The organism is Leifsonia sp. 466MF (assembly GCF_900100265.1).
Taxonomy (GTDB): domain Bacteria; phylum Actinomycetota; class Actinomycetes; order Actinomycetales; family Microbacteriaceae; genus Leifsonia.
The window spans coordinates 3,960,709-4,072,375 of the sequence record NZ_LT629696.1 but is presented as its reverse complement, the minus strand read 5'-3'; the positions used below and the strand labels follow the sequence as shown (position 1 = coordinate 4,072,375).

General features: G+C 69.6%; 115 protein-coding genes, 2 tRNA genes and 1 pseudogene (2 of these 118 running past the window's edge). 55 read left to right on the top strand and 63 right to left on the bottom strand.

The features are described 5' to 3' along the window. The 6 genes from lsrF to BLR91_RS19585 all read left to right on the top strand — a co-directional run. Nucleotides 1-429, top strand: partial view of a 3-hydroxy-5-phosphonooxypentane-2,4-dione thiolase gene (lsrF, locus tag BLR91_RS19610; protein WP_089878684.1) — the 3' end only. 444 nt of this gene lie to the left of the window's left edge; only the last 429 of its 873 coding nucleotides appear in the window; the start codon falls outside the window, past its left edge; the stop codon is at nt 427-429. Between the two features lies 1 nt (nt 430). Continuing rightward, a complete protein-coding gene (locus BLR91_RS19605; protein WP_089878687.1) occupies nt 431-2,095 on the top strand; it encodes a glycerol-3-phosphate dehydrogenase/oxidase in 1,665 nt (554 codons plus the stop codon). Beyond that, nucleotides 2,092-3,585, top strand: a complete 1,494-nt coding sequence (locus BLR91_RS19600) for an FGGY-family carbohydrate kinase (protein ID WP_089878690.1) — start codon at nt 2,092-2,094, stop codon at nt 3,583-3,585. The genes BLR91_RS19605 and BLR91_RS19600 overlap by 4 nt, the downstream gene beginning before the upstream one ends. Continuing rightward, on the top strand, nt 3,582-5,537 hold the full coding sequence (locus BLR91_RS19595; protein WP_089878693.1) for an SDR family NAD(P)-dependent oxidoreductase: 1,956 nt from the start codon (nt 3,582-3,584) through the stop codon (nt 5,535-5,537). Before BLR91_RS19600 ends, BLR91_RS19595 begins: the two co-directional genes overlap by 4 nt. A 31-nt stretch (nt 5,538-5,568) precedes the next feature. Beyond that, on the top strand, nt 5,569-6,972 hold the full coding sequence (locus BLR91_RS19590) for an MFS transporter (protein WP_089878696.1): 1,404 nt from the start codon (nt 5,569-5,571) through the stop codon (nt 6,970-6,972). Between the two features lie 125 nt (nt 6,973-7,097). Further along, nucleotides 7,098-8,108, top strand: a complete 1,011-nt coding sequence (locus BLR91_RS19585; protein ID WP_089878698.1) for an aldo/keto reductase family protein — start codon at nt 7,098-7,100, stop codon at nt 8,106-8,108. 39 nt (nt 8,109-8,147) lie between these two features. Here the strand turns inward: BLR91_RS19585 and BLR91_RS19580 are convergent, their stop codons facing one another. After that, on the bottom strand, nt 8,148-8,411 hold the full coding sequence (locus tag BLR91_RS19580) for a hypothetical protein (RefSeq protein ID WP_197674302.1): 264 nt from the start codon (nt 8,409-8,411) through the stop codon (nt 8,148-8,150). A 111-nt stretch (nt 8,412-8,522) separates the two neighbouring features. On the opposite strand from BLR91_RS19580, the gene BLR91_RS20085 reads away from it, so the two are divergent. Then, nucleotides 8,523-8,903, top strand: a complete 381-nt coding sequence (locus BLR91_RS20085) for a zinc-ribbon domain-containing protein (RefSeq protein ID WP_157694705.1) — start codon at nt 8,523-8,525, stop codon at nt 8,901-8,903. Here BLR91_RS20085 and BLR91_RS19570 read toward each other — a convergent pair. Then, the gene (locus BLR91_RS19570; protein ID WP_089878705.1) at nt 8,884-9,678 is read right to left on the bottom strand and encodes a hypothetical protein; all 795 of its coding nucleotides are present in this window, start codon (nt 9,676-9,678) and stop codon (nt 8,884-8,886) included. The genes BLR91_RS20085 and BLR91_RS19570 overlap by 20 nt on opposite strands. A 212-nt stretch (nt 9,679-9,890) precedes the next feature. Between BLR91_RS19570 and BLR91_RS19565 the strand changes: the two genes are divergently transcribed. From BLR91_RS19565 to BLR91_RS19555, 3 genes are all read left to right on the top strand, one after another. Then, a complete protein-coding gene (locus tag BLR91_RS19565) occupies nt 9,891-10,226 on the top strand; it encodes a DUF4190 domain-containing protein (protein ID WP_089878708.1) in 336 nt (111 codons plus the stop codon). A 136-nt stretch (nt 10,227-10,362) separates the two neighbouring features. Continuing rightward, nucleotides 10,363-11,814 (top strand): basic amino acid/polyamine antiporter, encoded by a 1,452-nt coding sequence (locus BLR91_RS19560; RefSeq protein ID WP_269457343.1) that lies wholly within the window; start codon nt 10,363-10,365, stop codon nt 11,812-11,814. 21 nt (nt 11,815-11,835) lie between these two features. Further along, the gene (locus BLR91_RS19555; protein ID WP_089878711.1) at nt 11,836-13,092 is read left to right on the top strand and encodes an arginine deiminase; all 1,257 of its coding nucleotides are present in this window, start codon (nt 11,836-11,838) and stop codon (nt 13,090-13,092) included. A 7-nt stretch (nt 13,093-13,099) separates the two neighbouring features. Here BLR91_RS19555 and BLR91_RS19550 read toward each other — a convergent pair whose 3' ends face one another. From BLR91_RS19550 to BLR91_RS19535, 4 genes are all read right to left on the bottom strand, one after another. Beyond that, nucleotides 13,100-13,675, bottom strand: a complete 576-nt coding sequence (locus tag BLR91_RS19550; protein ID WP_089878713.1) for a dihydrofolate reductase family protein — start codon at nt 13,673-13,675, stop codon at nt 13,100-13,102. 70 nt (nt 13,676-13,745) lie between these two features. Next, nucleotides 13,746-14,822, bottom strand: coding sequence for an NAD-dependent epimerase/dehydratase family protein (locus BLR91_RS19545; protein WP_089878714.1), 1,077 nt, complete (start codon nt 14,820-14,822; stop codon nt 13,746-13,748). After that, nucleotides 14,819-15,661 carry an MTAP family purine nucleoside phosphorylase gene (locus tag BLR91_RS19540; RefSeq protein ID WP_089878717.1) on the bottom strand — a complete coding sequence of 281 codons (843 nt, stop codon included), beginning with the start codon at nt 15,659-15,661 and terminating at the stop codon, nt 14,819-14,821. The genes BLR91_RS19545 and BLR91_RS19540 overlap by 4 nt, the downstream gene beginning before the upstream one ends. Continuing rightward, complete coding sequence (locus BLR91_RS19535) at nt 15,658-17,160, bottom strand: glycosyltransferase 87 family protein (protein WP_089878720.1); 1,503 nt, start codon at nt 17,158-17,160, stop codon at nt 15,658-15,660. Before BLR91_RS19535 ends, BLR91_RS19540 begins: the two co-directional genes overlap by 4 nt. Before the next feature lie 112 nt (nt 17,161-17,272). Between BLR91_RS19535 and BLR91_RS20380 the strand changes: the two genes are divergently transcribed. From BLR91_RS20380 to BLR91_RS19525, 3 genes are read left to right on the top strand one after another with little or no spacing between them, the layout of a single operon-like run. Then, the gene (locus BLR91_RS20380; RefSeq protein ID WP_231918754.1) at nt 17,273-17,848 is read left to right on the top strand and encodes a hypothetical protein; all 576 of its coding nucleotides are present in this window, start codon (nt 17,273-17,275) and stop codon (nt 17,846-17,848) included. Continuing rightward, nucleotides 17,841-18,455: a molybdopterin-dependent oxidoreductase gene (locus tag BLR91_RS20375; protein WP_231918753.1), complete on the top strand. Its 615-nt coding sequence runs from the start codon at nt 17,841-17,843 to the stop codon at nt 18,453-18,455. The genes BLR91_RS20380 and BLR91_RS20375 overlap by 8 nt, the downstream gene beginning before the upstream one ends. Further along, nucleotides 18,452-18,886, top strand: a complete 435-nt coding sequence (locus BLR91_RS19525) for a hypothetical protein (RefSeq protein ID WP_089878722.1) — start codon at nt 18,452-18,454, stop codon at nt 18,884-18,886. The genes BLR91_RS20375 and BLR91_RS19525 overlap by 4 nt, the downstream gene beginning before the upstream one ends. Here BLR91_RS19525 and BLR91_RS19520 read toward each other — a convergent pair. From BLR91_RS19520 to BLR91_RS19510, 3 genes are read right to left on the bottom strand one after another with little or no spacing between them, the layout of a single operon-like run. Then, entirely contained in the window at nt 18,846-19,544 is a 699-nt protein-coding gene (locus tag BLR91_RS19520) for a class I SAM-dependent methyltransferase (RefSeq protein ID WP_089878725.1), read from the bottom strand. The two genes, BLR91_RS19525 and BLR91_RS19520, sit on opposite strands and share 41 nt — an antisense overlap. Then, a complete protein-coding gene (locus BLR91_RS19515) occupies nt 19,541-20,164 on the bottom strand; it encodes a TIGR04282 family arsenosugar biosynthesis glycosyltransferase (RefSeq protein ID WP_089878728.1) in 624 nt (207 codons plus the stop codon). Before BLR91_RS19515 ends, BLR91_RS19520 begins: the two co-directional genes overlap by 4 nt. Beyond that, nucleotides 20,161-20,826, bottom strand: coding sequence for a glycosyltransferase family 2 protein (locus BLR91_RS19510; RefSeq protein ID WP_089878731.1), 666 nt, complete (start codon nt 20,824-20,826; stop codon nt 20,161-20,163). Before BLR91_RS19510 ends, BLR91_RS19515 begins: the two co-directional genes overlap by 4 nt. A gap of 121 nt (nt 20,827-20,947) precedes the next feature. Here BLR91_RS19510 and BLR91_RS19505 point away from each other — a divergent pair, with 121 nt between their 5' ends. The 5 genes from BLR91_RS19505 (at nt 20,948) to BLR91_RS19485 (ending at nt 24,998) form a co-directional block, all read left to right on the top strand. Beyond that, complete coding sequence (locus BLR91_RS19505) at nt 20,948-21,664, top strand: response regulator transcription factor (RefSeq protein ID WP_089878734.1); 717 nt, start codon at nt 20,948-20,950, stop codon at nt 21,662-21,664. A gap of 10 nt (nt 21,665-21,674) precedes the next feature. Continuing rightward, nucleotides 21,675-22,826, top strand: coding sequence for a sensor histidine kinase (locus BLR91_RS19500; RefSeq protein WP_089878742.1), 1,152 nt, complete (start codon nt 21,675-21,677; stop codon nt 22,824-22,826). Between the two features lie 233 nt (nt 22,827-23,059). Further along, complete coding sequence (locus tag BLR91_RS19495; RefSeq protein WP_089878744.1) at nt 23,060-23,515, top strand: hypothetical protein; 456 nt, start codon at nt 23,060-23,062, stop codon at nt 23,513-23,515. A gap of 56 nt (nt 23,516-23,571) precedes the next feature. Beyond that, nucleotides 23,572-24,012, top strand: coding sequence for a MerR family transcriptional regulator (locus BLR91_RS19490; protein WP_020076411.1), 441 nt, complete (start codon nt 23,572-23,574; stop codon nt 24,010-24,012). Beyond that, nucleotides 24,009-24,998, top strand: a complete 990-nt coding sequence (locus BLR91_RS19485) for an NAD-dependent epimerase/dehydratase family protein (protein ID WP_089878747.1) — start codon at nt 24,009-24,011, stop codon at nt 24,996-24,998. Before BLR91_RS19490 ends, BLR91_RS19485 begins: the two co-directional genes overlap by 4 nt. 4 nt (nt 24,999-25,002) lie before the next feature. Here the strand turns inward: BLR91_RS19485 and BLR91_RS19480 are convergent, their stop codons facing one another. Beyond that, complete coding sequence (locus BLR91_RS19480) at nt 25,003-25,527, bottom strand: hypothetical protein (RefSeq protein WP_089878749.1); 525 nt, start codon at nt 25,525-25,527, stop codon at nt 25,003-25,005. Between the two features lie 125 nt (nt 25,528-25,652). On the opposite strand from BLR91_RS19480, the gene BLR91_RS19475 reads away from it, so the two are divergent. Genes BLR91_RS19475 through BLR91_RS19465 form a run of 3 tightly spaced genes read left to right on the top strand, consistent with a single transcriptional unit; the run spans nt 25,653 to nt 28,855 of the window. Beyond that, nucleotides 25,653-25,994, top strand: a complete 342-nt coding sequence (locus BLR91_RS19475) for a heavy-metal-associated domain-containing protein (protein WP_089878751.1) — start codon at nt 25,653-25,655, stop codon at nt 25,992-25,994. After that, entirely contained in the window at nt 25,991-28,222 is a 2,232-nt protein-coding gene (locus BLR91_RS19470) for a heavy metal translocating P-type ATPase (protein ID WP_089878753.1), read from the top strand. The genes BLR91_RS19475 and BLR91_RS19470 overlap by 4 nt, the downstream gene beginning before the upstream one ends. A 9-nt stretch (nt 28,223-28,231) precedes the next feature. Continuing rightward, nucleotides 28,232-28,855 carry an NAD(P)H-dependent oxidoreductase gene (locus BLR91_RS19465; RefSeq protein WP_089878756.1) on the top strand — a complete coding sequence of 208 codons (624 nt, stop codon included), beginning with the start codon at nt 28,232-28,234 and terminating at the stop codon, nt 28,853-28,855. Nucleotides 28,856-28,889: 34 nt separating this feature from the next. Here the strand turns inward: BLR91_RS19465 and BLR91_RS19460 are convergent, their stop codons facing one another. Then, the gene (locus BLR91_RS19460) at nt 28,890-29,549 is read right to left on the bottom strand and encodes an FMN-dependent NADH-azoreductase (protein ID WP_089878758.1); all 660 of its coding nucleotides are present in this window, start codon (nt 29,547-29,549) and stop codon (nt 28,890-28,892) included. 77 nt (nt 29,550-29,626) lie between these two features. Here BLR91_RS19460 and BLR91_RS19455 point away from each other — a divergent pair, with 77 nt between their 5' ends. From BLR91_RS19455 to BLR91_RS19445, 3 genes are read left to right on the top strand one after another with little or no spacing between them, the layout of a single operon-like run. Continuing rightward, a complete protein-coding gene (locus BLR91_RS19455) occupies nt 29,627-29,962 on the top strand; it encodes a winged helix-turn-helix transcriptional regulator (protein ID WP_018192582.1) in 336 nt (111 codons plus the stop codon). Nucleotides 29,963-30,017: 55 nt separating this feature from the next. Continuing rightward, nucleotides 30,018-30,611: an RNA polymerase sigma factor gene (locus BLR91_RS19450; protein ID WP_089878761.1), complete on the top strand. Its 594-nt coding sequence runs from the start codon at nt 30,018-30,020 to the stop codon at nt 30,609-30,611. Further along, nucleotides 30,608-32,221, top strand: coding sequence for an outer membrane protein assembly factor BamB family protein (locus tag BLR91_RS19445; protein WP_089878764.1), 1,614 nt, complete (start codon nt 30,608-30,610; stop codon nt 32,219-32,221). Before BLR91_RS19450 ends, BLR91_RS19445 begins: the two co-directional genes overlap by 4 nt. A gap of 41 nt (nt 32,222-32,262) precedes the next feature. On the opposite strand, the gene BLR91_RS19440 is transcribed toward BLR91_RS19445, so the two are convergent. Next, nucleotides 32,263-32,640 (bottom strand): VOC family protein, encoded by a 378-nt coding sequence (locus BLR91_RS19440; protein WP_089878767.1) that lies wholly within the window; start codon nt 32,638-32,640, stop codon nt 32,263-32,265. A 106-nt stretch (nt 32,641-32,746) separates the two neighbouring features. On the opposite strand from BLR91_RS19440, the gene BLR91_RS20370 reads away from it, so the two are divergent. Together BLR91_RS20370 and BLR91_RS20365 are read left to right on the top strand one after the other, a co-directional pair. After that, on the top strand, nt 32,747-33,478 hold the full coding sequence (locus tag BLR91_RS20370) for an ankyrin repeat domain-containing protein (RefSeq protein ID WP_089878769.1): 732 nt from the start codon (nt 32,747-32,749) through the stop codon (nt 33,476-33,478). Then, nucleotides 33,475-33,825: an ankyrin repeat domain-containing protein gene (locus BLR91_RS20365; protein WP_231919010.1), complete on the top strand. Its 351-nt coding sequence runs from the start codon at nt 33,475-33,477 to the stop codon at nt 33,823-33,825. The genes BLR91_RS20370 and BLR91_RS20365 overlap by 4 nt, the downstream gene beginning before the upstream one ends. Nucleotides 33,826-33,876: 51 nt before the next feature. On the opposite strand, the gene BLR91_RS19425 is transcribed toward BLR91_RS20365, so the two are convergent. Beyond that, nucleotides 33,877-34,236: a hypothetical protein gene (locus tag BLR91_RS19425; protein WP_089878774.1), complete on the bottom strand. Its 360-nt coding sequence runs from the start codon at nt 34,234-34,236 to the stop codon at nt 33,877-33,879. Between the two features lie 207 nt (nt 34,237-34,443). Here BLR91_RS19425 and BLR91_RS19420 point away from each other — a divergent pair, with 207 nt between their 5' ends. Both BLR91_RS19420 and BLR91_RS19415 read left to right on the top strand, forming a co-directional pair. Further along, nucleotides 34,444-35,034 carry an RNA polymerase sigma factor gene (locus tag BLR91_RS19420; protein WP_089878776.1) on the top strand — a complete coding sequence of 197 codons (591 nt, stop codon included), beginning with the start codon at nt 34,444-34,446 and terminating at the stop codon, nt 35,032-35,034. Continuing rightward, nucleotides 35,031-35,642, top strand: coding sequence for a hypothetical protein (locus BLR91_RS19415; RefSeq protein WP_089878779.1), 612 nt, complete (start codon nt 35,031-35,033; stop codon nt 35,640-35,642). The genes BLR91_RS19420 and BLR91_RS19415 overlap by 4 nt, the downstream gene beginning before the upstream one ends. 397 nt (nt 35,643-36,039) lie before the next feature. On the opposite strand, the gene BLR91_RS20080 is transcribed toward BLR91_RS19415, so the two are convergent. From BLR91_RS20080 to BLR91_RS19370, 10 genes are all read right to left on the bottom strand, one after another. Next, the gene (locus tag BLR91_RS20080) at nt 36,040-36,408 is read right to left on the bottom strand and encodes a hypothetical protein (protein WP_089878781.1); all 369 of its coding nucleotides are present in this window, start codon (nt 36,406-36,408) and stop codon (nt 36,040-36,042) included. Between the two features lie 539 nt (nt 36,409-36,947). After that, complete coding sequence (locus tag BLR91_RS20075; protein ID WP_157694706.1) at nt 36,948-37,391, bottom strand: hypothetical protein; 444 nt, start codon at nt 37,389-37,391, stop codon at nt 36,948-36,950. A gap of 181 nt (nt 37,392-37,572) precedes the next feature. Next, nucleotides 37,573-37,661: transfer RNA gene (locus BLR91_RS19405), tRNA-Ser, on the bottom strand. Between the two features lie 70 nt (nt 37,662-37,731). Beyond that, nucleotides 37,732-38,394 (bottom strand): DUF2510 domain-containing protein, encoded by a 663-nt coding sequence (locus BLR91_RS19400; protein ID WP_089878786.1) that lies wholly within the window; start codon nt 38,392-38,394, stop codon nt 37,732-37,734. Between the two features lie 7 nt (nt 38,395-38,401). Further along, nucleotides 38,402-38,725 (bottom strand): hypothetical protein, encoded by a 324-nt coding sequence (locus BLR91_RS19395; protein ID WP_089878789.1) that lies wholly within the window; start codon nt 38,723-38,725, stop codon nt 38,402-38,404. Nucleotides 38,726-38,789: 64 nt separating this feature from the next. Then, nucleotides 38,790-39,665: a serine hydrolase domain-containing protein gene (locus tag BLR91_RS19390; RefSeq protein ID WP_089878792.1), complete on the bottom strand. Its 876-nt coding sequence runs from the start codon at nt 39,663-39,665 to the stop codon at nt 38,790-38,792. Between the two features lie 4 nt (nt 39,666-39,669). Continuing rightward, the gene (gene kdpC, locus BLR91_RS19385; protein ID WP_089878794.1) at nt 39,670-40,287 is read right to left on the bottom strand and encodes a K(+)-transporting ATPase subunit C; all 618 of its coding nucleotides are present in this window, start codon (nt 40,285-40,287) and stop codon (nt 39,670-39,672) included. A gap of 20 nt (nt 40,288-40,307) precedes the next feature. After that, nucleotides 40,308-42,464 (bottom strand): potassium-transporting ATPase subunit KdpB, encoded by a 2,157-nt coding sequence (kdpB, locus tag BLR91_RS19380; protein WP_089878797.1) that lies wholly within the window; start codon nt 42,462-42,464, stop codon nt 40,308-40,310. Nucleotides 42,465-42,466: 2 nt separating this feature from the next. After that, on the bottom strand, nt 42,467-44,143 hold the full coding sequence (gene kdpA / locus BLR91_RS19375) for a potassium-transporting ATPase subunit KdpA (protein WP_442911302.1): 1,677 nt from the start codon (nt 44,141-44,143) through the stop codon (nt 42,467-42,469). A gap of 14 nt (nt 44,144-44,157) precedes the next feature. Then, a complete protein-coding gene (locus BLR91_RS19370) occupies nt 44,158-44,247 on the bottom strand; it encodes a potassium-transporting ATPase subunit F (RefSeq protein WP_018192608.1) in 90 nt (29 codons plus the stop codon). Nucleotides 44,248-44,559: 312 nt separating this feature from the next. On the opposite strand from BLR91_RS19370, the gene BLR91_RS19365 reads away from it, so the two are divergent. Then, complete coding sequence (locus BLR91_RS19365) at nt 44,560-45,204, top strand: GNAT family N-acetyltransferase (RefSeq protein WP_089878803.1); 645 nt, start codon at nt 44,560-44,562, stop codon at nt 45,202-45,204. Between the two features lie 9 nt (nt 45,205-45,213). On the opposite strand, the gene BLR91_RS19360 is transcribed toward BLR91_RS19365, so the two are convergent. Next, nucleotides 45,214-45,657, bottom strand: a complete 444-nt coding sequence (locus tag BLR91_RS19360; RefSeq protein ID WP_089878806.1) for a DUF6069 family protein — start codon at nt 45,655-45,657, stop codon at nt 45,214-45,216. Nucleotides 45,658-45,748: 91 nt separating this feature from the next. On the opposite strand from BLR91_RS19360, the gene BLR91_RS19355 reads away from it, so the two are divergent. Next, nucleotides 45,749-46,336: a TetR/AcrR family transcriptional regulator gene (locus tag BLR91_RS19355; RefSeq protein WP_020076381.1), complete on the top strand. Its 588-nt coding sequence runs from the start codon at nt 45,749-45,751 to the stop codon at nt 46,334-46,336. A 27-nt stretch (nt 46,337-46,363) separates the two neighbouring features. Here the strand turns inward: BLR91_RS19355 and BLR91_RS19350 are convergent, their stop codons facing one another. The 4 genes from BLR91_RS19350 to BLR91_RS19335 are packed head-to-tail and all read right to left on the bottom strand — an operon-like array spanning nt 46,364 to nt 50,085. Continuing rightward, nucleotides 46,364-47,098 carry a Type 1 glutamine amidotransferase-like domain-containing protein gene (locus BLR91_RS19350; RefSeq protein WP_089878809.1) on the bottom strand — a complete coding sequence of 245 codons (735 nt, stop codon included), beginning with the start codon at nt 47,096-47,098 and terminating at the stop codon, nt 46,364-46,366. A gap of 46 nt (nt 47,099-47,144) precedes the next feature. Next, nucleotides 47,145-48,374: an ABC transporter permease gene (locus BLR91_RS19345; protein WP_089878811.1), complete on the bottom strand. Its 1,230-nt coding sequence runs from the start codon at nt 48,372-48,374 to the stop codon at nt 47,145-47,147. After that, entirely contained in the window at nt 48,371-49,069 is a 699-nt protein-coding gene (locus BLR91_RS19340) for an ABC transporter ATP-binding protein (RefSeq protein WP_089878814.1), read from the bottom strand. The genes BLR91_RS19345 and BLR91_RS19340 overlap by 4 nt, the downstream gene beginning before the upstream one ends. Continuing rightward, the gene (locus tag BLR91_RS19335) at nt 49,069-50,085 is read right to left on the bottom strand and encodes a biotin/lipoyl-binding protein (RefSeq protein WP_089878817.1); all 1,017 of its coding nucleotides are present in this window, start codon (nt 50,083-50,085) and stop codon (nt 49,069-49,071) included. The genes BLR91_RS19340 and BLR91_RS19335 overlap by 1 nt, the downstream gene beginning before the upstream one ends. A gap of 120 nt (nt 50,086-50,205) precedes the next feature. On the opposite strand from BLR91_RS19335, the gene BLR91_RS19330 reads away from it, so the two are divergent. Beyond that, nucleotides 50,206-50,733 (top strand): winged helix-turn-helix domain-containing protein, encoded by a 528-nt coding sequence (locus tag BLR91_RS19330; protein WP_018192615.1) that lies wholly within the window; start codon nt 50,206-50,208, stop codon nt 50,731-50,733. Next, nucleotides 50,730-51,989: an MFS transporter gene (locus BLR91_RS19325; protein ID WP_089878819.1), complete on the top strand. Its 1,260-nt coding sequence runs from the start codon at nt 50,730-50,732 to the stop codon at nt 51,987-51,989. Before BLR91_RS19330 ends, BLR91_RS19325 begins: the two co-directional genes overlap by 4 nt. Nucleotides 51,990-52,001: 12 nt before the next feature. Here BLR91_RS19325 and erm read toward each other — a convergent pair whose 3' ends face one another. Further along, on the bottom strand, nt 52,002-52,763 hold the full coding sequence (erm, locus tag BLR91_RS19320; protein ID WP_089878822.1) for a 23S ribosomal RNA methyltransferase Erm: 762 nt from the start codon (nt 52,761-52,763) through the stop codon (nt 52,002-52,004). 166 nt (nt 52,764-52,929) lie between these two features. Then, nucleotides 52,930-53,925, bottom strand: coding sequence for a GlxA family transcriptional regulator (locus BLR91_RS19315; RefSeq protein ID WP_089878825.1), 996 nt, complete (start codon nt 53,923-53,925; stop codon nt 52,930-52,932). 224 nt (nt 53,926-54,149) lie between these two features. Here BLR91_RS19315 and BLR91_RS19310 point away from each other — a divergent pair, with 224 nt between their 5' ends. The 4 genes and pseudogenes from BLR91_RS19310 to BLR91_RS19295 all read left to right on the top strand — a co-directional run. Continuing rightward, complete coding sequence (locus BLR91_RS19310; protein WP_089878828.1) at nt 54,150-54,632, top strand: DUF2269 family protein; 483 nt, start codon at nt 54,150-54,152, stop codon at nt 54,630-54,632. After that, a complete protein-coding gene (locus tag BLR91_RS19305) occupies nt 54,629-54,904 on the top strand; it encodes a hypothetical protein (protein ID WP_089878831.1) in 276 nt (91 codons plus the stop codon). Before BLR91_RS19310 ends, BLR91_RS19305 begins: the two co-directional genes overlap by 4 nt. Nucleotides 54,905-55,037: 133 nt before the next feature. Then, nucleotides 55,038-55,370: a hypothetical protein gene (locus BLR91_RS19300; RefSeq protein WP_231918752.1), complete on the top strand. Its 333-nt coding sequence runs from the start codon at nt 55,038-55,040 to the stop codon at nt 55,368-55,370. A gap of 16 nt (nt 55,371-55,386) precedes the next feature. Then, nucleotides 55,387-55,608, top strand: a pseudogene (locus BLR91_RS19295) (alpha/beta hydrolase); the annotation flags it as partial. Between the two features lie 39 nt (nt 55,609-55,647). On the opposite strand, the gene BLR91_RS19290 reads toward BLR91_RS19295, so the two are convergent. Further along, nucleotides 55,648-56,043: a hypothetical protein gene (locus BLR91_RS19290; RefSeq protein WP_089878840.1), complete on the bottom strand. Its 396-nt coding sequence runs from the start codon at nt 56,041-56,043 to the stop codon at nt 55,648-55,650. A gap of 120 nt (nt 56,044-56,163) precedes the next feature. After that, a complete protein-coding gene (locus BLR91_RS19285) occupies nt 56,164-60,750 on the bottom strand; it encodes a DUF7927 domain-containing protein (RefSeq protein WP_089878843.1) in 4,587 nt (1,528 codons plus the stop codon). Nucleotides 60,751-60,996: 246 nt separating this feature from the next. Between BLR91_RS19285 and BLR91_RS20360 the strand changes: the two genes are divergently transcribed. Further along, the gene (locus BLR91_RS20360; RefSeq protein ID WP_089878846.1) at nt 60,997-62,526 is read left to right on the top strand and encodes a helix-turn-helix transcriptional regulator; all 1,530 of its coding nucleotides are present in this window, start codon (nt 60,997-60,999) and stop codon (nt 62,524-62,526) included. Nucleotides 62,527-62,595: 69 nt separating this feature from the next. On the opposite strand, the gene BLR91_RS19275 is transcribed toward BLR91_RS20360, so the two are convergent. From BLR91_RS19275 to serS, 4 genes are all read right to left on the bottom strand, one after another. Then, nucleotides 62,596-62,680 (bottom strand) — tRNA-Ser (locus BLR91_RS19275). Between the two features lie 54 nt (nt 62,681-62,734). Beyond that, the gene (locus BLR91_RS19270; protein ID WP_018192623.1) at nt 62,735-64,027 is read right to left on the bottom strand and encodes an LCP family protein; all 1,293 of its coding nucleotides are present in this window, start codon (nt 64,025-64,027) and stop codon (nt 62,735-62,737) included. Nucleotides 64,028-64,181: 154 nt separating this feature from the next. Further along, nucleotides 64,182-64,985, bottom strand: a complete 804-nt coding sequence (locus BLR91_RS19265) for an HAD family hydrolase (RefSeq protein ID WP_089878849.1) — start codon at nt 64,983-64,985, stop codon at nt 64,182-64,184. Beyond that, on the bottom strand, nt 64,982-66,247 hold the full coding sequence (serS, locus tag BLR91_RS19260; protein ID WP_089878852.1) for a serine--tRNA ligase: 1,266 nt from the start codon (nt 66,245-66,247) through the stop codon (nt 64,982-64,984). The genes BLR91_RS19265 and serS overlap by 4 nt, the downstream gene beginning before the upstream one ends. A gap of 38 nt (nt 66,248-66,285) precedes the next feature. On the opposite strand from serS, the gene BLR91_RS19255 reads away from it, so the two are divergent. Continuing rightward, complete coding sequence (locus BLR91_RS19255) at nt 66,286-67,284, top strand: diacylglycerol/lipid kinase family protein (protein WP_089878855.1); 999 nt, start codon at nt 66,286-66,288, stop codon at nt 67,282-67,284. Between the two features lie 46 nt (nt 67,285-67,330). Here the strand turns inward: BLR91_RS19255 and BLR91_RS19250 are convergent, their stop codons facing one another. The 4 genes from BLR91_RS19250 to pheA form a co-directional block, all read right to left on the bottom strand. Beyond that, nucleotides 67,331-68,581 carry an SGNH/GDSL hydrolase family protein gene (locus tag BLR91_RS19250; RefSeq protein WP_231918751.1) on the bottom strand — a complete coding sequence of 417 codons (1,251 nt, stop codon included), beginning with the start codon at nt 68,579-68,581 and terminating at the stop codon, nt 67,331-67,333. Between the two features lie 135 nt (nt 68,582-68,716). Beyond that, a complete protein-coding gene (locus BLR91_RS19245; protein WP_089878862.1) occupies nt 68,717-69,178 on the bottom strand; it encodes a hypothetical protein in 462 nt (153 codons plus the stop codon). 113 nt (nt 69,179-69,291) lie between these two features. Further along, nucleotides 69,292-69,915 (bottom strand): hypothetical protein, encoded by a 624-nt coding sequence (locus BLR91_RS19240; protein WP_089878865.1) that lies wholly within the window; start codon nt 69,913-69,915, stop codon nt 69,292-69,294. Nucleotides 69,916-69,945: 30 nt separating this feature from the next. Beyond that, nucleotides 69,946-70,947: a prephenate dehydratase gene (gene pheA / locus BLR91_RS19235; RefSeq protein WP_089878868.1), complete on the bottom strand. Its 1,002-nt coding sequence runs from the start codon at nt 70,945-70,947 to the stop codon at nt 69,946-69,948. Between the two features lie 57 nt (nt 70,948-71,004). Here pheA and pgm point away from each other — a divergent pair, with 57 nt between their 5' ends. Beyond that, the gene (gene pgm / locus BLR91_RS19230; protein ID WP_089878872.1) at nt 71,005-72,624 is read left to right on the top strand and encodes a phosphoglucomutase (alpha-D-glucose-1,6-bisphosphate-dependent); all 1,620 of its coding nucleotides are present in this window, start codon (nt 71,005-71,007) and stop codon (nt 72,622-72,624) included. A gap of 18 nt (nt 72,625-72,642) precedes the next feature. Here the strand turns inward: pgm and BLR91_RS19225 are convergent, their stop codons facing one another. Next, the gene (locus BLR91_RS19225) at nt 72,643-73,434 is read right to left on the bottom strand and encodes a M15 family metallopeptidase (protein ID WP_089878877.1); all 792 of its coding nucleotides are present in this window, start codon (nt 73,432-73,434) and stop codon (nt 72,643-72,645) included. Nucleotides 73,435-73,530: 96 nt separating this feature from the next. Continuing rightward, on the bottom strand, nt 73,531-74,430 hold the full coding sequence (locus tag BLR91_RS19220; protein ID WP_089878881.1) for a DUF1287 domain-containing protein: 900 nt from the start codon (nt 74,428-74,430) through the stop codon (nt 73,531-73,533). Nucleotides 74,431-74,749: 319 nt separating this feature from the next. On the opposite strand from BLR91_RS19220, the gene BLR91_RS19215 reads away from it, so the two are divergent. From BLR91_RS19215 to BLR91_RS19190, 6 genes are all read left to right on the top strand, one after another. Beyond that, nucleotides 74,750-76,816: an MDR family MFS transporter gene (locus BLR91_RS19215; RefSeq protein ID WP_018192634.1), complete on the top strand. Its 2,067-nt coding sequence runs from the start codon at nt 74,750-74,752 to the stop codon at nt 76,814-76,816. Between the two features lie 219 nt (nt 76,817-77,035). Next, entirely contained in the window at nt 77,036-78,358 is a 1,323-nt protein-coding gene (locus tag BLR91_RS19210) for an ABC transporter substrate-binding protein (RefSeq protein ID WP_018192635.1), read from the top strand. 68 nt (nt 78,359-78,426) lie between these two features. Then, nucleotides 78,427-79,509, top strand: a complete 1,083-nt coding sequence (locus tag BLR91_RS19205; protein WP_089878885.1) for a carbohydrate ABC transporter permease — start codon at nt 78,427-78,429, stop codon at nt 79,507-79,509. Continuing rightward, nucleotides 79,506-80,408, top strand: a complete 903-nt coding sequence (locus BLR91_RS19200; protein WP_089878889.1) for a carbohydrate ABC transporter permease — start codon at nt 79,506-79,508, stop codon at nt 80,406-80,408. Before BLR91_RS19205 ends, BLR91_RS19200 begins: the two co-directional genes overlap by 4 nt. Nucleotides 80,409-80,410: 2 nt before the next feature. After that, the gene (locus tag BLR91_RS19195) at nt 80,411-81,862 is read left to right on the top strand and encodes a GH1 family beta-glucosidase (RefSeq protein WP_089878892.1); all 1,452 of its coding nucleotides are present in this window, start codon (nt 80,411-80,413) and stop codon (nt 81,860-81,862) included. Between the two features lie 27 nt (nt 81,863-81,889). Then, complete coding sequence (locus tag BLR91_RS19190) at nt 81,890-82,912, top strand: LacI family DNA-binding transcriptional regulator (RefSeq protein WP_089878894.1); 1,023 nt, start codon at nt 81,890-81,892, stop codon at nt 82,910-82,912. Here BLR91_RS19190 and BLR91_RS19185 read toward each other — a convergent pair. Further along, entirely contained in the window at nt 82,900-83,460 is a 561-nt protein-coding gene (locus BLR91_RS19185) for a CGNR zinc finger domain-containing protein (RefSeq protein WP_089878897.1), read from the bottom strand. The genes BLR91_RS19190 and BLR91_RS19185 overlap by 13 nt on opposite strands. Before the next feature lie 45 nt (nt 83,461-83,505). On the opposite strand from BLR91_RS19185, the gene BLR91_RS19180 reads away from it, so the two are divergent. The 3 genes from BLR91_RS19180 (at nt 83,506) to BLR91_RS19170 (ending at nt 86,161) form a co-directional block, all read left to right on the top strand. Beyond that, a complete protein-coding gene (locus tag BLR91_RS19180; protein ID WP_089878900.1) occupies nt 83,506-84,753 on the top strand; it encodes a hypothetical protein in 1,248 nt (415 codons plus the stop codon). A 120-nt stretch (nt 84,754-84,873) separates the two neighbouring features. After that, nucleotides 84,874-85,266, top strand: coding sequence for an SRPBCC family protein (locus BLR91_RS19175; protein WP_089878904.1), 393 nt, complete (start codon nt 84,874-84,876; stop codon nt 85,264-85,266). A gap of 10 nt (nt 85,267-85,276) precedes the next feature. After that, entirely contained in the window at nt 85,277-86,161 is an 885-nt protein-coding gene (locus BLR91_RS19170) for an alpha/beta fold hydrolase (RefSeq protein WP_089878907.1), read from the top strand. 4 nt (nt 86,162-86,165) lie between these two features. Here BLR91_RS19170 and BLR91_RS19165 read toward each other — a convergent pair whose 3' ends face one another. From BLR91_RS19165 to BLR91_RS19155, 3 genes are all read right to left on the bottom strand, one after another. Beyond that, on the bottom strand, nt 86,166-86,906 hold the full coding sequence (locus BLR91_RS19165) for a DUF4190 domain-containing protein (protein ID WP_089878909.1): 741 nt from the start codon (nt 86,904-86,906) through the stop codon (nt 86,166-86,168). Nucleotides 86,907-87,033: 127 nt separating this feature from the next. Then, on the bottom strand, nt 87,034-87,858 hold the full coding sequence (locus BLR91_RS19160; protein WP_089878912.1) for a phosphatase PAP2 family protein: 825 nt from the start codon (nt 87,856-87,858) through the stop codon (nt 87,034-87,036). Nucleotides 87,859-87,926: 68 nt separating this feature from the next. Beyond that, nucleotides 87,927-88,814, bottom strand: a complete 888-nt coding sequence (locus tag BLR91_RS19155; protein WP_020076354.1) for a DNA-methyltransferase — start codon at nt 88,812-88,814, stop codon at nt 87,927-87,929. A 31-nt stretch (nt 88,815-88,845) separates the two neighbouring features. Here BLR91_RS19155 and BLR91_RS19150 point away from each other — a divergent pair, with 31 nt between their 5' ends. After that, nucleotides 88,846-89,724 (top strand): hypothetical protein, encoded by an 879-nt coding sequence (locus tag BLR91_RS19150; RefSeq protein WP_089878915.1) that lies wholly within the window; start codon nt 88,846-88,848, stop codon nt 89,722-89,724. A gap of 154 nt (nt 89,725-89,878) precedes the next feature. On the opposite strand, the gene BLR91_RS19145 is transcribed toward BLR91_RS19150, so the two are convergent. Further along, the gene (locus BLR91_RS19145; protein WP_018192647.1) at nt 89,879-90,355 is read right to left on the bottom strand and encodes an ATP-dependent zinc protease family protein; all 477 of its coding nucleotides are present in this window, start codon (nt 90,353-90,355) and stop codon (nt 89,879-89,881) included. Nucleotides 90,356-90,381: 26 nt separating this feature from the next. On the opposite strand from BLR91_RS19145, the gene rimK reads away from it, so the two are divergent. Further along, nucleotides 90,382-91,608, top strand: a complete 1,227-nt coding sequence (gene rimK, locus BLR91_RS19140) for a 30S ribosomal protein S6--L-glutamate ligase (RefSeq protein ID WP_018192648.1) — start codon at nt 90,382-90,384, stop codon at nt 91,606-91,608. 18 nt (nt 91,609-91,626) lie between these two features. Here rimK and BLR91_RS19135 read toward each other — a convergent pair whose 3' ends face one another. Continuing rightward, nucleotides 91,627-92,202: a helix-turn-helix domain-containing protein gene (locus tag BLR91_RS19135; RefSeq protein WP_089878919.1), complete on the bottom strand. Its 576-nt coding sequence runs from the start codon at nt 92,200-92,202 to the stop codon at nt 91,627-91,629. 66 nt (nt 92,203-92,268) lie between these two features. Here BLR91_RS19135 and BLR91_RS19130 point away from each other — a divergent pair, with 66 nt between their 5' ends. Further along, entirely contained in the window at nt 92,269-93,243 is a 975-nt protein-coding gene (locus tag BLR91_RS19130) for an NAD(P)/FAD-dependent oxidoreductase (RefSeq protein WP_089878923.1), read from the top strand. Here BLR91_RS19130 and BLR91_RS19125 read toward each other — a convergent pair. Together BLR91_RS19125 and BLR91_RS19120 are read right to left on the bottom strand one after the other, a co-directional pair. Further along, nucleotides 93,215-94,174: a PrsW family intramembrane metalloprotease gene (locus tag BLR91_RS19125; RefSeq protein WP_089878926.1), complete on the bottom strand. Its 960-nt coding sequence runs from the start codon at nt 94,172-94,174 to the stop codon at nt 93,215-93,217. The two genes, BLR91_RS19130 and BLR91_RS19125, sit on opposite strands and share 29 nt — an antisense overlap. Nucleotides 94,175-94,272: 98 nt before the next feature. Then, the gene (locus BLR91_RS19120; RefSeq protein WP_089878930.1) at nt 94,273-94,836 is read right to left on the bottom strand and encodes a TetR/AcrR family transcriptional regulator; all 564 of its coding nucleotides are present in this window, start codon (nt 94,834-94,836) and stop codon (nt 94,273-94,275) included. Between the two features lie 106 nt (nt 94,837-94,942). On the opposite strand from BLR91_RS19120, the gene BLR91_RS19115 reads away from it, so the two are divergent. After that, nucleotides 94,943-95,848: an SDR family oxidoreductase gene (locus BLR91_RS19115; protein ID WP_089878933.1), complete on the top strand. Its 906-nt coding sequence runs from the start codon at nt 94,943-94,945 to the stop codon at nt 95,846-95,848. Nucleotides 95,849-95,852: 4 nt separating this feature from the next. On the opposite strand, the gene BLR91_RS19110 is transcribed toward BLR91_RS19115, so the two are convergent. The 6 genes from BLR91_RS19110 to BLR91_RS19085 form a co-directional block, all read right to left on the bottom strand. Further along, nucleotides 95,853-97,466, bottom strand: coding sequence for an amino acid permease (locus tag BLR91_RS19110; protein ID WP_089878937.1), 1,614 nt, complete (start codon nt 97,464-97,466; stop codon nt 95,853-95,855). Nucleotides 97,467-97,524: 58 nt separating this feature from the next. Beyond that, nucleotides 97,525-98,958 carry a glutamate decarboxylase gene (locus BLR91_RS19105; RefSeq protein ID WP_020076345.1) on the bottom strand — a complete coding sequence of 478 codons (1,434 nt, stop codon included), beginning with the start codon at nt 98,956-98,958 and terminating at the stop codon, nt 97,525-97,527. A 179-nt stretch (nt 98,959-99,137) separates the two neighbouring features. Further along, complete coding sequence (locus tag BLR91_RS19100; protein ID WP_089878940.1) at nt 99,138-99,494, bottom strand: META domain-containing protein; 357 nt, start codon at nt 99,492-99,494, stop codon at nt 99,138-99,140. 109 nt (nt 99,495-99,603) lie between these two features. Beyond that, entirely contained in the window at nt 99,604-100,314 is a 711-nt protein-coding gene (locus tag BLR91_RS19095) for an esterase/lipase family protein (RefSeq protein ID WP_172823239.1), read from the bottom strand. Then, nucleotides 100,311-101,084 (bottom strand): alpha/beta fold hydrolase, encoded by a 774-nt coding sequence (locus BLR91_RS19090; RefSeq protein WP_089878943.1) that lies wholly within the window; start codon nt 101,082-101,084, stop codon nt 100,311-100,313. Before BLR91_RS19090 ends, BLR91_RS19095 begins: the two co-directional genes overlap by 4 nt. A 49-nt stretch (nt 101,085-101,133) precedes the next feature. Then, entirely contained in the window at nt 101,134-102,348 is a 1,215-nt protein-coding gene (locus BLR91_RS19085; RefSeq protein ID WP_089878947.1) for a zinc-dependent alcohol dehydrogenase, read from the bottom strand. A 146-nt stretch (nt 102,349-102,494) separates the two neighbouring features. Between BLR91_RS19085 and BLR91_RS19080 the strand changes: the two genes are divergently transcribed. From BLR91_RS19080 to BLR91_RS19075, 3 genes are all read left to right on the top strand, one after another. Further along, a complete protein-coding gene (locus BLR91_RS19080) occupies nt 102,495-102,896 on the top strand; it encodes a ChaB family protein (RefSeq protein WP_018192659.1) in 402 nt (133 codons plus the stop codon). 2 nt (nt 102,897-102,898) lie between these two features. Then, nucleotides 102,899-103,072 carry a hypothetical protein gene (locus BLR91_RS20235; RefSeq protein ID WP_020076342.1) on the top strand — a complete coding sequence of 58 codons (174 nt, stop codon included), beginning with the start codon at nt 102,899-102,901 and terminating at the stop codon, nt 103,070-103,072. A gap of 65 nt (nt 103,073-103,137) precedes the next feature. Beyond that, nucleotides 103,138-104,076 (top strand): helix-turn-helix domain-containing protein, encoded by a 939-nt coding sequence (locus tag BLR91_RS19075; RefSeq protein WP_089878950.1) that lies wholly within the window; start codon nt 103,138-103,140, stop codon nt 104,074-104,076. Here the strand turns inward: BLR91_RS19075 and BLR91_RS19070 are convergent. The 7 genes from BLR91_RS19070 to BLR91_RS19040 all read right to left on the bottom strand — a co-directional run. Next, a complete protein-coding gene (locus BLR91_RS19070; protein WP_089878953.1) occupies nt 104,073-105,251 on the bottom strand; it encodes an MFS transporter in 1,179 nt (392 codons plus the stop codon). The two genes, BLR91_RS19075 and BLR91_RS19070, sit on opposite strands and share 4 nt — an antisense overlap. A 4-nt stretch (nt 105,252-105,255) precedes the next feature. Continuing rightward, a complete protein-coding gene (locus BLR91_RS19065; RefSeq protein ID WP_089878957.1) occupies nt 105,256-106,092 on the bottom strand; it encodes a carbohydrate ABC transporter permease in 837 nt (278 codons plus the stop codon). Next, complete coding sequence (locus BLR91_RS19060; protein WP_231918994.1) at nt 106,086-107,084, bottom strand: carbohydrate ABC transporter permease; 999 nt, start codon at nt 107,082-107,084, stop codon at nt 106,086-106,088. The genes BLR91_RS19065 and BLR91_RS19060 overlap by 7 nt, the downstream gene beginning before the upstream one ends. Next, a complete protein-coding gene (locus BLR91_RS19055) occupies nt 107,081-108,403 on the bottom strand; it encodes an ABC transporter substrate-binding protein (RefSeq protein ID WP_089878961.1) in 1,323 nt (440 codons plus the stop codon). Before BLR91_RS19055 ends, BLR91_RS19060 begins: the two co-directional genes overlap by 4 nt. A gap of 242 nt (nt 108,404-108,645) precedes the next feature. Continuing rightward, a complete protein-coding gene (locus tag BLR91_RS19050) occupies nt 108,646-109,740 on the bottom strand; it encodes a LacI family DNA-binding transcriptional regulator (protein WP_089878964.1) in 1,095 nt (364 codons plus the stop codon). Between the two features lie 35 nt (nt 109,741-109,775). Beyond that, nucleotides 109,776-110,699: a PfkB family carbohydrate kinase gene (locus tag BLR91_RS19045; RefSeq protein ID WP_089878969.1), complete on the bottom strand. Its 924-nt coding sequence runs from the start codon at nt 110,697-110,699 to the stop codon at nt 109,776-109,778. Nucleotides 110,700-110,709: 10 nt separating this feature from the next. Then, a protein-coding gene (locus tag BLR91_RS19040; protein ID WP_089878972.1) for an SIS domain-containing protein crosses the window boundary here: on the bottom strand, nt 110,710-111,667 show its 3' portion. It continues 44 nt past the right edge of the window; the window shows 958 of its 1,002 coding nt (coding positions 45-1,002); its start codon lies beyond the right edge, outside the window; its stop codon occupies nt 110,710-110,712.

Here is a 111,667-nt window from a genome sequence, read left to right as displayed (position 1 = left end):
AGCCGGTCCGTCAAGAACCTGACCACGCTCGTCGATCAGGGACAGGCCGCCGGCATCCCGGTGCTCGCCGTCACCGCCGTCGGGCGCGACATGGTGCGCGACGCCCGCTATTTCCGCCTCGCGACGCGCATCTCGGCCGAGCTCGGCGCCGCCTTCGTGAAGACGTACTACGTCGAGGAGGGGTTCGAGACCGTCACCAGCGCCTGCCCGGTGCCGATCGTCATCGCCGGCGGCAAGAAGGTCGAGGAGAAGGAGGCGCTCCGCATCGCGTACCGCGCGATCCAGGAGGGCGCGGCCGGCGTCGACATGGGCCGCAACGTCTTCCAGTCCGAGCACCCTGCGGCGATGCTCGCGGCCGTCCGCGGCGTCGTCCACGACGGTCTCACCTCCGACGACGCCTTCGCCCTCTACGAGCAGCTCACCCACTGACATGGCCGCGCTCACCACGTACACCCCCGAGATCCCGGCCGTCGACGTCGCCGTGATCGGTGCTGGCATCAACGGGCTGGCGGTCGCGCGAGAGGCCGCCGCGCGGGGCCTGACCGTCGCACTCTTCGACCAGGACGACCTCGCCGCCCGGACCTCCGCGATCTCCACCCGCCTCATCCACGGCGGCCTGAAGTACCTGGAGCGGTTCGAGCTCAACCTCGTCTACGAATCCATCCGCGAGCGCAACATCCTGCTCGCGAAGGCCCCGCACCTGGTGCACCCGTACCCGATGCTCATCCCGTTCTCGAAGCAGCAGAGCCGGCCCGGCTGGCTGCTCGCCTGCGGCCTGATGCTGCACGACGTGCTGTCGCTGGGCAAGCCGCTCCCCCTCAACCGCGTCGTGTTCCGCAAGCGGCTGCAGCGCGACTGGCCGGCCCTCGCGGCCGCGGGCCTGCGGTGGGGCGGCCTGTTCCACGACGCGAACGTGCCGGTCACCGAGCGCCTCGCCGTCGAGCTGGCGGTGGATGCGCAGCGTCACGGCGCGATCGTGTCCACCCACTCCCGCGTGGAGTCGCTGGTGCGGACCGGCGGCCGGATCACCGGCCTCCGGTACCGCGACCGCGAGACCGGCGAGACCCGGACGGTGCCCGCCCGGGTCACCATCAACGCCGCGGGTCCCTGGGTCGACCGGGTGCTCGACCTCGCCGGGGCCCACGACCGGCGGATCGGCCCGACCAAGGGCAGCCACCTGATCGTGGATACCTTCCCCGGCGCGCCCGAGACCTGCATCTTCTTCGAGTCGCCTGACGACGCCCGGCCGATGTTCGTGCTGCCGTGGGAGGACAAGTACATGATCGGCACGACGGACCTCCCGTACGACGGTTCGATCGACGACATCGCCATGGACGACGACGAGACCGCGTACCTCCTCGGCGCCGTCAACGACCTCATCCCGCGGGCCGGGCTCACCCCGGAGGACGTGCTGTGGTCGTACTCCGGCGTCCGGCCGCTCCCGTACGTCGGCGAGCTGGACGACCCGTCGAAGGTGAGCCGCGACCACGAGATCGTCGTGCACACCGGCGCCGACGTGGGCCTCGTGACCATCATCGGAGGCAAGCTCACCACGCACCGCGCGCTCGGCGAGCTCGTGGTCCGGAGGCTGGAGCGGGAGCTCGGACGGCGGCCGGGGCCCTCCCCGACACGGGATGCACGGCTCCCTGGCGCCCCGGACGGCGACTGGCAGGAGTTCCGGGCGGACTACCTCCGGCGGAGCACCCTGCCCGCGCGGACCGCCCAGCGCCTGGTGGAGACCTACGGCACCGTCGCGGCCGACATCGAGCGCCTGGCGGTCGAGACGCCGGCACTGGCCGAGATCGTCGACCCGGACACCGGCGCCATCGCCGCCGAGGCCGTGCATGCGGTGCACGAGGAGGGCGCCCTCACCCTCGAGGACGTCGTCGTCCGGCGCATGGCCGTCGCCCTCAACCGGGATGTCGGCCTGGCCGCCGCTCCCGCCATCGCCGCCGTGCTCGTCGCCCACGCCGGCTGGAGCGAAGAGCGGGCCGAGAGCGAACTTGACCACTACCGCGCGGCGATGCGACGCTTCAAACCGCGCGCCCTGACCGCTGAGCGCGAGGCCGGAACCATGCGAGGAAGCACGGAATGAAGCACTGCCTGATCGGGATCGACGTCGGCCTCACCGCCGCCAAGGCCGCCGCCTTCGACGAGAGCGGGCGCGAACTGCGCACGGTCTCGGCGGCGAACCCGCGCGTCGCGGTCGCCGCCGACCGGCAGGAGATCGACATGACGGCCCTGTGGGAGGTCGTCGCCGGTGTGCTCACGGAGCTGACCGCCTGGCTGACCGCCGAGGGCTGGACCGTCCGCGGCATCGGCGCGACCGGGCACGGCAACGGGCTGTACCTCGTGGACGACGCGTTGCGTCCCGTCCGCCCGGCCTTCGCCTCCACCGACAGCCGCAGTGAGCGCATCGTCGCGTCGCTGGACCCGGCGGAAGTCGAGCGGGTGCGCGGCGTCACCGGTTCCGTCCCATGGGCCGGGCAGCCCGCCGTGCTGCTGCGCTGGCTGCAGGAGAACGAGCCGGAGACGCTCGACCGCGCCCGCTGGGCGCTCAGCTGCAAGGACTGGATCGTCGCCTGCCTCACTGCGACGGCGAGCGCCGACTTCTCGGACGCCTCCGCCTGCGGTCTGGTCGACCTCGCCGAGCGGACGTACGAGCCGGGGGTGTTCGGCCTGCTCGGCCTCCCGAGCGAGCTGATGTCCCTGCTACCTCCGCTGTCCCGTTCCGACGAGGTCGTCGGGCGCGTCACCGGCCCGGCCGCATCCCTCACCGGACTGCCCGAGGGCACCCCTGTCGTCGCCGGGTGCATGGACTGCATCGCCAGCCCGATCGGCGCCGGATCGACCGCGCCCGGCGACGTCACGGTGATCGTGGGCACCTGGGCGATCAACTCGGTCGTCGTTCCCGCCGACTCCGAGCCGCCGCGCGTGACCCTCAACGCCCTCCTCCCCGACCCGCGCTACATGCTCGCGCAGGAGGTGGCCCCCACCTCGGCCGCGAGCGTCGAGTGGTTCTCGTCGCTCATGTCCTCCGTCGCCGTGGATGCGGTGAGCCCGCGCGATCTGCTGCACGCCGCCTCGACGGTTCCGGCCGGAGCGGAGGGACTGCTCTTCCTGCCGTTCGTGCACGGCGCTCCCGAGCATCTCGGCGCCTCCGGCACGCTGCTCGGCGTGAAGGACAAGCACGGTTACCGTGAGATCGCCCGCGCCGTCGCGGAAGGCATCACCCAGTACCATCGCGTCCAGCTCGACAAGGTGCGGGTCAGCGGCGCGACCGTCTCGTCCGAACCGTGGACACTCGCCGGCGGCGGCGCGAAGAACCCGTTCTGGGCGCAGATGTTCGCCGACATCATCGATCACCCGGTGCGCCGCCAGCTCGGCACAGAGCTGGGCGCGCGCGGCGTCGCCTCCCTCGCCGCGGCGGGGGTCGGCGTCGACACCGCGTGCTGGCGCGTCGACCCGGACCCGGCGCTCGTGGTCTCACCCGGCGAGGACCGCGACCTCTACCGCGTGCAGGCCGAGCGCTTCGACCGCACGCTCGCCGTGATGGGCGACGTCTGGACGGAGGTGGCCCGATGACGCTTCCTCTGCATGGATCCGCCGGTCTGGGCACCGATGTGGATGCCGCTCTCGCCGATATCACGCGCGTCTCCCGAGCGCTCGGCGCCGACCCGACCCTCGTGCTTCACGGTGGCGGGAACACCTCGATCAAGGCCGTCGGCCGCGACATCACGGGTGACGACGTGGAGCTCGTGCTCGTGAAGGGCAGCGGCTGGGACCTCGGCAGCATCCAACCGGCGGGATTCGCGCCGCTGCGGCGGGAGCGGCTGCTGCGCCTGCTCGCCCTCGACGAGCTGAGCGACAGCCGGATGGTCAACGAGGTCCGGCAGGCATCCCTCGACGCGTCGGCTCCGACCGCATCCATCGAGGCCCTGCTTCACGCCCACCTCCCGGCCCGCGTCGTGCTGCACTCGCACGCCGACGCGATCGTCGCGCTCACCGACCAGCCCGACGGCGTCCGCCACGCGGCGGAGGTGCTGGGCGACGGCGTCCACGTGATCCCCTATGTGATGCCCGGGTTCCCGCTGGCGCGCGCGGTCGCCGAGGCTCCCCTGGACGGAGTGGATGCTCTCGTCCTCGCCAACCACGGGCTGTTCACCTTCGCCGATGATCCCGACGAGGCGCTCCGGCGGCACCGCGAGCTGGTGGACCGCGCGTCCACCTCGTTCGGCGACCCCGCATGGGGAGACGAAGGGCCCGCTGCGGAACGCACGGGATCGGCTCGTGAGCTGGCGGAGCTGCGCCGCGACGTGTCGCGCACGGCCGGCCGCGCTCTGGTCGTGCGCCAGTCCGCGTCCTCGCGGGCGCGCCGCTACGCGCAGCGTCCGGACGTCGCGGAGGTGACCGGCCGCGGCACGGCGACGCCCGAGCACGTGATCCGCACCAAGCGCGTGCCGCTCATCGGCCGGGATGTCGACCGCTACGCCTCCGCGTACCGCGCGTACGTCGACGCGCACCGGGACCGCGTGCCCGGCGGTCTGGAGCCGATCGATCCGGCTCCCCGCGTCATCCTTGACCACGAACTCGGCCTGCTGACCGCCGGCACGTCGCGGGCCGCGGCCGACGCCGTCCACGACATCGCCCTGCACACCATGGACATCGTCGAGGCGGCCGACCGCCAGGGCGGCTACCGCTCTCTCGACGAGGCGCACACCTTCGACATCGAGTACTGGGAGCTGGAGCAGGCACGCCTGCGTTCCGGCGCCTCCGGCCGACCGCTGGACGGCGAGGTCGCCCTGGTGACCGGCGCGGCTTCCGGGATCGGCAAGGCCACCGCTGCCGCGCTGCTCGCCCAGGGCGCCTCCGTAGTCGGTGTGGACCTCAGCCCGGGCGTCGTCGACGCCTTCGCGGGACCCGCGTGGCGGGGCGTCGTCGGCGACGTTTCGGACGCCACGGTGATCGACCGCGCCATCGAGTCGGCCGCGCGCGAGTTCGGAGGACTGGACATCGTAGTCGTCGCTGCCGGCATCTTCCCGTCGGCCGAACCCCTCTCGGAGTTCGGCGACGACGTCTGGGAGCGCTCGCTGCGGGTCAACACGACGGCCGTCGCCCGCGCTCTGCGCGCCGCGCATCCCCTCCTCGCCCTCGCCCCCCGCGGCGGCCGCGTCGTGCTGGTCTCCACGAAGAACGTCGCAGCACCCGGACCCGGTGCCGCCGCCTATTCGGCGAGCAAGGCGGCCGCCGCGCAGCTTGCGCGCGTCGCCGCGCTCGAGTGGGCTGCCGACGGCATCCGCGTCAACCAGGTCGAGCCCGACGGCGTCTTCGACACCGCGATCTGGACACCGGAGCTGCTCGCCGACCGCGCGGCCCGCTACGGCCTGACCGTCGACGAGTACCGCACCCGCAACCTCCTCGGCGTCGAGGTCACGAGCGCGACCGTCGCGGAGGCGGTGCTCGCGTTCGTCGCCGGACTCACGGCGACGACCGGAGCCCACCTCTCGGTCGACGGCGGAAACGACCGCGTCGTGTAGCGGGCGCCCGGTGCTGCGAGGATGAGTGCCGATGACCAGACCGTCGGCCTCCTTCCATCGCGGACTCGCACTCCTCGTCGCCGCCACGTTCTTCATGGAGAACCTGGACGGCACGATCATCCAGACGGCCGCGCCCACGATGGCGCGCGAGTTCGGGGTCGCCCCCGCCGAGCTGAGCATCGCGATGGTCGCCTACCTGCTCGCGGTCGCCGCGGGCATCCCGGCCACCGGATGGCTCTCCCTGCGTATCGGGATCCGGCCGGTGCTGCTCACCGCGATCGTCGTCTTCACGGTCGCGTCGGTGCTCTGCGCCTTCGCGCCGACCCTGACCTTGCTGACGCTCGCCCGCGTCCTGCAGGGGATCGGCGGCGCGCTCATGGTCCCGGTCGGGCGGCTGGCCGTCCTGAGCGGGACGGAACCGCGCGACCTCCTGGATGCGATCGCCTACCTCACCTGGCCCGCGCTGATCGCGCCCGTGATCGCACCCGCGCTGGGCGGCATCCTCACCGACACCGTCGGCTGGCGCTGGATCTTCCTCATCAACGTGCCCCTCGGGATCGCGGCCGTCGTCGCCGGGCTGCGCCTCATCCCACACTCCGAGCCGCAGCGGGGAACACCGTTCGATGTGCGCGGGTACCTGGCGATCGCGTTCGCCCTCATCCTGCTGACCGCCGGGGCGGAAGCGCTCAGCGCCGACGATCCCGCCCTGGAGATCGTGGGCGCCGTGGCGATCGTCGGCTCCGCCGGTGTCGTGTGGGCGAACATCGTCGCGTCTCGACAGCGCACGGATACCCTCTTCGACTGGAGTGTGCTGCGGCGGACCACCTTCCGCGCCGGCAACCTCAGCGGCGGCGTGTACCGGATGATCATCACGGGAGCGCCGTTCCTGTTCACCCTCCTGTTCCAGCTCGCCTATGGCTGGAGCGCGACCGTCGCCGGGCTCATGGTCATCGCCGTCTTCGTCGGCAACCTCGGCATCAAGCCCTTCACGACGCCGTTGATCCGGCGGTTCGGCTTCCGCCGCATCCTCATCTGGTCGAACGGGCTCGGGATGCTGGTGCTCCTCGCCTTCGTGGCGATCGGTCCCGACGCCCCGGTTCCCGTGCTGATCCTGCTGCTGATCGTGAGCGGGGTGTTCCGCTCGGTCGGGTTCAGTGCGTACAACACGCTCCAGTTCGCCGACATCGAGCCGGAGGAGACCACGAACGCGAACACCCTGGCGTCCGCGTTGCAGCAGGTCGCGGTGGCGCTCGGCCTCGCGGTCGTTGCGGTGTTCGTGCGCGCATCGACGGCGGTGTCGGAGGGTGTGACGGGGTCACCGCTACCCGGCTACCACTGGGCGTTCGCGCTCGCGGCGGCGCTGCTCGTGCTTCCGCTGGTCGGCGCGTTCCGCCTCCCGCACGACGCGGGCGCCCGGGCGATCGTGCGGCACTGACGGGCGTCACTCGGGCATTCATCGACCGGCGGACTCAATCCGAGAAGATTCTCCTGTTGGATTCGCAGAACGGATGCGGCCTAGCATCGCGATGACCACGCTTCAGCGGTGCGAAAGGAACGACAGTGCAGTTCAGATACCTGGGAAACTCCGGCTTCAAGATCTCCGAGATCACCTACGGAAACTGGTTGACCCACGGCTCGCAGGTGGAGAACGACACGGCCGCCGCCTGCGTGCGCGCCGCCCTCGACTCCGGCATCTCGACCTTCGACACGGCCGACGTCTACGCCAACACGATGGCCGAGACCGTCCTCGGCGAGGCCCTCAAGGGCGAGCGCCGCCAGTCGCTGGAGATCTTCACCAAGGTGTTCGGCCCGACCGGCCCGAAGGGCCACAACGACGTCGGGCTCTCGCGCAAGCACATCCTCGAGTCGATCGACGGGTCTCTGCAGCGCCTCCAGACGGATTACGTGGACCTCTACCAGGCTCACCGCTACGACGTCGAGACACCGCTCGAGGAGACGATGCAGGCGTTCGCCGACGTCGTCCGCGCGGGCAAGGCGCTCTACATCGGTGTCAGCGAGTGGACGGCCGAGCAGCTGCGGGCCGGGCACGCGCTGGCGAAGGAGCTGAACATCCAGCTCATCTCGAACCAGCCGGAGTACTCGGCACTGTGGCGGGTCATCGAGGCGGAGGTCGTGCCGACCTCCAAGGAGCTCGGCATCTCGCAGGTCGTCTGGTCGCCCGTCGCACAGGGCGTGCTGAGCGGCAAGTACCGTCCGGGTGCGCCGCTGCCCAAGGGCAGTCGCGCCACCGACGAGAAGGGCGGCGCTGGTGCGGTCAAGCGCTGGCTGACCGATGACGTGCTGACCCGCGTGCAGGAGCTCACCCCGATCGCGCAGGAGCTCGACCTCACGCCGGCGCAGCTCGCGGTCGCCTGGGTGCTGCAGAACGACAACGTGGCCACGGCGATCATCGGCGCCTCCCGCCCGGAGCAGGTCGTCGAGAACGTCAAGGCCTCCGGCGTGACGATCCCCGCCGAACTGCTCGCCCGCATCGACGAGGTGCTCGGCGGAGCGGTCGAGCGCGACCCGTCGCACACCGCGACGCGGTCGCCGAAGACCCGGGAGGCCTGAGCCGCGGGAGGCGGCCGCGTACCTCACGCGGCCGCCTCCTCATCGCGGTCGGATCACCACCCCGGCCAACGTCCGCTGGATGAGTCTCAACGTCTGGATCGTGTCGACATCCGTGAGTCCTGTTGTCGTCGCCCAGTCGACGCCCGACCCGACGACATCGCTTGCGAAGACGACCTCGGTCGCCAACAGCGCGCGGGTCCAGTCCAGGCGAGTGAGGGGGATCCGACCCGCTATCGCCTCGGCGAGCCGACGCCCTTCGCGGCGCAGAGACTCGGCACTCTCGAATCCGAGGGCCACGGCCATCGGCTCGCCGCTTCGGGCAGGACCGCCCCACTCCCCGAGCCCACGTACCAGGAGGGTGCGCTCCCGATCGGACAACTCCACATCGATCAATTCGTCCACCACGACCGAATCATGACACCGGACCAGCACTCGGCGCAGACTTTCGCGGGCGGATTCGGCCGGGTCAAGGGCTTACCCCGCCCGGGAACCGCGCTGCTAGATGGGGGAGCTGTCCAGAGGAAGGCCCAGCGCATGCTCCTGATATTCGGTTCTAGCGTGCACGAGACGATCATCAACGTGGTCCGGTTCGTGTGCGGCTACTGCGGCGTCGACGCGCCCCAGAACGTCGTCAAGCGCTCGAACCGCTTCACGCTGTTCTTCCTCCCGCTGTTCCCGATCTCGACCCGATACATCAACCGGTGCACCAACTGCGGGGGCGAAACCGCCCTCACGGCGGATCAAGCGTGGCATTCGCTGACGTGGAGCGCACGCGCTAGCGATACGCGACGCTGAGGTTCAGCTGCGTGTCCCGAAACAGCGTCGTGTCGCCGCGGCGCAGCTGCGGGTTGAGGTAGAACAGCTGATCGAGCGTGAGCCCGAAGCGGTCGGCGACCGCCTGGGAGTTGTCGTTGCCCCAGACGATGTACCTGGCGGGTTGTCCCTCGTACGACGTCACGGTTCCACGCGCATATGGCCGGGGGCCCGAGTCGGTCACGGTGAGCCCGGGGTAGAAGCCGGGAATGGTCCAGGTGATCGGCGCGGCCGCCTCGACCGTGCCGTCGGTGACCAGCTCCACGCTGTGGAAGTACGACAGGTCGCCACGGTCTGTCCGCCCGCTCGAATCGAACGGCAAGACCTGGTCGCCGCTGGTCACCTCGAGCACCCCGACGGGGTCGTCGTGCGCCGGCACGGTCGGCGCTCCGGCCGTCGCCCCGAACCGGTCGACACTGAGCGCGACGGTCGCTCCCTGTGCGGTCGTGCTGAACCCGCTGAGCACGACCTGGAACCGCAGATCGGATGCGACGCTGACCGTCACGTCACCCGTGGCATGTCCCTCGACATCGTCGAACCTGCCCGTGCCCATCACCGTTCCCGCGGGAGGGAGGTACTGGTACTCGTCCGCGAGCGACGTGTCAGCGGTCCGGGTCGGAGTCGGAGTCGGATGCGCGTTCGAGGCGGGATGCGCAGCGTGCGTGGGCCGATCGTGCGCGGGCGCTGCAGTGCATCCCGTCGCCAGACCGCCGATCGCGGCGAGCGCGGCCCCGGCCACCAGGATCTTTCGCCGCATCCCCCGCACCACAGTGACACGCTGTCGGATGCGCCGGGCGAACGCAATGGCCGACCCGCCCATCCGGCGACTCGCTGAGAGCATCCGCAGACGCCGATCCGAGCGGAAAGACACGGGCGAAGCGCCGCGTGGCTACGCTGTCCACGCCTGTCAGGCTCACACCACCGAGTACGCGTCCCCCGGGGCGCCATCACGAGAAGGATTTGTCGCCCATGACCGACGACACCCCGTCGTTCCCGCCCGACGGCACGTCGCGTGACGCTGAGCCGACGCTGCCCCCGCACTTCCCGGGCGCGCTACCGGCGGTCCCTGCGCCCGAACGGCTGCCCTTCAGTAAGCCGGCGATCTGGGGCTTCGTCATCTCCTGCGTCAGCCTGTTCGTCTTCGGCTTCATCGGAGCCCTTGGCGCCGTCATCTCCGCGCGCGGTTTCCGCGCCGCCCGGCAGGGGACCGCCCGTGGCCGCGGGCTCGCGATCGCCGGCATGATCATCGGGACGGTCGGCTTCCTCTACTACGCGGTCGTTTTCATCCTGACGCGCTTCCCGTAGCGCCCGCACGGGCCCCTCCCGATTTCGGTCCTTGCCAGCCGGCGGCCCGGCGAGTTGAATGTGCGCGTCGAACCGTGTGGCGGGGAACGTGCTCACCTCCCCGCTGGACGACGCAGCGCACCCCTGGGGAGGGTCGGTGACGAGAACAGACGAGACAGCACCGCGGGAGGCCGCACCCGCCGCGAAGCTGTCCATGTTGACGATGACCGGGATGGTCGTCGGGTCGATGGTCGGAGCGGGCGTGTTCTCGCTCCCGCGCCGGTTCGCCCAGGAGACCGGGGTCGCCGGCTCGTTGATCGCGTGGTCGATCGCGGGCGTCGGGATGCTGATGCTCGCGTTCGTCTTCCAGATGCTCGCCAACCGGAAACCCGAGCTCGACGCCGGCGTGTACGCGTACGCGAAAGCCGGGTTCGGCCAGTTCCTCGGCTTCTTCTCCGCGATCGGTTATTGGGCGAGCGCCGGGATGGGACTCGTCTTTTACTGGGTCTTCATCATGTCGACCATCGGCGCGGTCGCCCCCGCGCTGGGTGACGGCGACACCCTCCTCGCGATCGGGATCTCGTCTCTCGGGTTATGGGGGTTCTTCTTCCTCATCCGCCGCGGCATCAAGGAAGCGGCGGTCATCAACCGCATCGTGACCGTGGCGAAGCTCGTTCCGATCGTCGTCTTCATCCTGCTCTGCCTCTTCGTGCTCAAACCGCAGGTGTTCGCCGAGAACTGGGGAGGGGCCGACTACGCCGGGTCGCTGTTCGACCAGGTGACCGGCACCATGCTGGTGACCGTCTTCGTCTTCCTCGGCGTGGAGGGGGCGAGCGTCTACTCCCGTCACGCGAAGCGGCGCGCCGACGTCGGCAAGGCGACGATCCTCGGGTTCCTCAGCGTCTTCGCCACCTTCGCGTCGGTGACCCTCGTGTCGTACGGCGTGCTGCCGATGGGCGAGATCGCGCAGCTGCGGCAGCCGTCGATGGCCGGCGTGCTGGCCGCCGCCGTGGGGCCGTGGGGCGCCTGGTTCGTGAGCATCGGACTCGTCGTCTCGGTGCTGGGCGCCTACCTGGCCTGGTCGCTCATGGCGGCGGAGGTGCTGTTCGTCGCCGCCAAGGACAACGACATGCCGCGCTTCCTGTCGCGCTCGAACGCGGCCGACGTGCCGGTCCCCGCCCTGTTGATGACGGCGATCTTCGTGCAGGTGATCCTGGTGATCACCTACTTCTCGCACGACGCCTTCAACCTGGCGCTCGATCTCACCAGCGCGTTGACGCTCATCCCCTTCTTCCTGGTCGCCTGCTACGCGATGAAGCTGGTCATCACGAGGGAGACGTACGGCGACGCCCCGCGCGGCTGGGGGCGCGAGACGACCATCGCCGTCCTCGCGACCCTCTACACGGCGTACCTCATCTTCGCGGCGGGCGTTACCTTCGTGCTGCTCTCGTTCATCATCTACGCGCCGGCGACGGTGCTGTTCGTCATGGCGCGCCGCGAGCAGGGGCGACGCGTCTTCACCGGTCGGGAGCTGATCATCCTGGCCGTCGCGGTCATCGGCGCGATTACCGGCATCGTCGCCCTCGCCGCCGGCTGGATCAGCATCTGAGGTCTCATCCAAGGAGGAACGATGACGGATTCATCCCCAGCGCCCACCTACGGCGTCCATTCCGAGGTCGGCCGGCTGCGGAAGGTGCTCGTCTGCTCGCCCGGGCTCGCCCACCACCGGCTGACGCCGAGCAACGCCGACGACCTCCTCTTCGACGACGTGATGTGGGTGGACAACGCCATCCGGGATCACGCCGCATTCGTCGCCGACCTGCGCTCGAACGACGTCGACGTGGTGGAACTCCACGACCTCCTCGCCGAGACGGTCAGCGACCCGGACGCGAAGTCCTGGCTGCTCGATCGCAAGATCGTCGCGGGCGAGGTCGGTCTCGGCCTCATCGAGGGGACGCGCGCGTACCTCGACTCGCTCGCTCCCTCCGAACTCGCCCGCTACCTGATCGGCGGACTGGCCACCTCCGACCTTCCCGACGACTACCGGACCGACTACGTCGCCCTCGCCCGGGAGTCCACCGGCGTCCGCGAGTACCTGATGCCTCCCCTGCCGAACACGCTGTACACCCGCGACACCACCTGCTGGATCTACGGCGGAGTGACGCTCAACCCCCTGTACTGGCCGGCCCGTCACGACGAGACGCTGCTCATGAAGGCCGTCTACGGCTTCCACCCGGACTTCCGCGACGCCACCGTCTGGTGGGGCGACCCGGAGGCGGACTGGGGTCAGGCGACCCTCGAAGGCGGCGACGTCATGCCGGTCGGCAACGGCGTCGTCCTGATCGGGATGAGCGAGCGGACGTCGCGGCACGCGATCACGCAGGCGGCCGCAGCACTCTTCGCGCAGGGCGCCGCGACCCAGGTCATCGTCGCCGGGATGCCGAAGCTCCGCGCGGCCATGCACCTGGACACCGTGTTCACCTTCGCGGACCGCGACATCGTCACCCTTTACCCGAAGATCATGGATGCCGTTCACACGTTCACCCTCGTCCCGGAAGACGCCGCCCCCGGACTCCGGGTGATCGACCACGGCGACCGCGTCTTCGTGGACGTCGTCGCAGAGGCGCTCGGCCTTCCCCGGCTGCACGTCATCGAGACCGCAGGCGACAACTACGAATCAGAACGCCAGCAGTGGGACAGCGGCAACAACGCCGTCGCCCTGCGCCCGGGCGTGGTCTACGCGTACGACCGGAACACGGCCACCAACGCGCTCCTGCGCGACGCGGGTGTCGAGGTCATCCCGATCGTCGGAGCGGAGCTCGGCCGGGGACGCGGGGGCGGCCACTGCATGACGTGCCCGATCATCCGCGATCCGGTGGAGTTCTGACGCGGCGCTAACGGACCACGCGGTACTGCAGGTGCGTCGCCGCCGGGGTGAACTGCGCCCCGACGCGCTCCAGCGCGATCGCCGCGTCGAGCGACCCGAAGAGCGGGGTGCCGCCGCCGAGGAGCATCGGCATCACATGGAGGTGCAGTTCGTCGACGAGGCCGAGGGGGAGTGCCTGCTGCATCACGGTGGCGCCGAAGAGGTGCACGTCTTTGTCGCCCGCGACCTGCCGGGCCTGCCGGACGGCGTCGGGAACGCCGTCGGAGACGAACGTGAACACCGCGGGATACGGCCGGTCCGGCGGGTGGTGCGTGAGCACGAAGACCGGCACCTCGCCCATCGGGCCGGCGTCGCCCCATCCCCCGTCGCCCTCGTTCTTCTCGAACGACGTCCGCCCCATGATGATGGCGCCGACGCTGCCGATGACGCTCTGCAGCAGAGCGCGGTCCTCGTCCGAGGCCGTCGGCCGCAACCAGGCGTGCAGGCCGTCCGCTCCGTCGCCGAAGGGATTCTCGCGGCTGTCGTTCGGGCCGGTGACGTAGCCGTCGAGCGAGACGGACATGTCGCAGATCGTGCGCCCCATGGTGGCCTCCTCGCCAGGTCCGACCAATCAAGCACTCGGCGTCACGACACGTCAAGACGCGTACCCGCACTCAGACGGAAGCCCCGGCGCGTGGCCGCATCGGCGCCGACGCGAACGCTCGCACCGCATCCGGCCATGGCTGCCGCGCACGCCAGCCGAGCTCTGCGGCGATGCGGTCGGACGAAGCCGTGATGTGGCGCACATCCCCGAGCCGGAACTCACCGGTGACGACGGGAGCCGGACCCGCCATCGCCTCCGCGAGCGTGCGGGCGAACTCCCCGATCGTGCGGACCACGCCGCTGCCGACGTTGTAGGCGCGCACATCGCCGTCCGGTCGCGCGGCCAGAGCTTCGACAGCACGGATGTTCGCCTCGGCCACATCCCGCACGTCCACGAAGTCGCGGCGCTGGCGGCCGTCCTCGAAGACCAGCGGCGCACGACCCTCCTCCAGCCGCGAGCGGAACAGGGAGGCGACCCCCGCGTACGGCGTGCCGATCGGCATCCGCGCGCCGAACACGTTGTGATAGCGCAGGGCGACAGCACGCCCGCCGGTCGACCGAGCCCAGGAGCGGATGAGGTGCTCCTGGGCCAGCTTGCTCAGCGCATACACGTTGCGGGGCTCCGTCGGGTGGTCTTCGCCGATCAGCACGGGCCGCAGCGGCCGCCCGGCCCGGTCCAGCGGATCGAACCGGCCGGCACGGAGGTCGTCGACCGCTCGCGCGGGCGGCTGAACCACGCGGTCCCCGTCCTGGTACAGCCCCTCGCCGTAGACGACCATCGAGGACGCCAGCACGAGCCGGGTCGTCCCCGCCTCGGCCATCGACGCGAGCAGCCGCGCCGTGACGCCGACGTTGGAGTCGACGTAATCCGGGGCGTCGGCGAAGTCCACGCCGAGCCCCACCTTCGCCGCCTGGTGACACACGGCATCCACCGAGCGCAGCAGTGTCGGCGGAACCGCGCCGGCGTCGCACACGAGCAGGTCCGTGTCGCCGCTCAGGGCGAGGAACCAGTCGGGGATGTCGGCGCTCGCGTGCACGTCCGGTCGCAGGGAGTCGACGACGGTCACCCGCCAGCCGCGAGCGAGCGCGGACTCCACCACGTGCGACCCGATGAACCCCAGCCCTCCTGTCACGAGCAGGTGCGTCACCGGACGCCTCCGACCGCCACCGGTGCCGACAGCACGCGGCGGATCGCCTCCGCGGGGATGAGGGCGCGCGGCCGGTAGCCGTCGGGCACCGCGCCGATGGTCGCCGCGATCGCGGCTCGGATGCGCGGCTCCGCCTGCGCCATCCGCTCGAGCACCAGTGCGGCATCGGCCGCGTCGGCGGTCTCCCCGGCGGCGGTGCCCGCATCCGTGTCGGTGACGAACGCGATGGTGACGAGACCCAGGCCGAGCTCCGCCGCGAGCACGGCTTCGGGATACTGCGTCATGTTGACGATGTCGGCGCCCGCCGCCCGGAACCAGGCCGACTCCGCCCGTGTCGAGAAGCGCGGGCCCTGGATGACGACCGAGGTCCCCTCCGGGATCGCATCCTCGCCGAGACTCGCGAGCGCATTCACCGCCGCCGCCCGGAGCAGCGGGTCGAACGGGTCGGCCGCCGCGAGGTGCTGCACGTCATCCTGATCGAAGAACGAGTCGGGACGCCCCGCCGTCCGGTCGATCAGCTGGTCCGGGACGACGAACCGGCCGGGCCGCGCGCGGTCGGACAGCCCGCCCACCGCGGACGAGGTGACGACCGCGCGGACACCGAGCACGGCCAGTGCCCAGATGTTCGCACGATAGGGGATGCGGTGCGGCGCGAGCGCGTGGTCCTCGCCGTGCCGCGCCAGGAAAGCGACACGGCGTCCAGCGGCCTCGCCGATGCGGATCGGTCCGGACGACGGCCCGTAGGGGGTCTCCACGACGACGGTCTCCACGTCGGCGTCGGCGTCGAACAGCCGGTAGAGGCCGGAGCCTCCGATCACGGCGATGTCGGCTTCGGTCATGATGTCTCCTCTCGGGCAGGGGCGGTCGATGCGGGCGCGCGTTCGGCGGGGTTCGAGATCTCGGTCCGGGTCGTACGCGCGGGGTTGGGGATGCGACGCTCGGCGCGAGCACGGCGCCAGCGCACCACGGTGGCCGTCGCGACCACCGCTGCGGCCGCCGCCACCACGAGCGTCCCGGCCGGATGACCCGCCACCAGGGTCCGCAGGGTCAGCGCGATCGGTACGACCAGCCACTCCCACCGCTTGCTCAGGGCGATGAACGGGATGAGCACGAGCGCGTACCAGGGGTAGCTCGGGCTCGTGATCAGCAGCACAGCGCCGACGGACACCGTTTGCGCATGCCACGGCGCACGGGGATCCGACATACGCCAGGCGAGGAAAAGCGCGGCCAGGATGAGCAGCGCCGCCGCACCCGTCGCCCACAGGCCCGGAAGGAACGGAGACAGCAGCGCGAACCGCGAGCCGCTGTCGTAACCCTCCTCGTCCAAGTAGCCGGGGAGGTACCCGATGACCGCCCAGCCCATGACGGCGACATAGGGGATGTAGCTGACGGTGAAGGTGGCCGCGGCAGCCAGCGTCGTGGTGATCGGTCGGCGGCGCGCAAGAGCCGGTGCGGCGATCGCCGGGACGAACTTGGCCGCGGCGGCCAGCCCGATCAACACCCCGGCGAGCGCCGCACGACGTCGGCTCCCGTCCGGGCCGAGGCGCCGAACCGACCAGGCGGCCGGCGAGCCGGCCGATGTCGCGGCGAAGGTCGCGGCGACGATGAAGAGCACGCCGAGCGCATCCACGTGCGAATTGGTCACGGCCTCCGAAGCGACGAACGGCGACCAGCCCCACAGGGCGGCCCAGCGGGCATCGAGGCCGCGAGCGCGCATCCCCCACATCAGCAGCACCGTCGTTCCGAGGCTGAGCAGCAACCCGCCCACCTGAAGCGGCGCGTACTCGGCGCCGACCGGTACCACCGAGCGCACAGCCGCGAAGTACGCCTCCGCCGCGGGCGGGTAGATCGTCGGCACCTGCGGCCGGTTGAGCGCGGTGCAGAGCACGCCGCCGTCCGGCACCGACGTCGTCTGCTGGATGCGGAGCCCCTCGCAGTGCAGCGCGCCGTCCGTTCCCCGCACAGGCTCAGGGAACAGCCAGGCGACGCGGTACCGGTCGAGCGAATCGGCGGCCGGCACATGCGCGTAGGGGGAGAGCCCCGCATCCTGCACGATGCCGTCCCACGCGTAGCGTGCGGAGTCGGTGCTGAGGTTGGGCGGCCCGGCCAGCGCCGCGCAGCCGAGCGCCGCCGACCCGGCGAGCACGAGCACGAGCGCCGCGCGTCCCCGGATGCGGAGGAGCACGAGGAACGCCGCCGCCGCAATCAGCCAGGCCGCCCCCGCCGTCACTCCCAACGCGAGCTTCGCCCCGGGCGCGAACCCGCCGAGGGTCGCCGTCGACAGCGCGGTGACGGCCGCCAGGGCAGCGAGCAGCACGGAGACGATGGCGATCTTCACGCTGTCGAGTGTGACCGGCCCGGCGGTGCCGCACAGCGCGATCGGGCGTCCCGTTCGGGGATCGTAAGATTTGCCGGGCGTGCAGCCTCAGGCCGCCGATCAGAATCGGATCATGTCCGTCACCGAACGTGTCTCGAGCGCCCTCGCGGTGCGGATGGCCGGCGCCCGCGGCGTGCTCGCCGCACCCGCCCGCAGCGCGCGGACGACGGTCGTGATCGGCCGCCTCCTCGCCACCGCGTTCCTGGTCTGCTTCCTCACCGGCCTCTACAGCCACCTGCTGCAGGAGCCGCTGCCGGGGATGCGGTTCCCGACCTGGCCGGGTGTCTACGCCTTCACCCAGGGGCTGCACGTCTCCGTCGGCATCGCGATCTTCCCGCTCCTGCTCGGCAAGCTGTGGACCGTCTACCCGCGGTTGTTCCTGTGGCCGCCGGTGCGGTCGGCGCGGGAGCTGCTGGAGCGCGCATCCATCGCCCTGCTGGTCTCGAGCGCCCTGCTCGAACCGGCGATCGGGCTGGTCAACACGTACCAGTGGTACCCGTGGCCGTTCCCCTTCCGGCAGACGCATTACGCCCTGGCCTGGGTGATCGTCGGTTCGCTGGCGATCCATATCGCCGTGAAGCTGCCGATGATCGTCCGCTTCTGGCGCCGCCGCAGCACGGCGACCGACCGGAGCGTCACCGATGACTGAGCCGCAGAGGGTCACGCGCCGCGCGCTTCTCGGCACGATCGCCGCCACCGGCATCGCGGCGGTCGGCCTCACCGCCGGTCAGTCGTTCGGATGGCTGGCGCCGTTGAACGCCTTCGCACCGCGCGTCCAGGGTTACGGCCCGCAGCAGGTGCCCGTGAACACCACGGCGAAGGCAGCGGGAGTGGTGGATGCGGCCCAAGCCGCGGACTGGACCCTGACCGTCCGTCGCGGCGACCGCACCGAGGTGCTCGACCGCACCCGGCTCAGCGGTCTGCCGCACGCGCGCGCCACCCTGCCGATCGCCTGCGTCGAGGGCTGGAGCACGACGGCGCAGTGGGAGGGTGTGCGGATGCGCGACCTGCTCGCGCTTGTCGGCGCGCCCGCCGCATCCACCGTCCTGGTCACCAGCCTGCAACCGCGCGGCGCCTATCGCATGACGACGATGGGGCCCGAGTTCGCGGAGGACCCGAGCACGCTCGTGGCCCTGTCGCTGAACGGGCGGACCCTCGATCTCGACCACGGCTACCCGGCGCGGGTGATCGCGCCGGGCCGTCCCGGCGTCCTGCAGACCAAATGGCTGAGTTCGATCGAGGTGATGCCGGGATGATGCGGACGCGTGCGGCCATCGGCGCGCTGGGAGCGGCCCTGATCGGCGTCGGCGGGGTGTTCCTCGTCCTGGACCTGGAGCCCGTCCAGATCGCCGGACTGGTGCTCTGGCTCGCCGCCGCCGTGGTGCTTCACGACGCCGTGCTGGTTCCGGTCGTCACGGTAGTCGATCTCCTGCTTCGGCGCGCGTCCCGCCGTCTGCCGACGGCCGTGGTGGCGGTCGTCGAGGCCGGCTTCGCGGTCGGCGCCCTGCTCACCGCGATGGTCGTGCCCGAACTGATCGCCCAGGCTCGAGGGCCGCGTAACGCGACCGTGCTGCCCGGCGACTACGGCCTCCGGCTCGCCGTGCTGTGGATCGCGATCGCGCTCGCCGTCGCGATCGCGTCGGGCGTCATCGTGTGGCGAGCACGAAGATCCGGCCGCCGCTCCTGACGGTCGCGGTCTGCATGCCGAGCTGGTCGAGCAGGCGGGTGGCGGCTCGCTCCCCCACCTCGGCCCACGGGAACCACCCGCTTCGGGCGCCGACGGGATGCACGAGCTGCGCCGCGAAGCGCGCGCTGCGGTCCACGTCCGCGTGGGTCTCCACGAGCATCCGCCCGCCGGGGCGCAGCAGCTCGGAAGCGCGGGCGAGCAGAGCGGCGGGGTCCCCTCCGATGCCGATGTTCCCGTCCAGGAGCAGGACCGCTCCCCAGGTCCCCTCCGCAGGGAGCGTCTCGAAGACGGATCGGCGCAGCACCGGCAGCCCCCTGGCCCGTGCGTGCCCGACCGCCACCGCCGAGATGTCGATCCCCAGCGCGAGTCTGCCCGACTCGATGGCCGCCCGGACCATCCGGGCGGGGCCGCATCCGACGTCGAGTACGGGCCCGGACGTCAGGGCGAGCACTCGGCGTTCCTCTGGAGTCGCGGGAGCGAGGTAGGCGGAGACGTCCAGGGGAGCCGCGTCATCGTCGACGCCGTCGCTGACGACGGTCAGGAGTCCGCCGCCCGCACGGAGAGCGAGATCGTAGGGTTCGGCGCCGCCCCCGCCGAAGTCGGCCGGAGTCTCCCAGGCCGACGGGAGCTCGGTCGCCGGTTCCAGGGCCGCGCTCACGCGTCCACCCCGCTCGGGCGCAGAGCAGTCAGCACACGCGCGACCGCCGGCGACCGTCGTGCGGCGATCGGCACGTCCGCCGCGGTGTCGATGTCGGTGAGCGGTGGAAGGAGCCGGACGCGCAACCCGGCGGCGCGCAGCCGCTCGAACTGGTGGGCTCCCGTCCGGTCCGTCGACATCGGCACGCCGCGGATCAGAGCGCCGTCCGGCCTCCGCATCGCCAGAGCCCAGAAGCCGCCGTCGGTCGCCGGGCCGAACCAGGCATCGACCTCGGGGTCGCCGGCGAACACCCCGGCGAGGACCGCCGGGTCGACGTGCGGCGTGTCCATCCCGAGCAGCAGCAGCGGTTCGTCGATCGTGTCGAACAGCGCGGCGATGCGCTCGTCGAGCCCACCGCCGGACTGCGGGATCACCTCCCAGCCGGCGGCCTCCGGCGGCAGGGCGTCGCCGTCGAAGTACAGGATGCGGCGGGAGGCCGGCAGCGCCGCGGCGACCTCGAGGGTGTCGGCCAGGGCAGCGGCGGCGATGGTCGCCGCCTCCTCAGCCGTGAAGTCGGGCTGCAGCCGGGTCTTGACCCTGCCCGGCACGCACTCTTTCGCGATCACGACGACGGCGGTCATCGCGCCGACTCCGCCAGCTGCCGACGCACATCCCGCACCGCCGTCAGGTAGCCGCGGACCGAGCCGGTCACCTTGGATCTCCCGACGCGTGGGAGGTAGTCCACGGTGACCTGCTGAAGACGCCATCCCTGCCGGTGCGCGCGCAGCACCAGTTCCACCGGGTAGCCGCTGCGCCGATCCGTGACGCCCAGTTCCAGCAGGGGCACCCGGTAAGCCGCCCGCACAGGGCCGAGATCGTAGAGGGGGGCGCCGGTGCGCGAGCGGATCAGCCGTGCGAGCACCCGGTTCGCGACGCGCGCGGCGAACGGCCAGGCCGAGCGGCTCGTCGGCCGCCGGCGTCCGATCGTCAGATCGGCCGCACGGGAGTCGACCGGCCGGACCACAGCGTCGAACTGACGAGGGTCGATGGTTCCGTCGCCGTCGCACACCACCACCAGTTCGGAGGTGGCCGCTTCGAGGCCGGCCTTCACCGCGGCGCCGTAGCCGCGCCGCGGCTCGTCCACGACGCGCGCTCCGCCCCGGCGCGCGACCTCGGCGGTGGCATCCGTCGACCCGTTGTCGACCACGATGGCGCGGTAGCGCGGGGGCAGGGCCGCCAGCAGGGCCGGCAGAGCCTCCTCCTCGTTCAGACACGGGAACACGACGTCGATGGGTTCGATCACGATTCGACGCTATGCAGCGCCGCCTCCGCCCGGCCGGTCAGAATCTTACGAAACACGGACGGTCGCCCCCGCGTCCCCGTGATCCGTCCCGACCCGCAGCCCGCCGACCTATGCTGAGCGCATGACCACCCCGCTGTCGGAAGCCGCGGCGCGCGACCTGCGCGACCGCCGCGTGCTCGTGGTGGAGGACGACCCCACCGTGCGGGAGGTCGCCAGCGGCTATCTCCGCTCCGCGGGCCTCATCGTCGACGAGGCCGTCGACGGCTTCCGCGCGCTCGACCTCGCCGAGCGCACGCCGCCGGACCTGGTGGTGCTCGACCGCATGCTGCCCGGAATCGACGGGCTCGAGGTCGCTCGTCGGCTCCGCAGCCGACGGCCTGTGCCGATCATCCTCCTCACCGCCCTGGGGTCCACCGACGACCGCATCCAGGGTTTGGAGGCCGGAGCGGACGACTACCTCGCCAAGCCCTTCTCGCCGCGCGAGCTGGTGCTGCGCGCGCAGTCCATCCTCCGCCGGAGCGTCGGAGCGCTCACCCCGGAGGCGCCGTTCCGCCTCGGCGACTTCTCCATCGATCCGTCGAACCGCACGGTCGCCAAGGCGGAACGCGAGCTCACCCTGACCGCCCGGGAGTTCGACCTCCTCGCGTTCTTCCTCAAGCATCCGAATCACGTGTTCAGCCGGGAGCAGCTGCTCAAAGAGGTGTGGCGCTGGGACTTCGGCGACCTCTCGACGGTCACCGTCCACGTGCGCCGGCTGCGCGAGAAGATCGAGGACGACCCCACCAAGCCGCGTCACCTGACCACCGTCTGGGCGGTGGGCTACCGGATGAGCGTCTGAGGATGTCCGCATGATCGCCCTCGGAGACCTCGCCGTGATCGTCGGCACCAGCCTCATCGTTGCCGTCGTGATCTCCGCCATCGCCGTGATGGTGCTGCATCTGCTGCGCCGCGCCTCCATCCTGATCCGGCTCGGCGTCGTCGTGCTCGCTGCGGTCGCGTCGATCGTCGGCGGCACGGTCGCCATCGCCCGGGCGATGTACATCTCGTCGCACGACTTCGTCGTGCTCGCCTGGGTCATCGGCGTTGCAGCAGTCGCGAGCCTGGGTGTGGCCGCTGTGCTCGGGATGGGGCTGGTGCGCACCAGCCGCACGCTCCGCGTCGCCGCGCGGGCGGTCGGCGACGGCCAGGTGGTGCCCGCGGAACGGCAGGACAGCAGCGAGTTCAGCGCCCTCTCGCGCGAACTCGCGGACGTCTCCCGACGCCTCGCGGAGTCACGCGAAGAGGTGCGGATGCTCGACGAATCCCGGCGAGAACTCGTCGCCTGGATCTCGCACGACCTGCGCACGCCCCTCGCCGCGATGCAGGCCATGGCGGAGGCGCTCGAGGACGGCATCGCCGCCGATCCGGAGCGGTACTACCGCCAGCTCCGCAGTCAGACCGACACGCTCAGTCACATGGTCGACGACCTGTTCGAGCTGTCCAAGATCCAGTCCGGAGCCCTGCGGCTGGAGCTCGGACCGCTGTCGATGTACGACCTCGTCAGCGACGCCGTCGCCGACCTCGCTCCCCTCGCGGCGACCCGGTCGGTGTCGTTGAACGAATCGCAGGACGGCGACCTCACCGTGTGGGGAGATGCGCGGGAGCTCTCGCGTGTCATCCACAACCTGCTCGTGAACGCCATCGAGCACTCGCCCGCCGGTTCGGCCATCCACGTGTCGGTCCGGGAGGGAGCGCATTCATCCGTCGTCCTCAGCGTCGTGGACGAGGGCGGCGGCATCCCCGAGGAGTACCTGCCGAAAGTCTTCGACGCCGGCTGGCGGGGCAGCGCGGCGCGATCGCCCCGCAGCGGAGTCGTGTCCGGCGGGGCCGGGCTCGGCCTGGCGATCGTGCACGGCATCGTCACCGCACACGACGGGGATGTCTCCGTGCGGAACACGGTCGGCGGCTGTCGTTTCGACGTCCGGCTACCACGTTTCCAGCCCCGAATGGCCGGAAGCTGAGCGCTTTCACAGGGGGACAAATGACCCCCGTTTTGGTGTCCGCGCTATGGAGGACATCGGAGTAGTTTTGGGCTACCGGTGAACCCGAATCACCGGCCGCGAACGCACGAGGCTCCCAACCCGACAACCCGGTGGCCCACGCGAGCGCCTTCATAACGCGTCCCGAAACCGTGTGTGACCCGACATCACGCCGGCCCGTTCGAGGCGCCGTAACGGAAAGTACCCGAACTTCCATGTTGCGCAATATCAGCTCCACCGTTCCCAGCCGCCTACTCACACGCCTGACCACGCTCACCAGCGGGCAGTGGATCGCCATCACCTCGCGCCCGGTCCCGAACCGCGCGGACAGCGTGACGGTCGACTCGCCGCTCGAGGAGACGATCTCGGCGATCTTCACCGCGCTGCCGGTCAGCGACGCCACCGACACTCCGCTGGTCGGTTGGCTCGGCGACCCGGCCAATGATGCCGGGCTCGACGCCTTCTTCACCGTCCAGGGGCTCGCCCGCGACATCGAGCGCCGCCCGCTCGAGATGGGTCGCCTGCAGGACCTCCCGGACGACCCGTGGCAGAACGTCGCCGCCGTCGTCACGGTCCCTGCAGCGACGGAGTTCGTCTTCTTCGTCTGCGTCGGCCACGGCGAGCAGGCCCCGGTGACGCTCTTCGGCGCACGTCAGCACCTGGCCGCCTGACCCGGTCGCGACGGAGCGCTTGACTTCAAGCGCTTGAGGTCTGTTCTGATGGGGACATGACCACGTTGACCATCCAGGACGTCTCCCGGCAGAGCGGGCTGAGCGAGCCGACCCTTCGGTACTACGAAGAGGTCGGCCTGCTCGGCCCGATCGCGCGCGACGAGCGCAGCGGGCACCGGCGGTACGCCGAGGGCGACCTCGACGCCGCCCAGGTGCTCGCCTGCCTGCGCGCCATGGGCGTCGGGATCGAGGACATGCGCACGTACCAGGCGAACCGCCGGCGCGGACGCGAGGCGGCGGCCGAGCAGCGCGACATCCTGCTTCGCCACGCCGACCGCGTCGAGGAGCAGATCGCGACGCTCCGCGTGCACCTCGACTACCTGAGGGTGAAGGCCGCCCTGTGGGATGCGCGGGATCAGGCGGACTCCGCCGCCGAGGCTCAGGCGTACGCCGAGCTCGAATCCATCCTTCCCCGACTCGAGGAGACCTTCCGATGACATCCCCCGCTCCGACCACCCTCGTCACCGGCGGCACCGGCTACCTCGCCACACGGCTGCTGGCCGACCTGCTGGCGTCCGGCACCGCGGTCCGCACCACCGTCCGTTCGCTGGACCGCGCGGACGAGGTCCGCGACGCCGTCCGTCGTGCGGGCGTCGACGCCGGTGGCCTCTCGTTCGTCGCCGCCTCCCTCACCGAGGACGACGGCTGGGCCGACGCCCTCGCCGGTATCGAGGAGGTGCACCACACCGCGTCGCCGATGATCCAGTCCTCCGTGCCCGACGAGGTCGTGGTCCCCGCCCGTGATGGCGCGTTGCGCGTGCTGCGCGCCGCACGGGATGCCGGTGCGCGCCGCGTCGTGCTCACCTCGTCGTTCGCCGCTGTCGGATACTCGCCGAAGGCGGTCCGCGACTACGACGAGAGCGACTGGACTGACCCTTCCACCCCCGGCCTGCCCGCCTATCCGCTGTCGAAGGCGGTCGCCGAACGCGCCGCCTGGGACTTCGTCGAGCGGGAGGGCGGCGACCTCGAGCTGGTCGCCGTCAATCCGACGTGGATCGCCGGCCCGACCCTGACCTCCTCCGCGCGGTCGTCGCTCGCCTACTTCACGGGGATGCTGGACGGCACGATGACGGCGGTCCCGCGGCAGCGCTTCGGGATGGCGGATGTGCGGGACGTCTCGGCGGCCCATCTCTCCGCCATGTCCACCCCGGGAGCGGCGGGCAACCGCTACCTGGTGCTGGCGGATGGGCCGACGATGACCTTCCTCGACGTCGCGAACGTGCTGCGGGAGCAACTCGGCGACCTCGCCGCCCAGGCGCCCACCGAGGAGTTGCCCGGCGACGAGCCTGCACCCCTCGTCATCCACAACGAGCGGGCCAAGCGGGAGCTGGGCCTTCGGCCACGCCCCGCCGTCGAGACGATCGTGGAGACGGCCGAGAGCCTGCGCGATCTCGGGCTGCTGGCCGATCCGCCGCGGGGCTGATCCCTCAGCGCGCGCACTCCTGGGATTGCTCGGTGATGATCCACTCCGTGCCGGGCCGGTGCATCACGACGGTTCCGCAGTCTCCGGAGGCGCCGTAGGTGACGAACAGCGTGGCGTCGGTGGCGGTCTCGTGCTGGACGGCGATGTCGACGCTCGCGTCCTGTCCCGCCGCCTTGTACAGCTGAGCAGTGGCCGCGATCATCTCCTCGCAGGTGGACACGCTGACTCCCGCGTTCGCGTTGAGCTCTGCGATCATCCGCTGCACGAGCTGGGGCGCCAGTCCCGCACAGGCCGTGTCGACGTCCGGGACGCGCGACGCCGCGAGCCACGCCGAGAAGCTCTCGGCCGCTCCCTGTGCCGGCTCCTGCCCGCTGTCAGGATTGCGGCTCGGACTCGCGCTCGTGGTGGGCTGTGAGACGGACGCACTCGGCTTGGGCGAGCCGGCACCCGTCGTGCACGCGGTTGTCGCAGTGAGGGCGAGCGCGACGATTCCGATGGCCGCCAGGACACGAGAGCTCCGATGAGTCACTCCTCGATCCTGGCAGAGAAGCAATTTGTCCGGTACCCGGCCCGGGTATAACCTATACCCATAGGGGGTATTTTGACCCGGCCGCGCCGAGCCGTTCCCGACCACGAATCGAAGGAGACACCATCATGCGCAGCACCACGTCCACCCGCGGCGACCTCGGTCTCACCGACAAGAACAGCGCCTGCACCTGTGGCGCGGACGCGCACGGACACGCGGACGCGGTTGTCGCATCCACGGCGGCCGCCTCGGCCTCCTCCGCCGACTACCTGGTGGCCGGGATGACCTGCTCGCACTGCGTCGCCAGCGTCACCGAAGAGCTCGAAGCGCTCGACGGCGTCGAGGCCGTCCGGGTCGATCTGAACGCGGGCGGAACCTCCACGGTGACCGTCTCCTCGGCCGCGCCTCTCGACACGGACGCTGTCCGCGCTGCGATCGACGAGGCGGGATACTCGCTGGTCTCGGCATGAGCGCGGGAGCCGTCGAACTCGAGATCGGCGGGATGACGTGCGCCTCCTGCGCCACCCGGATCGAGCGCAAGCTCAACCGGATCGAGGGCGTCGAGGCCACCGTCAACTACGCCACCGAGAAAGCCCGGATCACCGCCGACGGCGTGGACACCTCCACGCTGATCGAGGCCGTCGAAGCCGCCGGGTACACAGCCGCCGTCCCGGCACCGCCTCTCGAGGAGACAGTGGCCGCATCCCCCGCCGACCGGGAGACGGAAGAGCTGCGGCGGCGCCTCCTCATCTCGACCGCGTTGACCGTGCCCGTCGTCGTGCTGTCGATGGTGCCCGCGCTGCAGTTCACGAACTGGCAGTGGCTGACACTGACCCTCGCCGCACCCGTGGCGGTCTGGGGTGCGTGGCCGTTCCATCGCGCCGCGTGGGTGAACGCGCGCCACGGCGCCGCGACGATGGACACGCTGATCAGTGTCGGCGTCATCGCCGCCTTCGGGTGGTCGCTCTACGCGTTGTTCTTCGGCATGGCCGGGCAGCCCGGCATGCACATGACCTTCCAGTTGATCGCCGAGCCCGGTTCCGGCGCGAGCGAGATCTACCTGGAGGTCGCCTCGGCCGTCACCGTGTTCATCCTCGCGGGACGCTATGTCGAGGCCCGCGCCAAGCGCAAGTCCGGCGCAGCGCTGCGTGCCTTGCTGGAGCTCGGCGCCAAGGACGCGTCCCTGCTCGCCGACGGAGTCGAGACCCGGGTGCCCGTTTCGTCCCTCTCGGTCGGCGATCGTTTCGTGGTCCGGCCGGGCGAGAAGGTGGCGACGGATGGCCGGGTGGTCGAGGGGTCCTCCGCGATCGATCTGAGCATGCTCACCGGAGAGTCCGTCCCGGTCGAGGTCTCTCCCACCGATCACGTCACCGGCGCAACGGTGAATGTCGGCGGACGTCTGGTGGTTGAGGTGACGGCAGTCGGCGCGGATACCGAACTGGCTCGTCTCGGTCGCCTGGTGGAGGAGGCCCAGACCGGGAAGGCGGAGGCACAGCGGCTGGCCGATCGGGTCTCCGCGATCTTCGTCCCCGTCGTCATCGGTCTTGCCTTGCTCACGCTCGCCCTCTGGCTGGTGCTCGGCGCCGGCGTCGAGGCCGCCTTCACCGCTGCGGTCGCGACCCTGATCATCGCCTGCCCGTGCGCACTTGGCCTGGCGACCCCGACCGCCCTGCTGGTCGGGACCGGTCGCGGCGCCCAGCTCGGCCTGCTGATCCGGGGCCCCCAGGTGCTGGAGCAGACCCGCCGCATCGACACCATCGTGCTGGACAAGACCGGCACCATCACGACCGGCCGGATGAGCCTCACCGACGTGTACGTGGCGGCGGGCGAAGAGGAGAGCACCGTCCTCGCAGTCGCCGCGGCCGCCGAAGACGGCTCGGAGCATCCCGTCGCCCGGGCGATCGTCGAGGGCGCCCGCGACCGGCGGATCGCGCTGCTCGGGGCCGAGTCGTTCCTTTCCGAGCAGGGCCTCGGCGTGGAGGCCGTCGTCGAGGGCCGCCACGTCACCGTCGGCCGGGCATCGTGGCTGGCGGACTCGTGGGCACTCGAGCTGCCCGCGGAGCTGCGCCAGCGGATCCGCGATGCGGAGGGCCAGGCCGAGACCGCCGTGGCGGTCGCGTGGGACGGCGCGGTGCGCGGAGTCGTGGTCGTCAGCGACACGATCAAGGAGTCGAGCGCGGCGGCGATCGCCGAGTTCCGCCGGCTCGGGCTGACCCCGGTGCTGCTGACCGGCGACAACGCGGGCTCCGCGAACGCGGTCGCGGAACGCGTCGGAATCGTGGATGTGCGCGCCGCCGTCACACCGCAGGGAAAGCTGGATGCCATCCGGCGGCTGCAGCAGGAGGGTCACGTCGTCGCGATGGCCGGCGACGGGGTCAACGACGCCGCCGCACTGGCAGCCGCCGACCTGGGGATCGCCATGGGAACCGGCACCGACGCGGCGATCGCCGCCGGCGACATCACCGTGATGAGCGGAGATCTGCTCGCCGTCGGCGACGCCATCCGGCTCGCCCGCCGCACGCTCGGCACGATCAAGGGCAACCTGTTCTGGGCGTTCGCGTACAACGTGGCGGCGATCCCGGTCGCGATGCTCGGCCTCCTGAATCCGCTTCTCGCCGGGGCCGCGATGGCGCTCTCCAGCGTCTTCGTCGTCACCAACAGCCTGCGACTAAGGCGGTTCCGAGCGGCGAACCGGTGATGATGGAGTGTGAAGACCCTCATCGTCACCGCACATCCCGAGCCTGATTCTCTGACCAACCAGATCGCCCGCCGACTCGCGAGCATGTTGCACCCGTCACCGGTCGAGATCGTCGATCTGGCCGCCGAGGGCTTCGACCCTCGCTTCACCGTTGCCGACCGTCGCACGTATCAGACGGGAGGACACGTCACGCCCGATGTGATCGCGGAGCAGCGGAGAGTGGATGGGGCGGACCATCTGGTCCTGGTGTTCCCCGTCTACTGGTGGTCGATGCCGGCCCAGCTGAAGGGGTGGATCGACCGCGTCTTCGTCAACGGATGGGCGTTCACCATCGACCCGGAGCACGGCATCCGTCGCAATCTCGGCCGCCTCACCATCCACCTGATCCCGGTCGCCGGCGACGACGCCGGCGTGTACGAGCGTCACGGATACGAGCAGGCTCTCCGAACGCAGATCGAGCACGGCATCATCGACTACTGCGGCAGCCGCCGAGGAGCGACCGCGTTCGTGTACGAGTCGGAGCGGGAGGATGCGGCTGCGCGTGAGCGGATCATCCATGATGCGGTGAGCGCCGTCCGGCGGGCGATCGAGCCTCAGGACGACGTCCTGGCGAACGGGAACGGCGGCCGATGATCAGCCGCCGTTCTCGAATCTCGTTCGGGTGAGCTCATCCGGCGAGCGAGGCCCCGGCGCTCTGTGCGATGTGGCGGCCCGAGTGCACGGCTTCCTGTTCGGCGGCCTGCTTCAGCTCCGCCGCCGCGTCGGCGAACGCGTCGAGCGCAGGGTTGACGCCGACGAGTGTGAACGGCCGCTGAACGACGCGGAGGTCGAGTCCCCAGACGTCCTCGAGGACGCGACGAAGCCACGCGGTGGAGTGGTCCCATCCCTCTTTGGGAGTTCCGGGCGCGTAGTTGCCGCCCAGGACGGTGACGAGAGTGGCCGGCTTGCCACGCAGTGCCGTGCCCGTGGGGTTGGTCCGGGGATCCGTGTACACCAGGTCGAACCAGGTCTTGAAATGCTGCGAGACGCCGTAGTTGTAGAGGGGAACGGCGAACACCAGTGCGTCAGCGCTGACCAGCTCGTCGGCCAGTTGGGTCGCGAGGCCGTGTGCTGCGCGCTGACGGTCGGTGCGATCCGACTCCGCGATGGCGCCCGAGGTCACGACGTCGGGCCACGCCGTCGCAGGGATCGGATCGGCGGCGAGGTCGCGGCGGACGACCCGGGAATCGGGATGCGTGGACAGCCATTCGGATTCGACCAGGTCGGCGAGCGAACGGCTCGCAGAGGTGGCCGGTGTGATGCTGGCGTCCAGTCGGTACAGCTCCATGCTTCTCCCATCAGTTGTCATAGTCGCTCTTAAAAACATAGCGACTATGCGAACTGTAGCATGCGTACAATTGGGGCATGGACGCGCCCGAGCACGATGTCATCCGCTGTGATGCTGCCGTCACCCTCGCGTTCTCGGTCCTCGGCAAGCGGTGGAACGGGATGATCGTGTCGGCTCTCGGCAGCGGCGCCTCCACCTTCCGTGGAGTGAGTCACGCCGTGCCCGGAATCAGTGACGCCGTGCTCTCCGACCGCCTCGCAGACCTGGCCGAAGCCGGCCTCGTCGTCCGCACGGTCACGCCGGGCCCGCCCGTGACCGTCTCGTACGGCCTCACCGACAGCGGCAGCCGTCTGCTCCCGATCCTCGATCAGCTCGGCGAGTGGGCCGTCGGCAACCTCACTGCACGCCCCTGATCCTCAGGGCGGGGTCGGCGTTGGAACCTTTCCGGCCCATCGGACACTAGGGGATATGCACAACGCTGGTTTGGACGAGGCGGACGCCTGGTCCCGGGCGCGAGACGGGGACCCCGACGCCTTCACGTCGCTGTTCGACAAGCATCGAGACCGCGTCTTCGGCCACGCTCTGCGACTGGTGCGCCAGCCGCACGACGCCGAGGATGTCACCGCGGTCGTCTTCCTGGAGGCCTGGCGCCGTCGCGACGCAGTGCGTGTCGTGGACGGATCCATCATCGCCTGGCTACTCGTCACGGCGAACAACACCGTCCACAACCTGGAACGGGGCAAGCGCCGCTACCGTGCGGCGCTCACCCGCATGTCCGAACCCGGTCGTACGCCCGATCACGCGGACGACGTCGCCGAGGACCTCGACAACCGGGAACGGGACCGACGCGTCCGTGACGCGTTCGCCACCCTGTCCACCGCCGATCAGAACGTGATCACGCTGTGCGTGCTGGAAGAGCTTCCGCTGGCCGATGCGGCACGCACTCTCGGCGTCCCCGTCGGGACGGTCAAGTCCCGGCTCTCCCGCGCCAAGCGCCGTCTCGGCGATCTCACCCTCGTCTCCGAACCGATCCACCCCGCCCTCGAAGGAGGTGCAGAATGACCGCCACCGGACCCGCCTTCGACCCGGCGCGCAGCGCCATCCTCCGCGACATCCTCCACGAGACGGTCGCCACCGCACCGCCACGTCCTTCACGCACGCGTTTCGCTGTCGTCGCGGGCCTCGTCGGCGCGGCCGCTCTCCTCGCGGGTGGAACCGCCGCGCTCGCACTCAGCGGCGTCCTGCACTTCGGGTCGCCGGACGTCCCGCCCCCGCCGACCCCGAGCACCACTCTCACGCCCACCCCGACCCCGACGCCGACGTCCACCCCGACGCCCACGAGTCGCCCGATCGCCGTTCAGACGACGCCGATCCAGCGGCACGACGTCGACCAGCTCGGAGCAGCTTCGTGGTCCCTCGACCTCCCGGGCACGGGACGATCCTGCGAGCAGCGCGACATCTACGACATCGCGGACGGCCTCGCCCTCGTCCAGCTGGGAGCGCACGTCGTGGGCGACGGCAGCCCCGATTGTCAGGACGACCTGCAGCACGTCTCACTATCGCTCGTCGACACCCAGCGGGGTACGGCCATCTGGTCGCGTGAGTGGAGCTGGCGTGCAGCGCCGATGTACGACGTCGACGTGATCGTGCTCGGTACGTCCGGAAGGGTTCTCGTCGCCGACCAGATATTGGGGGACGGACCGCACGAGGTCATCGACCTGGCCACCGGCAGGACTGAGGGGGAATTCGCGGGTCAGAAGGCCGACATCGTCCTCAACGCGGTGGCCGTGCCGGGTGATTCCGGGGACATCGTCATGACCACTCCCGGCGCGATCGTCCGGGTCGATCCTCGTGACGCTCAGACGCCTCGCTGGTCCACGGCCATCTCTGGAAAGTCCTCGTGGGTCTACCCGCCGGCGGGAGAGTCCGACTTCCTCCCTGTCAGCATCCAATTGAACGAGCCCTACCCCACGGGCTACCCATACGAGTACGGGCGCATCGATCTCGAGACGGGAGGCCTGGATTCCGGATGGAGCATCAACGCCTTCCTGAACACCGAAACCCACCCGGCTGTGGTGTCGAAATACGACGCTTCTGGACTGCCCGTCGAGCTGACCGGTCTCGACTCTTCGGGAGGGACGACCTGGGTCAGGCAGCTACCCCCGGACTCCGACACCTTCGTCGTCCGCTCGCTGACCGGGACTCCCGGTGTGGACACGAGGTTTTCCGGCCCGACGGATCTCATCGCTGTCGTGTCCACATCGGAGCTCACCATAATCGACTCCAGCTCCGGGACTTCCCTCTGGACAGCAGCCGCGACTCGCTGCGATCTGGTGACCGGCGCTGGGCGACCTTCGCCTCTGGTTACTGTTTACCTGGATAGTGAGCACGACGCCATCATCGTCCAGCACGACGGTACCCGGACCTGCACCTTCGAAGCGTCGACGGGCGCTCCGCAACCTGTGCCGGATGTCCCGAGCGGTTCCGGGCTCTTCTTCGGGCCGGAGAACACCTACGTCTTCCCCAACGAACCGAGTGGCGACCTCGTCGCCTATGACCGGCAGTCGGGCGCGAAGCTGTGGAGCTCCACCGCCGTGTACCCGGGCTCCTGGTCCTTCGCGGGAGGCTACCTGGTGCGCCTAGACGGCGACCGGTTGACGCCGGCAGGCTGAGTCGGGGACGCGCACCTCCGAGGAGTCGTATGACCGTCTCGTCACAGGGCCTTCTCGCCGGCATCGACGACGCAGAAGCGATTGCCGTCAGGGTCGGCCAGCACCACATAGTCCGCATCGTCCTCGTAATCCCAGTCGACCTCCCGCGCACCGAGCTCGATCAGCCGCTGAACCTCCGCAGCCTGATCGGACGCGTAGAGGTCGAGGTGATGCCGCGGACTCGGATTCGCCTCGCTGCCGACCTGCTTGATCGCGAACTGCGGACCCGTCGCGCGGTCTGCGCTGCCCTTCGCCGGCCCCAGCAGCGCCCAATCGTCGTCGGGCTCCCGGAGCGGCCTGTAGTCGAGCGCCGCACACCAGAACTCCACGGCGCGCGGCACGTCCCGGGCACCCCACACGATCGAGCCGATCCGGATCACATCCCCACCCTCCGCTCGCAGCCGTCGGGCCGCAAGGGGCGCGTCGGCAACATCGCCGTTGCCCGCACTCGGTCGCTGCGTATCGCTAGACTCGACCATCGTGGCGATGCGCGCGAACGGGGTCGACTCGGTTCTCCTGGACTCCGAGGAAGACCTCGCGCGCCTGGTCGCCTACAACGAATACATCGACGGCATCCAGTCGACCCTGCCGGCCGGTGTACGTTCTCTCCTCGATATGAGTGTCCACGACGGACGCGTGAGCCGATGGAGCCTCGGTGCGGACGGTGTCGCAGAGCTGTCCTTCATCACCGAGAACGCGCTCGAGAGTCTTGCCCGGATAACTCTGCGCTTCTTCGGCGCGACGGCGCTCGCGAACGACGCCGACGACGTGGAGACGCTGAGACTCCTCGACGGCTCGACGGAACTCCTCTCGCAGGAGTTCGACGTTCTCGATGACGGACGATACCGCTTCCAAGTGCTGGTGAGCCCGACGGGTGAACTGGCCGTGATGTTCAGGGACGCGGAAGTCGAGCGAACCCCGGCGACGTGGGACGAGTTCGTCGAGCTGTCCGATCGTCCCGACACCGGGCGGTGGGGACGGTGGGATGATGCGTGGCTCGCCGACGATCCACCACTTCATCGGGCCGCCCAGCTGGGCCGGCTCGACGAGTTGACTGCGTTGATCGCTTCCGGGGCGGATGTCGACGCGCCGAATCCGGACGATGCGGAGACCCCGCTCCACGCTGCCGCCAGGCGAGCGCAGGTGCAGGCGATGGCGATCCTGATCTCGGCCGGCGCGTCTATCGATTCGATGGACCATCTCGGAAGGACCCCCTGACGATCGCGTCAGGAGATCAAGACGAACGCGGAGTCGAGTTCCTCCTCAACGCCGGGGCAGATCCGAACGCAGGCACGGACGAGGTCCCCCTGTCTGCCGCAGCTGGTGGTCGCGCTTCAGGTTCTGTTCAACGTCTCCTCGCCGCCGGTGCCGACATCGACCACCGAGACAGCGATGGCTGGACAGCCCTCATGTACGCCGCCCAGGCCGGCAACACGGAAGCGGCGATGGCGCTGATCGCTGGCGGCGCCGACCGCACTGTGCTCGACGACGATGGTCGATCAGCCACAGACATCGCTCGCGAGTGGAAGCACGTGGATCTGCTCGGTCTGCTTTCCCCCAGCTAACCCGTTTCGCATCCCGCTGGTCGACCGATGTGCGGACGTTGTGAAGGCGTCTCAGCGGAGGTGTGGCGTGTCTGCGATCTCGTCGGGAATAGGCAGTCTCGGTATCTCGTCCCCATACCCGTAGACCTCAAGCGAAGTGATCAGGCCGGACGTGACCCACAGCATCAAGCCACCTTGTTCGCCCGACGCCAACGTGAAGTACTTGTCTGAGGGCCTGTAAATGCCATCTCCGGTTGGCAGCGGGGTGACATCCGGCCCCGGTTCGATCTCGAAGCTTTGATCATGCGCACCCCAGTAATCAAGGAACTTGGCTGCGCCAACTTGAACCCGTGCGAGTTTCGCTGTCGGATCCTCGCCTGTCGTGAGGAAGTGGAGGAGTATTCGCTCCTCGTCAGTGAAGTCACGGGACACAGGGGCATCGTAGGGGGCGGCTCGTCTCCGAATCGCGGCCGACACACAGAAGAAACACCAACGCGACGTTGAGGGAGCCCAAGCTGCGGTCACTCCTGAGCACGTCGATACGCCTCGCAGACGTATACGCGCTGAGCGGGCGGCTGTGGATGCAGACAGGCGCGTGGGTCGCGGGAACCGTTTCACGGGTTCGGACATTATCGAGATGTGAGAAGCGATGACATCGATGAGCCGGCCCTGCTGGCACGCGCTCGAGCGGGCGATCCGGATGCGTTCGGCGACCTGTTCGACCTGCACCGCGACCGCGTATTCCGCCATGCCCTACGTCTGACTCCGTCGGTGCACGACGCCGAGGACGTGACCGGGATGGTGTTCCTGGAGGCGTGGCGGCGGCGCGAGGTGATGCGCGATGTCGACGGCTCGGTCATCGGGTGGCTCCTGGTGACCGCGAACAACGTCAGCCGGAACTTCTCCCGTTCACGACGCCGCTACCAACATGTGCTCACCGTTCTGCCCAAGCAGGAGAACGCGCCGGATCACACCGACGCGGTCGACGACCGGCTGGATTCGGACCCACGGCGGAGCGCTCTGCGGTCGGCGCTTCCGCGCTTGTCGCGGAGAGATCAGGACATCCTCTCGTTGTGCGTCATCGAGGAACTCAGCACTGCCGACGCCGCAGCGGTGTTGCAGGTCCCTCCCGGCACCGTGAAGTCACGCCTCTCGCGGGCCAAAGCCCGGCTGGCCGCCCTGCTCCACGAAACGACCCCGCTTGTCTCGATGGAAGGAGACTTCCGATGAATGACGACATCCGCTTCGACAGTGGCCGAAGTGCTGCCTGGAGGAACGCCATCGTTGAGGCCGCCCGCGCCGACCGAGCCGGGCGGACCAGTACGCGCAAGCGAGTGGCGCTGATCGTCGGTCTGGTCATCGCGGCGCTTCTGGTTTCCGGTGGCGGTGTCGCTTACGCGCTGAGCGCCCACCTCCTCACGCCCGCCACGGCACCGATGGTCCACACCGCGACTCCGGAGGTTCGAGACACGGAGCCTCCGTCCGTCACCCCCGCTCCGACGCCGACCCCGACACCGACTCCGACGGAGACGTCGGCACCGTCGACCGCCGACTACACCGTGCTGGGCTTTGATGCCGTTCAGCTTCGAGACCTTTGTCAAGAGGCAGTTCGAACTCAGTACGCGAGTTGGGAGCAGACGAGTCCAGGTGTCACCGAGTTCGGGCCCCTCACTCCTGACACCCTGAGAGACGCTCAGGAGGACGGCGCGGGTCACGTAGCGATCTTCGCGTCCTCCGTCGGAAACAATGAGGGCGGCCAGCCCCAAGTGTGGATCTGCGAGTTCAAGGGCGACCCGACGAACCCGGAGCTCATCTACGCCTCGTTCCCGGACAGATGACGAATCACCGAAGGGTGGTCCGAGCTGCGTGGGCAAAAGGTCTGATCGGCGGAGACGGAGGGATTTGAACCCTGACGCGCCTCCTTCTTCCGGCGTCGTGCCGGCTGTGGTGCGTGCTCGAGAGGGGCGATCCGGACGCGTTCGGCGACCTGTTCGATCTGCACCGCGACCGCGTCTTCCATCGCGCGCCCTGCGCTTGACGCCGTTGGTGCACGACACCGAGGACGTGACCGGCATGGCGTAAATCTCCACCGGGAAGAGCGACTTCAGATCAACGCTCGGCCACAGCTTGATTGAAGGCAAGAGTCGCTAGCGCAACGCCCACTTCATCGGCGACCGCCGCCAAGAGGGAGAAGACCTCTACGCCGGTGGCAACAATTAAGTCCGAAGAGCCCGATCAGTGATCCTCGAACTCTAGCCTGCCCTTGGCCAACTCCTCTCCCAGGCTGGTGAGCCTGAACCAGCCAAGTGCGCCGGGTGTCGGAGCGTCGTCCGGCCATTCCTTGAGCCAACCACGCGTGAGATCCAGTACCACTTGTTCTGTCGGTTGCGAGGATGCTGTCCACGCGTCCCCATCTTTAACGATTGGCTCGATCGCACCTTGGACGAGCAATATCGTCAGCAGGCCAATGGCCCCTGCCCGACAATCCGAAAACACCGTCGCCTCTGGCTCCTCGGGTGCGACAACGGTGTACGCGTACGACGCATCCAGATGGTCAATCAAACCGATTATCAACAGTTCGTCAGCGAAGGTACGAGGTGTCACTTGGTTCCCGTCTCGATTTGGATAGACGCAAGCTTGCCGTCCACGAAGCGGATGTCTACCGTCTCCGTATTGCCGCTCTTCGAACTTGAGTGATCGCGACTACCGATTTCGATGCCGTCACCACGTCTGAAAACTTGGCCGTCGTACTTCGACCACGCCGTGCGGTGGGCGCCGGTAGCCAAGTCATCCCAGCAGCAGTCAGCTCGTCTTTCGAACCTACGTCATATGTAATCCTCTTCGTCGCCTTGCCTCGCTTGAGCGTCTCTAGCTGCGCAGTAGGAGTCAACAGTGCGTGCTGGTTTTGCTGTCTCCAGCTATCACCCGTGGACTTGGTGGTCGTCTTGGGCCGCCATTTAGACCACAACGACGCGCTACCCATCTGGTACAACGACCTTGACGATGTCGCGATGCGCCTCCACGCCGCCGTCAATGCATCGGATGTGGGAAAGGTTTGGGCGGGCCTGCCCGCACTCACGCAAACGCCTCCGCCTGGGCTGTCCAGCGACGAGTCGCGATCGTCCTATGGACGCCCTCAGGATCTATTTAGGTTGGCCGCCCCAAATCCCCAGCTCGCCCCACTGGACTCGCATGTCAGCCAGCTCTAGTGCCCGGCGGAGCCGCTTCCGGGTATACGGCACGAGGACGACTATCGCCGAGCCCTCGGAGTGTTCCAACTCGACACGAATGGCGTCACTACGCTCCATCCGCACATCGGCGACAAACGCTGCCGCTCGCAGGGCATCCTTATCCGCTGCGACGCCGTCACGCAGGAGCGCCAGCACGTCATTCGACTTTGGCCGCTTGCCAACGCCCGGTTCACCGGCAGTCAAAGCGGTGTGCCCAGCCTTACCAACCGTTGCACCAAATGGGTACATCTCTCCATGACGTCCAAGCGTCTCGACTGCGAAGGGCAGAACTGTGTTCAGCAGTTCGTCGAAGTCGTCCTGCGCTTCTTGCGACGCGGAGTCTCGCCATGATTCCATGCCGCCAGTCTGTCGCAAGGCGGCTGTTGGGAACCAACTATTTGCGTCGACCCGCCGGTGATCCTCTTGTTGCGTCCTGGGGCGGGTCGCACTGGGTCGCGGCGCGGCAAATCTGGGCAAGCCCGCCGCCCACCAACTGAAAAACCCCCGAAATCACTGGGATTCCGGGGGTTTCGATCGGCGGAGACGGAGGGATTTGAACCCTCGGTCCCCTTACGGGGACTCCACCTTAGCAGGGTGGTGCACTAGGCCTGACTATGCGACGTCTCCAGCGCGACCGCGAACGGACGCACGACAGCCATCATAACGGACGCCGCGGGGGTGCCCGGACACGGTTCTCTCAGGCGCCGACGGGGACGTGTTGCGCGAGGGTGCCGAGGATTTGGCTGGTGAGCACGATCGCCCAGACCATCGCAAGGATCATCGTGACGATGAGCCCCGCGATCGCGACCCAGAGAGGCGCAAGCCCCCGGCCGTCGGCGACCTTGCGCACGATGACGCTGCGGCCGATCGGGTAGACGATGCCTAAGAACGACCAGGCCCAGTGGAACGGGCGCTCCATTCCGCGCCGGGCCAGCTCCCGGTAGTCCAGCCACGAGAAGACGACGACCGCCGCCGCGATCGCCCAGCCCAGCGCCGCGACCACGAAGTACATGGGGCCGCCGAACAGGGCGAACGGGTCCGTCAGCACCAGGCCGGAACCATCGGGCGCCGTGCGGAACATCGGCTGCGGATGCAGGAGGAACGGCAGCAGTCCGCTGACCACGGGTGCGACGGCGACCAGCCAGATCCACACCGTGTACACCGGGGTTCCCGGCGCGAGCGGGCGGCGCGGCGGATCCGCGTACGGAGACGGCGCCCCGTACGGGGACGGCGCCGCGTATGGAGACGGCGCTGCCGGCGCGAGCTGGTCGCCCCAGCGGGAGCCGTCCCACCAGCGCAGCGCGCCGGACCCGTGGGGGTCCGGATACCAGCCGGTGGCGGGAGGGACCGGGTCGGTCATCGTCGGATCAGGAGTCGTGGCCGACGGCGGGCTCGCCGACGAACTGGTGCGACTCGCTGGCGAGCTCCGGCCAGTCCTCGGTGTCGGCGATGCGTACCCAGGAGCCCTTGGCCTCGCTGCGGCCGGCGGGGACGGCGGAGGCGACGTCACGGCCGACCAGGTCGTCGGCGCGGCCGGTGGGGAGGTCGACCACGAGGTCCGTGCCGTCCAGATAGGCGAACAGGCGGCCGTGCACGTGGAGCCCGGTGGCGGTCACCGACACGTCCAGATCGGGGTCCTCCAGCAGCTGTGCCGCAAGCAGCTCGAACGACGGTACGGGGCTGTCGGTCATGCGAATCCTCTCCCTCTGCGCCCGGGGTGGGGCACGCTCGAAACACTACCCGGTTGGTGGAGGGTCAACCGAGGAGCGCCTCGTGCGCGACCTCGAGCAGCCGGCCGGTCCGGAACTCCTCGTGAGCCGTCACCGTGAGCACAGCGCCACGCGCGTCGTCGACGACGACGTACTGCCCGTACCGTCCATCGAATCGCCACAGGCCCGACGGGCCCTCCCAGGTCGCGATCCCGTAGTGAGCGGAGGTGCCGTCGCTGCCGGTGTCGCGCCAGTCCGCGTGCATCCCGTCGATCCAGGCGGCGCTCACGATCCTCGATCCGCGCCACTCGCCGCGGTCGCGCAGCAGGCGGCCGATGCGGGCCAGCTCCTCGGTGCGCAGCTGGAGGCCACTGCCCGCGACGATCCAGCCCAGCGGGCACCGCATCCACTGCGGGTTGTCGATTCCCAGAGGATCGAACAGCCGCGGAAGCAGCCAGTCGCGCACATCGCCCACGGCAGCGCCGAGCATCCGCATGGCCACGTAGGTGCTCGCGTCCGAGTAGAGGAAGTGCTCCCCCGGGCCGCGGGTCGGGAGGCGGAGCATCTCCTGCGCCAGGTCGGCGCCGGGCACCGGCTGGTCGCCGAACCACTGGAAGTCGATGCCGCTCGACATGGTCAGCAGGTGGCGGAGCGTCACCGCTCCCACCCCGTCGCCGAGCTCCAGTCCGGGGAGCGCCTCCGCGACGGTCGTGTCGAGGGTCAGCACGCCTTCATCGACCGCGATGCCCGCGGCCAGCGCACTGACCCCCTTCGACACGGAGTACACGTTCACCCGGTCGTCGCTGCGCCAGCGGTGGTCCGCCTCGTCGTCACCCACCAGGGCGTGGGCGCCGTACGCGCCCAGCCCTTCCCGATCGACGGTGCGAACGAAGCGGTCCAGGAGCTGGTCGGCGGCGGTCATACCCTCATTCTGACGGCGCCATCGCCTCGAGAGCGATGTTCAGCTGCAGGACGTTGACGGTCGGCTCCCCCAGGTAGCCCAGGTCGCGCTGCTGGATGTGCTTGTCGACGAGGGCGCGCACCCGGTCCGCGCTGATGCCTCGGGCCTTCGCCACCGCATCCACCTGGAGCAGCGCGTACGCCGGCGAGATGTGCGGGTCCAATCCCGAGCCGGATGCGGTCAGCGCGTCGGGCGGGATCTGGCCGGCGCTGACGCCGTCCACCTTCTCGATGACCTTCGCCCGCTCGTCGATCGACTTCAGGAGGTCCGGGTTGTTCGGTCCGAGGTTGCTGCCGCTGGACGCGCCGCCGTCGTAGCCGTCGCCCGCCGCAGACGGCCGGGACTGGAACCACTGCGGCAGCGGGCTCCCCTTCTTGTCGGTGAAGGACTGACCGATCAGGCTCGACCCGACCACGTTCCCCTGCGCGGTGACGGTCGAGCCGTTCGCCTGCGCGGGGAGGGTGAGCTGGCCGATCCCCGTGACCACCAGCGGGTAGGCGACGCCGAGGACGACGGTGAAGATGAGCAGTGCCCGGAGGGCGACCCAGTACTGGCGCCCGGTTCCCCGTGTCGAAGCATTCATGATGAGTTCCGTTCTGATTTCTAGAATCCGGGGATCAGGCTGACGACCAGGTCGATCAGCTTGATGCCGATGAAGGGGGCGATGATGCCGCCGAGGCCGTAGATCAGGAGGTTGCTGCGCAGCAGGGCCGAGGCCGAGGCGGCCCGGTAACGGACACCGCGCAGTGCGAGCGGGATCAGGATCACGATGATGATCGCGTTGAAGATCACCGCCGACAGGATCGCCGACGACGACGAGTGCAGCTGCATGATGTTGATCGCCTGCAGCCCGGGGAACACTCCGACGAACATCGCCGGGATGATCGCGAAGTACTTCGCCACGTCGTTCGCGATCGAGAACGTGGTGAGCGCGCCGCGAGTGATGAGCAGCTGCTTGCCGATGCGGACGATGTCGATCAGCTTGGTGGGGTCGGAGTCGAGGTCGACCATGTTGCCCGCCTCCTTCGCCGCCGAGGTGCCCGTGTTCATTGCGACGCCGACATCCGCCTGCGCGAGCGCCGGGGCGTCGTTCGTGCCGTCGCCGGTCATGGCGACGAGGTTGCCGCCCTCCTGCTCTTTGCGGATGAGGGCGAGCTTGTCCTCCGGGGTCGCCTCGGCCAGGAAGTCGTCGACCCCGGCTTCGGCGGCGATCGCGCGGGCGGTCACCGGGTTGTCGCCCGTGATCATCACGGTGCGGATGCCCATCCGGCGCATGTCCGCGAACCGCTCGGTGAGCCCCGCTTTGACGATGTCCTTCAGGTAGATCACACCGAGGATGGTGGCCTCGCCCGTCGCGGACTTCGTGGCGACCGCCAGCGGGGTGCCGCCGGCTTCGGAGATGTGCAGCACCTTCTCGTCGAGATCGCTGAGGATCGAGGAGGCGACGGGAGTGGACTCCTGCGCCCACGCGACGACCATCGACGCCGCCCCCTTGCGCACCTGCGACCCGTCGGCGAAGTCGACGCCGCTCATCCGGGTCTGCGCGGTGAACGGCACCACAACGCCGTCGAGGGTTCCGGCCTGAACGAATCCCTGCTGTTCGGCGAGCGCGACCACCGAGGAGCCCTCCGGGGTCGGGTCGCTCAACGAGGCCTGCGCAGCCGCCTTCACGAGCTCACGCTGGTCCACTCCCTCGACCGCGGTGAACTCCGCGGCCTGGCGGTTGCCGTACGTGATGGTGCCGGTCTTGTCGAGGAGGAGCGTCGTCACGTCGCCGGCCGCCTCCACCGCACGCCCCGACATCGCGAGGACGTTGTGCTGCACCAGGCGGTCCATCCCGGCGATGCCGATCGCCGACAGGAGCGCGCCGATGGTCGTCGGGATGAGGCACACCAGCAGAGCGACCAGGACAGTGACGCTCGGCGCCGCATTCGCGAACCCGGCCGTGGGGCCGAGCACCAGGACGACCACGACGAAGACGATCGTGAGTGCCGCGAGCAGGATGTTCAGGGCGATCTCGTTGGGCGTCTTCTGCCGTGCCGCGCCCTCGACCAGCTTGATCATCCGGTCGACGAAGGTCTCTCCCGGCTTGCTGGTGATCCGCACCACGATCCGGTCGGACAGCACCCGGGTGCCGCCGGTGACCGCGCTGCGGTCGCCGCCCGACTCGCGGACCACCGGGGCGGACTCGCCCGTGATGGCCGACTCGTCGACGGAGGCGATGCCCCAGACGATGTCGCCATCCCCGGGGATGAGCTCCCCGGCTGTGACGACCACCACATCCCCCAGGCGCAGCTCGGCCGAGGGGACCTGGGCCACGGCTGCGGCGAGCGCCGAAGCATCCGACTCGGGGTCGTAGTCGGCGACCCGGTTGGCGACGGTCGTGGTCCGCGTCTTGCGGAGGCTGGCGGCCTGCGCCTTGCCGCGGCCCTCGGCGACCGACTCCGCCAGGGTGGCGAAGAGGACGGTGAGCCACAGCCAGATGGCGATCGCCCAGGTGAAGGCGAGCGTGGTGACCGTTCCGCCGGAGGTCTGCCGACCGAGGAACGGCTCGGCGATCGCCAGGATCGTGGTCAGCGCAGCGCCGACCTCGACGATGAACATGACCGGGTTGTGCCACATGTCGCGCGGGTCAAGCTTGCGGAACGCGCCGGGGAGTCCGGCCCAGAGCTGCCGCCCATTGAAGGCGCCGGTGGGCGCCTTCCCGCCGTGGGGCTGGTTCTGACCGCGATCCTCCGCGGTGTCGGTGAGAGTGGACATGATCAGTGAAGCCCTTCCGCCAGGGGACCCAGCGCGAGAACGGGGAAGTAGGTGAGTGCAGCGACGACGACGACCACGCCGACGACGAAGGCGACGAACAGGGGTCGATGCGTCGGGAGGGTGCCGGTCGTGGCGGGCACCTTGTCCTGAGCCGCCAGCGAGCCGGCGAGCGCCAGGACGAACACGATCGGCAGGAACCGGCCGAGGAACATGGCCGTGCCGAGCGCCGCGTTCAGCCAGGGCGTGTTCGCGGTGAGTCCGGCAAAGGCCGACCCGTTGTTGTTCGCCGCGGAGGTGAACGCGTAGAGGACCTCGGAGAAACCGTGCTGCCCGGGGTTCCAGATCGAGACCTTCTCGACGTTGTCCTTGATCGCGGGGATGGCGAAGCTGAGCCCGGTGCCGAGCAGCACCAGTGTCGGCGTGATCAGGATGTACAGGCTGGCCAGCTTGATCTCCCGCGACCCGATCTTCTTCCCCAGGTACTCCGGGGTGCGACCGACCATCAGGCCGGCGAGGAAGACGGAGATGATCGCGATGATCAGGATGCCGTAGAGTCCCGCGCCGATACCGCCGGGAGCGACCTCGCCGGTCATCATGTTCAGCATCGTCATCATCCCGCCGAGAGGCGTGAAGCTGTCGTGCATCGAGTTCACGGCGCCGGTGGAGGTCAGCGTGCTCGTCGTCGCGAAGAAGGTGGATCCGAGGATGCCGAACCGCTGCTCCTTCCCTTCGAGCGCACCGCCCGCGGCCTGGGTCGCCGTCCCGGCGCCCTGCAGCTCGAAGAGGGTGAGCGCCACGAGCGACACGAGGAAGATCGCGGACATCGCGCCGAGGATGGCGTAGCCCTGACGGTTGTCGCCGACCATCCGGCCGAAGGTGCGCGGCAGCGAGAACGGGATCAGCAGCATGAGGAAGATCTCGATCAGGTTGGTCCACGCCGTCGGGTTCTCGAAGGGATGCGCCGAGTTGACGTTGAAGAACCCTCCGCCGTTGTTCCCGAGCAGCTTGATGGCCTCCTGCGACGCCACCGGTCCGCCCGGGATCGTCGCCGATCCACCCGTCAGCGTGCTCACGCTGGTGAAGCCGTTGAAGTTCTGGATGGCGCCGCCGACGATCAGGATGATCGCGAAGACCACCGAGAGGGGCAGCAGGATGCGCAGCACGGCGCGCGTCGCATCCACCCAGAAGTTGCCGATGGTGCCGGAGCGGTGGGCGGCGAACCCGCGGACCAGCGTGATGGCGACCGCGAGCCCGACGGCGGCCGAGAGGAAGTTCTGCACCGCCAGACCCGCGATCTGCACGGTGTACCCGACGGTCACCTCCGGCGAGTAGGACTGCCAGTTTGTGTTGGTGACGAACGAGATCGCGGTGTTGAACGACAGCCCCTCGGGCACCGCGGGCAGCCCCAGCGAGTACGGGAGGACGGCCTGCGCGCGCTGCAGCGCATAGACGAGCAGCACGCCGAGGATCGAGAACGCGAGGACGCTGCGCAGGTAGACCGGCCAGCTCTGACCCACGCGGGAGTCGACGCCGATGATCCGGTAGAACCCGCGCTCGATCTTCAGGTCTTTGCGGGTGGTGAAGGTCGCGGCCATGTAGTCGCCCAGCGGGCGGTATGCGAGGCCGAGCAGGAGGACGAGGGTGGCGAGGAACGCCACGAACAGCCAGAAGGTACTCATCGAATCCGGCATCTCTAGAACTTCTCCGGCTTCAACAGGGCGTACACGAGGTAGGCGATCGAGGCCAGGGCCGCCGCGGCCGCCAGCAGGTCGAAGAAGATCACAGCTTCTCCACCCCTCGACCGACCAGGGCGACGATCGCGCCGAGCGCGACGATCCCCACAACGCAAATGAGGTCCAACACGGAATCTCTCCATCCGGGTCAACCGCCTCGCCGACGTCCGGCAGGGCGGTGAGGACTGGCGGCACGCCAGAACCCCGGACCTATGTAAGTGCGGCGGGGAGTGCAGAACGGCGGTCCTAACGCGATCCATACGGCGCGCGCCGGAGTCCTAACGCTTTCCCTCCGGCGGTCGCTCACGGAGGTCGTCTCTCCTACCGAGCGTCGCCATGTGTGGGATGGAAGACTGGCCACCATGGACATCGCGACGGCTTTTCCACCTCTCGCTCTCCGCATCCAGGCCGGGCCGCTCACGCTCCGGCCGATCACCGATGAGGTGCTTATGGTGCTGATCGAGGTGGCGGCCGCCGGCGTGCACGACCCGGCTCGCATGCCGTTTTACTACCCGTGGACCGATGCCCCCGCCGACCAGCTGCCCACCGAGTTCGCCCAGTATCACTGGGGCACGCGCGCGCGATGGTCGCAGTCTGCGTGGTCGCTGGAGTTCGCCGTCGAATATGACGGCGCGATCGTCGGCACGCAGGGATTCGCCACCCAGGATTTCGTGACCACACGCACCGGTGAAACCGGCTCATGGCTGGGCCGTCCGTACCACGCGCGCGGGATCGGAACGAGGATGCGGCAGGCGATCTGCGCGTTCGCCTTCGATCATCTCGGAGCGGAGGAGATCACCTCGGGCGCCTTCACTGACAATCCGGCATCACTCGCCGTGAGCCGGAAGGTCGGCTATCGGGCGAACGGCCGGAAGCGGCTCGTCAGCCGGGGCGAGCTGGCCGTGGACCAGCGCTTGGTGCTGACTCCGGAGCACTTCGTTCGGGGCGACGCGATCGCGGTCACCGGGGTGGATGCGTTCCGCGAGTTCATCGGGCTCACCCCGTGAAGCGAAGGACTACGACCGGCGAGCCGGAGCGCCGCGGGACGCGAGGACGTACGCGGGGATCGCGACGCCTGCGACCCCGAGGTGCATGAGGGCGAGCGCCAGAACTGCTCCGGATGTCGTTCCCGGAACGAAGCGCAGCGTCGCCAGCAGGACGTCCGGAAGGAAGGATGCGACGACGACGATCGGGACGACGATCGTCAGCGCACGTCGCGGGTTGCGGGCGCGGCGACGGATGAGGACCCATCCCACCCAGCCTGCAGCGACTCCGAGCACCGTCATCGACGCGTAGGCGGGAACCGTGAGCGGGCCGTAGGCGGACGAGACGCCCCACGCGTGAGCGAGGGAGGCGATGACGGCGTTCAGGCCGATCGCGATCAGTGTCGCCACGATGAGGATGATCGCCGTGCGGGCTTTGGATGCGGACGCGACCGGGGTGAGGGTTTGCGTAGTCATGAGCACCTCCGTTGTGATGGAGTTACGGTTCCGAGTGGTACCGTAATGGGATTACGGTACCGCCAATTCCCGAAAGGTACAATGGCCTCCTATGTCCGATGCCTCTGCGAACCCGGTGGGCCGGCCGCGCGATCTGGAGCTGGAGTCCCGCATCCTCTCGGCGACGCAGGATCTGCTCATCGAGATCGGCTACGGCGGCACGACGATCGCGGCGGTCGCGGAGCGGGCGCACTGCGGAAAGTCCGCCATCTACCGCCGATGGGAGACCAAGGCGGACCTCATCGTCGCCGCCGTCCGGGCATCCCAGCCCCGATCAGCCCCGCCCGACACGGGTTCGCTTCGGGGTGATCTGCTCGCAGCGGCCCTGCACTTCGCCGGGTCCGACGAGCGCTCCGGCCGGGTGCTCGCGAGCCTGCTGAGCGCGATCGGCGGCGATCCGGTGCTGTACGAGGCGGCGTACCGGGAGGTCGGTCAGCCGCCCGTTCTGGCGCTGACCGCCGTCATCGAGCGCTGGATGGCGGAGGGCACGGTCCAGAAGGATGTTCCCGTCGGGCTGATCGCGGGCATCGTGCCGACCGCGGCTTTCGGAAGCGTCGTCCTCCGGAAGCAGTACCTGGATCGGGAGGCTGTCACCGAGCTCGTGGACCACGTCCTCCTGCCTGCACTACTGCGCCCGTGAGCGACGCGGGCGGACGAGGACGAGGCGTCAGCGGACGTCGGCAGTCGTGGCGTCGATCATCGACACATCCACGCCGCTGCTGACCGACCGCACCCTCCACACGCTGCCGCCGCCCACGACCCGAAGACCCCCATCGCCGACGATCAACACGGTGCGCTCGTCGACGCCGAGGGCACCGTCGATAAGCCCGGACTCCACGGCGGCGACCAGTCTCGAGAGCGTGCCGCGCTGTGCCACGTGCGGGTCGACCGAGCCCTCGACGAGTCCGATGCCCGGTGCCACCTCGAGCTCGATCCCGGGCTCGGACGGGTCCTCCGGGCAGACCAGCCGGCCGTGGATGCGGGAACCGCCGCCGAGCGCTCGCTCGGCGGCCACCATCGCGCCGGCCGAGACGCCGAGGTAGGGCACGCCGGCCGCGACCTGGCGGCGGATCTCGGCGAACAGAGGTTCGAGTGCCTCCCGCACGGCTTCGACGATGCCGCCGCCAACCAGGATGCCGTCAACCTCCGCGATCGCGCTCGGCGACAGCTCCTCGCCGCCGTACGAGCTCGTCACATGCACCTCTACCTCGCCGGCCGCCGCGAGCACCCGGCACAGCACCTCGGCCCGCTCCGGACCGCCGGGATGGATCGACACGATCGCGACCCGAGGCACCGTGCGTCCGACGTCGCGGGCTCGCGCGGCGGCTTCAGCGAGGAACGGCGCGTACAGCGGCGCATCCGACGGTTCCAGTGCACCGCCGCCCAGCAGGTGGACGCTCATCCCGCAACTGTACGGGGTCTCGCGCCACAGACGAGACCGAGTCCCGTCAATACCGGATGGCGTCGATCGGCCGCACCCGGACGGCGACGATCGAGGGCAACAGCCCGGCGAGTGCACCGACGCCGACGGCGATCAGCATCCCGAACGCGGCTGCGGAGAGGGGGAACGCCGGAACGTCCTGAAGGCCCTGGCGGTGCAGGAAGCCGATGACGACCGGGTTCTCGAGCGCGAGGATCGCGACCATCACCCCGGCGACTCCGGCGACGGCGGTCGCGACGACGCTCTCCATCATGACCCCGGCGAACACGCGTCCCGCCGTCGCGCCGAAGCTGCGCCGGATCCCGATCTCCCTGATGCGCGCTCGGACGGTCACCATCGAGATGTTCAGGAGTCCCAGGGCGCCGAGCAGCAGGATGAGTCCCGCGCCGGCACCGCCGACGATCTTCAGGAAGAGCAGCGGGTCAGGGCCGTCAGCAGCTTGGTAGTCCTGTCGGTTCACGCTCACCGTCGCACCGTTCCCGACGGCGCGCGAGAGGTCGGCGGAGAGACGTTCCGACAGCGGCCCAGCGACCTCGGGCGGCACCCAGGCGAAGTACTGCGTCGAGCCCGCGTCTCCCTCAGCCGCGCCGGGAGGCTGGAGCGCCCGATAGGCGTCGTAGAGCATCCACAACTGGGCCAGGTGCTCGTCCCCGCCCGCGGCCACCCCGACGACGACCGCGTCGACCGAGGTCGGGCTGATCAGATGGAGCATCGGGTGCGAGGCCACGTCGGGTGAGCCGAGCAGACGCCACAGGCCCTCGTTGATGACCACCGCGGGCACGAGCCGGTCGGCATCGCGTGCGGAGAACCAGCTCCCGGCGACCATCCGGGTGCGGAACATCACCGCGTAGTCCGGATCGACCAGCTGCCCGCTGAGATTGGCGTCCGGCGGCAGGCCGCGCACGACCGGCTGCGCGTAGCCCTGGCGCGTCGAGTAGCTCACCTGGTACCGCGCGAGCGTGTCGGTCACCAGGTGGCCGAACTCCTCATCCGTCGTGAGCGGTCGGCCGTCCTCGGAGTACGGCAAGCTGATGTTCATCATCGCCGGCCGCCCCTGACCGCGTTCGAGCCCCTCGACCACCCCCTGCTGAGCGACCGCCGAAATGGCCGCGATGGAGGTGAGCGCCATGATCGCGACCGCGACGCCCACGATCGCCATCAGCACCCTCGCCCGGTAGACCCGGAACTCCGACCACGCCTCGACGAGGACGCTGTAGACCGACGTCAGCGCCCTCACCGGACGACCTCGACCTCGTCGGGATGCAGGACGCCGCCGTCGAGCCGGTGGCGGCGGTCGGCAAGTGCGGCGATGTGTGGATCGTGTGTGATGGTCACGAGGGCGGCCCTGCTGTCGCGGGCCACGCCGTCGAGCAGCCCCATGACCGCCTGACCCGTCTCCACATCCAGAGCTCCCGTCGGCTCATCGGCCAGGATCACACGCGGCTCGCGGACGAGTGCCCGAGCGATCGCGACGCGCTGCTGCTCGCCGCCCGAGAGCCTGCTCGGCAGCCAGTCGGCCCGGTCGGCCAACCCGACCCTGTCGAGCATCTCGAGCGCCAGACGCCGGCGACGCCAGAACCGGTGCGGTTCGGCGTACAGCAGAGGGGTCGCGACGTTCTCGGCCGCCGTGCGACCGGGGAGGAGATTGAACTGCTGGAAGATGAACCCCACCTCCCGGCCCCTGCGCTTGTCCCGCTCCGCCGCCGACATCCGCTGCACCGGAACGTCGTCGAACCGGATGCTGCCCGCCGTCGGCTCATCGAGCAGCCCGAGGATGTTGAGCAGCGTCGACTTGCCGGAGCCGCTCCGGCCGACGATCGACACGTGTTCGCCGGCGTCGACGACGAGGTCGACCCCGCGCAGGATGTGCAGAGGCTCGGCATCCGGGATCTCCACCACGCGGGTGACCCCGTCGAGCACCAGGATCGCCATCAGCCGCTGATGCCGTTCGCGGCCGCCTGCTCGTCGACCTTGGACGGGACGAACTGCAAGATCTCGTCGCCCTTCTTCAGCCCCGAGACGATCTGCACCTGCTGACCGTCGAAGATCCCCAACTGCACCTTCACGGCCGTCGGAGCGCTTCCATCGGCGGCCGGCCGGTACACCGTCCCCGCCGCACCGGCTCCCTCGACGGCCGTCGCAGGGACGAGGAGCGCGTCGTCGGCCGAGCCTGCACTGATGGTCAGCTTCGCCGCCAGGCCGGCGAAGACCGTCACATCGGCGGGCACCGCACACCGCACGGTCGGACCCCCGGTCGATCCCGCTCCGGACGGCGAGCCTGCGGAGGGAGCCGGGGCCTGCGCCGATCCGTCGGACCCGGCGCTCGCGCCGGCCAGCGGTGCGCTGACGCTGAGGCCGGTGCACGTGAACGGCGCCGGCCCGCCCGCGATGGTCACCTTCGCCTCCGTCGGCTTTGTCAGCAGACGGTACTGCTGCACGGCGGCGATCGACCCGGTCACGTTGAACGTCGGCGGAGCCACCTGGGCGAGCACATCGCCCACGGCGACCTGCTGACCGACGAGCACATCGACCGCGGACACCGTCCCCGCGGCACCGGCCGTGATCGTCACCGTGCCGTACCGCGGACTGCCGTCCGCCGCGGGCGTGGCGAGCTGCTGCTTGACGACCGCCACCGGTGTGCCGGCGTCGACCGCGGCGCCCGGCGCCACGGCGACCTTCGTCACCTCGCCCGCCGCGGTGGCCCGCACCGGCGCCGCCGCATCGGCGAACACGGTCGCGTCCACCGTGAGGTCGTTGCGGATCGACCCGCTCGCGACGGTGGTCGTCGGCTCGGAGACGACTCCCGTCGGCCTGACCCCGTCGGCTCCGGCGGTGGCACCGCTGAAGAACGCGAGCTTCACCAGTGCGGCCGCGATCGCGGCGAAGACGACGAGGCGAAGGACGGGGAACACCCAGCGGCGCATCACGCCAGGAGACGACACACTCATCCCCTCAGTCTGGCCGAGGCGGCAAATCGATCTCATCATCCTCTGGGCTGACTCGCACTCCGCCCTTCAACCCCCAAAGACACATTTGACGGTCGGCTCGCCGCGCGCGACCATGGCGGAATGTCAACTCTCGAGGAGCTTCGCGCGACCGCCCATCCCATCCGTCTGCGGCTGCTGTCGTTGCTGACCGGCGCCGCCATGAGCGCCGCGGAGGCCGGCCGCGAGCTGGGGTACTCGCAGGCGACGGCGAGCTATCACCTTCGGGTGCTGGAGCGTGCGGGGCTGGTGCGCGTCGTCGAGGTCGTGCGCCTGCGGGGAGGGGAGGCGAAGCGCTACCGGCACGAAGCGTCGGCCGAGCCGTTCCTCCTCCCTCCCGCGCAGCCGACCTCGGCGGCGCTGCGGGAGGAGCAGGCCGTGTACTACGACGCCCTCATCGAGGAGCTGCACCGCCGTGCGCGGCAGCGCGCGGCCGGCCCGTCGGTCTCCACCGACGCTGAGCTATGGGTGGACCCCGAGGTCTGGCGTCGCGTCGTGCGCCGGGTCGGAGAGGCGTCGGCGCTCATCCACGCCGCGGCGCAGCGCCCGCGCACCCCGGGAACGGTACCCGTGTCGATGACCGTCGCGCTCTTCCCGCTGAGGCGTCCGTGACCGGCCAGGTCGCCGCGTCGACGGCTCCCGCGACGAAGAAGCCGAGCCCGCTGCACCATGCACCGTTCCGCCGGCTGCTGGCCGCCCGCACCATCGGCGTCGTCGGCAATGCCGTCGCCCCGATCGCACTGGCGTTCGCCGTGCTGGACCTCACCGGCTCCCCCGTCGACCTGGGACTGGTGGTCGGCGCCCGGTCCATCGCCAACGTCGCGGTGCTCCTCTTTGGCGGCGTCATCGCCGACCGGCTTCCCCGCCGGCTGGTGCTGGTCGGCACCTCCGTGGGCGCCGCGCTCACCCAAGGCGTCGTCGCCGCCCTCGTCCTGACCGGGACGGCGGCGATCTGGTCGCTCATCGCCCTGAGCATCCTCAACGGTGCCGTCAGCGCCGTGAGTCTGCCCGCCGCGGCCTCGATGGTGCCCGAGACCGTCCCCGCGGAGGTTCTCCGCCCGGCGAACGCGCTGCTTCGGCTGGGGCTGAACGGCGGGACCATCCTCGGCGCATCGGTCGGAGCGGGATTGGTCGCGCTGGTCGGTCCGGGCGTGGGGCTCGCCGTCGACGCGGCATCCTTCGCTCTGGCGGCCCTGTGTTACGCGCGGATGCGGCTTCCTCACCAGACACCGCGGCCCGCGTTGGGCGGATCGTTCCTCTCCGATCTCCGCGAGGGCTGGCGGGAATTCTCCGGCCGCCGCTGGATCTGGATCGTCGTCGCGCAGTTCACCGTCCTGAACGCCGCCTACGTCGGCGGGTCGACGGTGGTCGGGCCCGTCGTCGCCGACGCATCGTTCGGCCGCGCCGGATGGGGTCTCGTCGTCGCGGCGCAGGCCGTCGGCCTCGCGGTGGGCGCGATCGTCGCGTTGCGCTGGCGCCCGCGCCATGCGCTCGGAATCGGTGTCGGACTCATGGCCGTCACCGCCCTTCCGCTCGCGGCGCTCGGACTGCTGCCGTCCCTCCCCGTCCTCCTGATCGCGTTCGGGCTCGGCGGGATCGCGATGGAGCTCTTCTCCATCGCCTGGGACCAGTCGCTCCAGACCAACGTCCCGCGAGATGCGCTCTCGCGGGTCTATTCGTACGACATGGTCGGTTCGTTCGTCGCCGTTCCCCTCGGCGAGACCCTGGTCGGGCCGCTCACCCAGTCCTTCGGTACCGTCCAGACGCTCCTGGGATGCGCGGTCGTTGTCCTGCTCGCGTCGGCTGCGGCCGTGTCGACGCGCAGCGTACGCGGCCTGACTACGGACCCTCCTTCTGTCCGCGAGTGATCGCACGCGCCGCTACTCCCGGAGCGTGAGCCAGAGGGCCGCCCACTGCTCGGCGGTGATGTCGCGCGGCAGGGCGGTCTTCGGCACGGCGGAGCGGGAGAGGGCGCGGTGAGCGGTCGCCGGGCTGACCCGGGCGGCGACCTGAATGACGCGTTCCAGCGTGCCTCCTCTGCCGCAGAACACTGCGCGAACGAACGTCTCGTAGGGGCGGCGATCGGCGTGTGGCACCAGCGGCGATCCGCGGCGCGCGATGGTGAGTATGCCGCCATCGACGCTTGGGCGAGGCGTGAATCCCCAGCTGGGGATCCTTCCGTGCAGCTCGAAGGCGAACCAGGGCGCGCTTTGCGCGGTCATCATCGTGTGCCCTCCGACGCCGGCTCGCTTCCTCGCGACCTCCCATTGAGTCACCAGCACCGCCCGCATCCACGTCGGGTGCCCGAGGAGACGACGGAGGATCGGTGTGGTGAGGTGAAACGGGATGTTGCCCACGATGACCGGAGTGTCCAGCGCATGATGCAGGGCGTCGGCGTGAACCACCCGGACATTCGGGAGGGTCCGCGCGAGCCGGCGCACACGATGTTCGTCGATGTCGATCGCCGTCAGCGGTCGACCGGTCGCCGCGAGCGGTCGCGTCAGGGCGCCGTTGCCGGCACCGAGTTCGAGGATGGGGCCTCTGGTCGCTCCTACGAGGGAGACGATGGTCGCGATCGAGGGGGTGTGTGTGAGGAAGTTCTGGCCGAGTTCGTGTCGGCCGCCATGCAGAGAACGAGGCATGAGCGTGCTCCAGGAAGTGAGGTGGAGCACCTGTGGAGGGCGGCGTGGGTACGCGGAAGCGCCCGTCCGAGGTGCGGTTGACGTCTCGGAAGGACGGCGCGCTTATGCGAGCAGGAGCGAGCGCGCCGTCAGGCGCGGCGGTCGCGGATGAAGAAGAAGCGCCCCGTCACGAGTGCGCTGGAAATCGTTCCCACGCCTCGACGGTAGCAGGAGTGGCAGCCGGCTGGGGGCGGAAGACCTTCCGGTAGGCGCCGGGGGTGATGCCGAGGGCGTGCGCGAACTGTGCCCGGAAGTTGCTGGTGCTCGGGAAGCCCGTCTGGGCGGCGATCCGATCGACGGTGTAATCCGTGGTCTCCAGCAGTTCCTGGGCGTGCCGCAGACGCACACCGGAGACCCACTGCATGGGACTCTGGCCGGTCTCGTCTGTGAACCGCCGGGTGAGCGTGCGCGCGCTCACGCCGGCCTCGGCCGCAAGGTCCGCGAGCGTGAGCTCGCGGTGGGCGTTCGCCTCGATCCAGGTCAGGATGTCGCGGAGGGCCGATGCTCCGGCCGTCGGGCGGTTGCGGACGATGTACTGCGCCTGCCCTCCGGGGCGGTGCAGCGGGGCCACCGCCAGGCGGGCGGCGTCCGCGGCGACCGCCATCCCGTAGTCGCGCTGGATGATGTGCAGGCAGAGGTCAAGACCGGATGCGGCGCCGGCGGAGGTCAGAACGTCTCCGTTGTCCGTGTAGAGCACGTCCGGGTTGAGCCGGACGGCGGGAAACCGGGACGCGAACTCGTCCGCGGCGAGCCAATGCGTCGTCGCATCCTTGCCGTCGAGCAGGCCGGCCTCGGCAAGGGTGAACGCGCCGACACAGATCGACGCGATCCTGGTCCCCTGTCGCGCGGCCGAGCGGAGAGCCGTCAGGATCTCCGGCGGCGATGGTCGAGAGGGATCGTTCCTGCCGGGGACCACGACGAGGTCGGCGCGTTCGAGCACGTCCAACCCCTCGTCGAGCTGCACGCGCAGAGGTCCGGCCTGCACGGACTGCCCGAGACCGGCGACGACGACCCGGTATCCCGGCCTCCCGTCCGGCAACCGCACACGACCGAAGGTCTCGATCGGGGTGGCCAGATCGAATGCGATCGTGTCCGGCAAAGCGAGGACGACAACGCTGTACATACCCGAACTATACCGAGGACGAGCGATTGGCGAGATTCAGGCAAGAGTTGGCCAAATGGCCATGGTGAACGCCCCGGATATCCGAACAGGATCGAAGGAGAGCTCCACGAGAGGAAACCCGCCATGCCCCAGCCCCGTGCCCCGTTCGTGCCGTTCGACGGATTCGACCCGCTCGACGTGGGGGGTCTTCCGCGCACGCCCGCCAGCGGCGAACGGACCGGCGCATGAGCGCGTTCCTCCTGTCCGTCCACGTGCTCGCCGCCATCCTCACGGTCGGACCGGTCGCCATCGCCGCCAGCATGTTCCCGCGGTATGCCCGCGTCGCCCTCGCGTCGCCCGGCGACACGAAGAGTGTCTCCGTGGTGAACCTCTTGCACCGGATCACCCGCGTCTATGCGGTGATCGGAGTGCTCGTACCGGTGTTCGGCCTGGCGACAGCGGCGAGTATCGGGGTGCTCGGAGACACCTGGCTGATCATCTCGATGATCCTCACCGCTCTCGCGGCGGCCCTGCTGATCGCGTTCATTCTTCCCGCCCAGATCCGCGTCGTCCGCGCCGTCGACTCGCCGCAGGACCACGACTCCGCGGCGCCGAGCAGCACCGCCCGCCGGCTCGGGATGCTGACCGGAGTGTTCAACCTGCTCTGGCTGATCGTGGTCGTCTTGATGATCTACCGGCCCGGATCCACGACGGGAGTCGGGCTGTGAGTCCCCGGCGCATCCTGCAGATCGTCGGCACGATCGAGCTGGCCACCCTCGTGGTGCTGCTGGCGAACCTCGTCACCATTCACCTGCCGGAACTCTCGCGGGTCCTCGGCCCGGTGCATGGTCTCGCCTACACCGGCACCGTCATCACGGCCGTCCTGCTGTCGAAGGGGCGCCGCCGGGTCTGGCTGTTCTCGCTGATCCCGGGGGTCGGAGGCCTCCTCGCCTCCCGGACCGCCTCTCCGGGGGCGATCACCGCATCCGGAGGCGACTGAGGCTCCCCATAGGATCTGCCCGGGAGCGAGCACCCCTCCTGGTCGTCGGGGAGCTGGATGCGAAGGGTCCCGCACATCCCCGTGTTCGCAGAGGCCCTCACCATCGCCATCGTCCCGGGTCTATGGTGCCGTCATGGTTGAACATGGAAAGGGCCACCCGGACAGGCTTCCGAGAGGCGAGGAGCCGATCGCGGAAGTGGCAGCCGATCGATTGGATGAGGATGGCCGGCATGCCGGTCGGCTCGTTCTGACGCCGAACCGGATCTACTTCCTCGACGACGAGCACAACGGCGGGGCCCACGACGACATCATCGATCACATCCGTTTCCAGGGTGCCGAGGTGACGGGTGACGACGCCGTCGGCACGTTGGCGCTCAGTTGGAGCGACCAGGGAAGGGTCTACGAGGGCAACACGATCGAACTGGGCGCCTTCAAGAAGGCGATCGACGACCAGCTGAACCCGTAGCCGCGCCTTCCCGGCCAACAGCGATCCGACCGGCCTTCCCCCGCACGTCATCGTGAACTCCGATGCCGACACCCTGCGGGCATCGGGGGAGGCGTACGCCGCTCTGCTCACCACCAGCGGTGTCACCGTGTTCTCGACGCACGAGCCCGGGACCACGCATGGTCACCTCAATGTCTCGCCCGCCGACCGCGCAGCGGAGCACACTCTCGACGTGTTCGTTCGGGCCCTCAGGAGTTGAGAGCTCCTTCACCAGCCGTCGCCTGAAGCGCAGGCGCTCTCACAGCCTGTCGCAGCAAGAAGCAGACCCGAGATACCAGGTGAGGAGCTCCACCGGATCCGCCCCCGGGTATGCGGGCGCATCGACTCCCGCCAAGATCGTTGTGGCGTCGTCGGGGACGAGGGCGAGGAACCTGGCTCGTGGGATGGGCGTGAGCACGTTGCTCCGGCTGCGGAGGGAGCCCTGCGACACCCCTGTCAACTCGGCCAGATCGCGCAACGTGAATCCGATCGTCCGCGCCGCGGCGAGCAGTGAGCGGGTCATCCGGAAAACTTCTCGTCGGTCTGGGCCGGTCGCTTCCGTCTCGGCTTCCTTTGCGGCCAGGAGCAGCACGCGGAGAGCCTGGTACTCCTGCGGCGTCTTCACCGCCGCGAGCACGATGTTCGAGCGGAACATGACCTGATCCCCTTCGTCGGCTGCATGTCGGCGCGTCGATCGCGTAGTGGCAGCGTGGCGGCGGGTCAGGGTCCGACCGGTTCGTCGTATGTGACGACGCCCGGCCGGACCCTGATCTGGTTACGCGTTGTCTTGCGTCTCACCGTTCCGGCGGCGGCGACGGACAATCATCACTGCGCCGCCGAGGGCGAGCAGCAGCAGCGCGATGACGCCCGGGGCGACGATGTCGCTACCGGTGAAGGCGAGACCCGTGCCCGCGGCCGGCGGGACCAGCGGGGTGCTGGTGTCGCAGGCGCCCGCCGGGTCGCATGACCCGTCGACCGGCGGGTCGACCGTGTTCACCAGGCGTCCGTTGCCCGCACCGGCCTGCTTCACGGTGACCGAGTACGTCACAGCGATCGTCTGGCCCAGGTCGAGCGCCCCGGACCAACTGAGCGTCGTCCCCTGCAGCACGGCGCCGTGGGTGGCGTCGTTGTTGTAAGTGGCGTCATCCAGCACGTCGGACATGTCGTCGGTGAAAGAGGCCGGCTTCTCGGTCGTGAACGCGACCGCGCCGGTGTTCTTCACGGTGACCGTGTAGGAGACCTTCGCGCCCGGCTTGACCGCGGCCGTCGTGCTCACGGTCTTGGCAACCGTGAACGCGCGCAGCGGGGTGTGCGTGATGCAGGAGTCCTGCGGGTCACACGTTCCGCCGGGCACCGTCGGGACGACCGCGTTGACCAGGGTGAGGTTGCCGGTGTCCGGCTTGTTCACCGTTACCGAGTAGGTCACGGTCAGCGTCTGCCCGACCCCCAGAGGCCCGCTCCAGGTGAGGGTCGCGCCCTCGACCTTTGCGCCCTGCGTGGCGTCGCCGTTGTACTTCGCGTCGTCCAGCACGTTGGTCAGGTCGTCGCGGAAGGCGGCGGGCGAGCCCGCGGTGTAAGCGACCTTCCCGGTGTTCTTCACCGTCACCGTGTAGGTGACCGTGTCACCGGGCTTCACCGTCTCCTTGTCCGCAGCCTTCGTGACCGTGAACGAACCGGACGGGATGACCGAGCGGCAGTCCGGGTTGTCCGTCGTCGTCGGGCAGCCGCCGTCCGGCGGCGTTACCACGGCGTTGTCGAGGGTCTGATCGCCGGTGTCCGGGTCGTCGACCGTGACCGAGTAGAGCACCGTCACCGTCTGTCCGACCGCGAGAGCGCCCGACCAGGCGAGCGTCGGTGCCGCGTAGGTGGCCCCGCTCGTGGCGTCGTTGTTGTAGGTCGCGTCGTCGAGCACCTTGGACAGGTCGTCGGTGAAGCTCGCCGGGTTCGCCGCGGTGTACGCCGCGGTACCGGTGTTGCTCACCGTGATCGTGTACGTGATCTTCTGGCCAGGCACGACCTCGGTCGCGTCGGCGGTCTTCGTCACGCGGAACGCCTGCAGCGGGGTCACGGTCTCGCACGTGATGCAGGTGGAGTCCGGCGGTCCGCTGACCGTGTTGGCCAGCGTCCCGTCACCCGTGCCGACCGGACCCGCCGTCACCTGGTAGGTGATGACCTGCGTCCCGCCGACCGGGAGCGGACCCGACCAGGTCAGGGTCAGACCGGACACCGTCGCGCCGTTGGTCGCCGAGCCGGGCACGTAGGTGGCGTCGTCGAGAACCTTCGACAGGTCGTCGGTGATCGTTGCTGGCTCATCGGCGGTGTAGTCCACCTTGCCGGTGTTCGCGAGGGTGACCGTGTAGGTGACGGTGTCGCCCGGGTGGACGACCGGCGTCGAGGCGGTCTTGGTGATCGAGAACGACCGCACGGGGTTCTCCGTGCACAGCCCCGGAGCGCACGGGCCCCCGTTACTGAGTGCATTGCCCAGGTCGTTGTCACCGCGCTGCCCGTTCGGCTTCACCGTCACCGTGTAGGTGATGGTGCCGACTTCGCCGGCCGGAACCGTCCCCGTGACCGGGAACGAACCGTTGCTGATCGCGCCGGCCCGCAGGGAAGCGATCGAGCTCGTCGGCTGCGTGGTCACGTCTGCGTCGTCGAGGATCTTCGACAGGTCGTCGCTCCAGCCGGTGACCGGCGCCGTGTCAGTTCCCTTGGTGTTGTCGAACGTGAGCGTGTAGGTCAGCACGTCGCCGGCCTTCACCGCTGTTCCGGACGCCGGGTCGACACTCTTCGACACCGCGAGGTCGGGCATGTTCGTCACGGTGCAGTCCGGGCGCTGCGGGTCGACCGGCTGGCACGTCGTGGGCGGCAGCTCGTTCTGGTTCACGAGGTAATTCGCCGCCACGTTGTTGCCGCGCTGGCCGTCGGGCTTCACCGTCGCGGTATACGTGATGGTGGAGGTCGCGCCGGCGGCCAGGGTGCCGGTGACGGCGATGATGTCGCCGGTGCGGGTGCCGGTGAGCGCTCCGCTGGCCGTCGCGGGCTCCGTCGTCACGGTGGCGTCGTCGGTCACGTCGGACAGGTTGTCCATCTTGTTCACCGGGCCGGAGGTGGTCCCTGTGTTCTCGAAGTGCAGCGTGTACGTGAGAGTGGAGCCGGCGACGAGCGGGTTCGCCGAGGCCGAGACGGTCTTCCAGTCGTCGATCTTCGGCGCGGGAAGTGTCGTCGGTGCGCAGGGAAGCGTGTCGGCGGTCTGGGTGCCGTCGGGGACGCATGCGTTGTTGTTCAGGACACTGTTGCCCTCACCGGTGTAGGTGACCGTGTACGTGATCGTCACGGTCTTGCCCGCGTCGAGCGGGCCGGACCAGGAGAGCGTCGGCGAGGCGAACGTCGGGACGGTGACGGCTGCGCCGTCCACCGTCGCCTTCAGCGACGACGCGACCAGGTCGGCGTCGTCGATCACATCGGACATGTCGTCGGTGATCGTCGCCGGGTTCGCCGTCGTGAACGGAACCTTGCTCGTGTTCGTCGCGGTCACCGTGTAGTTGACGGTGTCGCCCACCTGCAGAGGTGCGGAGTTATCGCCCGAGGTGGCGTTCTGCACCTGCTTGGTGACGGTCAGCGTGGGCGTCGGGCACAAGGCGGTCGAGGTAACCTCTGCGTCGAAGCCTTCGGCGGTGTAGTAGCTCTTGACCTGCACGAGGATCGTGTTCAGGCCCGTCTTCCAGTCGCCGGCCATCGAGGTCTTCGCGGCGTTGCCGGAGTTGAAGCCGCCACCACCCCAGGCGTTGTTCGGATCCTGAGGCAGGTTGGCGCCCTGCTGCGCGACGTTGTTCACCCAGACGCCGGCGACGGTGTTGTCCGACAGCCACGACATATCCAGCTGGAACGTCGCTGGGTCGACCGCCGGGTCCAGGTTGAACTGGTACCGGTAGTACCAATCGCCGTAGCCGTCAGCCTGGTTTTGTCCGTTCGCGGGGTCGACGTACTGTGCCGAGATCCATTGCGACTTCCCGGACTGAGAGTTCGACCACAGGTTGTTGACCTTACCGGCCTGCGCCGGGGCGTAGGTGGCGCCTGCCGGCGGCAGCGCCGCAGCAGACGGGCCGGCCGGGAATGTGGTCGTGTTGACGTAGTTCAGACCCGTGTAGCCGCCAGCCACGGTCCACCGCGGGTCCGCGGCACCGTTGGCGAGCTGGCCGTCTGTGGCCTGGTTGTAGCCGGTGTTGAAGATCGCCGGATCAGTGGTGCAACCCACCGTCGGGATCTGTGCCGTGGTGACCGTCAGCGAGGTGTTCGCGTTCGGGACGAGGTTCGCCACCGTCGTCGTGAGGTTGGAGTTGTCGTTCGTGTAGGTGCCCTGCGTCGTCGCGGTCACGTTCACGGTGATGGTGCAGGTGGCGCCGACGGCAACCGAAATGGCTCCGGCCGTCACGGTGTTGCTTCCGGCGGTGATGCCGGACGTCGTCGGGGTGCCGCACTGGCCATTGTTGGTGACGGTGCCGTCCTTCAGGGTCACGCCGGCGGGCAGGGTGTCCGTGAAGCCGAGCGGGCTCAGGGCGGACTGCCCTTCGTTCGCCGGGTTCGCAATGGTGAAGGTCAGCTGGCTGGTCCCGCCCGGGTTGATCGCCCCAGGAGTGAACTGCTTGGTCAGCGGCGCGCTCGGGAAGGACAGGTCCCACTGCCACGAGTCGCCGCCGAGGTTCTGGTCACTGTTCGCGAAGTTGAACGCGCTGACCAGACCGCTCGTATTGCTGATGGCAACCGTTCCACAAGCGCCGGTCGGGTTGGATCCGTCGGGCTGCTGACAGAAAGAGTTGTCGGCGCGGCGTGCCGGGCTGTTGATCAGGTTGGTGCTGTCGACGGTGAACACCGAGTTCCCGGCCGCCCGGGTGGCCGTGATTCCGTCGCCCGCGATAGCGTTGTTGATCCGGACCAGACTTCCATCGACGTTCATGAAGTGCATCCGCGGTGCGATGACAGGCTTGCTGAACCGCACCTGCGTGTTCAGGCTCTGCCCCGACACCACACCCTGCGTGATCGTCGGGGCACCCGTGGGAGCGTCGGGCGAGATCAGTCCGTTGGCACGGTCGATCGTCCCATTGGTGAACGGGCGAGCCGGAGTCCCATCTCCGCTCGCTGTGACCGTGGCCGTCACACCCGTGGTGCCGAAGGTTCCGGTGAGCGTGCCGCCGTTGGCTGCCGAGCCGCCGACGGCGGTCAGCCACTGCTGCGACGGCGACGCCGCCGCGTCCGCGGGCGCTGCAGCTCCGAGGGCGACGGCGGACAATCCGCCCGTGGCGAGGGCGGCCAGGGCGATACCCGCGACTGCGCGTCGCAGGCCACCCCACTTCGTGGACGTCAAGCCTCTCTGGCGTGCTGACACAGGATCCTCCCCAAGCTTCGAGCCCAGAACGCGCGGAACCCCTCGGCGGGGCCCGCGTGGGACTCTCGAAAGCTGAGTTTGTCGTTTGAAACTCTTATAGGTGGGCCAGCAGCCGGTCTTTCACCCGGGCCCATGCTTTTTCACCCCGGCCGGGGCTGTGGACGTCAGCCGATCGCAATGGGCCACTGGACATGACCGCGATTGGCTGACACCGTTGGAGACGGCATGCGCAGCAGGACCGGTGATGATATGAACCCCGCAGACCTCCCGACCGCGGTGCCGCAGATCGCCCGCACGGACGGGGCCGAGGCGGCAGCCTCTCTCATCGAGCAGCATTGGGACGAACTGTCGGTGACTGCGCCGGACCAGCTGTTGGCCGCTTTGAAGGCACTGCCCGGGGAAGCGTTCATGCGCAACCCCGGATTGTTCATGGCAGCCAACCACTTGGAGCACATCGTGGGCGGCGGCGAAGCCGGCCAGGTACACCCCGCTCTCCTGCATCCGCCCGTCCCCAACCACCGGCGTTCCGTCCTTCAGCGGCTGATCCGGTACACCGCGGAATCGGCTGCTGCGCGCACCCGCGATGACCCGACAGAGGCCGCCCGGATCGCGGAAGAGGCCCTGGCATTCGCCGCTGCGGCGCCTCTGAACGAGATCGAGGACATCGCCACCACGATGCCCCATTTGCGAATGCAGTGGGCTCGCTCCCTCGACGCGGCAGCCTCTCCGCGCGCTGCCGCGGAGTACGCGCGCGTGTTCGTCCTCGCCCGTGCGACCGAGCAACCGTACGTCGCCCGCCGCGTCGCGGCTTCCGCAGCCTGGCTCCACGCCGAGCGCGGCCGTACTGACATGGCGCGCAAGTGGGTACAGCGTGCGCACGACGAAGGTGTCACCGACAGCCGCCACGACGCCGCACTCCTGGTCACGGAGGCTCTGCTCCGCACCGACCAGGACGATCTGCCCGGGGCGCTCGCCCTGCTCGATCGGGCCGACGAGATCGGCCTCGGCGAATACTGGGCACCGGCGATGTGGGTGCGATCCCTCCATGCCCACAATGCAGCGACCGCCGCCGTAACCGAATCGAGGCTTGAACTGCACCTGCAGAGCCATCCCGTGCTCGACTCCGCCGGCGTTGACGGACGCCTCGCCCGAGCCGCTCGGGTCCGGATCAGACTCCTCCGAGGCCGGATGACCGAGGGCCTGGACGGGCTCATCCACCTGTCCTCCTCCGACCGGGTCATCGCAGCTGCGATCGCCCAAGTCGAACGCCGCCACCGAGATGCATTCGACCTCAGCAAAACCGTCACCGAGGACGCGCTCGAACCACGGTTGCAGGCGAACGCGCTGCTAGTCCACGCTGCCGCCGCACGGGCCCTCGGTTACACCGGCACCGCCACCCACGCCTTCATCCGAGCCGACGCTCTCCTGCAACACGCAGGCCTGCACACCAGCTATGAAGCCATCAGCCCTGACGAGCTCGAACACCTCGCGCAGCTCGCCGGCGCCGATACCCGCGCGGCAACCCGTATCGGCAGTGTCCGGCGTGACCTCCCTCAACTGACCAAACGGGAGAATGACGTCCTCGCCCTTCTCACTACCGAGCTCACCGCAACAGAGATCGCCAGCACCCTCTTCATCAGCGGCAACACGCTCAAGACGATGACCCGGCTGCTGTACAAGAAACTCGGCGTCAGTTCCCGCGCGCAAGCCGTGGACTACGCCCACCAATCAGGCTTCCCCGCGATTCGCAGGTGAATGACGCCGCCAAAGAGAATCTCATCTTGCAACTGACGTGTCTCGCGCCGAGAGACACGAGACGGACTGCGGAGGGCGTGGGATTCGAACCCACGAGACATTTCTGCCCACCAGTTTTCAAGACTGGCTCCATCGGCCGCTCGGACAGCCCTCCCGGCGCCGGGCGAACCCGGCGTCGCCCGATTCTAGCGAACCCGGGCGACGGTGATCACTCGGAGAACGGCTTCGAGCAGGTGTACTGCGCCGCCGTCTGGCCGTGCACGTCCGACGGGAGCTCGACCGAGCCGCCGCCGGCGGTGCCCGAGTCGGTGCCGGTGGCCGGAGCCTGGGTCGCCGGAGGCTGGGTGGCGGGCGCCTGCGTCGCCGGCGGCTGCGTGGCCGGGGTCTGCGTGGCCGGAGCGTTCGGGTCGGCCTGGGAACCCACGCCGGTGTCGCCCGTGAGGGTGACCGGCTGATCGTTCTGCAGGGCGCTCATCAGCTGGTCCGCCGCATCCGTCGTCGGGGCGACGCCGCCGTCCACATAGTGGTTCGGGTACTGCACGAACACGACCTTGCTGATGTCGATGTTCTTCAACGCCATCGCCATGGAGACGATCGTGGTCGGGTTGTTGAGGCTGTCGGAGAGGGTGATGTTGCTCGTCGCCGCCTTCGCCAGGCCGTACAGCTTCACCGGGTTGCTCAGCACGTCGGCGCTCTTGATGGTGCGGACGAGCGACGACAGGAACACCTGCTGGTTGCTGATGCGGCCCAGGTCCGAGCCGTCGCCGACGCCGTGACGGGTACGGAGGAAGGCGAGCGCCTGCGAGCCCTGGAGCACGTTCTGGCCGGCCTTCACATCCAGCCCCGTGTACGGGTCCTCGATGTCTCCCGCGACGCAGACGGGCACCCCACCAACCGCGTTCGACATCTCGATGACACCGTCGAACTGGATCACACCGGCGTACGGGATGTTGAGGCCGGTCAGCTTCTCGACCGTGAGCACCGTGCACGCCAGGCCGCCGTAGCTCAGGGAGTTGTTGATCTTCTGGCGGCTCATCGAATCGAAGCTGCCGCCCTTCGGGTCCGGGCAGGACGGGATGGAGACGAACATGTCGCGGGGGAAGCTGACGACGGTCGCGTTCTGGTGGTCGGCCGACACGTGCAGCAGCATCGTCACGTCGTTGAGGTTCTCCTCGCGGTCGCCGTATGCGGTGTTGCCGCCACCGCTGTCACTGCCGGCGAGGAGGACGTTGAACGCACCGTTCATGGCGCCGACGCCCGGCGTCGTCTCGTTGCCCTTCGCGTCGACGAGCTTGACCGACTTCTTGACGCTGGCCACCACATCCACCGCCGCGTAGGCCGCGAGCGAGACGCCGGTCACGCCGAAGATGGCGACGACCGCGACGAAGATCTTGAGGAGTGCTTTGAGCGGATGGTGCTGCTTCAGTCGACCGTGGCGGACCGCTGGTCCTGCCGCCTTCTCCTGCGCTCGCGCTTGCGCGCGGGTGTGCATCTCGCTCATTCACTTCCTTCCGGCCGGGTGTGCGCACGTTCACAGGCGGGCGCCCGGAAAAGAGCGCACGCCGTCTTAAAGGGTGGCACGGGAGGCTGGCAATGCTCTGGATGGGCGCGCGTCGTTGCGCGCGAAGGCTTCCCCCAGACCGAGGGGCGCTCGGTCAGAGCGCGTCGAGGACCTCCGCGACGCCGTCGTCGACGACCGGTGCGGTCGACCGCGTGGCGACCGCCTTCACCTCGTCCGGCGCCTGACCCATCGCGACCGCGAGACCCTCGGCCCCCGCCCAGGTGAGCAGCTCGATGTCGTTGCGGCCGTCGCCGACCGCGACCACGCGCGACCGCGGGATGTCGAGCGCGTGCCGCACCCGCTCCATCGCCGTTGCCTTGCTCACGCCGTCCGGCGAGATGTCGAGCCACGCGGTCCAGCCGATGGCGTAGCTGACGCGCTGGAGGCCCATCCGGTCGACGATCGAGAGGAACTCCTCGGTGTCGTGCTCGGGCGACACCACGACGACACGGGTCGCGGGATGCTGCAGAAGCTCCTCGAACGGCACCTGCTCGGCGTTGACCAGCTCCCAGTCGGTCATACCCTCGGTGTACCGGCGGAACCCGGTCGGCCCCTCCACCATGAAGCTGCCGCTCGGGAGGTGCGGGCGGATGGTCTCCAGCACCTCGGTCGGGTCGAACACCTCGATGAACTCGCGCCGGTAACCGCCCTCGAGGGTGTCGTCGCGCTTCATCGTCAGGGCGCCGTTCGCACAGACGACGAACTCGCTGGTGAGGCCGAACTCCTCGTGGATGGGCCGCGCCGTCTCCCAGCTGCGCCCGGTGGCGAGCATCACCTCGTGGCCGGCGTCGCGCACCCGCGTGACGGCGGCGCGCACGGCGTCGCCGACCGTCTCGTCTTCATGGATCAGCGTGCCGTCGACGTCGAGCGCGATCAGCAGGCGGGAGTCGTCGCTCACGAACGCGTCGGCTCCAGCAGCTCCAGTCCGCCGAGGTAGGGGCGCAGCGCCTCCGGCACGCGCACCGACCCGTCCTCCTGCTGGTGCGTCTCGAGGATGGCGACCAGCCAGCGCGTGGTGGCCAGCGTCCCGTTCAGGGTCGCGACCGGCGCCGTCTTGCCGCTCTCGGTGCGGTAGCGGATGTCGAGACGGCGTGCCTGGAAGGTGGTGCAGTTCGAGGTCGAGGTGAGTTCGCGGTAGCGCCCCTGGGTGGGGATCCAGGCCTCGACGTCGTACTTGCGCGCGGCGCTCGAGCCGAGATCGCCCGCCGCCGTGTCGATGACGCGGTAGCTGAGTCCCAGCGCCTGCATCATCTCCTCCTGCCAGCCGAGCAGCCGCTCGTGCTCGGCCTCCGCCTCCTCCGGGCGGGTGTAGACGAACATCTCCAGCTTGTCGAACTGGTGGACGCGGATGATGCCGCGGGTGTCCTTGCCCGCCGAGCCGGCCTCGCGCCGGTAGCAGGTCGACCAGCCGGCGTAGCGGATGGGCTCGTCGACCTCGATGATCTCGTCGGAGTGGTAGCCGGCGAGCGCGACCTCGCTCGTTCCGGTCAGGTAGAGGTCGTCGTTCTCGAGGTGGTAGACCTCGTCGGCGTGGGCGCCGAGGAAGCCGGTGCCCTGCATGATCTCGGGCTTCACCAGGGTCGGCGTGATCAGCGGGATGAAGTCGTTCTGCAGGGCCTTGTCGAGCGCCATGTTCATCAGCGCGAGCTCGAGCCGCGCTCCGATGCCGCGCAGGTACGAGAAGCGGGCGCCGGCGACCTTGGCGCCCCGGGCCATGTCGATCGCGCCGAGCAGCTCGCCCAGCTCCAGGTGGTCGCGCGCTTCGAACGGGAACTCGGGGATGTCGCCGACCGTCTTGACCACGACGAAGTCGTCCTCCCCGCCCGCCGGGACGCCGTCAACGATCGGGTTGCCGATGCTGCGGACCAGCTGCTCGAACCGGGCATCCGCGTCGTTGGCGGCCTGCTGGGCCTCCTTCACGCGACCGGCGAGCTGCTGCGCCTGGGCGACGAGCTCCTTCTTCTGCTCCTTCGGCGCTTTCGCGACCTGCTTGCCGAACGCGTTCTGCTCGGCGCGGAGTTCCTCGAAGGCCGTGATCGCCGCGCGGCGCTCGATGTCGGCCTGGATGGCCTCGTCGACGAGCTGCACGGAGTCGCCCCGGGCCTCCTGGGAGCGCCGGATGATGTCGGGGTTCTCACGGAGAAGTACGGGATCGATCACCTGACCAGCTTATCGACCGATGCCGAACAGGTAGCGTGATGTGCGTGAACGGACGGGACGGGGAGCAGAGCCGCGTCGCCGCCGTCATCTACAACCCCGTGCGGGTGGACGTTCCGCGCGTCCGGGCGGCGGTGGAGACCGCCGCTGCCGGCCGGTTCGAACTGCTCTGGCTCGAGACGACGCCGGAGGAGGGCGGGCAGTCGCAGGTCGGCGAGGCGCTGGCCCGGGGCGCGTCCCTCGTACTCGCGGCGGGCGGCGACGGCACCGTGCGCGCCGTGGCTGAGGCACTGCGCGGACGGGATGCCACGCTCGGCATCATCCCCGGAGGCACCGGCAATCTTCTGGCGCGGAACCTCGGCATTCCGATCGCGAGCGTCGAAGCGGCGTGCGCGGTCGCGTTCAGCGGCCGCGAGCGGCGGATCGACATCGGCATCGCCGTGGCGCACCGCCCGGACGGGCCGGCGACCGAGCACGCGTTCCTGGTGATGGCCGGTGTCGGAATCGACGCGGCGATGATCGCCAATGCCCGGCCGCAGCTGAAGCGCCGGTTCGGTTGGCTGGCGTATGTCGACGCCGCTTTCCGTGCTCTGCCGAAGGCGTCGAAGGTCCCGGTGCGTTACCGGCTCGACAACGGACACGAGCGGTCGGCGCACGTGAGCACGATCCTGGTCGCGAACTGCGGCGCGTTGCCGGGGAACATGGAGCTCATCCCGGACGGCGAGCTCGACGACGGCCTCCTCGACGTGGCGATCGTCCAGCCCGCGACGGTGTTCGGCTGGCTGGCGATCTGGCGGAAGGTGACCTGGGAGAACCGCGTCCTGCGGAAGTCGAGCATCGGTCGCCGGATCATCCGTTTCACCGACCGCGCGATCCGCACCCGGCTCAGCTACCTGCGCGGCGCCTCGGTGCAGCTGGCGGTGGATGCGCCGGAGCCGTTCGAGTTGGACGGGGACGCGTTCGGCGAGATCCTGCGCCTCGACCTCCGAGTGGACGAGTTGGCGCTGCGCGTGAAGGCCCCGGGCATCCCGGTCGGCTGACGCGGCCGCCGCCCCGGAATCCGGGAGGGCGACCGCGCCGCTCGGCCTACGCCTTCGGCGTCAGGGTCAGCACCTGCACCGCGCCGGTCGCCGTCCGCAACCGCACGGTGTCGCCCGGCTTGACCGTGACGGTCACGTGGTACACCCGGGTGTCCTCACGGTTCTCGAACCAGACGTACCAGCCGTGCTCGCCGTTGACGTTCGCGACGTACGACCCGTTCACCTCGGCCGCGACATCCGGCGTGGTGTGCAGCGTAGCCAACGGAACGTGGATCTGCAGGTCGGCGGAGGTCCCGCCAAGGGAGACCAGCGCGCCGGTCACACCCTGGAAGTCGCGCGGCGCCTTCAGCACCGCGCCGACGGCCCGGCCCTGGTAGCCGAGGCCGGCCAGGTTCGGGTGCATCGAGGTCGGGGAGAGCACGAAACCGGAGAGGGTGATCCCGTCGATGTACGGCGTCGTGCTGCAGACCGAGTGCTCGGCGGTGTCGGCCAGCAGCGAGACGTATTCGGCGCCCGCGGCGTGGACCGCAGCCTGGGTGCGGGTGTCGAGGGTCGACTGGACGCCGTGGAAGTAGTCCAAGTCTGTGGTGGCGAACGGCAAGGCCGGCTTGCTCGAGGTCAGCGGCGAGAAGCAGCCTCCTGCGGGCGTGTGGGCGGCATCCGGCATGAGCGTCGGGTAGCCCACCACAACGACGCGGGCGTTCGGCGCCTTCGCTCGGATGCGGGTGACGGCCTCGCCGACCGCCGGAGCGACGACCCCGGCCGCTTTCGCGCTCAGGGTGTCCACGCCGCCGACCGTGTACTTCTCGCGGCACGACTTCTCGCCGCTCCACAGTGGACCGTCCGCGGAGGCGGCCAGGCACGAGCGCAGGATGGCCGAGAACCCGAGGTCGTTGCCCCCGATCGAGAGGGTGACCACCTGAGTGGATGCGCTGAGCGCGTCGGTCTGCGCCGGGATCGCGCCCTTCGCGGCGAAGAGGTCGGGGATCGTCGCGCCCGAGCAGCTCTGGTCGTTGGCGATCAGCCCGGCACGCCACGCGGCTGTGCGCGGGTAGTTCGCCACGGACTGGAGGCACTCGGGGTACGCGCCCGTCAGGTGGTCGAGTGCCTGGCCGGCGACGTACGAGTCACCGAGCGCCACGTAGGAGCCGGGACCGGGCGTCGCGGCGGCCCCCTGCGCCGGGACGACGACGGCGGCCGCGGCCAAGCCGAGGACGGCGGCCACGGGCCAGGCGCGCCGGGCTCGCCTCCGTCTCGGCGATCGTGCGCTGGTGTTCGGAGGGGTGTCTCGATCCATCTGTGGACTCCTTGCCTGTCGAAGGTGGCTTCACCTGGACAGAGAGGTCTACGGGTCGAATCATGACGAGGAACGCCCGAAGTCACGCCTATAGAGCGGAAGTCGGGCGCAAAAGGAAGAGGCCGAGCGGGCGAGTCAGCCCACCCCGCGGAGCACGCACAGCGTCTTCGGGGTCGAGGTGAGCTTCGACGCGACCGTCCACCGAGCCTCGGCCTGCGGTTCCACCGCGACCTTCGTGTCGCCCGTCCCGAGCACCGTGCCCTTGTCGCTCGTGAAGAAGATGGTCACCGTCAGTTCGACCGGCGCGTCGGTGGTGTTCTTCGCCGTCCCCGTCGCCTTCCAGCCGCCGTCCGCCTTCTCGCACGACGAGACCGTGACGGCACGGCGCAGTTCGGGAGTGTTCGGTACAGCGGTCGGCACGTCCGTCGCCTGCTGAACCCCGGCGGGCAGGCCGTTGACGTCGGCGGCGGCCGACGGCGAGGGGGTGGCCCTCGGTTCGGGCGAGGCGGTGCAACCGGCGAGCAGCGGGAGGGTCGCCGCGACCGCCAGCATGCCGACGGCGAGACGGGCGGGGAAGGGAGTACGGCGCAGCGTCACGGTGGATCCTCTCTCGCGTCGGTCCGACGGGTCGTCGACATCGTCGAGAGCCGTCGGTCTGGCCGCAGTGTATGGCGACCTCCGCGCGCTCCGAGAGACAGCTGTGCCCGGCGTCATCCCGCCGGGGCGTCGTCCTCCGGAATCGCATCCCGCATCCGCCGACCGGAGAGCGCGGTCAGGAAGAGCAGACCGACGAGCGTCAGCAGCCCGACCGTGATGAGCGGCCCCGCGAGCATCCACCCGAGCTGGGCGAACACCAGGGCGCCCACGTCGGTGCTGGGCGTCGGGCCGCTGTACGACGACGTCACCGAGACGGCGTAGAGCACGATGCCGAGCACGACGAACCCGCCGCCGATGAGCCAGAGGGCGAGGATGAAGGGGTTGCGCCGCGGGTTCAGCTCGACGCCCGCGAGCGAGCCGGCGGAGGCGACCACGACCGTCTGAGCGGCGGGTGCCCCGGCCTCCAGCGGATCGGGCAGGGCGGGGCGGCCCTCATCGAGCGAGAGTGCCGCCTCCTCATAGGGGGTCAGCGGTTCGGAGGGCGTCGCGGGCGCAGCGTCCTCACGCGTTCGCAGCAGCGACGACGGCCGGCGGTAGGCCGAGTCGGGAGCATCGGCGCGGACGCGCGTGCGGGCGCGCTCGCCCGGCTGCGGCTGATAGCCGCGCTGGAATGCGGGGTCGAAGCGCGGGTCGAATCCGTCCGCCCGACCGCTGTCGTCACGCTCGTCTGCGACCATGATGACCTCCCGGCTGTCCTGTTCGGCAGCCTACGCCGACGCGCCGCCCTGCGCGCCTGTCGGCCGCTCCTCGTCGGTCAGGGAGGCCAGCCACTCGCGCGCCTCGGTGAAGACGTCGTCGCGATAGCGCTGGTCGAACTCCACCCGCTGACCGTCGGCCCGCGGGTACGAGCCGAGGAACATCACGGACGGGCTGAACCGGCGGAGACCGAGCAGGGCGTCGGCGACGCGCTCGTCCGCGATGTGGCCGTCCGCGTCGATGACGAACCGGTACCGGCCGAGCGCGTCGCCGATCGGGCGCGACTCGATGAGGCTCAGGTTGATCCCCCGGGTGGAGAACTGCTCGAGGAGGTCGAGGAGGCTGCCGGGACGGTCGTCGGGAAGCTCGGCGATGAGGCTGGTCTTGTCGGCTCCGGTCGGCTCCGGCACGCTGCGCGTCGTGCTGACGAGCACGAAGCGGGTGACGGCGTTCGGGTTGTCGCCGATGTTGTCGGCGAGGACGACCACGTCGTGGTGGTCGACGATCCCGGGCGGCGCGACCGCCGCATCCGCCGCGCTGCCCTCGAAGAGCGACGCGGCCGCGGCGACGTTGCTCGACGCCGGCAGGTGGCCGTGGTCGGGGAGGTGACGGTCGAGCCACTGGTGGCACTGCGCGTAGGCGACGGGATGCGCGTTCACGGTGTGCACGTCGGCGAGGGTCGTGCCCGGGCGGGCGACGAGGACGAAGTTCACCGGCACGAGGTACTCGCCGATGATGCGCAGGCCCGGGATCGTGGCCAGCGCATCCTGCGCCACCGACACCCCGCCCTCGATCGAGTTCTCGATCGCGATCATCGCGGCGACGCTGCGGCCCTCGACGACATCCGCCAGCGCCTCGCCGAGGTTGTTGACGGCCCGCCACTGCTTGCCACGCGCCTCGGGCACCTGCTTGAGGGCCGCCTCCGTGAAGGTGCCCGACGGTCCGAGGAAGCTGTACACGTCGTCGAGGGAGGCGGGCAGCTCCGCGGGGGCGCTGTCGGGGGCGGAGGACATGCCGCTCAGCTTACCGAGCCGTTGGCGTGGCTCCCGTGCCGTGGAAGAGTAGTCATCATGGACGAACGAGCCGGCACCCCCGCCCAGCCTTCCGACCTGATCGACGTCGACGCCCTGCGGCGCGCGTACTACGAGCTGAAGCCGGATGTGAGCATCCCGGAGCAGCGCGTGGTGTTCGGCACATCGGGCCATCGCGGCTCGTCGCTGAACACGGCGTTCAATGAGGACCACATCGCCGCCACCACGCAGGCGATCGTCGAGTACCGCAACAGCCAGGGCATCACCGGTCCGCTGTTCCTCGGTGCGGACACGCATCTGCTCAGCGAGTTCGCGACGACCACCGCCCTCGCCGTGCTCGTCGGCAACGAGGTGCGCGTGCTGGTCGACGAGTTCGACGACTGGGTGCCGACCCCCGCCCTGTCGCACGCGATCATCCGCTACAACCGGGGCGGCCATGACGACCAGGCCGACGGCATCGTCGTCACCCCGAGCCACAACCCGCCGTCGGACGGCGGCTTCAAGTACAACCCGCCGCACGGCGGCCCGGCCGATACCGACGCGACCGGCTGGATCGCGAAGCGCGCCAACGAGATCATCGCGAACGGCATGACCGAGGTGCGGATGGCGGAGCCGTCGGGCGTCGAGACCTACGACTTCCGCGGCCACTACGTCGACGACCTCGAGAACATCATCGACGTGAAGGCGATCCGCGACAGCGGCATCCGCATCGGCGCCGACCCGCTGGGCGGCGCGAGCGTCAACTACTGGCAGGCGATCGCCGAGCGCTACGAGCTCGATCTGACCGTCGTGAACCCGGACGTCGACCCGACCTGGGGCTTCATGACGCTCGACTGGGACGGCAAGATCCGGATGGACCCGTCCAGCCCCTCCGCGATGGCCTCCGTCGTCGCCCGCCGCGCCGACTTCGACATCCTCACCGGCAACGACGCGGACGCCGACCGCCACGGGATCGTCACGCCCGACGGCGGCCTGATGAACCCGAACCACTACCTCGCTGTCGCGATCGACTACCTGTTCCGTACGCGCACCGAGTGGCGGAAGGACGCCGCGGTCGGCAAGACCCTCGTGTCGTCGTCGATCATCGACCGCGTCGCGGAGTCGCTCGGCCGTCGGCTGTGGGAGGTCCCGGTCGGCTTCAAGTGGTTCGTGCCCGGCCTCATCGACGGGACGGTCGGCTTCGGCGGCGAGGAGAGCGCCGGCGCCTCCTTCCTCCGCTTCGACGGGACGGCGTGGACGACCGACAAGGACGGCATCCTGCTGGCCCTGCTCGCCAGCGAGATCCGGGCCGTGACCGGCAAGTCGCCGTCGCAGCTGTACCGCGAGCTGACCGAGCGGTTCGGCGACCCCGTGTACCAGCGGGTGGATGCTCCGGCCACGCCCGAGCAGAAGGCCGCGCTCTCGAAGCTCGACGGTGACGCGATCACGGCGACCGAGCTGGCCGGCGAGCCGATCACGGCGAAGCTGAGCCGCGCGCCGGGCAACGACGCGCCGCTCGGCGGCGTGAAGGTGCAGACGGAGTCGGCGTGGTTCGCCGCGCGGCCCTCCGGCACGGAGAACGTCTACAAGATCTATGCCGAGTCGTTCGTGGGCGAGGACGACCTGCGCGAGGTTCAGGACGAGGCGAAGCGGATCGTCGGGGACGCGCTGGGCGCCTGACTCAGCGTCGCCCCTCCGTCAGCCGGGGTAGGTCTCGCCGCCCGGGAGCCCGAAGAACTCCTCGAGAGTGGTGACGCCCGTGGTGTGCAGCTGCGTGGAGAGGAGCACTCCGACGTAGCGGAAGTGCCACGGCTCGTACGTGAAGCCCGTGACGGCGACCTTGTCGGCCGGGTAGCGGAGGATGAATCCGAAGCGCCAGGCGTTCGCCGCCAGCCAGCGGCCCTGCTCGGTCTCGCCGAAGCAGGCGTCGAGAGAACAGCGCGCGGGGACGGCGCTGATGTCGACGGCCAGGCCCGTCTGGTGCTCACTGTGCCCCGGCCGTGCGGTGTCCGTGTCGGCGTATGCCTGCCCGTTCCGGGCGACGTCGTCGGCGTACACGCGCGTCTGCGAGTCGAAGGAGCGATAGGCGCTCTGGATGGAGAGGCTCAGTCCCGCCTCCGACTTCGCCGCCTGGAACATGGCGACGACGGCGGCGGCCGTCTCCTGCCTCATCGGCTGGTCGTTGAGGTTCGGCAGGTCCGGGTAGATGAGGTCGGTGGGGGCGTAGTCCGCCGGGTTCAGCCCCCGCGCCTTGTTGACCACGACCCAGGGACTGGCCGGATCGTCGGTCGACTGCGCCGTCTTGTCGAAGGGGACCGGAGTGGGCGTCGGCGGGAGGGTGGGGGTCGGACGCGGCGGCCGGGGCGACGGGGCGGAGCGGTGCGGTGTCGGACGATGCGTCGCGCCGGCCGCCGCGACAGAGCCGGGGACGCATCCCGAGAGCACGAGCATCGCCACGAGTGCGCCGCCGATCATGGCGGCGCGCCGCATCCCCACCCGCCGTTCGCGGGCACCCCCCAGAGTCACGCGATGAGCATAGCTCACGCGCGTGACGCGGCCCGGCGGGTGTGACCGGAATGGCGACCGTTACTTGGAGAGGCTCCAGAAGTGGCCGATGCCACCCGGGTGGTCGACCGTGATGGCCTCGTCGAGGTCGCGGTAGTCGCTGTCCTCGTTGTGTCCCACCATCTTGATCTTGATCTGGCCGTTCACGTTCTGCACAGCGGACACGATCTGGACGTGGTCGAGCGAGTTGTTGTCGTTCCAGTCGAACATCACGATGTCGCCGACCTTGATCTTGTCGCGCTGGTCGAACGAGTACTCGGTGAGACCCAGCTTGGCGGCGTTCTCACGGAAGTAGTTGTCCATGGCGGGGACGTATCCCCACGCCGGGCTCCAGTCGGCCGCGGCGTCGTGGTTGTACCAGTCGCCGTTCATCTGCCAGCCACGGGCGATGAGGGTCTGGCTGACGAAGTTGGCGCAGTCGCCGCCGACCGGGTTGAGGTCGCCGTACTCGGCCGTGTTGTAGTTCTTCCAGTAGGTGAGCGCGTAGGCGAGCTGCTTGTCGACCGGTGTCTGCACCTGGTAGTCGTACGTGGCGGCAGTCGTCGTCACGGGCTTGCCGCTCTTGTCGGTGACCGTGATGGGCACGCTGCCCGCCTGGAAGTTGGCGGCGGCGGGGACCGTGACGACGACCTTGTCGTCGGTCGCGTGGGTGACGGTGGCCGGCTGACCGCCGACCTGGACCGCGGCGACCTTCTCGAGGTTGGAGCCGGTGAGGGTGACGGTTCCGCCGGAGACGCTGCCCGCGGCGGGCTGCACCGACGACACGACGGTCGCGGACGGGGACGGCGTGGGCGCGGCGGCCTGCGCGACGGCTTTCGTGACCGGCGACGGCTCACCGGCGCATGCCGTGAAGACGAGCGCCGCGGAGGCGGCGACAGCGGCTGCGGCGAGGATGCGGCGGGGACGGCTGAGAGATCTCATAGAACTTTCGAGGCGATTTAAGAGACGGTCGGGGGTCGGCGTTTCCAACGTACGCCTTCTATATATGCGTCACCTGGATGGGGGCCACCTGCGTTCGTTTTCCGCCACACGGAGAGCGCGGTTTCCCGCTGATGGCAACGCTGCCACCGTCCCCTGTTCGCCGCTGGCGAACGGGTGAGCGTGGTACCTCCCGCATGCGTTGTGAGTATCGAGGCAGCGGGTGTAACTTTGCAGTCTCCGCAAAATTCTCTTTGCCCCACACCGGTGTGACGTTCCGCGTGCCGGGCGTCCCCACACCCGACTCTCGACACGGAGACAGATGTCCAGTCAGACCAGCGCGGCGACAGCCGCACCCAAACCGATCATGTCGCATCGCGAGATCCTTCTCGTGATCTTCGGCCTCATGGCCGGCATGTTCCTGTCCGCCCTCGACCAGACGATCGTCGGCACGGCGATCCGCACCATCGGCGACGACCTGCACGGACTCAGCGAGCAGGCGTGGGTCACCACCGGCTACCTGATCGTCTCGACGATCTCGACGCCGATCTACGGCAAGCTCTCCGACATCTTCGGCCGCCGGCCGCTGTTCGTGATCGCCATCGTGATCTTCATCGTCGGATCGATCCTGGCGTCGTTCTCGACGTCGATGGTCGAGCTCGCGGCCTTCCGTGCCATCCAGGGCCTCGGCGCCGGCGGTCTGATGTCGATGCCGCTCGCGATCATGGGCGACATGCTCGCACCGCGAGAGCGGGCGAAGTACCAGGGCTACTTCCTCGCCGTCTTCGGCATCTCCAGCCTCATCGGCCCGCTGATCGGCGGACTCTTCGCCGGTGCGGACCAGATCCTCTGGATCACCGGATGGCGCTGGGTCTTCCTCATCAACGTGCCGATCGGCCTCGCCGCGCTGGCCATGGTGCTGCGGTTCCTGCACCTGCCCAAGCGGGAACGCGGGTCCGCCCGCATCGACTGGTGGGGTGCGGCCGGCGTGATCGTCGCGCTCGTCCCGCTGCTGCTGGTGGCCGAGCAGGGCCGCACGTGGGGCTGGGACAGCCCGGCCTCCATCGCCTGCTACGTGATCGGCGTCATCGGCGTCATCGCGTTCATCCTCATCGAGATCGCGATGAAGGACGACGCGCTCATCCCGATCAAGCTGTTCCGCTCGAGCACCTTCTCGATGGCGACCATCATCGGCGTCTTCGTGGGCTTCGGGATGTTCGGAGCCATGCTGACCCTGCCGCTCTACCTGCAGCTGGTGCTCGGCTCGACTCCGACGGAGTCCGGTCTGCAGCTGCTGCCGATGATCCTCGGCCTGATGGTGTCGTCGATCGTCTCCGGCCAGATCATCGCGCGCACCGGCCGCTACCGGCAGTTCCCGATCATCGGTACCGCCATGCTCGCCGGCGGGTTCTTCTACCTGACCTTCATCAAGGCGGACGACTCGTACTGGTTCATCGCGGGCGCCATGCTGCTGATCGGCCTGGGCCTCGGCCAGCTGATGCAGACGCTGACCATCGCCAGCCAGAACTCGGTCGGCCTGCGGGACATGGGTGTCGCGACCAGCGCATCCACGTTCTTCCGGCAGATCGGTGGAACGCTCGGCACGGCCGTCCTGCTGTCCCTGCTGTTCACGGTGTTCCCGACGAACATCAAGACGGCGCTGACCGACACCCCGACGCTGACCAGCGCTCTGGATGCCGCGCTCACCCCGTCGGTCGCCAGCGCGCCCGAGAACAAGCAGATCATGGACCAGATCTACAACAAGATCGTCGACCCGATCGAGAAGCAGGCACAGGCCCAGGCGCACCAGGCCGGCGTCCAGCAGGCGGTCGCCCAGGGCGTCCCGCAGGCGGTCGCCGAGCAGAAGGTGCCCGCCGAGCCGATCGACTTCTCGAACGCCGATCAGCGCAAGCAGGTCGTCGACGCCGTCGTGCCGACGGTCGCCGACAAGCTCAAGACGACGAACAGCGGCTCTAACAGCGCTGACGTCAACGACACCTCGTTCCTGAACGACGCGGACCCGCGCCTCGCGCAGCCGTTCCTCGTGGCCTTCAACGCCTCGGCGGTGACGGTCTACTGGGTCGCGATGATCGTGGTGCTGATCGCCTTCGTGCTGTCGCTGTTCTTCAAGACCCCGCCGCTGCGCGCCAAGTCGGCCCTGCAGGAGGCGGCGGACGACGCGGCCGACGCGGCCGACGCGCAGGCCGAGAAGGATCGGGCGCTCACCCCGGCGGGCGTGCTCGCCTCCGCGGCGGAGGACGACGACGCCGAGGAGTACGACACCGGCATCATCGCCAATCGCGCTGCTGCCGAATTCGGTGCGCTGATCGAGCCGGGTGCGGACACCGCATCCACTCGGGCGCAGCGCCCGCGGCCCGCGGTCGACTAGCGCGGCGCTCACGCAACGGCCGTCACCCCTCGGGGTGGCGGCCGTTTCGCATATCCCGGAAAGACGCGAATGAGAGCGCGACCACGCAGGGCTTGACACGAGGACGGGAAGCGATCTACATTCTGTTCCAACGCGTGAGAGCGCTCTCACGCTTTCGTGATGAGAGCGCTCTCAGCGCGCACCAGGCGCACACAAGACACACGCACAAAGGAGTGAACCGTGAAGCTTTCACGACGCACCAGGATCGCCGCGGCCGTCGCCGGCGCAGCATCCTTCGCCCTCATCGCAGCCGGATGCTCATCGAGCGGAGGCAGCGGATCGAGCTCGGACCCCACCACGCTGACCGTCACCACGTTCGGCACGATGGGCTTCGACAAGCTCTACTCGCAGTACGAGAAGGAGCACCCCGGCATCAAGATCAAGGCCACCAACATCGACACCGGTGACAACGCGCTCACCGACTGGCAGACCAAGCAGGCGGCCGGAAGCGGCCTCCCCGACGTCCAGGCCGTCGAAGAGGGCTGGCTCAGCAAGGTCATGCAGGTCTCCGACCAGTTCAACGACCTGAAGGACTACGGCGCGAACGACATCAAGGACCGCTGGGTCGACTGGAAGCTGAAGCAGGCCACCGACAAGAGCGGCCGGATCATCGGCTACGGCACCGACATCGGACCGGAGGGCCTCTGCTACAACGGCAAGCTCTTCGCCGCGGCCGGCCTCCCCAGCGACCGCGAGTCCGTCGCCAAGCTGTTCGGCGGCGACAACGCCACCTGGGACGACTTCTTCAAGGTCGGCGAGCAGTACCACGCCGCCACCGGCAAACCCTGGTACGACCAGTCCGGCTTCATCTGGAACGCCATGGTGAACCAGCAGGAGGAGGGCTACTACACCAAGGACGGCAAGCTCAACATCGAGGACAACAGCGACCTCAAGGCGCTGTGGTCGAAGCTCGCGGCCGGCGCTGCCGCCGGTCTCTCCTCCAACCAGACCCAGTGGGACTGGGGCAAGGGCAAGGCCTTCACCGACGGCTCCTTCGCCACGTTCGTCTGCCCCGGCTGGATGCTGGGCGTCGTGCAGGGCCAGGTCAAGGCCGGCGGCGGGGATGCCACCAGCGGCTGGGACTTCGCCAACGTGTTCCCGGGCGGCGCGGCCAACTGGGGCGGATCGTTCCTGACCGTCCCGAAGCAGTCGAAGCACCCGAAGGAGGCCGCGGCCCTCGCGGCATGGCTGACCACCGCCAAGTCGCAGGTCCAGACCTTCCAGGCCGCCGGCACCTTCCCGTCGGTGACCGCCGCCCAGACCGACGCGGGCGTCACTGGTGAGAGCGACCTGACGAAGTTCTTCAACAACGCGCCGATCGGCCAGATCCTCGGTGAGCGCGCCAAGGGCGTCGTCGCCCAGTACAAGGGACCGGACGACTCCGTCATCCAGTCGCAGGTGTTCGGGCCGTCCGTCCAGGAGCTCGACTCCGGCAAGGCGAACGGCGACCAGGCGTGGAGCAACGCCATGAAGCTGCTCAACCAGCTGGTCGTCAACAAGTAACCCGAAACCGCACAAGGGCCCCCGCCGTCGCAACAGCGGCGGGGGCCCGCTCCACGGGGAGAACCGCCATGACCACCACCGCACCCACCGCTCGGGACGACGCCGCAGGCGCCGCCGCCCCCGCCGCATCGCCACGGCGCGGCCGCGCCCCACGCGCCGACCTCAACTTCAAGCAGCGCCTCAGCCGCTTCGACGTCAAGGCGTCGCCCTACTTCTACATCGCGCCCTTCTTCATCCTCTTCGGGCTGGTCGGGCTCTTCCCGCTCGTCTACACGTTCGTCGTCTCGCTCAACAACTGGAACCTGCTCACCGGGCCCGGCGAGTGGGTCGGCTTCAAGAACTACGCAGCGGAACTCAGCGACCCGTTCTTCTGGAACTCGCTGTTCAACACGATCAGCATCTTCCTGCTCTCCGCCATCCCGCAGCTGATCGCCGCCGTCTTCATCGCGGCGATCCTCGACCAGAACATCCGCGCCAAGACCTTCTGGCGGATGAGCGTGCTGCTCCCCTACGTCGTCACCCCGGTCGCGGTGACCCTCATCTTCTCGAGCGCGTTCGACGAGAAGTACGGGCTCATCAACAACATGCTGCAGGCCATCGGCCTCGACCCGGTGATGTGGAAGACCCAGACCTTCCCGTCGCACGTCGCCATCGCCTCCATGGTGAACTGGCGCTGGACGGGCTACAACGCGCTCATCCTGCTGGCCGCCATGCAGGCGGTCCCCCGCGACATCCACGAGTCGGCCGCCCTCGACGGCGCCGGATCGTTCCGCCGCTTCTTCTCGATCACGCTGCCGAGCATCCGCCCGACGATGATCTTCGTCATCATCACGGCCACCATCGGCGGACTGCAGATCTTCACCGAGCCCAAGCTGTTCAACCCGTCGAGCGCGGTGCCCGGCGGACCGCAGCGGCAGTACCAGACCACCGTGCTCTACCTCTGGGACATGGCGTTCAACCGTCAGAACTTCGGAAAGGCATCCGCGATCGCGTGGCTGCTGTTCCTCCTGATCGTGGTGTTTGGCGTGCTCAACTTCCTGATCTCGCGCCGCATCGCCTCGACCGAGAGCCGGCTCAGTAAGAAACGGACCGCGAAACGACTGCAGGCCTCGCGCATCCTGGCCGCAGCGAGCGAGGAGAAGAACCTGTGACCGCCACCGCGCGCGAGACCCGCGCCCCCCGCCCTGTCGCCGGGACCCGACCCGGACGGGCCCCCAAGCGCAAGGCGCTCGGCATCGACCGCCGGCCCGGATTCCTCACCTACGGCATCCTGCTCGCCCTGTTCATCGGCGGCGCCTACCCGCTGTGGTGGTCGTTCGTCGCCGGCTCCAGCGACAGCACTGTGCTCACGTCGACCTGGCCGCCCCTGCTGCCCGGCGGGCAGTTCTGGACCAACGTCGGAGAAGTGCTGAACACTGTGCCGTTCTGGCTGGCGCTCGGCAACTCGATCATCGTCTCATCGGTCATCACCGTCTCGGTCGTCGGATTCTCGACGCTGGCCGGCTACGCGTTCGCCAAGCTGCGCTTCCGCGGGCGGGAAGGCCTCATGGTCTTCGTCGTCGGGACGCTGGCGGTGCCGACACAGCTCGGCATCATCCCGCTGTTCATGGTCATGAAGCAGTTCGGCTGGACGGGCACCCTCGGCGCGGTCATCGTGCCGACCCTGGTCACGGCGTTCGGCGTGTTCTTCATGCGGCAGTACCTGGTCGACGTCATCCCCGAGGAACTCATCGAGGCGGCCCGCGTCGACGGCGCGAGCATGATCCGCACGTTCTGGCACGTCGGCGTCCCCGCTGCCCGACCGGCCATGGCGATCCTCGGCCTCTTCACGTTCATGACCGCGTGGACGGACTACCTCTGGCCGCTGCTTGTCGCGCCTCAGAACCCGACACTGCAGGTGGCGCTCAGTCAGCTGCAGTCGGCGAAGTACGTCGACTACTCGATCGTGCTCGCCGGAGCCGTGCTCGCCACCATCCCCCTGCTGATCCTCTTCGTGCTCGCCGGCCGGCAGCTTGTGTCCGGCATCATGGCCGGCGCGGTGAAAGGTTGAGAATGAACCGCACCTGGCCCGACGGCTTCCTCTGGGGGTCGGCCACCGCCGCTGCGCAGATCGAGGGCGCCGCCCACGAGGACGGCAAGGAGGACTCCATCTGGGATGCCTTCGCCCGGGTCCCGCATGCGATCGCCGGCGGCGACACCCCCGAGGTGGCGGTCGACCACTACCACCGCATGCCGCAGGACGTCGCGCTCATGGCCTCCCTCGGGCTGCAGTCGTACCGGTTCTCGACGTCGTGGGCGCGGGTGAAGCCGGGCGACCGGACCGTGAACCCGGCCGGGCTCGCGTTCTACGACCGGCTGGTCGACGAGCTGCTCGGCGCCGGCATCCTGCCGTGGCTCACCCTGTATCACTGGGACCTCCCGCAGGCGCTCGAGGAGAAGGGCGGGTGGGCGGACCGTGACACCGCGTACCGGTTCCGCGACTACGCGATCGCCGTGTACGACGCCCTCGGCGACCGGGTCGACCACTGGACCACTTTCAACGAGCCGCTGTGCTCCTCCCTGATCGGTTATGCGGGCGGCGAGCACGCCCCCGGGCGGCAGGAGCCGCGCGCCGGACTCGCCGCGCTGCACCACCAGCACCTCGCCCACGGGCTCGCCGCCGCTGCGATCCGCTCGCGGGCTGCCGAGCGCGGGAAGGGCGATGAGCTGAAGCTCGGCATCACGCTCAACCTGACGACCGCCGTGCCGAACGATCCCGCCGATCCGGTGGACCGCGAGGCCGCCCGCCGCATCGACGGCCTGTGGAACCGGATGTACCTCGAGCCGCTGCTGCTCGGCGCCTACCCGGCCGACGTGCTGGAGGACGTTCGCGAGTACCGGTTCGAGGAGCTCGTCCACGACGGCGACCTCGCCGCGATCGCGCAGCCGCTCGACTTCCTCGGCGTGAACCACTACCACGACGACAACGTGAGCGGGCATCCCCTCGGTACGGACGAACCCGCGCCGGTCGTGCCGACGCCGCGGCCGACCTCGTCACCGTTCGTCGGAAGCGAGAACGTGACCTTCCCGTCGCGGCACCTGCCCACCACCGCGATGGGATGGGAGGTCAACCCCGACGGGCTGCGCGGGCTGCTGGTGCGCCTCACCCGCGACTATCCGACCCTCCCGCCGCTGTACATCACCGAGAACGGCGCCGCGTACGAGGACGTCGTGTCCGACGACGGCCGCGTGCACGACAGCGAGCGCACGGCGTACATCCTGGCTCACATCGACGCGGTCGGCCGCGCCATCGACGAGGGAGCCGACGTGCGCGGGTACTTCGTCTGGTCGCTGCTCGACAACTTCGAGTGGGCGTGGGGCTACGCCAAGCGGTTCGGGATCGTGCGCGTCGACTACGAGACGCAGGAGCGCACGGTCAAGGACTCGGGGCGGGCGTTCGCCGAGGTCATCGCGGCAGCACGCGCGGAGGGCGTCGCGGAGGAGGTCGCCGCGTCGCGCGTCTAGCATGGACGCGAGCGACGAGGAGACCCGATGACGACGGACCAGATCACGGGCGGGGCGGTGCCGACCCTGGAGGCGGTGGCCGCGCGCGCCGGAGTGTCGCGCGCGACCGTGTCGCGGGTCGTCAACGGATCGCCCAAGGTGACGGCGGAGGTCGTCGCCGCGGTGGAGCGGGCGATCGCCGACCTCAACTACGTGCCCAACCGCGCCGCGCGCTCGCTGGCGTCACGGCGCACGCAGGTCGTCGCCCTCGTCGTGCCGGAGTCGACGGCCAAGGTCTTCGCCGACCCGTTCTTCGCATCCATCGTCCAGGGCGTCGCGCTCAGCCTCGCCGACACGGAGTACACGCTCAACATGGTGATCTCGTCGGAGACCACCCCCGACAAGACCCGGCGCTACCTGATGGGCGGCAACGTCGACGGAGCGCTCGTGGTCTCGCACCACTCGGGCGACCACTCCTATGCGCAGCTGGGCGCATCGCTCCCGCTCGTCTTCGGTGGACGCCCGGTCAGCGAGACCGAGCATCTCTCGTATTACGTGGATGTGGACAACGTCGCCGGCGCGCAGGTCGCCACCCAGCACCTGATCGACCGCGGGCGCCGCAACATCGCCCTCATCACCGGACCGCAGGACATGCCGGCCGGACTCGACCGCTACACGGGCTGGAAGCGTGCGATGGATGCGGCCGGGCTCGACGCCACGCGCGTCGCGTATGGCGACTTCTCACCCGCCTCGGGCTCGGAAGCGATGCGGCGGCTGCTGGCGGAGGGCCGTCCGATCGACGGGCTGTTCGCCGCGAACGACCAGATGGCGGCCGGGGCGTACTCGGCGATCCACGAGGCAGGGCTCAGCATCCCGGGCGACATCGCGGTGGTCGGGTACGACGACGACAGCTTCGGCCTGATGTCGACGCCGCCGCTGACGACGGTGCACCAGCCCTCCATCGGGCTGGGCGAGACGATGGCGCGCGTACTGGTGCGGCGCCTCGCGGGCGAGCACGTCGACCGCGTGACCCTGCTGCCGACCGAGCTGGTGGTGCGTCAGAGCACCTGAGGCGCACCGCGTCCGGTGCGCTTGCGGGCGCGGTAGGCGGCGGCCTTCGCGCGGTCGCCGCAGCCGGCCATCCCGCACCAGCGGCGATTGAATGCGCGCGACGCGTCCAGGAACGGCCGCGTGCAATCCGTGCCCTCGCACCATTTGAGGTGCCGGGCGTTCTCGGGACGGAACGCGTCCACGGCGGCCCGCGCGACCGCCGCGAGGCAGCCGCTGAGGTCGCCCGTCGTGGTGACGGCGCGGTCGGTCGCGAGGACGGCGACCGGGAGGGGCGCCGCGGCGTGACGCTGCAGCCGCCGGACGGCGTCCGCGTCGAGCGGTTCGCCCGGATCCGTGGTGATCAGCTGCCAGATCGTCTCGCGGAGACGGAGGGCCTCGCGGTGTCCGGTGTCATCGACAGGCGGTGGCGCATCCACCACTCCCGCATCGGCGAACCAGCGGGCCAGCGCTTCAGGGGTCGGGACGCGTTCGACCGCCGTCGTCCGGCGTTCGGCGACGGTCGCCACGAAGTCGAGGGCGAGATTGCCCGCGACGAACTCGAAAGTCACGTCACTATCTTGACAGGTGACGGGACCCGGGGCAACGTGTGGCGCATGAGCGAGCGGAGAGCCGGCGTCATCGCCTACGTCACCTCGGCGGTGACGGCGCGGTCGGCCGACGCGGGGGCGATCGTCGCGGCGGTGCTCGCCGGGACAGCCGTCGGCGGTCCCGCCGCGGGAGGGCTGCTGGCCGCCGCGCTCAGCATCCCGCACCTGATCGGGCCGCTCGCCGGACGGCTGCTGGATGCGCGCGAGCGGCCCGGGCCCGTGCTCGCCGGCGCCTTCCTCTGGTACGCGTTGTTCCTCGTCGTCGCCGCGGTGACGCTGCCAGCGAGCATCATCGGCGCGGCGGCCGCGCTGGCGGCGGCGGGCTGCGCGGGACCACTCGTCACGGGAGGGCTGAGCAGCCGGTTGGCGTCCATCCTGGCGGCTCGGTCGACGGCAGATGCGACCGCGGCGGACGCAGCCAGCGTCACCCAACGGCGCGGGCAGGCCCTGGACGCGCTGACGTACGGCGTCGCGGGGACGGTCGGCCCGGCCGCCATCGCCGCCGGCGCTGTCCTCCTCTCGCCCGCCGGAGCGCTGGCCGCAACGGCAGGGCTGCTGCTGATCGCCGCAGTCCCGGTGCTTTGGCTGCCGCGCACGCACCGGACGGCCGCGCGTGCTGCGGGCGGCGGCATCCTTCGAGTGCTGCTGACGTCCGCGCCCCTTCGGCGCACCACCGTCGCCACGGTCGGCTCGGCGACCGCCCTCGCCGCGGCGCCGGTGATCGCGGCCGCTCTCGCGTCGAGCCGGGGCGCGGCGCCGTCGTCGGCAGCCCTCCTCATGGCGCTGTACGGCGCCGGCGGGCTGGCCGCGGCGCTTCTGCTCATCGCGCGTCCGTTGTCCGGGTCGCCCGAGCGGCTGGTGCGCATCGGCGTCGCAGTCACGGGCGTCGCGCTGCTGCTGCCCCTGGCGGCGCTGCTCGCGCCTTCAGCCGAGACAGCGATCGGCGGTGTGGCGTTCGCGCTGCTGGGAGCATCCAACTCCGCCCTGTTCGCGGCGACCCTCGCCGCCCGCACCGAGTACTCGCCGCCCGGGGCTGCCGCGCGCGTCTTCGCGACCGTCGCCGGGGTGAAGGTGGCCGGGAGCGCGATCGGCGTGGCCGCTGCCGGGCTGATCGCTCCGTTCGGCGCCGGGGTCCTCATCCTCTGCGCCGCAGGCGTCTGCGCCCTCACCCTTACCGCCGTCGCGCTCGACGCCGCGATCGCGTCCCGTCCCTCGCGCGCCGCCCGCTCGCCCCGCACCTCCCTCGCCCCCTGACCCCCACCGTCGAGTCCGCACAAATTGCACGCTTCGACGGCGTGGGGCGTGCAAAGTTTGCGGACTCGGCGGTGGGGGGCAGGGGATGCGGAGGGGGCGGGGCGAGCGTACGGTCGCGGCATGCCCACATACACCGCGAAGCGAGCGCTCGATGGCGACGCCGACGAGTACTTCGACTACGTCTCCGACCCGGAGAACCTTCCCGCCTACTTCCCGCGCATGACCGAGGCGCACGAACTGCCCGACGGCAAGGTCGAGACGACCGCCCACGTCGACGCCGACCAGGACGGCACCGACGAGACGGTCACCTCCGAGGCGAACTTCGACGTGGATCACGCCGCCCGCGAGGTGCGCTGGTCGGCTCCCGGGCCGCACGACTACCACGGCTCCCTCCGCCTGACCGACGACGGAGTCGAGCTGAGCATCCACACGACGCAGGAGTTCGACGGGATGCAGCAGGCGCTCGATAGCTCGCTCGCGAAGATCGCCGAGAACCTGCGCGAGAAGGCCTGACCGTCGGGCGATGTTCGACGGGTTCGAGATCGCCGACGTCGATGTCGGCGAGGCGCGCATCCACGTCCGGATCGGCGGTGACGGACCGCCGATCGTGCTGCTGCACGGCCACCCGCGCACAGGCTCCACCTGGCACCGGGTGGCGCCGCTGCTCGTGGAACACGGCCGTACCGTCGTCGTGCCGGATCTGCGCGGGTACGGCCGCTCGACCGCACCGCCGCCGCGCGCCGACCACATGCAGGCGTCGAAGCGGGCGATGGCCGACGACGTCCGCGAACTGATGCGCCGACTCGGCCACGACCGGTTCGACGTGGTCGGCCACGACCGCGGCAGCTACGCGGCGTTCCGGCTGGCGATGGACCATCCTGAAGCCGTCCGCCGCGTCGCCCTGATCGACTGCCTCCCCATCGTCGAGCACCTCGACCGCATCACGCCGGAGTTCGCCACCCAGTGGTACCACTGGTTCTTCTTCGCCCAGCCGGACACTCCCGAGCGCGTCATCACCGCCGATCCGGACGCCTGGTACCACGGCGATCCCGAGGCGATGGGACTCGAGAACTTCGCCGAGCGACGGGAGGCCGTCCACCGCCCCGAGGTCGTGCGCGCGATGCTGGAGGACTACCGCGCGGGGCTGACGGTCGACCGGGCCGACGAAGAGGATGACCGCGCGGCCGGGCGACAGCTGACGATGCCGCTGCTCGTGCTCTGGTCACTCCGCGACGACCTCGAGCAGCTCTTGGGCGACCCCCTCGCGATCTGGGATGCGTGGGCCACCGACGTTCGCGGGCACGGAATCGTCTCGGGCCACCACGTCGCCGAGGAGGCTCCCGCGGAGCTCGTCGATGCGCTCGTCGGGTTCTTCGACGAGCACGAGGACGGCTCCGCGGCGCCCTGATCCGCTAACGGCAGGCGGTCTCCAGCTCCGTCATCGCGGCTGATAGCGTCGTGAGCTGCTCCTTGGCCCGGGCGATCGTGTCGTACGCGCTCCCCGGGTCGGCCGGGGCATCGGTGGACGCGGCCTCGAAGGTCGCGATGACATCGTCGAGCGCCGTCACTGCGTTCTCCGCCGCGTCGGCGACCTGCGGGTCGTCGATCGTCACGGCGAGCGCGTGCGCCTCAGCGGAGAGCTCCTGCATTTCCGAGATCGCCTCGATGCGCTCAGCACCTGTGGCCTGGGCGATCCCGCCCATCTGCTCGCTGATGTCGACGACGAGTTCGCCGATCTCCTGGCACCCCGGCTTGTGGAACACGGACGGCGAGCCCTTCTGCGATGCCGTGTCGACGGCGCTCTGCACGGCGGCCGCGGTAGCGACGACGATCAGGATCGACACCACGATGGTGAGCACGCTCATGACCGCGCCGACGATGATGCCGGACCAGGCGAGACCGCGTCCTTTGTCGCCCGACCGCTTGATCTGGGAAAGAGCGATGCCTCCGCAGATGAAGGCGGCGAGAGGGACGAGGAAGCCTGCGATCAGGGCGATGATCGCCAGGACGTTGGTCTTCTGCGGGCGCGCGTGCGCAGGAAGGCCGGGCGGGATGGGCGGGGCCGAATCACCGGGTGTGACCGACGCGGCGGGTTCGATGGGAGCGGCGGGTCGGGCGTCCGTCTCCGCGGGGGTGGGGGTGTCGTCGTTCATGGGGCCTTCCTGGGCGCGGCAGGCGCGCCGGGCGTCGTAGGGCGGCGCGAAATCACCGCCCACCCGTGCAGACGCACCGAATGTCGGCAATATGACGCGGCTGCCGAGGCGAACACCCGCCCGAGTGTCAGGCCAGGCGGCGGTACAGGCGGTTGCCCAGCGCGGCCAGAACGAACCCGGTCGCCACGATCGCGGCGACGCCGCCCGCGTAGGCGATGAACAGGTGTTCCGTTCCCGACTGGGCCGAGAAGTAGGTGACCAGCAGCGCGATGACCGAGCCGGCCGCGCAGACCGCACCGATCCAGACCAGCGGCCACAGCTTGCTGCGCACCGGCGATTCGGCACCCGGGAGGTGCAGCCATGAGAGCACGATCCCGGCGAGGCAGCCCCAGAACGCGACGACGAGCATTCCGGCGACGACGTCGCTGGGCCGGTGCCACTGCTCGACCAGGGTGGATGCGCCGGCCGCGATCGCGAAGATCGAGCCGACGACCGCGGCGACCGGGCGGAGGCGCGGCGACGCCACGAGGAAGACGACCAGCGCTGCAGAGGCGGCGACCGCCGTGTGACCGGAGGGCAGCGAGTTGGAGAGCCCGACATCCACGCCCTTCTCGGGCCGGGACAGGATGGTGTACTTCAGCACCTGCGTGCTCACGTTCGCGCCGATGGCCGCTCCGACCGCGACCGCGAACACCAGCCAGTTGCGCCGGACCAGCACGATCACGATGGCCGCGATCGCGCCGATCACCACCGAGGCGACCGGCAGCGCATTGAGGAAGGTGTGCGCGAACTCGATCACGTCGCCCTTCCACGCATCCGCCCCCGCGAACGCCCGCTCATCGATCACCTGGCCGATGTAGCTCTGCACGAACACCAGGTACACGGCGACGAACGAGCCGGCGGAGACGAGCGCACCCCAGAAGAAGGGGAGGGCGCGGAGGCTCGATCGCATAGTGCATCCACCCTTCCACACACGACTCTGAGATTTCCGGACGAACGCCGAGGATCGCGGGGATCCGCTCAGTCGACGAAGCGAACCCCGGGTTCGCAGGCCGCCAGCCGGTCGCGCATGACCGCGACGGCGGCCGGATTGCTGTCCACCAGCACGAAGCGCCGCCCGAGCGCCGAGGCGACCGCGCCGGTCGTGCCACTCCCCGCGAAGAAGTCGAGCACCCAGTCCCCCTCCCGGCTGGACGCCTGGACGATGCGACGAAGCACACCCTCCGGCTTCTGCGTCGGGTACCCGGTCTTCTCGCGGCCGGTCGGCGACACGATGGTGTGCCACCAGACGTCCGTCGGCAGCTTGCCGAGCTGCGCCTTCTCCGGTGTGACGAGCCCCGGCGCCATGTACGGCTCACGCTCGACCGCGGCATTGTCGAAGTGGTACGCCGACGGGTTCTTCACGTAGACGAGGATCGTGTCGTGCTTGGCCGGCCACCGGTTCTTCGGCTTCGCACCGTAGTCGTAGGCCCAGATGATCTCGTTGAGGAACGACTCCCGGCCGAACAGCGCATCCAGCAGCACCTTGGCGTAGTGCGACTCGCGGTAGTCGAGGTGGAGGTACAGCGTCCCGTCGTCGGCCAGCACCCGCCAGGCCTCGATCAGTCGCGGCTCCAAGAAGCCCCAGTAGTCCTCGAAGCGGTCGTCGTAGCTGAGCAGGTCGCCCTTGATGCGCTCGTAGCTGCGCCCCTTGAACCCGATCACGCTGCCGGCGCCGCCCTCGGAGCGCACCGACGTGAGCGTCTGCCGCGCCTGCGGCCGCCCGGTGTTGAAGGGAGGATCGAGGTAGATCAGGCGGAAGGACGCGTCCGGCAGGGCCGCCAGCACCTCCAGGTTGTCGCCCTGCACGACCGTGCTGGGCGCATCCGGATGCCACAGCGGTTGGGCTGCGGGAGCGGGCTGCGACATGCGACCATTCTCGCAGCGGAGAGAATGGACTGTGCACAACCTCGGCCTCCTCTTCGACGTCGACGGGCCCATCGCGAGTCCCGTCACCCGCACCATCGCCATCCGCAGCATCGTCACCGACCTGGTGGCGATGGCCGCCGCGGGCGTCCCGATCGCGTTCATCACCGGGCGGTCGGGCGATTTCATCCGCAACCAGGTGGTGACGCCGCTGTGCGACGCGGGCCTCGGCGATGCCCTCGACCAGCACGGCGCGCGGATGTTCGGCGTGTTCGAGAAGGGCGGCGCGTGGGCGCCGATCACCGGCGAGGGGATGGGCGAGGTCACCGTGGACGAGACGGTCGCCTTCACGCCCGAGGCGGTCGACGCGGTCCGCCGGCTCGTGCGCGACCGCTTCGCCGACACCATGTTCTTCGACGAGACCAAGCGCGCGATGATCTCGGTCGAGCAGCGCACCGACGTGGATGCGGACACCTACGCCGAGGCCCAGTCGCGTTTCCAGGACGCCGCCTTCGACGCGCTGACCGGCCTCGGGGTCGGCCTGCGCTACGGCGACCGGGAAGCCCGCGACGCCGACGGCGCTGTGCCGTACCGGATCGACCCGACCATCATCTCCACCGACATCGAGTCGGTGCTGCTCGACAAGGACCGCGGCGCGCAGCGCGCCTTCGACTACTTCGCGGCGCGCGGACCGCTCCCCCGCCGCTGGCGGTCGGTGGGTGACTCGCGCAGCGACTACAAGATGGCGGACTTCGTGCACGACGCAGGCTACGAGGTGGCCCACGTGGATGTGCGGCCCTCCGACGGCGTGCTCGAGCGGCCGTACCAGGTGATCACGATCGGCGACGCCATCCACGACGACGCGGGCGCCGAGTTCCTGGCCCACTGGAGGCGCGAACTCGGTCTGGACTGAGCGCCGCGCCTCGCCGTCCGCGAGATTTGCGCCAAATCTCCGTTATGGGGCGATCAAAACCGAGATTTGCGCCAAATCTCCGTTATGGGGCCGTCAAAACCGAGATTTGCGCCAAATCTCGCGACAGCCGGGGGGAGACGCGGGTGGCCGCGCGTCAGGCGAGCTCGCGGCCGCGGTTGCGGCGGCGGATCTCTCGCGGCGCCCGGCCGCCGAGGAAGGAGCGCGCCGGGTCCACCATGAAGCCCTGGCGGAGCGCCTCGCGCCCGACCAGCATCCGGAAACCCATCTGGTCGCGGTTGGTCAGCGTCGTCTCCGCGGTCACCGGGCGGCCGCCGAGAACCAGGTCGAGCAGCACGACGATCCGCTCCTCCGTGTGACCGGACGAGCTGCGCACCACGCGGCGGTCGTGCACCGCGCACTCGGCGGTGACCGCATCCCGATCGGAGTCCTGCCACGGCTGCACCCGGAACCGCACCCGATCGCCCGGCAGCTCCTCGATGTCGAAGGCGTGCAGGGACGAACTGCGGGCTCCGGTGTCGACCTTCACCTTGATCCACGGCACGCCGATGCCGGGAAGGCTCACCCACTCACGCCAGCCGACCGTGTCGGTGGTTGGATGGAGGTCGGCCATTCCCCCATCTTTGCAGGAGCCCTCCCGTGAAACTCGCCATCCTCTCGCGCGCCCCGCACGCGTATTCGACGCAGCGGCTGCGCTCGGCGGCCGAGAACCGCGGTCATACGGTCAAGGTGCTCAACACGCTCCGGTTCGCGATCGACCTCTCCGGCGACGAGCCGGACCTGCAGTACCGGGGCCGGCTGCTGTCCGACTACGACGCGATCCTGCCGCGCATCGGCAACTCGATCACCTATTACGGCACCGCCGTCGTGCGGCAGTTCGAGCAGATGGATGTGTACACGCCGAACACCGCGAACGGCATCACGAACTCGCGCGACAAGCTGCGGGCGACGCAGATCCTCTCGCGCCACAACATCGGGATGCCGCGCACGGCGTTCGTGAACAGCCGCGCGGACGTGCGCATGGCGATCGAGCGCGTCGGCGGTGCGCCCGTCGTGATCAAGCTGCTCGAGGGCACGCAGGGCATCGGCGTCATCCTGGCCCCGGAGGCGAAGATCGCGGAGTCGATCATCGAGACGCTGCACTCCACGAAGCAGAACGTGCTCATCCAGAGCTTCATCGCCGAGAGCCGCGGGCGCGACATCCGCGCGCTCGTGGTCGGAGATCGGGTGGTGGCCGCGATGCGGCGCGTGGCGAGCGGGGACGAGTTCCGCTCCAACGTGCACCGCGGCGGCACCGTCGAGAAGGTCGCACTGACTCCCGAATTCGAGGAGGCGGCGGTGCGGTCGGCGCAGATCATGGGACTCCGCGTCGCCGGCGTCGACATGCTGGAGGGCAAGGACGGCCCGCTGGTCATGGAGGTCAACTCCTCGCCGGGGCTCGAGGGCATCGAGCGGGCGACCGGACTGGATGTGGCCGGCGCGATCATCGACTTCATCGACAACCAGGTGGCGTTCCCCGAGATCGATGTCCGTCAGCGTCTCACCGTCTCGACCGGCTACGGAGTCGCCGAGCTGCTCGTGCACACCAACGCGGACCTCGTCGGCAAGACCCTCCGCGACTCCGGTCTCGGCGACCGCGATATCTCGGTGCTCACCCTGCACCGGGGCGCGTCCGTCATCCCGAACCCGCGCAGCGGCGTCGTCCTGGAGGCGGGCGACCGGCTGCTCTGCTTCGGGCGGCTGGAGGAGATGCGGTCGATGATCCCGGACCGCCGCAAGCGCCGGGCCAAGGTGCGCAAGCTGCCGAAGGAGGCCCAGGAGGCGCTGACCGAGAGCGAGACCGCACCCGTCGCCGCGACGGAGTAAGAGCGAGCGACGGTGCTGCTATGCCGCCGCCGTCGTGCGGGCGCGCACGTGCGCCCGTTCGCCCTGCGACCCGAACAGCGACACCAGTTCGACCGCGCCTCCCGGCTCGGCCCCGAACCAATGCGGCACCCGCGTGTCGAACTCCGCCGCCTCCCCGGGCTCGAGCACGACCTCCTCGTCGCCGAGCAGCAAGCGGAGCCGGCCGCTGAGCACGTAGAGCCACTCGTACCCCTCGTGGGTACGCTGCCGCGGGACGGCGCGAGCACGGGGCGGTATGACGATCTTGTAGGCCTGCAGTCCCGTCGCGTGCCGGGACAGCGGCAGAAGTGTCATCCCCTCGCAGTCGATCGGCCGGGCACGCACCCGCGGGTCTGAGGGCGGCGTCCGGACGAGCTCGTCGAGCGTTGTGCCGTACACGCGCGCCAACGGCAGCAGAAGTTCGAGAGTCGCCTTGCGGCGGCCGGACTCCAGGCGGCTCAGCGTGCTGGTGGAGATGCCGGTGGTCTGCTCGACCTCGGCGAGTGTGAGGCCGCGGTCGGTGCGCAGGCTGCGCAGCCGGGCCCCGGCGGCCGCGATGGCGTCTTCGGTGTCCATGGGATCATTTTGCCATTTCGGCAAGAATATTTGCCATCCCGGCGGGCCGGCGTCGACACTGGCTGCATGACGGACCAGTGGGATCAGCAGGACGAGATGGTGGACGCCGTGGTGATCGGCGGCGGTGCGGCGGGACTCAACGGCGCACTCATGCTGGCGCGCTCGCGGCGGGAGGTGCTCGTGATCGACTCGGGGTCGCCCCGCAACGCTCCGGCGGACGGCGTGCACGGTCTTCTCGGCCGTGAGGGGATGCCGCCGGCGGAGCTGCTGCGGATCGGGCGCGAGGAGGTCCGGCGTTATGGCGGACGCATCCTCGACAGCGAGGTGACGGATGCGGTGCGCTCGGGCGACGGATTCGTCGTGACCCTCGGCGACGGACGCACCGTCGGGGCACGCCGCCTGCTGGTCGCGACCGGGCTGCGGGATGTGCTCCCCGACATCCCGGGCCTCGCCGAGCGCTGGGGACGCGACCTCGTGCACTGCCCGTACTGCCACGGCTGGGAGGTCCGCGACCGGGCCATCGGAATCGTCGCGACCGGCGACGGATCGGTCCACCAGGCACTGCTGTTCCGGCAGCTCTCGGATGACGTCGTATACCTCGCGAACGATCACGACCCCGACGAAACCGCGCGGGCGCGATTCGACGCGCTGGGTGTCCCGATCGTCGAGGGGCACATCGCCGCCGTCGAGACGACCGACGATCGCATCACCGGCGTCCGGCTGGACGACGGCACGCTGGTCGCGCGGGAGGTGCTCGCCGTCGGCTCACGTATGGAGGCCCGCACGCACGGCCTCCAGTCCCTGGGTCTGCGCCGCGTCGAGCTGCCCGGCGGGATGGGCACCAGCATCGAGGCGGACGAGTTCGGCCGAACAGGTGTGCCCGGGGTGTGGGCCGCGGGCAACGTCGCCGACGCCAAGGCGCAGGTCGGCGCCGCCGCAGCCGCCGGCGCGCTGGCCGGCGCCCAGATCAACGCGGAACTCGCGCTGGAGGACGCCGACCGCGCGGTGGCGCTCAGACGGTCGGCTGCCGCGGGCCGCTGACGGGCTGCTCGACCGCCCGCAACCGCTCGGCGCGGCGGTAGTGCCGCAGCACGAGCCAGAGGGTCAGGATGCCGCCGGCCGCGACGACGATCAGCACGACGATGTAGAGGATGCCGGCCAGCGCGGTCACGGCCGACGCGGTCTGGGCGCTGAGACCGCCGGCCGTGGTGAGCTCCTCGACCGCGCGACCGTTCGCGAGCAGGGCGATGACGGCCGCCAGATCGCTCGCCGAATCCCAGAGCCCGTGCAGGATGGCCACGCCGACGTAGGTCACGACGATCCAGATCGAGAATCGGAAGCGGTCGCGTCCCCGCGCCGCGCCGAACAGCACGGCACCGAGCACCGCCGTCCAGAGCACATGGCCGACCGGCGCGAGGATCGCGCGGAGCACCTCGGTCTGCAGCAGTGAGACCAGGTCGATGCCGCGCGCCGTGATCGCCGCATTGAAGGCGTACCCGGCCGACTCGAACGCGGCGAAACCCGCTCCGACGGTCGCACCGAGCAGAGCGCCCTGGGTGGCCGTCTTCGGCACGACCCGCCAGCCGATGATGACCAGCAGGATGCCCTTCACCAGCTCCTCGATGAGGCCGACCAGCAGATACAGCCAGTAGCTCTGGTGCAGGTTCACCTCGAGCAGCGAGGCGCCGAGCACGCCGAAGATCCCGCCGATGAAGAAGGCGAGCACCAGTTGCAGCGAGCTGACGCTGCCGCTCACGCGCTCGATGGCGAAGAGGACGACGCAGAACGGGACGAGGAAGCTCCCGAGGAGGATGAGCGTCGGGATGAGGTTGGTGTTGCCGGTGACGATCGTCACGACGATCGTCAGGATCCACAGCGCCAGGCCCGTGAGCAGCGTCTTCCACCACCAGCCGTGATGGTGGTGCGGGTGCGGCGCTGCTTCGGGCCGGTCCGTCCACGTCTGTGCTGCCATCCGACTCCCCTTCGCTCGATGCCGCGCCGCCCGCTGACAGTGCGATCATCTTCCCACTGCGGCGGCTCTACGCCAGGGCTCCGGCTCGCCGACAGGGCTCAGGCGAGGGAGCGGAAGCGTGCGACACCCTCGGCGACGAGGTCGCGGAGGTCGAGCGGTTCGTCGGAGGCGATCCAGCGTTCGAAGGCAAGGCGGAACGCGGCCATCGCGGCCTCGGCGGCGACGGCCGCCTCGTCCGGCTCGAAGCCGCGCTCGACCAGAGCGGAGGCGGACGCGGAGGTGACGGTCGCGAGCTTCAGCAGCTCGCGCTCCTGAAGGCTCGCGTTCGCCGCGATGACGGCCGCGCGTCGGCGTGCGAACGTCGGGTCGGGACTGCTCTGGAGGAACGCTGCCGCGGCATCCATCCCCGCGGCGGCGGCGGCCAGCGCGGTCGTGGCCTCCGTGTGGTCCGCGATGGCCGAGAGCACCGTCTGCTGGAACGCGGCGGACCCGGCGAAGAGCACCTCGCGCTTGTCGGCGAAGTGACGGAAGAACGTTCGCTCGGTCACGCCTGCGCGGGCGGCGATGTCGGCGACCGTTGTCTGCTCGTATCCCGGGTCGAGGTAGAGCTCGAGCGCGGCGCGCCCGAGACGTCCCTGCGCATCCGGCTCCCAGCGTCCCATGTGTCCAGTGTAGTGATGACAGTTGCTGACATGAGTGCTACGCTGACGTCAGTCTCTGACATCAGCGGTCGATCGATCGGGAAGAGACGAGCGAAAGGAGCACATCATGCGTGTATTCATCACCGGGGGATCGGGCTGGATCGGATCAGCCGTCGTCCCCGAACTCCTCGCCGCCGGCCACGAGGTCCGCGGGCTGGCCCGGTCGGACGCGTCCGCCGCACGCCTCCGCGCCGCGGGCGTCGAACCGGTCTCCGGCGGGTTGACCGACCTGGACGTCCTGCGCGACTCCGCCGCCGCGGCCGACGCCGTCGTCCACCTCGGCTACAACCACGACTTCAGCGACCAGGCGGGAGCGGGTCGCGCGGAACGCGCCGCCCTCGAGACCTTCGGAGACGCCCTGGAGGGCAGGGATGCGCCCCTGCTGTTCGCCTCCGGTGTCGCGTTCGTCGCGCCCGGCCAGATCGCGACCGAAGACGACCTCGCGCCGTTCTCCGGGCCGGACGCCCCGCGCGGAGGAGCGGAGGAGCTGGCGTTCGGGTTCGTCGACCGCGGCATCCACCCGGTCGCCCTGCGCTTCGCTCCGACCGTCCACGGCGCCGGCGACCACGGCTTCACCGCCGAGTTGGTGCGCGTCGCACGCGAGAAGGGCGTTGCCGCCTATGTGGGCGACGGGTCGAACCACTGGCCCGCCGTGCACCGGGGGGATGCCGCCCGCCTGGTCGCCCGCGCCCTGGAGAACGCCGGAGCCGCGACCGTCGTGCACGCGATCGGCGAGCAGGGGGTGCGCACCCGCGACATCGCCGAGGCGATCGGCGCCGGGCTCGGCCTCCCGGCCGTGTCGATCGACCCTGCCGACGTGGAGGCGCATTTCGGGTGGATCGGGCGGATCTTCGCCCTCGACCTCCAGGCCTCCAGCGCACTCACGCAGCGCCGGTTCGACTGGGCGCCGACCGGCCCGACCCTGCTGGAGGACCTGGCCGCCGGCTCCTACTTCGCCCGCGCCGCGGCCTGACCTCTCACGGGCCTCGAGGCGGAGAGGGCGGGGACGAGGACGACGAGGAGTCGGCGGGCGGGTTCACGAGGACGTCGTCGAAGGTCGCCTTCTCCGCCGCGGTGCGCTGGTCCCAGCCGGGACGCCGCGCCGCGTAGAAGATCAGCGGAGGGACGCCCAGCAGGATGACGATCACCGCGACGAGCGCCGGGTACGCCCATCCCGGCGCGCCCGCCGCGAAGCCCTCCGGCGGCACGAACCCGAGCGCGAACGCGGCCAGGCAGGCGAGGAAGCCGATCGTCGCGATCAGCCCCATCGCCGGCGTGCGGTAGCTGCGTGTGACGTCCGGGTGGGTGCGGCGGAGCCGCATCGCGGCCGCGAACATCATCATGTACATGATCAGGTAGAGCGCCGCGGCCATGTCCACCAGCAGGATGAACGCGGTGTTGATGTTCGGCACGAAGATGAACAACGCCGCGAGCAGCGTGACCACGATGCCCTGCACGTTCAGGATGCCGACCTGCACGCCCGCCTTGTTCCGCCGCTGCAAGAACGTGGGCAGGTAGCCCGAGCGCGCCGCCGCGAGCAGACCGCGCGACGGCCCGGCGATCCAGGTGACAACGGAGGCGAACGCGCCGAGCGCGATCAGCAGGGAGATGAGCGGGGTCGCCCACGACATCCCCCACGTGTCGAAGTAGGTCTGGAACGCGAGGTTGATGCCGGTGGTGAGCCCGAGCTCGGACGACGGAACAGCCACCGCGATCGCGATCGTCGGGAAGATGAAGATCCCGAGGATGAGGATCGACGCGATGAGCACCGTCTTCGGGTAGCCCTTGCCCGGGCTCTTGAGGTCGTTCGCGTGGACGGCGTTGACCTCCATGCCGGCGTACGCCAGCACGTTCGAGACGATCAGCACGATGGAGGCGATGCCGGTGAACGGCGGGATGATCGCCGACGCCTCCAGCGGCGTCTCACTGGGCTGTCCCGTCCCGAGCCAGATCGCGCCGAACACGATCAGCAGGACGCCCGGGAAGATCGTGCCGGCGAGTCCCGACCACGACCCGACCTTCGCGAACAGGTTGCCGCCGCGCAGGGTGATGAACGTCGAGAACCAGTAGATGACGAGGATCACGATCGCCGTGTAGAGGCCGGAGTTCGCCAGGTTCGGGTCGAGGAACACGAACGCCAGCGACGCCGCGATGAACGCGATCTGCGTCGGGTACCAGACGACGTTCTGCACCCACTGGAGCCAGATCGCCTGGAAGCCCCAGCGTTCGCCGAACGCCAAGCGCACCCAGGTGAAGACGCCGCCCTTCCAGCCCGTGGCGAGCTCGGCGGCGACGAGCGCCACCGGGATCAGGAAGAAGATCGCCGGGATGATGAACAGCGTCACCGAGCCCAGTCCGTATCCGGCCATGGCGGGGAGGCTGCGCAGGGACGCGACGGCGACGACGGTGAGCATCGCCAGCTGGGTGATGCTCATGAACGTGCGCGCCGTCGTGCCCGGCGACCCGATCGCCGGCTTGTGCGGCACGGAGCCGAAGGGATGCGGTTTGACGTGGTCGGGTCCGGGCGCCGGTGTGCCGTCCGCCCGCGTGTAGTCCGTCGCGGACTTGTTCGGCTCGCTCGTTGCGGTCATGGTCTTCTCCCGCTCGTGTGAGGCGCGCTGCGCCGGGGTCTCGATCGCGTTCCGGCGATCAGTGGGTGAAGGAGGCCGTCTGGCCTTCCAGCGGCATCGGCCCCTCGAGCTGGTCGAGGTACGCGACGGCCTCTTGGATGTCGCCGATCAGCGACTCCGCCAGGTTGCGGCTCAGCCCGTTGCGCACGACGATGCGCTGCACGGTGAGGTCGCTGATGTCGTCGGGCATCGGGTAGGCGGGGATGAGCCATCCCTTCAGTCGCAGGCGCTCCGACAGGTGGTACAGGTTCCAGTTCTCGGTGTGCCCCTTCTTCAGCTGCCAGGCGAAGACGGGGATGTCGGAACCGTCGTTCCACAATTCGAAGGCGGGCATCTTCGCGATCTCCCCCGAGAGGTAGAGCGCGACATCCTGCGACGCCTTCTGCACGCGGTAGTAGCCGTCGAACCCGAGCCGCAGGAAGAGGTAGTACTGCAGCAGCACCTGCGCGCCCGGGCGAGAGAAGTTCAGCGCGAACGTCGGCATGTGCCCGCCGAGGTAGGTGACGTCGAACACCAGGTCGGAGGGGAGGTCCTCCACCGTGCGCCAGACCACCCACCCGAGCCCCGGGTAGACCAGGCCGTACTTGTGGGCGGACGTGCTGATGGAGACGACCCGATCGACGCGGAAGTCCCACTCCAGCTGCGGCTGCAGGAAGGGCGCGATCATCCCGCCCGAGGCGCCGTCGACGTGGATCTTGATGTCGAGCCCGGTGTCCGCCTGGATGCGGTCCAGGGCCTCGGAGATCTGCGCGACCGGCTCGTACATCCCGGTGTAGGTGACGCCCATGATGGCGACGACGCCGATGGTGTTCTCGTCGACGTACTTCTCGAGCTCGTAGCCGTCGAGGACCTTGTGGTCGAGGCTGATCGGCACGTACCGGGCTTCGACGTCCCAGTAGTTGCAGAACTTCTCCCAGCAGACCTGAACGGCGCTGGAGAGCACCAGGTTCGGCTTCTCGGTCGACTTGCCCTCGGCCCTTCTCGCCTGCTGCCAGCGGCGCTTCAGCGCGAGGCCGCCCAGCATGCACGCCTCCGACGAGCCGATGGTGGAGGTGCCGATCGCCTTCTCCGGGTCCGGCGCGTTCCAGAGTCCCGCGATCATCTTCCAGCAGCGGGTCTCGATCGCCGCGGTCTGCGGGTACTCGTCCTTGTCGATCATGTTCTTGTCGGCGGACTCGGCGTACAGCCGCGCGGCGTGATCGTCCATCCAGGTACCCACGAAGGTGGCCAGGTTGAGGCGGGCGTTGCCGTCGAGCATCGACTCGTCGTGGACGATCTGGTACGCGGTCTCGGGCAGCGACTCGTTGTCGGGGATGCGGTCCACCGGCAGATCGGTACTCTCGCCCGGCCGGGCGAAGATCGGGTTGAGCTGGGTCCGGTCGCTGGTGCCGGTGTAGGCGGTGGAGGGCGACTGCGACGCCTTCGCCCGCTCCTTCGACTCTGAGATGGTCATTCGCTTCACTCCTCGGACGGCGCGGGCACCGGCTCGCGCAGTGGACGTTCGCTTGTACGTCGTCCGGCCGGCCGATCCGTGACCGCGCCGAACAGCGTCACCGTAACGAGGGCGTGATTCGCGGCGATAGACAGTTCTCGCGGCTTTTCCGGATCAGCCGGCGGCCCCGCCGGACGGGCTCAGGAGCCGGATCGCTTCAGCGTTCCGATCGTGGAGCCGCCGTCGTCGAGGACGGTCATCGTGTCGCCGGAGACGTTGCCCGTCGCGGCCTTGCCGAGCCAGGTGTCCACGTCCGCGCAGGCCATGAGGGTGGATGCGATCGGGCCGAAGGTGATCTCGTCGCCGTCGATCTGGCCCTTGCCCGAGAGCGTGTTGCAGCCGTCGGAGCCGGAGAAGGTGCCGTCGTTCTCGATGTCGAGGTTCGGCTGCCCTGCCGAGGTGGAGCCCCACCGACCCACGACCGCTTGCCCGCTCGGCGTGCCGGCGCACCCGGCGAGCAGCAGGACCGCGGCGGCCACCGCGCTCAGACGTTGCATCCGTCGGTGGCTCAGCATGATCCCTCCCCGCTTTCTGGGCGCCAGGGTAGCGCCGGTGCCGCCGCGCGCGACAGGGGGAATCGGGCGCGGCGCGGCGCTCGATCCGGGGTCAGTCGGCGGCTCGGTCGTCGGCGACGGCAGTCGGGGACAGCACCTCGTCGACGATGGCGAGCAGCTCGGGCCGGGCGAGGATGCGGAAGTGTCCGCCGACGTCCAGCTCGATGTTGCGGGCGCCCTCGAGCCTGCTTCCGGCGGGGACGTGCGGGTCGAACCATCCCCAGACGGAGATGATCTGGGCGTTCACCGCGCGGTTGAGCGCGAGCCGGACGAGTCCGGGAGACGACGGCATCAGTGCGCGGACGCTCGAGATCGGGATGAATCGGGCGAGCGACGACCCGCCGAACGGCGTGGCCACGGCGACGGTGGTGCGGATGCGCGGACCCGAGTCCGGCATCCCCATCAGGTATTTGGCGATCAGGCCGCCCTTGCTGTGCGCGACGATGACGACATCCGTGAGGTCCTGCTCGTCGAGGTGACGCTGCACGAGCGCGGCGGCCTCCGGTACGGACATCCGGTTGTCCTCGAGCGCGGTGACGACGTGCACGGGGTGGCCGGACGCGTGGATGTGCTGGGCGAGCGGGCGGAGGAAGCGCCACGTCTCGAAGATGCCGGGGATGAGCACGACGGGCGAGCGCGAGCCCTCGTCGGCCACGAGCGCGTCCGGGTTGCTGCGGTCGAACGCGGCGCGCAGCTGGTGACGGCCGGCGTACAGCCAGTCGAGCGCGAGCACGCCGGCACGGCGCAGAACGGTGCGCCTCATCCCGGCACCCGCACCAGCTGCGAGATCAGGGCGGCCGTACGCCAGGGCGCGCCGTGCATGACCAGGTGGGCGACGGAGGGGACGCGCGCGGCCGTGCCGCCGGACCGCTTCGCCAGCTCGGCGACCCACTCGTCGCGAGCGATCGGGTCGCGGGCGCCGCGGACGACGACGACGGGTACGGTCGTGTGCTCCAGCTCCTCTTCGGTGCGGAATTCCAGCATGGCGGGCAGCGTAGCGAGATACCAGGCCGGTCCGCAGTGCAGGTAATCGCCGATGACGAGGCGGTTGCCGCGGGTGTCCTCCCGCAGGGTGTCGATTCCGAGCAGGACGCCGGCCTTCACCGCGTTGCGATCCTGCGGTGCCATGACCGGGCCGAGCAGCGCGAGGCCGCGCACGAGGTCCGGCCGTCGGGCTGCCAGGCACACCGCGATCTGGGTACCCATCGAGTGGCCGACCACGACGGCGTCGGTGATGCCGGCGTCGTCGAGGAGGGCGGCGACGGAGTCCGCGAACTCCGCGATGGAGAGCCCGCGTCCCGGACGGAACGGCTTCGCCTTGCCGAACCCGGGCAGGTCGAGGGCGACGACACGCCCCTCCTCGGCGAGCGCCGGCACCAGCCGCTCGAAATAGCGCGAACTGACCCCGATGCCGTGCACGAGCACGAAGACGGGAGCCGTCGGCTCCGCGTGCTGCGGGGCCGGGCGCTGCGGACCGGTGTCGACCGTGACGACGGCGCGGGGCGGGAGCGGAGGCGTCAGGTCGTCGGTCACCTCACCACGCTACCCGCGCCGCCTCGGGCCGTGCGCCGACGGCCCGGCCTCACACCGTCGGCTCGAGCACCGTCTTCAGCCAGCCCTCCTCGCGGCGGTCGAAGCTCTCGTAGGCCTGCAGCGCATCCACCACGCCGACCTCCTGCGTGATGAACCGCGTCGGGTCGAACAGGCCGGCCGCGACGAGGTCGATGAGCGGCGGGGTGACCGCGCGGTGGTTGCAGTTGCCCATCCGCACCGTGAGGTTCTTGTTCATCGCGGCGCCGATCGGGTAGTGCGTCAGCTGCGGCGAGTAGACGCCGATGATGCCGATCCGCCCCGCCTTCGCGACCGATTCCACCGCCCACTGCGAGACGAGCGTCGGGGCGTCGCCCGGCACCCAGAGGTCGCCCTGCGGGTTCGTCTCCGGGGCGACCTCCTGCTGCGCTTCTTCGAACTCCGCCGCCTGCTCCTGCGCCTGCTCGGCGGCCGGACCGCTCTTCGGGCGCTGCGCATCCACTCCGACCGCATCGATCACCGCATCGACGCCCGCACCACGGGTCAACTCGAGGATCGCGTCGACCGGTGCCTCGGAGTTGAAGTCGATGACCTCTGCGTTCTGTTCCAGAGCCTGCGCGAGCCGCGTCTGGATGCCGTCGACGGCGAACACCCGGCCGGCGCCCTGACGGAAGGCCGACGCGATCGCCAACTGACCGACGATGCCTGCGCCGAAGACGGCGACCGTGTCGCCCCGCTTCACCCCGGCGAGCTCCGCGCCGAACCACGCGGTAGGGAAGATGTCGGAGAGCAGGATGGCCTGCTCGTCGCTGACCCCCTCAGGAAGCGGGATGAGGGTGTGCTGCGCCCAGGGCACCCTCGCGTACTGTGCCTGCAGCCCGTTCACCGGCCCCGTCGTCTCCGGGCCGCCGAAGAAGGAGGTGCCGGCCGCAGGACCGTTCGGGTTGGCGACATCGCACTGCGCGGTGTTCCCGGCGCGGCACTGCGGGCAGACCCCGCACGAGATGGTGGAGCAGACGATCACGCGGTCGCCGGGCGAGAAGCCGCGCACCGCATCCCCCACGTCCTCGACCACGCCGACGGCCTCGTGACCGAGCACCGTACCGGGTTTCATGCCGGACATGGTGCCGCGGACCATGTGCAGGTCGGTGCCGCAGATCGCGCTGGTCGTGATGCGCACGATCGCGTCGGTGGGTTCTTGGATGGTCGGGTCCGGTACGTCGTCGAGCCTGATGTCGCCGACGCCGTGCCACACGATCGCCTTCATGTTGTCTCCTCCCGGTTGCGTGTCCAGACTGGCGCGACGGTACGCGCCGCGGGGGCCGACCGAGGACCCGGTTGAAAACCCGGAGGAGTGGGGTAGCTGTGGAGAAGTACTAGCCCCGACGGCAGCGGAAGGAGTACCACAGGACCATGCCCGCATCGCAGGAGCTGCCCTCCACCCTCGAGCGTTCGGAGAAGCACGCCCAGGCCCTCTGGTCGAAGGCGCACGACTCGGCGGTCGAGGAGTACGGCGAGGGCGAACGGGCGCACCGAACCGCCTTCGCCGCACTCAAGCACGAGTACGAGAAGGTCGGCGACCACTGGGAGCGCAAGGCCGAGAACGGGCCGTCCGACCGGAAGGCGGCCGGCGGCCGCGACACGGACGCACCGACCGAGGAGGGCGTGGACGCGAACGCGTCGAAGGCGCACCTGCTCGAGATCGCCAAGCGCCTCGACATCTCGGGCCGCACGCGCATGACGAAGGACGAGCTGATCGACGAGATCAAGCGCGCCAATCGTCGCGAGACGGCGGCCAAGCGAAAGAAGGGCTAGCAATGGGCGACGTGCTCGCGTTCATCGGATGCTTCATCCTGTTCCTGGTAGGGATCTTCCTCCTCGGGCTCGCCGACACCCTGCCGGCGTGGCAGGGCCTCGTGTTCTTCGCCGGCATCGTCTGCATCGCGCTCTCCTTCGGCATCCCGGTGGGTGTCCTCGGCCATACCGAGTAACGACCACCGCGTCAACCGCCTCCCTCGCCCTCCCTTTCCTCAGGGGGGCGAGGTAGCGTTGGTGGATGGCTGACTTCACGCGCCTGCACAGCCACACCTCCGATCCGGAGGAGGCGGATGCGGCGATGGCCGCAGCCGGAGGCCGGTTCGCCTTCGCTCAGCTGCCGCAGAACGACTTCTCGTTCGACGTCGATCAGGCGATCGATCCGTCGTTCTCTGTCGCGCGCTATGCGATCGGCGGCCAATGGGAGACGTCCGGGGACTTCGACGACGTCGTCATCGTGAACGTCAAGACCGACGTGTACCGCTGGGACATCGACGGCGAGCGGGGCTTCGGCGCGCGGTCGCCCTTCCTGATCCGGCCGGGTCACGACTTCACCTGCTTCGCCGAGGACAGCGACGTCGTCAACATCTTCCTGTCGCCGCAGACGCTCAGCGACGTGGCGGCCACCGCCCTGGGGCATGAGGGCCCGGTCGTGTTCGACTCGGCGCAGACGCGGAGCCCGAAGCACGCGGAGTACATGATGACGGCCGCGACGGTCGCCGCCGAGTACATGGAGTCGGGCACGTTCCGGCACCCGCTGGTGCGCGCGAGCCTGTTCCACACACTGTCGCTCGCCGCCCTCAACTGCTTCTCGCTGAGCACTGATCCCCGGGAGCAAGCACAGACGCCCACCGCGCAGCTGGAGTCGTACCGTCGGGCGGTCGGGTTCATCGAGGACTACGCGTCCCTGCCCATCACGGTGACGGACATCGCTGGGGCGGCCGGGGCCACCATCGCTCAGCTTCATGCCGCGTTCCGCACCCACGCTGGGACGACGGCCCAGGGATACCTGCAGCAGGTGCGGCTGTCGGCGGCGCACACCGAGCTCCAGGTCTCCGACCCGGCGACCACCGACCTCGCCGACCTCGCCGGCCGCTGGGGTTTCGCCGACCTCGACCGCTTCGCCCGCCGCTACCGCGAGGCATACGGAATGCATCCCGCGGTGGCGCTGCAGGACTAGGCCCGCGGCTCATCACCGGCCGTGTGCTCACGGGCGGGTCGCAGACCGGGTGAGAGCGGGAGCAGCGCGGCGACCACGGATGCAGCGGTCGCCGCGACGAACGGGTCCCCGGGGCCGAGCGCATCCCCGAGCACCCCCGCGACCGCAGTGCCGGTCGCTCCCCCGACGAGCCCCGCCGTGTTGAGCCAGCCGAAGGCCTCCGGGGTCGCGGTCTCCGGAAGAGCGGATGAGACCATGGCGTAGAGGGCGGCCAGCGACGGCGCGAAGCCGAGCCCCGAAAGGAACAGCACGCCGTAGAGCAGGGGGATGCCGGGGACCAGTCCGGCCGCCGCCGTCGCGACGGCCACACCACCGAGCACGGCCGCCAGACTCCTCGTCCCGAAGCTCCGGTGACCGAACGCGATCCCTCCGATCAGCGACCCCAGGCTCGACACGGCGATCGCCAGCCCGGCGAGGATGCCATGGCCGTCGAAGCGCGCCACCAGCGCGATCTCGAGCGCGGCGAACGACGCGATCAGGGCGAAACTCGTCGCGGCGGCCAGGCGAACGGACCGCGTCAGCAGCACGGTGCCGGGGCGCGTCCTGCTGCGCGGCAGCCGGACGCCCGCGATGTGCGGGGCGAGCAGGAACCAGACCGTGCCGCCGAGCGTCACCAGCGCGGCGAGCACGAGCGGCGCCTGCGTCGACACCGCGCCGCTGAGCAGTGTGGCGACCACCGGTCCGGTGATCCAGATCAGCTCCTGCGCGGAGGTGTCGAGGGCGAACAGCGCCGGGACCGTCCGGCGGGGCACGAGCCGAGGGTACAGCGCGCGCACCACCGGCATGAGCGGAGGAACGGACGCGCCGATCACGGCCCCGAGCGCCACCATCAGGACGGGTTGTGGTGGCCCGAACGCGAGCAGCAGCATCCCTGTGGCGTTCAGCAGGGCGGCTACCAGCACCGGTGGCCGGATGCCCAGCGCCCCGACCGATCGGCTGACAAGCGGCATGGCCACCGCCTCGCCGACGCTCACCGACGCGACGACGAGCCCGGCCAGCGCATAGGAGCCGCTCGCGTGCCGTACGTGCAGCAGGACGGCGAGCGACAGCATCCCGAGCGGGAAGCGCGCCACCAGCTGCGAGACCGTGACCCGAAGGACGCCGGGGACGCGGACGAGCTCGAGGTACGTCCGCACCCCGCTACTTGCCAACGCCGCCGGCGAGACCGCGCACGAAGTAGCGCTGGCACACGAAGAACAGGATCACCATGGGCAGAGCGGCCATCACCATCCCCGCGAACACGACCGGGTACTGCGTGCCGTTCTTCGACATCATGTCCGCGAGGCCGACCGGAAGAGTCTGCACGCCCGTCCCGCTGGTGAAGATCATCGCGAACAGGTACTCGTTCCAGTTCTGCAGCACATTGAGGACGATCGTGGTCGCGACGATCGGCATACTCATCGGCAGGATGATCCGCCAGAAGGTCGCCGCCCGCGAGGCGCCGTCGATCGACGCGGCCTCATCCACCTCGCGCGGCAGGTCGAGCATGTAGGCGCGCATCAGGAAGACGGTGAACGGGATGCGGAACGCCGTGTACAGGATCAGCAGACCGAAGAAGGTGTCGTACAGACCCCATGCCTGGAACAGCTTCACCAGCGGGATGAGCGCGACCGTCGGCGCCAGCATCAGGCCGGCGAGCACGATCACGGTGAAGGTGCGGTTGAGCGGGATGTTCACCCGCGTCAGCCCATAGGCCGCCCATGCACTGATCAGCTCGGTGATGAGCGTCGCCAGGACGGTCAGCGACACGCTCGTGAGCACGAAGTCGCCGACGCCCTGGTTCCAGGCCTTGGCGAAGTTCTGCCACAGCCACTCGGTTGGGAGCGCGAAGGGGTTGCCGAAGAGCTCGGCGTTGGTCTTCAGGGCGTTGGTCACCATCCACAGCAGCGGGTAGAGGACCACGACGACGAGGGCCAGCAGCAGAACCCAGACCAGGGCGCTGCGCGACCAGCGGCCGAGACGGGCGAGGACTACCATTCCACTCTCCTCTTGCGCGAGTAGGCCAGCTGGGCGGCGGCCAGCAGCAGCGTGATGACGAAGATCGCCACGCCGATCGCGGCCGCAGAACCGAAGTCGTTGGTGACGAATCCCGCGTGGTACAGCCATGTGCCGAGCACTTGGCTGGAGTTGTTCGGGCCGCCGCTCGTCATCACCATGACCTCGTTGAACACCTGGAAGGCGCCGGAGATGGTGACGATCATCATCAGCCCGGTCATCTCGCGCACCAGCGGCAGCGACACCTGGAAGAAGCGGCGGATCGGGCCGACGCCGTCGAGATTGGCGGCCTCGTACAGCTCCTGCGGGATGCGCTGGAGCGCCACCGAGAACAGCAGGACGCTGTAGCCGAAGCCCTGCCACTGGCTCATCGCGATGATCGCGAAGATCGCCGTCCCCTCGTGCCCGAGCCACGCCTGCGAGAACTGCCCCAGCCCGACGTTGTCGAGGAAGACGTTCAGCATGCCGGTCTGCGGCTGGTAGATGAAGTAGAACAGGAGGCCGGCGACGGTCAGCGAGATCGCCGACGGGATGAAGTAGATCGCCCGGAACGCCTTGCGCCAGCGCTCACTCCGTACGCTCTCGACGATCGCGGCGAGGACGAGAGCCCCGAACACCTGGAACACGATCGAGAGCACCGCGTACCAGGTGTTGTTGCCGAGCGCCTTCCAGAAGATCGGGTCCTGGGCGAGGTCGGCGTAGTTGTCGACGCCGACGAAGGTCTGGTCGCCGCTGTAGATGTTCCACTTCAGGAAGCTGAAGACGACGTTCTGGATCAGCGGCCAGTAGACGAACACGGCCAGAACGGCCAGCGCCGGGATGAGCCACACCAGTCCACGCCAGCGCGCGGAGCCCCGCCGGGCCGCACGCGGGGCCATGTCGCCCGGAGCCGGGGCCGTGCGGCCGCGACCCGAGCCCGGGAGGGACGGGGTGCGCGGCCGCACGGCCGGCTGAGGCGCCTGCGTCGTGGTCATTTCGCCTTCTCGGACGCCTGTCGCACGGCCTTCAGCGCGGCCTCGGGGGTGAGGCTGCCGGAGACGAGGCCCTCGGAGACGGAGACCCAGGCGTCGCCGACGTCGGGCACGTTGGCCATGTCCAACCACACGACCGTCGACTTCGCGTCGTTCACGAGCTTCGTGCCCTCCGCCACGGCGGGGGTCGCGATCTGGTCGGTCACCACATCCTTCACCGCGCTCGGCTGACCGTAGGGCGGCGACGACAGGGTGGTCGCGTTCTTCTTGTTCATCACGAACTTCATGAAGTCGAGCGCGAGGGCGGCGTTCTTGCTCTTCTTGTTGATCATGTAGCCCTCCGGAGCCGCTTCGAGCGTCGAGCTGTCGCCCCTCGCGTCGGCGGGAGCCGGGAGCTGGAAGATGCCGAAGCCGTCCTTGCTGAGCTGGCTGTCCTTCGTGTTCACCGAATCGAACTCGATGAGCTCTTGGTAGTACATGGCCGCCTTGCCGGTCGCCTGCTGCTGCTGCGCGGTCGTGTAGGTGACGCCGTTGGAGTTGGAGGCGTCGCCGGTGCACTGGGCGACGAGCTCCTGGAACTGCTTCATGCCCTCCACGTAGCCGTCGTCGGTGTACTTCGCCGTCTTCGGCAGCAGGTCGGCTTCGAGCGTCTTCTGCGGAACGTCATAGGCGAACAGCTGACCCAGGTAGTGGAGGCCCGGCCAGCCGTCCTTGTTGCCGAAGGCGATCGGGACGATGCCGGCCGCCTTGATCGTCGAGCAGTCGGAGATGAGCTCGTCGAGCGTCTTCGGCACGTCGAGGCCGAGGTCGGCGAAGATCTTCTTGTTGTAACCCATGAACTTGCCGTCGACGTACTGCGGGATGCCGTAGTACTTGCCGTCGTACTTGAACGCGTTCAGGGAACCCTCGCCGAATGTGTCGCCCCAGGTCGTGCCCGGCGCGATGACTGAGCTGAGGTCGACGGCCAGGCCGTTGGCGGCGAAGTTCTCGCCCCAGTTGCCTGCGTAGCTGAAGTAGATGTCCGGCAGCGACTGCGACCCGATGAGGACCTTCTCCTTGTCCTTGATCGCGTTGTCGTCGGTCTCCTGCGCGAGCGTGATCTTCACGTCGGGGTGGAGCTTCGTGTAGTCCTTCACCAGATTCTCGAAGTACGAGCCGAGCGGGTCGCCCGCCGCGGCGGTGAGGATGCTGATGCTGCCGGAGTAGTCCGGCTTCGCGGTGATGTCGGCCGAGCCGCCGCCGCCGGAGGAGCACGCGGTGAGTGCGAGCGCCATGACGCCCGCTGCCGCTGCCGTGATGGTCCTGGTCTTCTTCACGCTCATCTCCCGTCGTGCGGGTCGTGCGGTCGAGGTGTCCGCTGACCCGTCTTTGGATCGTGGGTCGCTCTCGGCGACCGATTGCGACGACTATACGTGATTTTGGTACCGGTATCAACACTGCCCAATCGCGGCACCCCATACCCGGCGCGCGATTTGCGCCAAATCTCAGTTATGGGTCGGCGATAACCGCGATTTGGCGCAAATCGCGTGAGGGAGGGGTGCGGGGGCGGGAGGGAGAGTGAGGGTCAGGCGGGGGGCGGGGCCACGGAGGCGCGCTCGACGAAGTCGGCCTCGAGGACGTGGGTGGCGGTCGGAGCGTCGCTCCCGGCGACCCGCGCCAGCAGACACTCGGCGGTGAGTTCGCCGAGCTGGTGCATCGGCTGGGCGACCACCGACATCGGCGGCGTCATCACGCTCGCCCACGAACTGTCGTCGAAGCCGATCAGAGAGACGTCCTCCGGACAGCTCAGCCCGCGCTGTCGCAGGGCGCGCAGCGAACCGGTCAGCGCATCCGTCTCCGTCGCGAAGATCGCGGTCGGCGGATCCGACAGCGACAGCATCCCGAGCACCGCCCTGGTCGCCTGCGACTCGTTCTTCAGCACGTGCGTCACCAGAGACGTGTCGAACGGGATGCCGGCCAGCTCCAGCGCGTCCAGGTACCCGAGCAGACGCTCGCCGTCACTCCAGAGGGCGTGGTCGATGATGCGCCGCAGGTCGTCGGCGTCCGCGGCCGGCTCCGTCGTGACCGGGCCCCACACGAACGCGATGCGCCGGTGGCCCTTCTCGATCAGCGACATGACGGCCTGACGCGACGCCTCGCGGTTGTTGATGACGACCGCGTCCGCATCCACCGTGTCCACCAGGCGGTCGAGCAGCACCAGCGGGATCTCGCGCTTCGCGACGATGTCGAGGTGCGGCAGCTCGGCGCTGCGTCCCGCCGCCGGCGCCAGCGCGATCCCATCGACCTGCTTGTCGACGAGCACGTCGATCGCGGCCGCCTCCAGCTGCAGGTCCTCGTCCGTGCTCAACACGAGCACGTCGTAGTCGGCCTTGCGGGCCGCGTCCGTGATGCCGCGCAGCACGCCGGCGAAGAACGGGTTGCCGACGTCGGCGAGGACGACGCCCAACGTTCGGGTCTCGCCCGTCGTCATGCTCCGCGCGATCGTGTTGGGCCGGTAGCCGAGCTCCTTCGCGACGGCGAGGATGCGATCCCGCGTCTTCGGGCTCACCGAGCCGTAGCCGCCGAGCGTCCGGGCGACCGTCGCCCGACCGACGCCGGCGGCCGCCGCCACCTCCGAGATCGTCGGCGAGGGAATGCGGTGGTCGCGCTCCGTGGACATCGCCACCCCTTCCTGATCCGGGGCGGCACACGCCCTCAGCCCACGTCGCCCGCCGCCACCGGCGGAAGCGAGCCGACCGCCCTCGTCGCCTCGTCGACTGCGCGCCCGTGACCGAACGCGCCCTCGACCATGCACTGCCGGGCGGCGAACTGCGCCGCACGCCGCATCGACCGATGCAGCGCCGCGCCACCCGGTCGGGCATTCCTGCGCCAGCCGGATCGCAGCAATTCAACCACGAACGCGCTCACGTAGGCGTCGCCGCATCCCATCGTGTCGACGAACGGACCGGGCACGGGCGCCGCGTCGGAGTAGTAGTACGCGTCGCCGTCGAACAGCACGGCGCCGGCATCCCCCTGGGTCCCCAGCACGAGCGACGGGCCGTGCGAGGCGATCCGCCGCAGTTCGGCCCAGGTGTCCGTGCGCGACAGTTCACCGAGCGACACCAGGGCCAGGTCGATCCACGGGCCCACCGCATCCAGGTACTCCCCGGTGCGGTACTCGGGCTCGGACGAGAAGTCGTACGACCGCAGGGTCCGCGTCGCCGCCAGCTTCGGCAGCTCCGGGATGACGCCCGAGTACGCGCTCGAATGGATGAGCGAGAAGCCGGATGCGTAGCGCAGGTCGTCCTCGCCCAGCCGGACCGGATCGCTCAGCGTGACGCCGCCGTGGTTCCACCCGAGGAACCGCCGCTCGCCGTCGACCGTCTCGATCTCGGTCACGCCGTTCGGGCCCTGGCGCACCGAGGACCGCGAGGTGTCGACCCCGCAGTCCTCGATGGCCCGCCGCACGAAGCGCCCCTGCTCATCGTCACCGAACACCCCCAGGTACGCGGCCTCGGCGCCGAGCTGCCGGGCGAACACCGCGACGTTCACGGCGTTCCCTCCCGGGTACTCGACTCCGCGGTCGACGAACCGGTCGACGATGTTGTCCCCGAGACCGAGGACGCGGACCGTGCTCATCGGCGCCCGCTCAGTACGCCACGACGCGGTAGTACCGGCGCAGGTCGAGCGAGTGGTCGCGCACCTGGGCGAGGTGCTTGCTGAAACGGTCGACGACGGCGTCGGCGACGATCGGGGCCAGCAGCCCGCGGAACTCGTCGCTCACGCCCGGGAGCTGGTAGTCCTTGGTGTCGATCACGGTGACGTCGTCGCTGTACTCGTTCGCGAAGGCGATGACGCGGTCGGTGAGCGGGCGGGTCTCATCCTCACCGGCGAAGACCAGGATGCTGGTGTCCTTCTCGATGAGCTCGAGCGAGCCGTGGAAGAACTCCGCGGCGTGGACGCGCGTGGTGGTGAGCCACTGCATCTCCTCGAGGATGCACATCGAGTACAGGTAGGTGAAGCCCCACAGCTGGCCCGATCCGGTCAGGAAGTGGTAGTCGGTGTCGGCGTGCTTCTCGGCGAACGCCTTGCCGATCGGGTCGGCCTGCTCGGTGACCGAGACGAGCGCCTCGGGGATCGCCTCGAGATCCTTCACCAGGCGGTCGTAGCCGTCGAACTCGCCGCGCAGCGAGAGGAGCTTCGCGCCGAAGGTGAGGAACTGGACGTCGAACGGCCACGCCTTCGGGGCGGAGAGGAGCACCTCGTCGACCATCGAGGCGATCGGGCTGTCGGCCTGGCCGGTGAAGCCGACCGTGAGCGCACCCTTCTCGCGGGCGAACTCGACGCAGTCGATGATGTCCTCCGTGGTGCCGGAGACGGAGGCGAAGATCGCGACCGAGTCCGGGCCGAACTGCGGGTCCGGCGCGAGGATGAACTCCTTGCCGATGACGGCGCGCACCGGGAACGACGAGCGCGTCTGGAAGAAGCGCTCGTACGGCAGTGCCGCGGCGTAGGTGCCGCCCGCGCCGATGAAGTAGATGTTCTTCCAGCGCCCGGCACTGACGCGCTCGGCCAGCTCCTCGATCTGCGATCGCAGCGCGACGGTG

Coding starts and splice junctions, on each gene's coding strand:
- BLR91_RS19605 (WP_089878687.1), top strand. CDS start 431: ATGGCCGCGCTCACCACGTACACCCCCGAGATCCCGGCCGTCGACGTC.
- BLR91_RS19600 (WP_089878690.1), top strand. CDS start 2,092: ATGAAGCACTGCCTGATCGGGATCGACGTCGGCCTCACCGCCGCCAAG.
- BLR91_RS19595 (WP_089878693.1), top strand. CDS start 3,582: ATGACGCTTCCTCTGCATGGATCCGCCGGTCTGGGCACCGATGTGGAT.
- BLR91_RS19590 (WP_089878696.1), top strand. CDS start 5,569: ATGACCAGACCGTCGGCCTCCTTCCATCGCGGACTCGCACTCCTCGTC.
- BLR91_RS19580 (WP_197674302.1), bottom strand. CDS start 8,411: ATGGCCGTGGCCCTCGGATTCGAGAGTGCCGAGTCTCTGCGCCGCGAA.
- BLR91_RS20085 (WP_157694705.1), top strand. CDS start 8,523: ATGACACCGGACCAGCACTCGGCGCAGACTTTCGCGGGCGGATTCGGC.
- BLR91_RS19570 (WP_089878705.1), bottom strand. CDS start 9,678: ATGCGGCGAAAGATCCTGGTGGCCGGGGCCGCGCTCGCCGCGATCGGC.
- BLR91_RS19565 (WP_089878708.1), top strand. CDS start 9,891: ATGACCGACGACACCCCGTCGTTCCCGCCCGACGGCACGTCGCGTGAC.
- BLR91_RS19555 (WP_089878711.1), top strand. CDS start 11,836: ATGACGGATTCATCCCCAGCGCCCACCTACGGCGTCCATTCCGAGGTC.
- BLR91_RS19550 (WP_089878713.1), bottom strand. CDS start 13,675: ATGGGGCGCACGATCTGCGACATGTCCGTCTCGCTCGACGGCTACGTC.
- BLR91_RS19540 (WP_089878717.1), bottom strand. CDS start 15,661: ATGACCGAAGCCGACATCGCCGTGATCGGAGGCTCCGGCCTCTACCGG.
- BLR91_RS20380 (WP_231918754.1), top strand. CDS start 17,273: ATGTCCGTCACCGAACGTGTCTCGAGCGCCCTCGCGGTGCGGATGGCC.
- BLR91_RS20375 (WP_231918753.1), top strand. CDS start 17,841: ATGACTGAGCCGCAGAGGGTCACGCGCCGCGCGCTTCTCGGCACGATC.
- BLR91_RS19525 (WP_089878722.1), top strand. CDS start 18,452: ATGATGCGGACGCGTGCGGCCATCGGCGCGCTGGGAGCGGCCCTGATC.
- BLR91_RS19515 (WP_089878728.1), bottom strand. CDS start 20,164: ATGACCGCCGTCGTCGTGATCGCGAAAGAGTGCGTGCCGGGCAGGGTC.
- BLR91_RS19505 (WP_089878734.1), top strand. CDS start 20,948: ATGACCACCCCGCTGTCGGAAGCCGCGGCGCGCGACCTGCGCGACCGC.
- BLR91_RS19500 (WP_089878742.1), top strand. CDS start 21,675: ATGATCGCCCTCGGAGACCTCGCCGTGATCGTCGGCACCAGCCTCATC.
- BLR91_RS19495 (WP_089878744.1), top strand. CDS start 23,060: ATGTTGCGCAATATCAGCTCCACCGTTCCCAGCCGCCTACTCACACGC.
- BLR91_RS19490 (WP_020076411.1), top strand. CDS start 23,572: ATGACCACGTTGACCATCCAGGACGTCTCCCGGCAGAGCGGGCTGAGC.
- BLR91_RS19485 (WP_089878747.1), top strand. CDS start 24,009: ATGACATCCCCCGCTCCGACCACCCTCGTCACCGGCGGCACCGGCTAC.
- BLR91_RS19475 (WP_089878751.1), top strand. CDS start 25,653: ATGCGCAGCACCACGTCCACCCGCGGCGACCTCGGTCTCACCGACAAG.
- BLR91_RS19470 (WP_089878753.1), top strand. CDS start 25,991: ATGAGCGCGGGAGCCGTCGAACTCGAGATCGGCGGGATGACGTGCGCC.
- BLR91_RS19460 (WP_089878758.1), bottom strand. CDS start 29,549: ATGGAGCTGTACCGACTGGACGCCAGCATCACACCGGCCACCTCTGCG.
- BLR91_RS19455 (WP_018192582.1), top strand. CDS start 29,627: ATGGACGCGCCCGAGCACGATGTCATCCGCTGTGATGCTGCCGTCACC.
- BLR91_RS19450 (WP_089878761.1), top strand. CDS start 30,018: ATGCACAACGCTGGTTTGGACGAGGCGGACGCCTGGTCCCGGGCGCGA.
- BLR91_RS19445 (WP_089878764.1), top strand. CDS start 30,608: ATGACCGCCACCGGACCCGCCTTCGACCCGGCGCGCAGCGCCATCCTC.
- BLR91_RS20370 (WP_089878769.1), top strand. CDS start 32,747: ATGCGCGCGAACGGGGTCGACTCGGTTCTCCTGGACTCCGAGGAAGAC.
- BLR91_RS19415 (WP_089878779.1), top strand. CDS start 35,031: ATGAATGACGACATCCGCTTCGACAGTGGCCGAAGTGCTGCCTGGAGG.
- BLR91_RS20075 (WP_157694706.1), bottom strand. CDS start 37,391: ATGGAATCATGGCGAGACTCCGCGTCGCAAGAAGCGCAGGACGACTTC.
- BLR91_RS19400 (WP_089878786.1), bottom strand. CDS start 38,394: ATGACCGACCCGGTCCCTCCCGCCACCGGCTGGTATCCGGACCCCCAC.
- BLR91_RS19395 (WP_089878789.1), bottom strand. CDS start 38,725: ATGACCGACAGCCCCGTACCGTCGTTCGAGCTGCTTGCGGCACAGCTG.
- BLR91_RS19390 (WP_089878792.1), bottom strand. CDS start 39,665: ATGACCGCCGCCGACCAGCTCCTGGACCGCTTCGTTCGCACCGTCGAT.
- kdpC (WP_089878794.1), bottom strand. CDS start 40,287: ATGAATGCTTCGACACGGGGAACCGGGCGCCAGTACTGGGTCGCCCTC.
- kdpB (WP_089878797.1), bottom strand. CDS start 42,464: ATGTCCACTCTCACCGACACCGCGGAGGATCGCGGTCAGAACCAGCCC.
- kdpA (WP_442911302.1), bottom strand. CDS start 44,143: ATGAGTACCTTCTGGCTGTTCGTGGCGTTCCTCGCCACCCTCGTCCTC.
- BLR91_RS19365 (WP_089878803.1), top strand. CDS start 44,560: ATGGACATCGCGACGGCTTTTCCACCTCTCGCTCTCCGCATCCAGGCC.
- BLR91_RS19360 (WP_089878806.1), bottom strand. CDS start 45,657: ATGACTACGCAAACCCTCACCCCGGTCGCGTCCGCATCCAAAGCCCGC.
- BLR91_RS19355 (WP_020076381.1), top strand. CDS start 45,749: ATGTCCGATGCCTCTGCGAACCCGGTGGGCCGGCCGCGCGATCTGGAG.
- BLR91_RS19350 (WP_089878809.1), bottom strand. CDS start 47,098: ATGAGCGTCCACCTGCTGGGCGGCGGTGCACTGGAACCGTCGGATGCG.
- BLR91_RS19340 (WP_089878814.1), bottom strand. CDS start 49,069: ATGGCGATCCTGGTGCTCGACGGGGTCACCCGCGTGGTGGAGATCCCG.
- BLR91_RS19335 (WP_089878817.1), bottom strand. CDS start 50,085: ATGAGTGTGTCGTCTCCTGGCGTGATGCGCCGCTGGGTGTTCCCCGTC.
- BLR91_RS19330 (WP_018192615.1), top strand. CDS start 50,206: ATGTCAACTCTCGAGGAGCTTCGCGCGACCGCCCATCCCATCCGTCTG.
- erm (WP_089878822.1), bottom strand. CDS start 52,763: ATGCCTCGTTCTCTGCATGGCGGCCGACACGAACTCGGCCAGAACTTC.
- BLR91_RS19315 (WP_089878825.1), bottom strand. CDS start 53,925: ATGTACAGCGTTGTCGTCCTCGCTTTGCCGGACACGATCGCATTCGAT.
- BLR91_RS19310 (WP_089878828.1), top strand. CDS start 54,150: ATGAGCGCGTTCCTCCTGTCCGTCCACGTGCTCGCCGCCATCCTCACG.
- BLR91_RS19300 (WP_231918752.1), top strand. CDS start 55,038: ATGGTTGAACATGGAAAGGGCCACCCGGACAGGCTTCCGAGAGGCGAG.
- BLR91_RS19290 (WP_089878840.1), bottom strand. CDS start 56,043: ATGTTCCGCTCGAACATCGTGCTCGCGGCGGTGAAGACGCCGCAGGAG.
- BLR91_RS20360 (WP_089878846.1), top strand. CDS start 60,997: ATGCGCAGCAGGACCGGTGATGATATGAACCCCGCAGACCTCCCGACC.
- BLR91_RS19270 (WP_018192623.1), bottom strand. CDS start 64,027: ATGAGCGAGATGCACACCCGCGCGCAAGCGCGAGCGCAGGAGAAGGCG.
- BLR91_RS19255 (WP_089878855.1), top strand. CDS start 66,286: ATGTGCGTGAACGGACGGGACGGGGAGCAGAGCCGCGTCGCCGCCGTC.
- BLR91_RS19250 (WP_231918751.1), bottom strand. CDS start 68,581: ATGGATCGAGACACCCCTCCGAACACCAGCGCACGATCGCCGAGACGG.
- BLR91_RS19240 (WP_089878865.1), bottom strand. CDS start 69,915: ATGGTCGCAGACGAGCGTGACGACAGCGGTCGGGCGGACGGATTCGAC.
- pheA (WP_089878868.1), bottom strand. CDS start 70,947: ATGTCCTCCGCCCCCGACAGCGCCCCCGCGGAGCTGCCCGCCTCCCTC.
- pgm (WP_089878872.1), top strand. CDS start 71,005: ATGGACGAACGAGCCGGCACCCCCGCCCAGCCTTCCGACCTGATCGAC.
- BLR91_RS19225 (WP_089878877.1), bottom strand. CDS start 73,434: ATGCGGCGCGCCGCCATGATCGGCGGCGCACTCGTGGCGATGCTCGTG.
- BLR91_RS19220 (WP_089878881.1), bottom strand. CDS start 74,430: ATGAGATCTCTCAGCCGTCCCCGCCGCATCCTCGCCGCAGCCGCTGTC.
- BLR91_RS19215 (WP_018192634.1), top strand. CDS start 74,750: ATGTCCAGTCAGACCAGCGCGGCGACAGCCGCACCCAAACCGATCATG.
- BLR91_RS19205 (WP_089878885.1), top strand. CDS start 78,427: ATGACCACCACCGCACCCACCGCTCGGGACGACGCCGCAGGCGCCGCC.
- BLR91_RS19195 (WP_089878892.1), top strand. CDS start 80,411: ATGAACCGCACCTGGCCCGACGGCTTCCTCTGGGGGTCGGCCACCGCC.
- BLR91_RS19190 (WP_089878894.1), top strand. CDS start 81,890: ATGACGACGGACCAGATCACGGGCGGGGCGGTGCCGACCCTGGAGGCG.
- BLR91_RS19180 (WP_089878900.1), top strand. CDS start 83,506: ATGAGCGAGCGGAGAGCCGGCGTCATCGCCTACGTCACCTCGGCGGTG.
- BLR91_RS19175 (WP_089878904.1), top strand. CDS start 84,874: ATGCCCACATACACCGCGAAGCGAGCGCTCGATGGCGACGCCGACGAG.
- BLR91_RS19170 (WP_089878907.1), top strand. CDS start 85,277: ATGTTCGACGGGTTCGAGATCGCCGACGTCGATGTCGGCGAGGCGCGC.
- BLR91_RS19165 (WP_089878909.1), bottom strand. CDS start 86,906: ATGAACGACGACACCCCCACCCCCGCGGAGACGGACGCCCGACCCGCC.
- BLR91_RS19160 (WP_089878912.1), bottom strand. CDS start 87,858: ATGCGATCGAGCCTCCGCGCCCTCCCCTTCTTCTGGGGTGCGCTCGTC.
- BLR91_RS19155 (WP_020076354.1), bottom strand. CDS start 88,814: ATGTCGCAGCCCGCTCCCGCAGCCCAACCGCTGTGGCATCCGGATGCG.
- BLR91_RS19145 (WP_018192647.1), bottom strand. CDS start 90,355: ATGGCCGACCTCCATCCAACCACCGACACGGTCGGCTGGCGTGAGTGG.
- BLR91_RS19135 (WP_089878919.1), bottom strand. CDS start 92,202: ATGGACACCGAAGACGCCATCGCGGCCGCCGGGGCCCGGCTGCGCAGC.
- BLR91_RS19130 (WP_089878923.1), top strand. CDS start 92,269: ATGACGGACCAGTGGGATCAGCAGGACGAGATGGTGGACGCCGTGGTG.
- BLR91_RS19125 (WP_089878926.1), bottom strand. CDS start 94,174: ATGGCAGCACAGACGTGGACGGACCGGCCCGAAGCAGCGCCGCACCCG.
- BLR91_RS19120 (WP_089878930.1), bottom strand. CDS start 94,836: ATGGGACGCTGGGAGCCGGATGCGCAGGGACGTCTCGGGCGCGCCGCG.
- BLR91_RS19115 (WP_089878933.1), top strand. CDS start 94,943: ATGCGTGTATTCATCACCGGGGGATCGGGCTGGATCGGATCAGCCGTC.
- BLR91_RS19110 (WP_089878937.1), bottom strand. CDS start 97,466: ATGACCGCAACGAGCGAGCCGAACAAGTCCGCGACGGACTACACGCGG.
- BLR91_RS19105 (WP_020076345.1), bottom strand. CDS start 98,958: ATGACCATCTCAGAGTCGAAGGAGCGGGCGAAGGCGTCGCAGTCGCCC.
- BLR91_RS19100 (WP_089878940.1), bottom strand. CDS start 99,494: ATGCAACGTCTGAGCGCGGTGGCCGCCGCGGTCCTGCTGCTCGCCGGG.
- BLR91_RS19095 (WP_172823239.1), bottom strand. CDS start 100,314: ATGAGGCGCACCGTTCTGCGCCGTGCCGGCGTGCTCGCGCTCGACTGG.
- BLR91_RS19085 (WP_089878947.1), bottom strand. CDS start 102,348: ATGAAGGCGATCGTGTGGCACGGCGTCGGCGACATCAGGCTCGACGAC.
- BLR91_RS19080 (WP_018192659.1), top strand. CDS start 102,495: ATGCCCGCATCGCAGGAGCTGCCCTCCACCCTCGAGCGTTCGGAGAAG.
- BLR91_RS20235 (WP_020076342.1), top strand. CDS start 102,899: ATGGGCGACGTGCTCGCGTTCATCGGATGCTTCATCCTGTTCCTGGTA.
- BLR91_RS19075 (WP_089878950.1), top strand. CDS start 103,138: ATGGCTGACTTCACGCGCCTGCACAGCCACACCTCCGATCCGGAGGAG.
- BLR91_RS19065 (WP_089878957.1), bottom strand. CDS start 106,092: ATGGTAGTCCTCGCCCGTCTCGGCCGCTGGTCGCGCAGCGCCCTGGTC.
- BLR91_RS19060 (WP_231918994.1), bottom strand. CDS start 107,084: ATGACCACGACGCAGGCGCCTCAGCCGGCCGTGCGGCCGCGCACCCCG.
- BLR91_RS19055 (WP_089878961.1), bottom strand. CDS start 108,403: ATGAGCGTGAAGAAGACCAGGACCATCACGGCAGCGGCAGCGGGCGTC.
- BLR91_RS19050 (WP_089878964.1), bottom strand. CDS start 109,740: ATGTCCACGGAGCGCGACCACCGCATTCCCTCGCCGACGATCTCGGAG.
- BLR91_RS19045 (WP_089878969.1), bottom strand. CDS start 110,699: ATGAGCACGGTCCGCGTCCTCGGTCTCGGGGACAACATCGTCGACCGG.